The following is a 115,343-nucleotide window of genomic DNA, read 5'->3' as shown; positions in this document are numbered from 1 at the left end:
ATACTAAGTTAGTTGATGTAGGAAAGAAGCGAATAGTGGTGATGGTGACTAAGGAAGCACATTGTATTGGTGATCTGTTGATAAAATCCTATTCGGGCGCTCTCGATGTCGAGATTGTTGCCGTCGTGGGTAACTATGATGTGCTTGCACCTCTTACTGAAAAGTTTGATGTGCCATTTCATCATATTAACCATGAAGGTTTGAATCGCACTGAGCATGAACAAGCGATGCTTAAAGTGATAGCAAATTATGAGCCTGATTATTTAGTGCTTGCAAAGTTTATGCGAATTTTAACGCCAGAATTTGTCAGTCATTATCCCGATAGAATCATTAATATACATCACTCATTTTTACCGGCTTTTATTGGGGCGTCGCCCTATCGCCAAGCTTGGGAACGTGGGGTTAAAATTATTGGCGCTACGGCTCACTTTGTGACTAACTCGCTGGATGAAGGCCCGATTATTAAGCAAGACGTTATTCCTGTTGATCACAGTTATAGCGTGGAAGCATTGTCTAAGTGTGGCCGAGATGTTGAGAAGAGTGTATTAAGTAAGGCTTTGCAATTAGTGATTAATGAAGACGTAGTAGTCTATGGCAATAAGACCGTGGTTTTTTAATTAGCGCGATCAAAAAAGAGGCTAGAGCCTCTTTTTATTTTAGTCAGCAATTTTAGAAATTGACTACGTATAGGTCGCTGTCTTGCTCAGTTTGTGCGATATCTTTAATAGTTACTTTACCTATAGCATAAGGGGCTATTTTGGCCGCTGTTTTTTCTGCACCAGCGTTAAGGGCAAAGTTATAGAATGATTCACCATTACAAACCAGTCTTGGGAATATTCGGCTTTTGTTAATACGATAACTTTTCATTGTATTGTTGAACTGATAATTACTGTTACTTGCGCCTGCTTTACACACTGATACTAGTGCTGTTTCCATTTGCGGCGTCATTGCTGCATTTGCGCTAAATGTCATTGCTAGCGCGGCGCCTGCTATTGTGAGTGTTTTGAACATGTCCTGCTCCTACTCTTCCATTGGGGTTCATCATTGAGTAAAGCGCATTACAGACTGTTTATTGTAACGATTGTGTAGCTAACTGTATCAAGGTGTGGAATCGGGATCATTGTATGACTGAGGGTAACAAAATGTGTCAATTTAGGTGGTTTTCATCATGCAAAAAAAATCCCACTTGATAGTGGGATTTTTAATTAGCCAAAAAGTAGATTAATCAACAATGCGCAATAGCTCATTGATGCCTACTTTCCCGCGTGTCTTAGCATCAACTTTCTTTACGATGATTGCTGCGTACAAGCTGTATGTGCCGCACTTCGACGGTAAGTTACCAGATACAACCACAGAGCCTGCTGGAACGCGACCGTAATGAACTTCACCAGTTTCACGATCAAAAATACGCGTACTTTGGCCGATGTATACGCCCATTGAAATAACACTGCCTTCTTCAACAACGACACCTTCAACAATTTCTGAACGTGCGCCGATGAAACAGTTGTCTTCAATAATGGTTGGGCCAGCTTGTAATGGCTCAAGAACACCACCAATGCCAACGCCGCCAGATAGGTGCACATTTTTACCAATCTGGGCACATGAACCTACTGTCGCCCATGTGTCAACCATTGAGCCTTCATCAACAAAAGCACCAAGGTTTACATAAGATGGCATTAACACTGTATTGCGGCCTATGTATGAGCCTTTGCGCACTGCCGCTGGTGGTACAACTCGAATCGCTTCTTCTCTAAAGCGAGCATCGTCATAGTCAGCAAACTTCATTGGCACTTTATCGAAGTATTTGGTTTCGCCGCCGTCGATTACACCGTTATCGAAGATTCGGAATGAGAGTAGCACAGCTTTTTTTAGCCACTGGTGAACATGCCATTCGCCGTCAATTTTCTCTGCGACTCTTGCTTCGCCTTTATCTAGCATTGCAATGACATTTTCGACATCGGCACGAACACTTGGCTCTACTGATGTTGGACTGATCTCTGCGCGAGCTTCAAAAGCCGCCTCTATACGTTGGCGTAAAGCCTCCATTAACTTCTCCTGGTATTTTGGTTATCAATATATCTTAAAGTGCACTAGTGAGTGCTTCTCGTAATTTAATCTGTTGAGCTTCATTTAACTGTTCGCCATCGGCTGTTTGCAACAGAAAGAAATCTTCCGCTCGCTCACCAATGGTGGTGATCTTTGCTGCCAGTAGTCTCACTTCGCATCGAAACAATACTTCGCCTATCCTAGCGAGTAACCCGGGTGCATCTAATGCTATGAGCTCCATCATACTTGTACCATGACGGCGGGTCGGAGGGAAACTGACTTGAGTGGCTACTTTAAAAGGTTTCATCTTTCTTGAAAGATTTCTGAATTTCGGTAACTTTGGCGTATCACTACTCAGCGCTTTAATTAACGTTTTCTTAATGCCTTGAATACGTGAGAGTTGTGATACAGGCTTGCCATCTTGTTCTAAAATAACAAAAGAGTCTAGTGCGTAGTTATCTTTAGAGTTCATGATCGTTGCGTCATGCACATTGATATTTTTGTTATCTAAAATAGCCATCACAGTGGCAAACAGCTTGGGTTTGTCCTTACCGTATATAAACAGCTCAGTGCCGCCTCTGGTGGTATGCTTAGAAATTAGCACCAAGGTTTCATCATGCTTATGCTTTATGATTGCTTCAGCATGCCAGGCTATTTGATTTGGTTGATGGCGCAAAAAGTAGTCTGCTTTAAAGCGTTGCCATAATAGATCTAAATCTTTCTCTTTTATGCCACGGCGTAAAAGCTCTTTTTTAGCTTTTGCTTGATGTTCGCGGACTCGACCTCTGATATCAACTGGTTTTTCTTTGCCTCTTGCCAATACTCGCTGAGTGCCAAAATAAAGGTCGCGAAGTAGTGAGCCCTTCCAACTATTCCAGGTTTTTTCATTAGTCGCACAGATGTCGGCGACGGTGAGACAGTACAGGTAACTGAGATGAACCGCATCTCGCACTTTTGCGGCGAAATCGCCAATGACATCAGGATCTGAAATATCGCGTCTTTGAGCCGTTACCGACATAACAAGGTGATGCTCAACCAGCCAACTTACCAATCGTCCATCATGATCATTCAAGCCATGTAGTTTGCAAAACTCAAGTGCGTCGACGGCACCCAGTTTACTGTGATCACCACCGCGGCCTTTACCGATATCATGAAAAATTGCAGCTAGGACCAATAGTCCCTTTTTAGGCAATTGGTTGATGAGTACCGAGCCGAGTGGAAACTCCTCTTTTTGCTCTGGTTGAGAAAAACGCTCAATATTGAGTAAAAGTCTATGAGTATGTTCATCGACAGTATAGGCATGAAAAAGATCAAACTGCATCTGACCTTCAATATTTCTCCAAGCGGGTAGGTAAGCAGATAAAATGCCATGTTTATGCATCAGTGACAGAGCAACAATGCCACGAGGGTGGCGTAATATCTCCATAAAAATGTTTCGGCACTGCTCATGGAACATTAAGGCTTGAGTCTGAGCTCTTCTTGCTTGTCTCAAGCTACGTAGCGTTACTGCGTAAATGGCTTTGATATTTGAATTTTTGGCGACACAAAGAAACAGTTTTAGAATGTTCTCCGGATTATCAAATAGCGCTGGCTGCAAGCTTTCTATGAATTTTCCACATCGCTGAAACTGCTCATTTATTGGTACAACCTCTAAGGCTTTTATATGGCCTAATGTTGCGCGCTTAAAAAGCTGCAAAAGCATCTGGTTAAGTTCCATTACTCGTCTTACTGTACGGTAATAGCGTTTCATCATCTGCTCTACAGCGAGCTGAGTTTTATCTTCATAGCCCATTAAATCGGCGACTTGCCGCTGCAGATCAAACAGTAGTCGATTTTCATCTCTGCCAGAAATTAAATGCAGGCAGCAACGTAATTGCCATAAAAAATCTTGGCATTCGAGCAACTCATCCAGTTCATGTGGCTCAAGAAAATCGTAAACGACTAAATCTTCTAACTTATTAGCATTGAAGTGCCGCATTGCAACCCAAGCAACGGTTTGAATATCTCGAAGACCGCCAGGGCAACTTTTTAAGTTGGGTTCTAAATCGAAGGCGTTAGCTCTTTCGTGTCGAGCAATCTGCTCATCACGCTTAGCGACATAGAAGTCACTACTCGGCCAAAAATCATCTTGGCGAATATTGTAATATAGCGTGCTATAGAGTCCTTGCGGGCCGCAAAGTAGACGAGATTCAAGTAAATTGGTGGCGACAGTAATATCACTGCGACCTTGCGCCATGGTTTCATCAATAGAGCGAACGCTGTGACCAACCTCGAGGCCAGCATCCCAGATAAAGGTAATGAACTTCCCCAGCGCCTGCTCAGCTTGCTCGGTTAATGCTCCGTCAGTAAGAAACAGCAAATCGACATCAGATTGCGGGTGCAATTCCCCGCGACCATAACCACCTACTGCTACAAGTGCGATAGCGAACTGTTCTAGACCATGGGAGACCCACTCTTTTTGCAATAGTGCATCAACATGTTGACAGCGTTCGCTGACAATCGCGCGAATATCAGATTGACTATTAAAAGAGTCTAGCAATGTGTTGTTTAAGTCGATAAGAACACTTTTTGCTGTTTGGGCACTGTTCATCAATATTTTCTTTAATGCGCTTTACTGGAAGTGTGCAGTGATTATCTATGCAAAAAAAACAAATGAGAAGTGCTTTATCGCTATAAATACTATCGCGGTGACAAACAATAGACAGGAAACGGAGTTTAGTAAGCTAAGCGCTCTATTTATTTCTGGATGGGAAGCCGTCAGCACAAAAAAAGGCGTGATAAATCACGCCTCTCACATGTATCAATGCTTAGTGATTGATGGTACGAGGAAGATCTTTTTCCTCTTCACGTAGGGTTAGCACTTCAACACCTGTTTTGGTGACTAACAAGGTATGTTCCCATTGGGCTGAATTTTTGCCATCTGAGGTGGTAACCGTCCAGTTATCACTTTTATCAAGCACGCTAGTGTGACGACCTGCATTAATCATAGGTTCAATGGTAAAGCACATACCGGCACGCAGTACGGTTTTGTCATTGTTTTTATAATGCATCACTTGCGGCTCTTCATGGAATACTGCGCCGATACCGTGGCCGCAATAATCTGTGACGATGCTGTATTTCTCTAGACCGGTCTTCTTAGATTTAATGAACCTTTCGATTAAGGTTCCAATTTCACCGAGCTTCATACCAGGACGGACTTTTTTGATGCTGGCATATAGACTTTCTTGTGCGATACGGCAAAGGCGAGCGTTCTTAGGGCTAACATCACCGATTAAGAACATTTTAGAGGTATCGCCGTGGTAACCATCTACGATCACCGTAATATCGATGTTGATGATATCGCCATCCACAAGGGGCTTATCATTTGGAATACCATGACAAATCACATCATTTACAGAGGTACAGATAGATTTTGGAAAGCCATGATAATCAAGAGGAGCCGAGATTGCGCCGTTATCTTCAGTAAACTTGGCACATATGTCATTGAGCTCATTGGTGGTGACACCTGCTTTTACGTGAGGAGCAATCATTTCTAGAACTTGGGCCGCCAATTTACCTGCAGCGCGCATTTTTTCAATCTCTTCTGCCGTCTTAATTACAATACTCATTCAACTGTCTCTTCTGTCTTTAGATTTGCTGTCTTTCAATAAAGGCTATTATGCCCTAAAACGACGTAAATATTTGTGCTTTTTTTCAAAATATGGTATAAAGCGCGCCGTTATGTTTGACTCTTGTTGTTCGCCCTTAGGGGAACTGCGGAGTTAATATGGCCGCCATTATACATGGCTAATTGAAAATACTAAATCACACACATATCGACACATTCTTCGGGGTGCCCCTAACCGGGTCGAAGATATGGGATATGTGGAGGTCTAACCCCCTAATTATTTAAGGTAAATAAAATGACTACAGTTTCAATGCGCGACATGCTACAAGCCGGTGTTCACTTCGGTCACCAAACTCGTTACTGGAACCCAAAGATGAAGCCATTCATCTTCGGCGCACGTAACGGCGTTCATATCATTAACCTAGAGCACACTGTGCCTATGTTCAATGAAGCATTAGCGTTCATCAGCAACATCGCTTCTAAAAAAGGTAAGGTTCTTTTCGTTGGTACTAAGCGTGCTGCGAGCGAAGCTATCAAAGAAGCTGCTGTTTCTTGTGACCAGTTCTACGTAGATCACCGTTGGTTAGGTGGTATGTTGACTAACTGGAAAACAGTTCGTCAATCAATTAAGCGTCTTAAAGATCTTGAAAGCCAGTCTATCGACGGTACTTTCGACAAGCTTACTAAGAAAGAAGCGCTTATGCGTACTCGTGAACTTGAGAAACTAGAAAAGTCTCTTGGTGGTATCAAGAACATGGCTGGTCTTCCAGACGTGATCTTCGTAATCGGTGCTGACCACGAGCATATTGCTATTAAAGAAGCTAACAACCTAGGTATCCCTGTTGTTGCTGTTGTTGATACAAACTCTTCTCCAGACGGTATCAACTACATCATTCCTGGTAATGATGATGCTATGCGTTCTATCCGTCTTTACACTGAGTCTGTTGCTACTGCTGCTAAAGCGGGTCGTAACCAAGACCTAGCTGTTCAAGCTGAGCAAGACGGTTTCGTAGAAGCTGAATAATAAGTTTGATGGTTTTTTCCATCTCCCTTATTAACCAAGATACATGATTGGTGAGCAGGGGCGATTTCACTCATAGTGATTAGCCCCTGTTCTATATCTATTGAATTTGAAGAATTATCTGTAGAGGATTTAACAATGGCAATTACTGCTGCCCAAGTTAAAGAACTTCGTGACCGCACTGGCGCTGGCATGATGGACTGTAAGAAAGCTTTGACCGAAACTAACGGTGACATCGAGCTTGCAATTGACAACATGCGTAAGAGCGGTGCTGCAAAAGCTGCTAAAAAAGCGGGTAATATCGCTGCTGAAGGCGCAATCCTTATTAAGAATGGCGAAGGTTTCGCTGCTCTATTAGAAGTTAACTGTCAAACTGACTTCGTTGCAAAAGATGCTAACTTCCTAGCGTTTGCAAACTCAGTACTAGACGTTGCTTCTGCTTCTAAAGTATCTATCGAAGATCTTAAAGCACAGTTCGAAGAAACTCGTGTAGCACTTGTTGCTAAGATCGGTGAAAACATCAACGTTCGTCGCGTTGAATATATCGATGGTGCAAACCTAGCTCAGTACCGTCACGGTGAGCGTATCGGTGTTGTTGTTGCTGGTGAAGCTGACGAAGAAACACTTAAGCATGTTGCAATGCACGTTGCTGCTTCTAAGCCTGAATTCGTTAACCCTGAAGATGTTCCTGCTGATCTTGTTGAAAAAGAGAAAGCACTTCAGATCGAAATCGCTATGAACGAAGGCAAGCCTGCTGAGATTGCTGAGAAAATGGTTATCGGTCGTATGAAGAAGTTTACTGGTGAGATCTCTCTTACTGGCCAAGCTTACATCATGGAACCTAAGAAAACTGTTGGCGCAGTTCTTAAAGAGAAAGGTGCTTCAGTGTCTAACTTCATCCGTTTAGAAGTTGGTGAAGGTATCGCGAAGAAAGAAGAAGATTTTGCTGCTGAAGTTGCTGCACAAATCGCTGCTACTAAAGGTTAATCTCCTTTTTTAGTTGACCTAAGACCGTAGCAATTGCTGCGGTCTTATTGTATTTACTGAAATAAGTTTATGATGTGTGAGACGAAAAATACATTGTGAGGTTATTTGAGTATACAATTCCCTAAAGCCATTATCAGGAATAATAAATATGAGTACCAATCCTAAACCTGCTTATCGCCGTGTTCTTTTAAAACTAAGTGGCGAAGCCCTAATGGGTGAAGAAGGCTTCGGCATCGACCCCAAAGTGCTTGATCGTATGGGTCAGGAGATCAAAGAGTTAGTTGAGCTCGGTATTCAAGTCGGTGTTGTCATTGGTGGTGGTAACCTGTTTCGCGGTGAAGGATTAGCACAAGCAGGTATGAACCGTGTTGTTGGTGACCATATGGGGATGCTTGCAACTGTGATGAATGGTTTGGCAATGCGTGACTCATTGCACCGTGCATACGTAAATGCACGTTTAATGTCAGCAATACCGCTCAAAGGCGTTTGTGATGACTACAACTGGGCTGAGGCGATCAGCTTGCTTAAGTCTGGTCGTGTTGTTATTTTTGCTGCGGGTACAGGTAACCCTTTCTGTACTACAGATTCAGCAGCTTGTTTACGCGGTATCGAAATTGAAGCTGAAATCGTGATTAAAGGCACTAAGGTTGATGGCGTTTACTCTGATGATCCAGTTAAAAACCCTGAAGCTGTTAAGTACGATCAGATGGGATACAGCGAAGTCTTAGACAAAGAACTTAAAGTCATGGATTTGGCTGCATTTACCTTGGCTAGAGATCATAATATGCCATTACTAGTCTTTAACATGAATAAGCCTGGTGCATTGCGCCGTGTCATCATGGGCGAGCCTGAAGGGACGTTAATTAACGCTGGTTAATTATCTGTGCAGTGATAGCGTATGCTGTTTGTTATAACAGCAACTGAAACAAAATGTACCAATGTTGAGCTCGACTGAGTTTTACTCTGTATCAGAAGATGCTAGCCTAAAAGTCATTGGTACAGCGCAGGGCAAGAGAGCAATAACATCAGAGATATAATGAGTTTAGATTTTACTCATTATTTACTTCGCTGCTGTGCAAAACGAATTCAATAGGCCCTAAAGGGCAATTAGCTCCTAGTGACTTAAAAGGACATATAAAGTGATAAACGAAATTAAAACAGATGCGCAAACACGCATGGATAAATGTGTAGAGTCAACAAAGACCCAAATGGCTAAAGTACGTACTGGCCGTGCACACCCAAGCTTACTTGATACTATTCAAGTGCCTTATTACGGTTCACTTACACCGTTAAAGCAGGTTGCTAGTGTTTCTATTGGTGATGCGCGTACACTTAACGTATCAGTATTTGACCGCACCATGATTGCTGCTGTTGAAAAAGCGATCATGAGTTCAGATCTAGGTTTAAACCCTATGTCTGCCGGTGCAACGATTCGCATTCCTCTACCAGCACTCACGGAAGAACGTCGTAAAGACCTTATTAAAGTTGTTCGCGCTGAAGCTGAGAATGGTCGTATTGCTGTTCGAAATGTACGTCGTGATGCTAACTCAGATGTTAAAGCACTTGAGAAAGAGAAAGAGTGTACTGAAGATGACGTTCGTCGCACCGAAGATGAAGTGCAGAAGTTTACCGATGCACACATCAAGAAAATTGATGAAATTCTAGCTGCAAAAGAGAAGGAATTGATGGAGTTCTAATTTTAGACATCATCAGTGTTTATAGCGATTTCTTAAAATGGGCAGTCGGTTATTGCTCACGCCTTACGCTAAAAGTTTAATGGTTGAATAAATATTGAACGCGAAAGGGAAACAGGCTATAGAGTTCAGGCGCCGTGTAGAGTTATACTACACGGCGTTTGTCTATTTTTAAGGGTTGTAATAGATGTCATTCGATTCCCCATCTGACAAGGATGTGTCAGAAGCATTACCAGATGAGCTATCAGCACTGGTAAAACAGTCTATCCCTAAACACGTTGCTATCATAATGGATGGCAATGGACGTTGGGCACAGGCACAAGGGAAGCCGCGAGTTGTTGGCCATAAGGCTGGCGTGAAGGCGGTAAGACGGGCTGTGAGCACAGCACGTACGTTAGGCGTCGAATCATTAACTCTGTTTGCTTTTTCTAGCGAGAACTGGCGTCGACCTGATAAAGAGGTCAGCTTGCTAATGGAGCTGTTTTTTACGGTGCTACAACGGGAGTTGAAGCTACTCGATAAAAATGATGTACGACTCAATATTATCGGTGATATCAGTCGCTTTTCAACAAGGTTGCAAAAACAGATTGCCACAGCTCAAGAAAAAACGGCTAACAATTGTGGTTTAGTACTCAATGTTGCAGCTAACTATGGTGGCCGTTGGGACATCATGCAAGCGGCACAAAAGCTCGCAGCGAAAGTTGAAGCTGGTGAGATGAGCAGCGAGCAGTTCACTGAAGAGGTACTGAACGAGCATCTTTGTATGCATAATCAATCTGAAGTTGATTTAATGATCCGCACTGGTGGTGATTACAGGATCAGCAATTTTGTACTTTGGCAGGCCGCATATGCAGAGTTAGTATTTACTGACACGCTATGGCCGGACTTTGATGAGGATGCTTTCAAAGATGCCATCGTTAAGTTTGCAAGCCGACAGCGCCGTTTTGGTTTGACTGGAACTCAAATCGATACTATTCGCGCTTTGTAATTATAAAAAGAGGGCATTTTTTTGCTAAAACAACGAATAATAACAGCATTATGGTTAATCCCTTTAGTTTTTGGTGCCATCTTTGGCTTACCAACTGAGTATTTCTCTTGGGCATTATTGGGTGTCTTTCTTATTGCCGCTAAGGAGTGGGGACGCATCATTGATAGTCAGTGTGAAATGACTCAATGGAGTTTTACTATCACTATTGGCGTTTTATTAATAGCGCTTAACATTATGGTACCCGCTGACGAAATATGGTTTAAAGGCATGATGCACCCCATATTTTTAGGGGTGATTGCAATGGGAGGGCTTTGGTGGCTTATCTCATTTTTAATGGTGATCTCTTTTCCCAAAAGTGCTGGCTTTTGGAAAAAGAGCCATATGCTAAAATCTATGTTTGGTCAGTTGACGCTCATCCCATGTTTCGTTTCATTATTATCTCTAAAAGCGCTTAGCACTGATGCTTCACCATACTATGGCGGCACCTTAGTCTTTTTAGTGATGTTAGTGGTTTGGGCGACCGATTCAGGCGCCTATTTTGCCGGCAAGTCATTTGGTAAGCGCAAGCTAATGCCGAATGTAAGTCCAGCTAAAACCATTGAAGGCTTACTTGGTGGATTGGCAACAACTATGATTATTGTTGCTGGGGTAATGTATTTTTCACCTGAGCAAGAGTTAGGGCTTTTAGTTGCAGTAACCCTATTTGTTGCACTTGCTTCAGCAGTGGGCGACTTGTCTGAAAGTATGTTTAAGCGAGTCGCTAATATTAAAGACTCAGGCACCATCTTACCTGGTCACGGCGGTGTGTTAGATCGTATTGATAGTTTAACTGCGGCCCTGCCTGTATTTACCCTGATATATATAGCTTTTTGGATGTAACTATATGCAAAGTTTGGTGATTTTAGGTGCGACGGGCTCAATCGGTGCAAGCACATTAAATGTTGTTAAATGCAACCATGAGCAATACCGAGTATTTGCACTCGTCGCTAATACTAATGTCGCCAAGATGCTTGAGATCTGTATTGAGCATCGCCCATTAGTGGCACATATGGTTAATGCTCAAGCGGCTACTGAGCTTAAGCGATTACTTCCCAGTGAATTGGCGATAGAAGTCACCACTGGGGAAGATGAACTTTTATCGCTTGTGAGTTGTGCTGAAGTTGATACTGTCATGGCTGCAATTGTTGGGGCTGCGGGATTGCCTTCGACATTAGCGGCTGTTAAAGCTGGCAAGCGCGTATTACTGGCGAACAAAGAATCGTTAGTGATGTCGGGACAGTTGTTCATTGAGGCTATGCAATCTTCCGGGGCGACAGTTTTACCAGTAGACAGTGAGCATAATGCAATTTTTCAGTGTTTATCTGAACGCACTCAATTAGAGATTGGCCGCTGTGATTTAGCTGGCGCTGGTATATCTCATATTTTGCTAACGGGGTCGGGTGGGCCGTTTTTAAATTCTGAGCTATCTACGCTGTCTTCAATGACGCCAGCACAAGCTTGCAAACATCCTAATTGGTCGATGGGACAGAAGATCTCAGTTGATTCAGCTAGCATGATGAACAAGGGCCTAGAGTACATTGAAGCCCGCTGGCTGTTTAATGCCAGTGCTGAGCAGTTAAAAGTCGTTATTCACCCACAAAGTGTGATTCATTCAATGGTGCAGTATCGAGACGGCTCGGTTATCGCACAACTGGGAAATCCTGATATGCGTACACCTATTGCGCATTGCATGTCTTTTCCACAGAGAATTAGCTCGGGAGTTGAACCTTTAGACTTTTTCAAAGTCGGACAGTTAAGCTTCTTAGAACCTGATTTCAATCGCTTCCCGTGTTTAGCGTTAGCAATTGAAGCGTGTAAACAAGGACAAGAAGCGACAACCGTTCTAAATGCTGCCAATGAAATATCAGTTCAGGCGTTTTTAGAAGGTCAGATACGTTTCACCGATATAGCCATTATCAATGAACAGAGCTTTAAGCACGTAACGGCGCAATCATTAACCACTATTGACGATATTATGGCGTTAGATAGCCAAGCTCGACAATATGCATTAGAAGCTGTTAATAAGCTCAAATAGTTCAGAGGAAGGGAATGATAGATTTTTTTTGGAACCTAGGTTCGTTTATTGTCGCACTAGGCATTTTGATCGCTGCACATGAATATGGACACTTTTGGGTCGCGAGAAAGTGCGGCGTTAAAGTTGAGCGATTCTCTATTGGTTTCGGTAAAGCTATTTGGCGTAAAACCGGACAAGATGGCACTGAGTATGTTATCGCGATGATCCCACTCGGTGGTTATGTCAAGATGCTCGATGAGCGCGTTGATGACGTACCCGAAGAGTTGAAAGATCAAGCCTTCAACCGTAAGGGGGTGTGGCAGCGCATTGCCATTGTAAGTGCAGGTCCAATTGCGAACTTCTTGTTCGCTATCGTAGCGCTATATGCGATGTACCTCATTGGTGTTCCAGCCATTAAACCTGTCATTGATTCAACCGTTGCAGGGTCTCCTGCTGCGCAAATTGTTGTCAAAGAGCCATTGCAAATCATGACTGTTGGTGGCCAAAAAGTGAAAGACTGGGAAGAAGTTAATCTGGCACTTGCAGGTCACATAGGTAACCAACAAGTCGATATTTCAGTCGCTCCCTTGAATCGCCTCGAAGGGACAAATTCGAATGTACAACAATATACATTAGATACTCGCGAGTGGAAGTTCGATCCGGAAAAAGAGCTACCGATAACCGCTATCGGTTTGGGTATGTATCGCCCTCAAATTTTGCCAACGTTAGCAATGGTCAGTGACGATGGTGCAGCAGGGCTTGCGGGTATTAAAGTTGGCGATATTTTGGTGGCTATTGACGGTGAACGCTATAGTGAGTGGCCACGCTTTGTTGAAATTATTCAGCAATCGGCAAATAAAAGCCTTGATATTACTGTTAGGCGTAACGGTGAACAGCTCGTGATGAAGGTGACTCCTAAGTCTCGTGAAAATGCTGAAGGTGTCATTGAGGGAGTGATTGGGGTTGCTCCTACCTCTGAGCCTTGGCCTGACAACATGAAATTGCAGTTAGAGTATGGTTTTTTTGACTCTTTTCCTGTTGCAGTGGATAAAACATGGCAACTTGTCTCCGTCAGCATTAAGATGATTGGCAAGTTATTAACTGGTGACGTGTCAGTTAAAAATCTGAGTGGACCTATTTCTATTGCACAAGGTGCGGGAAATAGTGCTAATGTCGGGTTGGTTTACTTTTTAGGTTTTCTTGCTTTGATTAGCGTGAACTTGGGCATCATTAATCTTTTGCCTTTGCCAGTGCTAGATGGAGGACACCTTTTGTATTACTTCGTTGAAGTGATAACAGGCAGGCCTGTACCTGAAAAGGTTCAGGAAATTGGATTCAGATTTGGGGCAGCATTGCTGCTAATGTTGATGAGTGTTGCACTCTTCAATGATTTTTCCCGACTCTGATCAGGGACAGACAAATAATTAGAAGTGCTCTATGAGATTGAATAAAATTTTTGCCTCGATGTTATTAGTCGGAGCGTCTTTTTCAGGGAACGGTTGGGCTGATACTTTTCAGCCTTTTGAAGTAGCTGATATCCAAGTTGAAGGATTACAGCGAGTTGCACTCGGTGCTGCTCTGCTAAATCTACCTGTGAAGGTAGGTGATACTGTTGATCAATTAAAATTGCAGCAAGCAATTAAGAGCTTGTATGCGTCAACTAACTTCGAAAAAATTGAAGTGTTGCGCGACGGCAACGTTTTGGTGGTAAAAGTCACCGAAAGACCAACAATTAGCTCTGTTACCTTTGAAGGTAACAAAGATATTAAAGATGAACAGCTACAAGAAAGCCTCGATGGTTCAGGCGTTAAAATTGGTGAGTCACTTGATCGCACCATGCTGTCTGGCATCGAAAAAGGCCTTCAAGATTTCTACTATGGCGTAGGTAAGTATGGCGCGAAAGTAAAAGCAGAAATCGTCAACTTGCCACGTAATCGCGTCGAGCTTAAATTCTCCTTTACCGAAGGCTTAGCTGCTGAAATTCGTCAAATCAACGTTGTTGGTAATAGCGAATTTAGTGACGAAGAGCTCATCGGTATGCTTGAGCTTAAAGATTACGTTGCTTGGTGGGATCTATTTGGTGAACGTCGTTACCAAAAGCAAAAACTGCAAGCCGATTTAGAAACTATTAAAACTTATTATCAGAACCGCGGTTATATTCGCTTTGATGTGACTTCAACTCAAGTCGCGATGACCCCTGACCGTAAAGGTCTCTATATTACGATTAATGTAGATGAAGGTGAGCAGTATAAGGTTAAAGACGTTAACCTTACCGGTGATTTGATGGGGCGTGAAGAGTTGCTACAAGCAATCTTGCCTATCAAAGAAGGTGATATGTATAACGGCGGCGATGTGACATTTACCGAAGAGATGTACGGTAAGTATCTAGGTCGATACGGCTATGCCTATCCTGAAGTGAAGACTTACCCTGAAATTGATGACGAAACGAAAGAAGTGACGTTGAATATCAATGTTAAACCCGGTAAGCGTGTCTACGTGCGTAATATCAACTTCACTGGTAACACAGTGACTAAAGATGAAGTTATGCGTCGTCAATTGCGTCAAATGGAAGGGGCCTGGTTAAACTCTGCTCAAGTAGAGCTGTCCAAGTCTAACTTGAACCGTTTGGGGTATTTCGAAACGGTAGATACTGAAACTGTACAAGTACCAGGTACAGATGATTTAGTTGATGTTGCCTTTAACGTTAAAGAGCAGCCGTCTGGTTCATTTAATGCTGGTGTGGGTTACGGTACTGAATCTGGGCTTAGTCTGCAGTTCGGTGTACAGCAAAGCAATTTCTTAGGTACGGGTAACCAAGCTGGCGTCAACTTGAATACCAATAAATACTCTAAAAACGTCAATCTATCGTTTACAGACCCATACTTCACTAAAGACGGTGTAAGTTTAGGCGGTAGCATCTATTGGAGTGAGTTTGATGCTGATGAAGCAAACCTTGAGGCCTATAAAAATAGCTCATATGGTGTTGCAATCAATTCAGGCTTTCCAATTAACGAATACAACCGCATAAACGGTGGCATTGGCTATCGTCATAACGAAATTTCAGAAATTTCGGCTTATGAGCAAGCAGTTCGTTTTTATGATATTTATCGAGATTCGGATGATCCTAATGCTGGTTTGAGCTTCGATAACTTTGAGTTAAGTCTTGGTTGGTCAAGAAGTAACTTGAACCGCGGTACTTTCCCATCAGACGGTTCGTCACAGCGCTTGAACGGTAAGATGACGGTTCCAGGGTCTGATCTTCAGTACTTTAAAGCAGACTTTGATACCAACTTCTATTTCCCGATTAACCGTAGTCACAGCTTTGTTATGTTAGCGCGTGGTCGTTTAGGTTATGGTAATGGCTACGGTCAGTTTAATGATAATGACCAAATTCTGCCGTTCTGGGAGAACTATTACTCAGGTGGTAGTAGTTCATTACGTGGCTTTAAGTCTAACTCGGTTGGTCCACGTTCATTCTACTTATATCGTGGCAGCGAGCCTTGTTCACCGGATCCTTCTGGATCGGGTTGTACGCTACCCGGTGATCCGAACCAAATTCAAGTTAGTTCAGGTCGCTCAATTGGTGGTAACGCTATTGCAACAGCGAGTTTAGAGTTAATTGTACCTACGCCGTTCTTAGATGAAGCCTATACCAACTCTGTTCGTACAAGCTTCTTTGTGGATGCGGGTAACGTATGGGATACTGAGTTTGACTATGAGTCGTATCGTTATCTTCCAATAGAAGAGTTTAATAAACTTGAAGATTATAGCGATCCGAGTCGTATTCGTGCCTCTTGGGGTATGAGCGTGCAGTGGTTGTCACCGATGGGACCTATGGTGTTTAGTCTTGCATGGCCAATCAAGGAATACGAGGATGATGAAACTGAGATCTTCTCGTTTAATATTGGTAAAACTTTCTAAAAATAATTTAAATGTAATCGGCAAGTTTTGCTGAGATAAAGGAGTTTGTTTTGAATAAGATGTTAAATCGCGCAATGATGGTTTTAGTTCTTTTAGGTGCACCATTAGCTGCGCACGCTGAAAAGATTGCAGTTGTAGATATGCAAGCTGTATTTGAACAGCTACCTCAACGCGAACAGGTTAACGAAACTTTAAAAGCAGAGTTTGGTGACCGTGTTGCCGCTGTACAAAAAATGCAAGAAGAGCTACGTGGTTTGCTTGAAAAGCAACAACGTGATGCAGCGCTTATGAGTGAATCTCAAAAGACTGAAATGGTTCGTAAAATGGAATCAATGAAGGCTGAGCTACAACTTAAAGGCAAAGCATTAGACGAAGATATGCGTCGTCGTAACGGTGAAGAGCAAAATAAACTACTTCTTGAAGTACAAAAGACAATCAACACAATTGCAGAAAAAGAGCAGTATGACATGGTGTTACAACGTGGTGCTGTTATCTACGTTAAGCCAACAGCTGATATCAGCAACAAGGTTGTTGAAGCTCTAGGTAAAGGCAAGTAAATAGATGACTAGCTATACTTTAAGAGTACTGGCTGACCATCTCAATGCAGATGTTCAAGGTGACGACAGCGTTGAAATATCAACGGTCGGCACTTTGGACGGTGCAGGTAAAGGTCAAATCTCTTTTTTGGCAAACTCAAAATACCGTTCACAGCTAGAAACTACAGCAGCATCGGCAATTTTGATGAGTCCGGCAGACGCTGATGGGTTTAAAGGCAATGCTATTGTCCTAAAAGACCCTTATGTTGGTTTTGCCCGCATTGCACAATTTCTTGATACCACGCCTAAAGCGGCTGAGAATATTCACCCTACAGCACAAATAGCAGCTTCTGCTATGCTAGGAGAGGATGTTGCAGTTGGCGCCAATGCCGTGATTGGTGAAAATGTTGTTCTTGGTAACAATGTTCAAATTGGCGCAGGCAGTGTTGTTGGACAAGACAGTGTTATTGGCTCTAACACATTATTATGGGCGAATGTGACTGTCTATCATGATGTGCATTTAGGTCAAGACTGTATTATTCATTCGGGTACAATTATAGGCTCTGATGGATTCGGTTATGCCAATGAACGTGGCCAGTGGATTAAAATTCCACAAACTGGTGGTGTTCGAATTGGTGACCGTGTTGAGATCGGTGCAAATACTACCATTGATCGTGGAGCGATAGATCACACCGAAATTCATGACGGCGTTATTTTAGATAACCAAGTTCAGATAGCACACAATGATATTATTGGTGCCAATACCGCCATAGCGGGGAGCACTGTTGTTGCCGGTAGCGTCACTATTGGTAAGCACTGTATCATCGGTGGCAATTGCGCAATTTCTGGACATTTGAGTATTTGCGACGGTGTACATGTTACCGGTAGCACTAATATTACCAGTGTGATCCGAGAGCCTGGTGTATATTCTTCTGCAACGGTTGCAATGGATAACAAACTGTGGCGTAAAAATACTGTTCGCTTTAGACAGCTTGATGGGCTTTTTCAGCGTGTTAAGAAGTTAGAAAACAACACAAAGTAAATGAATAGCTGCCTTGGGCAGGCTAAGGAATAAGTTTCGTGTCAAATCAATTGAATACAATGGATATCAAAGAGATCCTAAAGTTTTTACCTCATAGATACCCATTTTTATTGATTGATAGAGTATTGGATTTCACCCCAGGTGAGACCTTACACGCTATCAAAAACGTCACCATTAATGAGCCATTCTTTCAGGGGCATTTCCCGGTTCAACCTGTGATGCCAGGCGTATTGATTTTAGAGGCTATGGCGCAAGCTACTGGTCTTTTAGCATTCAAGACGATGAGTGATGCACCTTCGAACGATGCACTATACTATTTTGCTGGGATCGACAAAGCACGTTTTAAGCGTGTTGTAGAACCAGGCGATCAGTTGCATTTCGAAGTTAAAATGATTAAAGAGCGCCGTGGAATAGGCGTATTTACTGGCGAAGCCAAAGTGGATGGCGAGGTTGTTTGTTCAGCCGAAATAATGTGTGCACGGAGAGAGATTTCCAAGTGATCGATAAATTAGCTTACATCCATCCAGATGCCAAAATTGGCAATAACGTCACTATAGGTCCATGGACTTATATTGGCGCAGACGTAGAAATTGGTGATGACTGTTGGTTTAGTTCACACGTCGTTGTGAAAGGCCCGACTGTTATCGGCAAAGGTAATAAATTTTATCAATTCGCCTCTGTAGGCGAAGACTGCCAAGATAAGAAGTTTGCAGGTGAAGCAACTCGTCTGATTATTGGCGATAATAATGTTATTCGCGAATCGGTAACAATACACCGTGGTACAACTCAAGATAATTGGGAAACCCGTATCGGTTCAAACAACCTGTTTATGGCTTATGTGCATATTGCCCATGACTGTGTAGTCGGCAACAACGTTATCATGTCAAATAATGCCTCAATTGCGGGACATGTCCATGTTGGTGATTATGCCATTCTTGGTGGCATGACTGGCGTACATCAGTTTGTTAAGATCGGCGCTCACGCATTTACGGCTGGCTACTCTTTAATTTTGAACGATGTGCCACCGTTTGTAATGGCTTCGGGTCAACCCGCGGTGCCTAGAGGTCTTAATAGTGAAGGGCTTAAGCGTCGTGGATTCTCTAAAGAATCCCAGCTTGCTGTTCGACGAGCTTATAAAACGCTTTACCGTAACGGCTTAACTGTAGAAGAAGCGGTCGAGCAGTTAAAGGAGGCGGCTGAAGATGATGAACAGGTTAAACTGTTGGTCGACTTTATAGCTTCCTCTAATAGAGGCATCGTTCGTTAGAAAGAATAAGAACCCGTTATATAGCGGGTTTTTTCTTTATCATTCATCCTAAAATAGACTCCTCTCTATGAGCTCAAACACTCCTCGTATATTTGCTATGGTCGCCGGAGAAATCTCAGGTGATATTCTAGGCGCTGGTCTAATTAAGGCGCTTAAACAAAGCTATCCGGATGCACGCTTTGTTGGTATTGGTGGTCCACGCATGGACGCCCTTGGCTTTGAATCCCTGTTCTCCTATGAAGAACTTGCAGTGATGGGGATTGTTGAGGTGCTTTCGCGTTTACCAAGGTTGTTGAAAGTGAGGGCTTCTCTCATTGATGAGATCACGCAGCTCAATCCAGACTGCTTTATCGGTATCGATGCGCCTGATTTTAATATCGGACTTGAGTTAAAGCTTAAAGCTCGCGGCATAAAAACGGTTCACTATGTTAGCCCATCGGTATGGGCGTGGCGGCCGAAGCGAATTTTTAAAATTGCTAAAGCAACCAATATGGTGTTGTCGCTGTTGCCATTTGAAAAAGCCTTTTACGATCAGTATCAAGTACCTTGTACCTTTGTCGGCCACACGTTAGCAGATGATATCCCATTAGAAAGCAGCAAATCTGAGGCGCGTAAATTGCTTGGCCTTGATAGCGAAGCTGAATATTTGGCTATTTTACCAGGATCGCGAGGTGGCGAGTTAAAAATGCTTGCAGAGCCGTTCGTTAAGGCAGCTAGCCTGATTAAGCAACGTTATCCTGATATCAAGTTTGTCACGCCGCTTGTTAATGAAAAACGCAGGACACAATTCGAACAAGCGCTTAGCGACTATGCTCCAGACTTGGAGATTCACTTAATCGAGGGGCATTCGCGCGAAGTGATGGCTGCAGCCGATTGCATATTGCTCGCATCAGGTACAGCAACGCTCGAAGCTATGCTCGTTAAAAGACCTATGGTCGTTGCCTATAGAGTAAGCCCTATTACCTATCATATTGCCAAAGGCATGATGCTCACTAAACGTTATTCGCTACCCAACTTGTTGGCTGACGATGATATCGTGGATGAACTTATTCAGGAGAACTGTACTGCGCAAAAAATAGCTGATGCGGTCTCTGTGCAGCTCGATAGCGATTTTACCCCATTACATGACCGTTTCATGGCAATGCATAGAGATATTCGTCGTGATGCCAGTTCACGCGCGGCTGACGCGGTGATTAAACTCGTTGAGGAGCAAAGTTAATGGCTGTATTTAAAGGGATCACACCGGAGCAAGTCGACGCTATTTGTATTGGGCAATATGCTGGTGTCGATGAGGTTGGACGAGGACCACTCATTGGAAATGTGGTGACAGCTGCTGTGATTCTAGATCCTAACAATCCGATTGTTGGTTTGAATGATTCCAAGAAATTATCTGAAAAAAAACGTGAATTGTTGTACGAACAAATTCAACAGAAAGCATTATGTGTCAGCGTCGGTGCTGCAACCCCTATCGAAATTGATGAAATGAATATACTGCACGCCACCATGCTGGCCATGCAGCGAGCGGTTGCAGGATTATCGATTAAGCCTACCTCTGTATTAGTCGACGGTAATCGCTGTCCTGATTTTGGTATGCAGAGCCATGCTATTATCAAGGGCGACGGTCTTATCGATGCTATTAGTGCCGCATCCATCGTTGCTAAAGTAGTACGCGATCGTGAGATGGATGTTTTAGCAGCGCAGTATCCTGAATATGGCTTTGAGAAGCACAAAGGTTACCCGACTAAGGCCCATTTTGAAGCATTAACGAAGTACGGCGTTCTTGCTGAACATCGCAAGAGTTTTCGGCCTGTACGGGAAGCGATGTAAAGATTGTCCTGCTTTACCCATGACTTTAAATGTAAACATAGCAATAATGGCCGCTAAAAATTTATCCATCCGTTGCTTGGATTAGCGGTTTCACTTGTTTGCTGCTAGTCCATGTTTTACTCTGTAAGATTGACTACTTGTCTTCATCTACCTAAAAGAAAGATACTCCATATATGTCTGATCCTTTATTTGTGCATTTGCGCGTCCATAGTGACTTTTCAATGTCTGATGGGCTGTCCAAGGTTAAACCTATTCTTGCTAAAGTGAGCGAGCTTGGGATGCCTGCAGTGGCGCTGACGGATCAGACTAATATGTGTGGACTGGTAAAGTTTTATGGCGGCTGTCATGGCGCCGGAATAAAACCCATTATCGGAACTGAGTTTTGGGTACAAGTACCGGGCGTCGATGAGCTCTGCTCTATTACTGCAATTGCAATGAATAATGAAGGCTACTCGAGCTTAACGTTACTTATCAGTGATGCTTATCTTCGCGGCCATATTGATGATAGAGCAGTGATTGATCATGAGTGGTTAGCTAAGTATAACGACGGTTTGATATTACTCTCTGGTGGCCGCCATGGCGATGTTGGTCGAGCGTTACTAAAAGACAACAGGGCTCAAGTTGATTCCCTAATTGAATTTTATCAAACATACTTTCCTGACCGTTATTATCTAGAATTGTTACGCACCGGTCGTCCAGATGAAGAGCGTTATTTGCACATGGCGGTTGAGCTGGCGCAAGTAAAAGACTTGCCTGTCGTTGCTACCAACCAAGTGGTGTTTAATAAACCTGAACAGTTCGAAGCCCATGAAATTCGGGTGGCGATCTCCGACGGTTTTACGCTAGCCGATCCTCGCAGACCTAAAAAATACAGTGACCAGCAGTATTTTAAGAGCAGTGAAGAGATGTGTGAATTGTTCGAAGATATTCCTGAAGCAATTCAAAACACCGTTGAGATAGCCAAGCGATGTAACGTAACTGTGCGCTTGAATGAATACTTCCTGCCTAACTTTCCTACTGGCGATTTGACCATTGAAGACTTTTTGGTCGATGTTTCTGAAAAAGGACTTGAGGAGCGTTTAGAATTTTTGTTTCCAGATCCAGAAGTGAGGGCAGAGAAACGACCTGAATACGATGAACGCTTGGATATTGAACTTAAAGTTATTAACGAGATGGGTTTCCCTGGCTACTTCCTGATTGTGATGGAGTTTATTCAATGGGGCAAAGATAATGATATCCCTATTGGTCCAGGTCGAGGCTCAGGTGCAGGCTCGCTCGTGGCGTACGCCCTCAAAATTACCGATCTCGATCCATTAGAGTATGATCTACTCTTCGAGCGATTTCTTAACCCTGAACGTGTATCCATGCCAGATTTCGACGTCGATTTCTGTATGGATCGTCGAGATGAGGTTATTGACCACGTGGCCGATCTTTACGGCCGTGATGCGGTATCGCAGATTATTACCTTTGGTACCATGGCGGCTAAAGCGGTAATACGGGATGTGGGTCGTGTGCAAGGCCATCCTTATGGTTTTGTGGATCGCATCTCTAAGATGATCCCTGCAGAGCCAGGGATGACACTGGCTAAAGCATTTGAAGTCGAACCTGCTCTGCAGGAGTCCTATGATGGCAGCGAGGAGGTTAAAGACCTTATCGATATGTGCCGTATATTGGAAGGCGTTACCCGTAACGCGGGTAAACATGCTGGTGGTGTGGTTATCGCGCCGACTAAAATTACTGATTTCTCCCCTATTTACTGCGACTCGGAAGGTCTTAACCCGGTTACCCAGTTTGACAAAAACGATGTTGAAACTGCTGGATTAGTTAAGTTCGATTTCTTGGGATTAAGAACGCTCACCATTATTGATTGGGCGTTGCAGATGGTGAACGCCGTTAAAGACAAGAATGGCGAAGAACGTGTGCGAATTGAGTCAATTTCGCTGACAGATCCTAAATGTTTTAAGTTATTACAGCGCTACGAAACGACAGCGGTATTCCAGCTTGAATCCCGTGGTATGAAGGATTTGATTAAGCGCCTTCAGCCTGACTGCTTTGAAGATATGATTGCATTGGTAGCACTGTTTAGACCCGGCCCTTTGCAGTCGGGCATGGTAGATAACTTCATTGAGCGTAAGCATGGTCGAGAAGAGGTCTCTTATCCAGATGCTGAGTATCAGCACGAATCATTAAAAGAGTTATTGTCACCAACCTACGGCATTATTTTGTATCAAGAGCAGGTGATGCAAATTGCTCAGGTATTGGCTGGCTATACCTTAGGCGGCGCGGATATGTTGCGTCGAGCGATGGGTAAGAAAAAGCCTGAGGAGATGGCTAAGCAACGCGGTACTTTCGAAGAGGGATCGATTAAAAACGGCGTTGATGGCCCGTTGTCGATGAAGATCTTTGATCTGGTAGAAAAGTTCGCAGGTTATGGATTTAACAAATCACACTCAGCAGCCTATGCGCTGGTGTCCTACCAGACGCTTTGGTTAAAGACTCATTATCCGTCGCAATTTATGGCGGCAGTTATGTCTGCGGATATGGATAATACCGACAAGATTGTGACTCTGGTAGATGAGTGCGAACGTATGGGATTACCGCTCATTCCACCCGATGTTAACAAGGGGTTATTTAGGTTCACCGTCGATGACGATCTTAATATTGTTTACGGTATTGGTGCGGTTAAAGGTGTGGGTGAAGGTCCTGTCGATTCGATATTAGAGGCCAGAAAAGATGGACCATTTACTGACTTATTTGATTTTTGTGCCCGAATCGATCTTAAAAAGCTTAATCGCCGCGTGATTGAAAAGCTCATTTGCGCGGGAGCATTAGATAATCTTGGCCCGCACCGAGCTGCATTGGTAGCCACGCTACCAGAAGCAATTCGCGCAGCAGACCAACATGCAAAAGCAGAGGCTATCGGTCAGCATGATATGTTTGGTTTATTAAATAATGAGCCAGAAGATGACAAGCAGCAGTTTGTAGAGTGTACCCCATGGCCTGATAAGGTCTGGTTAGAGGGTGAACGTGACACCTTAGGTTTATATTTGACGGGGCACCCGATCAATCAATACCTCAAAGAGCTCAAGCATTACACATCTGGACGCCTTAAAGATGTGCATCCAACAGAGCGCGGAAAAACCATGAAAGCGGCAGGGCTAGTGGTGGCTACTCGGGTAATGATGACCAAACGTGGCTCTAAAATGGGATTGGTGACATTGGATGATAAGAGCGCACGCTTAGAGGTCATGTTATTTACTGAGGCGTTTGAGAAGTTTAATCATTTGCTTGAGAAAGACCGTATTTTGATTATTGAAGGCGAAGTTAGCTTCGATGATTTCTCCGGCGGTAACCGCATGACTGCACGTAACATTATTGATATGGGCGAAGCACGCAGCCATTTTGCCAATGCGGTTGAAGTTGACTTGCAGTCGGCAGAGGTTGATGGAGAGTGGTTAAGTCGTTTTCAGGCAGCGGTTGAACCATGGAAAAATGGCGCTGTACCAGTGTTAATCAATTATGCCCAGCCAGAAACCAAGGCACAGTTTGCACTTGGCGATGAATGGCGGGTAAACCCAACCGATGATTTGATGTTGGCGCTTGAGTCGCTAACTGGCTCAAACAAAGTCCGAATAGTATTTTAGATGATGAATATTGCACAGCTGATCCAGCGCTGTATTGACGAGTTACCGCAGGCTAGGGCGGAGCATAAGCCGCGTAAAATCGTGCTTGCTTATAGCGGTGGCGTCGACTCGGAGATTTTAGCTCAGGGGTTGTCGCTGTTTGCGACGCAGCAGCCGCAGTTTGAATACCAGTTAGTGCATGTTCATCATGGGTTAAGCCATAACGCAGACGACTGGGCAAAGCACTGCCAAGCGCAGGCCGCTCTCTATAGACTTCCATGCACTATTGCGCGAGTTGAAGTAACAATAGCTCCAAGAGTTAGTATCGAAGCGCAAGCTCGAACAGTGCGTTATCAGGCGTTGCTCTCTCAGATGGAGCCCGCTGATATTCTGTTAACCGCACATCATCAAGATGACCAACTTGAAACCATTCTACTAGCGCTGAAGCGCGGTTTAGGGCCTAAAGGCTTGTCTGCAATGGGGCGTGTGCAGCCATTTGATAATGATAAGTGGCTTATTAGACCTTTACTTGACTTAAGTAAAGTTGATGTAGAAGCCTACGCCAAACGACATGGCATATGCCATATTCAAGATGAAAGTAATTTTGATGAAAAATATGATCGAAATTTTCTACGCCAATCTATCATTCCATCGCTAAAACAGCGCTGGAGTGCCATTGCCGCAACAGCCAGTCGCAGTGCTGAGTTATGTGCAATGCAACAAAGTGTTGTTGATGAGGAGATGGCGGCACGGTTACCCTCTATTCAAAGACTACAGGGTGAAGAGTCAGTGATTGAACTGGCTGCTTTAGCTGAACATTCTAAAGCTTGGCAAGCATTGCTGCTGCGTGGGCAAATGGATCAGCTGGGATTTGCACCACCTTCAAAAGTACAAGCTGAGCAAATTCTTAGTCAGTTGCTTGATGCTAAAGCTGATGCAAATATCGAAATAAAATTAGCGGATGTTGTCATAAAACGCTTTAAAGGAGCTGGTTACTTTCTTGCGTTAACTAAAGAGGCTCCATTAAGTAATATCACGGTGTTATCAATAAATGAGTTAGTTGCACAAGGGATTGCCTGTGGTACTGGAAAACGGGTACAAGCAGACTTATTTCTTGGGGTTGGGGTGCGTTTACCACGCGAAGATGAAAAGGTGACTATTGAGTTTTCATTACCTGGAAGCACCCGTTGTCAGCCGCATAATCGCAATAAAGGGCGCGAGTTAAAGAAGCTGTGGCAAGAGTTTGCCGTGCCGCCGTGGGTAAGAGCTAAAGTTCCATTATTGTGTTACAACGGCAAGTTAGTCAGCGCTATCGGTTACTGGAATGAAAAGGCTTATCTTTGTAGCGAGAGCGAAACTGGGCTTACTCTTAAAAGTCGCTAACCTTCTATTGAATTAACTAGCAATCCTTGGGTTGATATATGCTATAGCACTGTCGCCCCATCGCTTTTGCTTGATAAAGTGCACTGTCTGACTTTTGATATAAACTCTGCTCAGAGTCATTGTTAGCCCACTGTGCAATCCCTAAACTGGTTCTTATTTGATAACTTTCTATAGTAGTCAGTTCCTCTAAGGCGGCTAAAACCCTTTGACACAGAATTGCTGCGGCCTTTGCATCACCTTGTACCAGTATCGTAAACTCATCCCCTCCAATCCTAAAGGCTTGATCGGTATCTCTGATCAACCGATTAAGCAATTTGGCAAAAGAGACCAATGCTTCATCGCCTAACTGATGACCGAAGCGATCATTAAGCTGCTTAAAGTTATCGAGATCTAAAGTGACTAATGAGAAGGTGCTGTGGTTTCGCTCTGCGCGGGCGATCTCCTTTTTTATCTGTTCAAGATAATAGTGGCGATTACCTAACTGAGTTAGTGCGTCAAACATCGCCTGTTTGGATATCTCTTGAAACTGAATCGCGTTGAACAAGGGTTGTAACACCAGTTCTTGTAACTGGTTTAAGCGCTGAGCTTGCGACGGCACTAATGGAGCTTTTAGGTTATAGTTAACCGTAACCATAGTGTCAGCCAACGTTAGATGTTGCTCAATCGAGTAACCGCCTTGGCGTCCCCACTGAAAGTGATATTGCTTATAGCTGAGTTGCACACCATGGAGCGGCAAATATTGCCCCATAATTTTTCCGAAGCAGGCAAACACTGTCCGCGGATCTAAATGTTGATGCAGTTGTTGGATGATGGTGACAAGATCAAGATCTAACGGGTAGACAGACTCAAGATCAGCTTCTACACGATATTCGTTAGGAAAAAGCTCGGTCGCTAGGCCAAATTCCATGTACTCAACTCCAAATAAATTTACGGCATTACCAAGCTATAGTTAAGCACTAATCATGCCAATTTCAGTGTTGTTGCTACTTATCAATTACTTACCTGGTGTTTTTCTGCGTTGGAATTGGAGGCGACAGGATTTTGACGAGTAAGAGAGTAGTGGTTTTGTGGGCATTGTTTTATGCTTAAAATGCCGATGAAGCACAAATGCTAGAGAGTTAAAAAATGCACTTAGTGTTTAATTTTTAAATGCTTATTCGTCTCTTTGACTTGTAGTACAAGTATTATTCTTTATGATAAATAAAGGCAACAAATCCAAGCATAGAAATTTATATCGTCCCTAGGAGTACATTGAGCACATGGAACACAGCTTTCTAATCCAAATACTGCTTATGTTGGTAGTCGCTATTGTCTCTATCGCCATATTAAGGCGTGCTGGACTGCCTGCAATTTTGGCTTACTTGATGACGGGAATCATCAGTGGCCCAAGCGGTTTCCATTGGTTTACCCAGCATCAGATGCAGTCGGTTGCGGAGCTTGGGGTGGTGTTGTTGATGTTTAGCCTTGGGCTTGAGTTTTCTCTACCGAGGCTTTGGGCAATGCGTAGAACCGTATTTGGTCTAGGTAGTGCACAAGTGTTGGTTACTGCAGTACTGAGTATGGTTATTGCGCTAATTTGTAATTTAAGCGTGACTGAATCCATCGTGGTTGGTTCTGCGATTGCGTTATCTTCAACCGCAATAGTACTGAAATTACTCAACGAGCAAGGTTGGCTTCGGCGTCGTCATGGTGAGCTTTCAGTCAGTGTGTTGTTGTTTCAAGACATAGCCGTTGTTCCCTTATTGATCTTACTTCCTCTGCTCGCGAGCGACGGAGCGCCATTACTGTTAAGTGATGTGGCTTATGCATTGTTGAAAGGTATTTTGGCATTTATTGCTTTAATGGCATTTGGCAAATGGGCACTGCCAAGACTGTTTGATGAGGTGGCACGTTCACGTTCAAATGAACTGTTTGTGTTATCGACGCTGGTCGTTGCGTTAGTCACGGGCGCAATTACCCAGTGGTTAGGTTTGTCGATGGCATTAGGCGCATTTATGGCGGGTATGCTTTTGAGTGAAAGCCAATACCGGCGTCAACTGGAGGCTGACATTCGGCCCTTTAGAGACCTGCTCATGGGACTGTTTTTTATCTCTATCGGCATGTTACTCGACTTCCAGTTAGTGACGCAGTTTTGGTGGCAGATAATCTTAGTGCTGATAGCAGTGATTTTAGGCAAGGCGTTAGTGATTTTTTCGTTGTTAAAGCTCGCAAAAGAGTCATTTCGTGTATCTGTATCAACAGCGCTTAGCTTAGCGCAAGTGGGTGAATTTAGTTTTGTGGTCTTGGCTCTAGCGGTAAATTATCAGCTACTTGATGTAAAGACTAGCACGACATTAGTGATGGTCGCAGTATTATCGATGGCATTAGCGCCTTGGTTGGTTCGCCATAGCGTTGATATAGCGCGTATGCTACAGGGGTTAAAGCCGAAGCAGGAAAAAGGTGAACCGATTGCAGTCAGCGCAGATGTTGCCGATGAAATGGTGCTGATCTTAGGCTATGGCCGCGTTGGACAAACTATTGCAAGATTTATGAAAACCGAGGCGATACCCTATCTTGTACTCGATTTAGACCCCAAACGTGTCTCTGAGGCCAGAACGGCTGGAGAGCCCGTTTACTTTGGAGACGTATGCAAACGCAGTATTCTCAAACAAGCCCATGTTCGTAGCGCTAAATTAATTGTCATCACTTTTAGTAGCGAGCGTATTTTAGAAGAGGTGCTCCCCTTGTGCCGCCAGCTGGCACCTGATGCTAAAATTTTAGTGCGTACTCGCGATGATTCTGGCATGGAAGAGCTAGAAGAGGCTGGTGCTAGTCAAGTGATCCCTGAAACGTTAGAGGGCAGCTTGATGCTGGTCTCTCAAGTGCTATATCAATGTGGTGTGCCGTTGGCCAGAATTCTCAAACGCTTAGAGTCCGAGCGGCGCAATCACTATCAATATTTACACGGGTTCTTCTCTGGTGCTGAGACAGACTTTACCCTTGAGTTACTTCATGCAGTGGCTTTGCCAAAAGGCGCCAATGCTGTGGGGAAGACTCTCGCTGATATCCCTTGGGAAAAGCTCAGAGTAGAGCTGCGCGCAGTTCGCCGTGCAGGGGCGGAAGTGGATAACCCTGAGCTAGATTGGCAAATAAAACCCGGTGATATTCTTATTTTACTTGGAAAGCCTAGACGAATAGAGAAAGCTGAAACCTATTTATTACAAGGTTAAATCGCTGCGGTTGGGTTAATAAATGAGTCAAAGCTCAAGTGCTTCTCTTTGTATTTTCACAGAATGAACCAATACTTACTGCAATTGCTATAAATAGGGAGGTTATTTTGCACAAGATCATTTTTATACTGCTGCTACCATTGATGTTTATTCAAGCTCTACGGGTTAAAAAGAACACGCCTAAGCTGCCGGAGCCTGCAGGGGAACGCACTGGTCAAGTAGGGGCTGGGCCTGAAGTTTCGTTATTGGTGTTAGGGGACTCAGCTGCTGCCGGAGTTGGTGTTAATCGACAACAACAAGCGCTTAGTGGCACAGTGAGTGCTGGACTAGCGGCTCATTTTAGCGTTTCTTGGCAGCTGTTGGCGAAGTCAGGTTCCAACACTGAGCAAACACTTAAGATGCTAAAAAAGAAGCACCAACAGGATCCATTTTGTTTCGATATTGTTGTGGTGTCTTTAGGCGTTAATGATGTCCTAAGTCCAATCTCAGCAGCGAAATGGAGCTCTCAGCAGCGTCAGCTTATTCAGTTTCTAACAGCAGAAATTCAATGCCGCCAACTGATCCTCACTGAAGTGCCACCCATGGGAAGTTTTCCTGCTTTGCCACAACCATTACGTTGGTTTCTTGGTAAGCGCAGTGACGAGTTTAATGGGGTATTGAGACTGCTTTCCAAGTCTGAACCTTTTACCTTGTTAGGTTTTGGCTTAAAGCCACAACCTACGCAGATGGCCAGTGATGGTTTTCATCCAGGCGAACTCATTTACCAACATTGGGGCGACAGTATTGTTGAGACCATTGGTGACGTAATCATGGTTAAATAGCTCTCCAATACCGTCCGCTCATTAAATGAGGGAGCCATTTATCCTGTGGATGATTAATGAGATTGGATATTGAAAAAGGACTTAATCTCATCAATTTGGCACATGGCATCTTGGTAACCTAGCTCTATTAACGCGCTACAGTACCCTTGTTCAAATAACAGATATGAGCCAACACTCGAGTCTGAATGCTCATTGATCCCCAGCGCCTTCATCATCATCCTGATTGCAAATGGCATATCTTGAAAGTAGCGTGAAGCGATGACGCTCAAATCCTCACTGGGCTTAATCACCAGTGTTTCAATCTGCTTTAACGGCAGGGTTTTACGGCTTTCTTCAGGGATCAGCGATAAAGTACTGTTTATCCGCTCAAGTCGTTCAAGATCGCTGTTTAAGGTATCTGAAAATATGGTATCGAGTAGATGCCCGGCAATAGTTGCTGTTTTCGGGTGATGCTCAAGTTCTCTAGGTTGTGCTTTATGGGGGCTCTCTAAATTGATCACCATAATTTTGTCGGCACCAAGATGAATTGGGCTACTCAGTGGTGCCAGTTGATGTACTGAACCATCGCCATAATATTCTTGATTGAGTCTCACTGATGGGAATATTAACGGAATGGCTGAACTTGCCAATAGGTGATCGGTATTTAAACGAGTTCGTTGGCCGCAACGACGAGCGCGCTGCCAGTTTTCGATAAGTGGATTGCCTTGAAAGAAGGTCACTGAACGAGAGTTGTTATAGCAGGAGGTATCTAAGCTAACAGCATCAAGTGCACCGCTGCTAATGTTACGGCCTATGCGTTCAAAACTTATCAAGTCACTCAGAAGCCCTCGTAATGGTTCACTGTTAAACAAACTTCCTGCACTGCTTGAAGCGCCATCGCTTTGCACCCCTTTTAACGCCATTTTGCTTAAATGTTTGAGTACGCCTCCAATTGAGGCTTGATAGACTTTTTTAGCATGAATATGGCGCCAGACCCATTCCAATTTACGTACACCCAAATGAAAGCATGAGGCGTGAGTGGCAATGGAGGTTGCGTTAATGGCGCCAGCTGAAGTTCCACAAACGATCTTGAAAGGGATCCCATGATTACGGGGGTAAAACTGTACGATAGCTTTAAGGACGCCTATTTGGTACGCCGCTCTTGCACCACCGCCGCCCAACACTAATGCTATTTTATCTGGCAAATTGGCGTTCCTTATCAATTGAAAAATAGAACTTATTCAAAACTAGCGCTAAATTCAGAATATGTGAGAGTCGCTTTATGTACAAGTCTAAAACCCAAATTAGTGTTGAGTTATTTAAGGCGGTTCAGTCTGCTGTCATTTAGTACCGTGAAGTTTGCATTTTATACACTTGGGGTTGTTTGTTTGTCTATTTTGTCTGTGTGAGGTTTTATCTAACATAAAAACTTAATGTCTGACCTAGTTAATAAGTCTATGTAGTAGCGCTTAGTTATTAGACTTTTTGAGCATTCGAACAGGCTATCTACTTGTAATGAAAGTGTTAAATAAGCAATTCAATAAACAAGAGAGCAATTGTGGCTAGTTGATAATAAAAGGCAATGGAGTAGACTAAAAACATGTACATATGAGGGATCAAACATGTTACAGCCACTAAAAATAATAATAGCTGATGACCATCCATTATTTCGACAAGCGTTGGTCAACATCTTAACCACTCATTTTGAAAATGTGAGTTTGTTTGAAGCGGAGTCAGTTGCAGAACTAGATGAAGTATTGAAGCGACATGATGCCGATCTGTTGCTGTTGGATCTTAATATTCCAAAAGCACATGGGTTTAATACCTTAGTCAGTATTCGCAATTGCCATGCGCAAATGGGGGTTGTTGTTATCTCGGGGCAAGAAGACAAAGTCACCGTCAGTAAGAGTATGTCGTTCGGTGCTGCAGGATTTATTCCTAAATCGACAGCTGTTGAGGTAATGGTGAGCGCTATTAAGTCGGTATTGGCAGGTCAGCAATGGGTACCTGCGGGGTGCGATAATTTTGAAGCGATAGAAGCCGACAGCATGACCAGTAAGATTGTCAGCCTTTCTCCAAGGCAACATAGTATTTTAATGATGTTTGCCGACGGTTTACTCAATAAGCAAATCGCCTACGAATTAGGTCTTTCTGAAGCGACGATTAAGGCTCACGCAAGTGCAATCTTTTTAAAACTGGGTGTGCATACCCGCACTCAAGCTGTGATTGCGATGAACGAGTTGCAACTAGAGAAAACACCTCTCACCGCTTGATTTTATATATAAATCATAGTGTTAACCTTTATCTAGGTTGGCACTATGACTTACAGTTCCTCTTCTGCAGTGTATTTCGATGTTTTACTTGTTGCATAGTTACTACGAAGGTTTTTGGCCAACGTCGCACTCATTACCGCTCTCAATGCGATAGGTTTGATAATCTTACGTAGATATCCATAGCCTAGATCTTTTGCCCTATTTACCACGTTTTCATCAATAGTTGCCGTTATCAATATGCCTGGTAGTGGTAAGTCTGTTTGCTGCTGAAGCTCTTGCATCAAATCGAGGCCATTTAGGTCATCTTCAAGCTGATAATCCATCAACACAATATCAATCTTGTGCGCATGTTTAGCAAACTCCTGTTTTGCTTGCTGAGCTGATGATGCTTGATAAACGCGGCAGTTCCAACCATGAAGTAGTTGCACCATACCGGTGAGTACGTTGGGGTCGTTATCAACGCACAACACGTGTACTCCGTTAAGAGTCAGAATGTCTACCGGCGCTTTAGGTGCAAGCTGTTGAGGCTGAACCGTTGTGAGACGCAAACTGAATATACTGCCATGCTCCTCCTTTGATGATAACGTCAGTTGATGGTTAAGCAGTGAGGCAAGCCCTTGTGAAATATTCAGCCCTAAACCGAGTCCATTAACGCCGTCGTGCCCTGAGTGCTGTAGCCTAGTAAACTGCTCAAATATCACTTTTTGCTTCTCTTTGGGGATCCCTGGTCCATCATCAACCACCTGAATAGATATACCATCTTCATGACGGCGATATCCAAGTAGTATTTTGCCTTTGCCTGCGTATCTAAAGGCATTGCTGATCAGGTTTTGCAAAATACGTCGCAATAGCACTTTGTCACTTTTAACCCAAAGCTGAGTGTTAATAAATTTGAATTTTACACTGGACGTTGCAGCTATGGCGCCAAATTCGTCAACGAGTGAGTCAATGACTTCTTGCAGGGCAAACTCGGTGATCTCCGGAATGATGGTGCCACTTTCTATGCGTGATATTTCGTTCAAGTCGAGCAGCAGTTCATTGGCAACTTGCAATGAGTTATCGATATAACCTATCTGCTGTTGTTGCTTACTGGTGAGTTGGCTGTCTTGTAAAAATGCAGATGAAAATAACCTTGCGGCAGAGAGTGGCTGCAGTAGATCATGACTACAGGCCTTTAGGTATTGACTCTTTTTCTGGTGGGCTTGTTCAACCTTTTGCAGCGCCACCGCCAGCTCTTGATTGGTATGCTCTAGGCTTAAGTTCGCTTGTTCGAGCTTTTTCGTACGCTCGTAAACCCTAGCTTCAAGATCTAGGTTTTGCTCCTTAAGTAGCTTTTCCGCTTCACGATACATGGTGATATCAGAAAATATCATTACAAAACCGCCATCGGGAATGGGGTTTCCTTCGATTCTAATCGTTTTGCCGTCAGGCTGAACTCGCTCTGTACTGTGTCGGCTACCTTGACGAAGGTAAGCTAAACGTCGTTCAACTTGTTGGACTAAATCATGTTGTAATGGGTAGGCATGACTTAAGTTAAATTCAATAAGTTGCTTGACTGGGCAGCCAATATAGACGAGGTCATCGGGATAGCTAAATAGATTTAAATAGTGTTGATTCCAAGCGACTAAATTCAAATCCTTGTCGATCACAGAGATCCCTTCACTGGCATTTTCTATCGCACTGTGCAGTACGCTGCGACTAAATTCAGTGCGATGGCTAGAGGCTTCTTCAACTAGCTGTGCCACATCTTCAATCGCAATATCTCGGCCATTAAGGGCGCAAGATATCACTAAACGAGCAGAGGCTGACCCCATCACACTAGCCAACATATTCTCTGTATAGAAAGTTAGAGCTTGGTTATGAGAAGCTTTGTCTGATATAGGCCCCTGCGTTGAGAAAAAGGCATGGAACCCTTGGGCGGCTTTTTCTTGGCCGATAAAGCGTGCAACCAGCAGCTCTAACTCTGTAGGGTTAATATATTTAGGCAGGGCTGGTTGTAATTTTGCAAGATCAGGGCGCTCGATAAAATGCGCGATTTGCATCTGCTCGTGCACACTTTGGCGAGTAAATGATGAAACTAACCAGATCATCGTGAAATTGGCAAACAAACCTACCAAGGTAGCCATGGTGGTCATTGAGTACTCGCTGCCTGCAAACGGATGAGGATACACTCCTAGCTGCGGAAATAGGTTCAGGGACAACCACAGTGAAAAGCCACTGCTTATTCCTGCGAGCACACCGATTAAGGTTACTCGTCGCCACAAAAAGGCAGCGAACAGTGCAGGGCCAATCTGGGCTATTGCACCAAATGCTACCTCTCCTAATGACGCTAGCGTATCGGGGGGAGCAAGCAGAAACATGCCGTAACTTAAGAAGATTACAAACAGGATTAATCCTTTGCGTATGTTCAATAAGTGAGAACGAAACTTATGAAAATCGGTGCTCTGAATATTGGTGACTTTGAAAAGAGTAGGGAAAACCACCTCATTGCTTAACATAGTGCTTAATGCAATGGTTGAAATGATAACCATAGAGCTTGCCGCTGATATTGCGCCGAGAAAACTAAATAGCCCTAACCAAGCGTCACCACTAAAGGCAGGAAGAAATAGCACATAGGCATCACTTTGCAGTGAATCGCCATAGAGTATGTTGCCGGCTTGCCCCAGAGGCATTGCAAAAAAGGCAAAGACTAAGATGTAAATTGGGAATGTCCAACGACTCCACAGCGCATGTTTTTGATCTTTTAATTCAACTATGAGTACTTGAAACTGACGTGGTAGACAGAGAAATGCCGACATAACAATAAAGAGTAAACCAAACATCGACACCATATTGGGGTAAGTAAACTCAGTCGATACAGGTAGCGTTTCATTAGCTTGGCGCCAGATATCCATTGGAGAGTCAAATAGAAAAAATGACACAAAAACTCCAATCGTGAGATAGGCGATGAGCTTGACGAAAGATTCAAAGGCGATGGCTAGCATCATCCCAGGATGACGCTCAGTGACATCAATGGCTCTCACACCAAAAATGATGGTAAAACCGGCCAATATAAGACTCACCACTAAACCTAGCTGCCAAGAGGAGAGTAGGTGGTCTTGTCTTAAAATTTCATAGGAGTTAACAATGGCTTTTAGTTGTAGTGCGATGTAAGGCAAGGTGCCAAACAGAGCGACAAAGGTCACTACCGTCGCCAACAGCTGTGACTTGCCAAACCTTGCGGCAAGTAGATCGGCAATCGAGGTGATATTGAGCTTAAGACAAACACGGATAATGCGTTGAATAAAAGGCCAAGCAAACATAAAAAGTAAAATTGGGGCAATATAAACAGGCAGGTAAGAGAAAGAGTTACTGGCTGCCTGTCCGGCAGTACCTAGAAATCCCCAAGAGGTGCAATAAACGCCCAGAGATAGTGAATATATAATTGTATGTTGCTGTTTAAAAAGCTTTTCTCGATATTTATCACCCAGAAATGCCATCAGAAATAGCAAACCAATATAGCTAATACTGATCGTCACCAATAGCCAATTAGGAAACATGCTGTAGTCACACCTTTTTATTGGGAAATACCCGCCGAATAAGCGAAGTTCCCCTTAATTGTTATAGAAATTAACATATCACATTTTCACTTTTTAAGAGCACTGAAAGCTATCGACTTAAGTCTTAATCCGTTGTGGTTAATCCCTTGTGGCTAGTTCGCTAGTATTGCGCCTAACGTATTAATACTGCTGCACTAATACCATTACACAATTGAGCTAATACTTTTAATTCTGCATCTTGAGTGCAGACATTAAAGGGGATAAAAGATGCTCATTTCTAAAATAAAAAAAATCACATTAGCAGGTTCGTTGTGTTTGCTCGCCAGTTCAGCGGCTGCCGGTTATGACTTTGAAGTTGGCGAAGATGGCAAATTAACATTTGGTGGTTACATCAAAGTCGATGCGCGTTATGTCAGCGGTGATGTTGGTTACCGTGACTTTTGGATTGGCACTGGCACGCCGCTTGAGGCGAGTGCTTCTCAATTTAGAATTTTTGCTAACGAAACACGCTTTAACACTAAATATGTCCACGGCGATGTGATGGGCTTTATTGAAATGGACTTTCTTGGAGGTGGTGGCAACCAGGTTGTTTCCAACTCTGCAAATCCAAGAATACGTCATGCTTTTATTAAATATGAAGGGCTAACGGCAGGTCAAACTTGGACCACCTTTATGAATACTAGCGCGATTCCAGAAACAGCTGACTTTGCAGGTGCAACGGTGGGTTTGGCCTTTATTCGTCAAGGTCAAATTCGTTACGACATAGGTGGCTTTCAATTCTCAATAGAAAATCCTGAAAGTGTAGGTGGAGATACGGCAAATGATGATCTACCCGATGTAGTTGCCCGTTATAACTTTAAAGGTGACTGGGGTGATATCTCAATATCTGCGCTTGGTCGTAGCCTAAATACTGATCTAGGCAATAGTGAAACGGCATTTGGTGGCTCTATTGCTGGGCGCATTAAAACTTTCGGTAAAGATGATCTGCGTTTCCAATTCCACCAAGGCGAAGTGGGTCGTTATGTCGGTATTGGTGTCGCGCGCGATTTGGTTGGTGAGGAAGTTGAAAGCACTACATCTTATCTAGCCGCTTACCGCCATTTTTGGACCGATACCCTAAGAAGTACCGCGCTTTATGGTCGAGTAGAAACAGACATTGGCAATGCCGAGCGTAGCCAATGGAGTGTTAACCTTTTCCAAAACCTCACTCCGCATTTAGCGATTGGTTTTGAGGTGGGTAACTTTGAAATTGGCGATCAAGATGTCGACTCCGACTATGCACAACTCTCTTTCCGCTACGCACTGTAATTGTTGTTGGTGGCAGGGAAATCCCTGCTGCCGCTTGAGTGTGAACGGGTCTTGTTATATTTCGTTATAGGTTACCCATGACAGTCGTTAGAAGTAAGTACTTAGTGACAGTAAGTGCGAGAAACTGAGCGCTGTTGCAGTGTAAAGGAGTATGGGTGTGGTAGATAAAATCTTAAAAGTTGAACAGATTTCCTTAGCATTTGGTGGCGTAAAAGCGCTAACAGATGTCAGTTTTGAAGTTGAAAAAGGGTCGGTGTTTTCGATTATTGGGCCTAACGGTGCAGGTAAAACCTCGATGCTTAACTGTATCTCCGGTCGCTATCGTCCCTATGAAGGCTCCATTCATTTTGATGACCAAGAAGTCACCCACATGCGACCAAATGACCGTGCCGATTTAGGCATTGGTCGAACATTCCAAAATCTAGCGCTATTCGGTCATATGTCAGTTCTCGACAACATCATGGTTGGCCGTCATCACCAGATGAAAAATAACTGGTTAACTGGGCCGCTTTACTGGGCTTCTCCTGCGCAAAAAGAGGAGCTTAAACATAGGCGCCAAGTTGAAGAGATAATCGATTTTCTCGATATCTCTCATGTGCGAAAGTCAATTGCAGGCACTCTGTCTTACGGTTTGCGTAAACGGGTCGAACTGGCTCGGGCCATCGCGCTAAATCCCAAACTAATCCTACTTGATGAACCCATGGCGGGCATGAACCTAGAAGAGAAGGAAGATATGGCGCGCTATATCTTAGATCTCAACGAAGAGTTTGGCATTACTGTGGTGATGATTGAGCACGATATGGGAGTGGTTATGGATATTTCTCATGAAGTGATGGTACTCGATTTTGGTAAGAAACTAGTTAGCGGTTTACCTGACGAAGTTATGGCAAACGAACATGTTAGGCAAGCTTACTTAGGCCTAGATGATAATGAGCAGCTGCAGGAGGTGGGTTAATGAAAACTGCAAATGAAGGTGCTGCAGAACGTTTTGATATGGGTGATATGGATACCTTTCCCAAAATATTGCGACACAACGCGCTCTTATGGAGTGATGATATTGCCATGCGTGAAAAAGAGTTTGGCATTTGGAGCGAGTTTAGCTGGCTTGATTACCACAACCGCGTTAAATGGCTGTCATTAACTCTGCGTGATTTGGGCATTGAAGCTGAAACAACCATCGCGCTATTGGGCGACAACCGACCAGAGTGGATTTGGGGCGAAGTTGCAGCCCATGCTTTATGTTGTTTCTCTTTGGGGATCTATCAAGACTCGCTGCATGAAGAGGTGGCATACCTGCTTAACCGCAGTAATGCGCAGGTGGTGATTGCTGAAGATGAGGAGCAGTGTGACAAGTTACTTGAGCTTGGTGATCAGATCCCATCAGTAAAATACATCGTCTATTGCGATCCTCGAGGGATGCGTAAGTACGACGACCCGCGATTGATAAATATCGAAGATATTTACAAGAGTGGTCAGCAGCTTGATAAACAAAATCCAACCGCTTATGACGAGCTAGTCGATGCAGGCAAAGCTGACAATATTGCCATCTACTGCACCACATCTGGCACGACCTCAAAACCCAAAATTGTATTGTTGCAGGGCAGTAAGTTTATTGACCACTGCTGCTCATACTTGCGTGCCGATCCAAGAATGCCTGGCGACAACTATGTATCGGTACTGCCTCTGCCTTGGATAATGGAGCAGGTCTATGCCGTCGGCCAAGCACTGATTGCCAGACAGATAGTTAACTTTGTAGAAGAGCAAGAGACTATGATGGCTGATCTTCGTGAAATCGGCCCAAGCTTTGTATTACTCGCGCCGAGAGTGTGGGAAGGGATTTTAGCCGACGTTCAAGCGCGGATGATGGACTCTACGCCACTGAAGAAAAAACTATTTGAGTTTGCGATGAAACGCGCAGAAACAGCGCTTGCTCAAGGTAAGCGATCGACGTTGGCGGATGTCCTGTTAATGAAAGCGCTGCGCGATAGGCTGGGTTTTTCATTTCTAAAATCTGCAGCTACTGGTGGCGCAGCTATGGGCCCGGATACCTTCAAGTTCTTCCAGAGTATTGGGGTGCCACTGCGCCAACTATACGGTCAAACCGAGATGTGCGGTGCTTACACCATTCACCATCAGGATGATGTTGACTATGACAGTGTTGGTGTTGCTTTTGATACCGCCCAGTTGCAGGTGATTAATACTGACAGCGAAGGTGTTGGGGAGGTTATCGCCAAAACGGTGGGTATGTTTAATGGTTATCTTGGTGACCAAGCGGCCTTTGATGAAGATGTTAAAGATGGCTGGATGCATACTGGAGATGCGGGCTATTTCAAGTCATCGGGGCATTTGGTGGTCATCGACCGTATTAAGGATCTGGCCAAAACCAGCCATGGGATCCAGTACTCGCCACAATATATTGAAAACAAGCTCAAGTTCTCTTCGTTCATCGGTGAAGCTGTGATTTTAGGCAAAGATAAGCCGTTTCTATCAGCCATTCTTTGTATTCGTTTCAGTATTGTCGCTAAGTGGGCGGAACAGCAAGGACTGGCATTTACCAACTACACCAACCTGTCAACGTTGCCAGAGGTTTATGAGCAACTGACTAAAGAGGTGGAAATAGTCAATCAATCGCTGCCCGATGCACAGAAGATCAATAAATTCATTTTGTTATACAAAGAGCTTGATGCAGATGACGGCGAACTGACTCGTACCCGTAAAGTTCGCCGAGGTGTTATTGCTGATAAATACGCTGACATTATCGAGTCACTCTATAGCGATAAATCCCATGTTGATATCGATACCGTCATTACCTTCCAAGATGGCAGTCAATCGCGCATTCAAACCCAACTGAAGGTGGCAACTGTGATTGAATCTTCAGTGGCTACTCAAAGCAGTATTTCTCAAAGGAGAGCATCATGAATTTTGAACTGTTACTGCAACTTATCATCAACGGGGTGATTGTTGGCCTGTTATACGGCGTAGTGGGGATGTGCTTTGTTTTAGTGTACAAGTCGACTCAGATTGTAAACTTTGCCCAGGGTGAGTTCTTGTTAGTGGGCGCATGGGTTTGTTGGGCGCTCTTGGTTTACCTACAGTTGCCATTCTTCTTAGGCTTCTTACTCACACTCTGCTTTATGGCGGTGTTTGGGGTGTTTCTACAGATGATAGTGCTTAGACCCATGATTGGTGAACCCATTATTTCAGTGATCATGGTGACGATTGGCTTATCTATCTTCTTCCAATCTTTGACTAAGTGGATCTTCGGTGTTTCTCCGCAGAGTTACCCAACAGTTTTCGATACCCAATCAATCTCAATCTTTGGGCTTAATATCGAGTTGGCTTACTTAATGAGTACCGTGATTGCGCTCATTATTATGGTCAGTTTTTTCTTGTTCTTTAAATATTCAAAACATGGCTTGGCAATGCGGGCGACAGCGTTTGACCAGCAAGTTGCGCAAAGTTTGGGAATATCAGTGAAACAAGTTTTCGCCATGAGTTGGGGAATTGCAGCGACAGTGTCTGCAACCGCAGGTGTAGTGATCGGCATGGTGAATGGTGTCTCAGACTCTCTCTCCTCTATCGGCATCAAGGTCTTTCCTGCGGTTATTCTCGGTGGCCTCGACTCAATAGTCGGCGCAATAGTCGGTGGCATTACCATTGGTATTTTAGAAAACGTGGCTGAGTTCTTTGATAGTCAGTACCTGCATATCGGCAACATGTACGACATCGCGCCGTTTTATGTGCTGTTGATCATTCTATGGTTTAAGCCTTATGGCCTGTTTGGTACTCGCGACATCGAGCGCATCTAAGCACCTGTCTTACGCTACTTATTTATCGCCAATTTTTTGTTTAAGGAGTTCTTATGTCTAGCTTAGCGATGCGTCCGTGTGGTGATTTCCGCACCAGCTATAAAGCCGACAACACAATATTTGAAACTAAAACTATCCGACTGATGACGATAGCGCTTATCGCCATTGCTTGTGGTGCGCCATTGGTACTTGATGGCTACTTTCTAACGCTGTTTATTCAGATCTCATACTTAGGGATTGCCGCTCTTGGTCTCAATATATTGGTGGGGTTCACTGGGCAGATCTCACTAGGTCATGGCGCATTCTTTGGCTTTGGTGCTTTTGCCTCAGCATGGTTAAACACTAGCTTTCAAATTCCTGTGGTGCTGTGTATTCCGCTGGCAGGCTTTTTGACCATGGCCGTTGGCATGATGTTCGGAATGCCAGCAGCAAGAATTAAAGGTCTGTATCTTGCCATTGCGACCTTAGCGGCGCAGTTCATTATCGAGGACTTTTTTGCTCGAGCAGAGTGGTTCTCTGGCGGTTCTTCAGGCTCTATGGCAGCGCCAGTCAATCTATTTGGTTTTGAGTTTGATACCGATCAGAGCTTCTACTACATCGCGTTATTTGCATTGGTATTTATGTATATCTGGGGCTGTAACTTGATGCGCAGCCGTGATGGACGGGCATTTGTTGCGGTGCGAGATCACTATCTCTCTGCTGAAATTATGGGGGTGAAGCTTAACAAATATCGATTGCTGTCATTTGGAATATCTTCGTTTTACGCAGGTATTGGCGGTGCTTTATATGCTCACTACTTAGGTTATGTTTCGGCGGAAGGCTTCACCATTTTGATGTCTATTCAATTTTTGGCAATGGTGATCATTGGCGGCCTTGGCTCAATAAAAGGCACCTTAATGGGGGTGGTGTTTATGGTGTTATTGCCAGAAATGCTCGAGAGCATTGTTGGGCTGATGAAGTACACCGACTGGGGCAATATCCCCATGGTGACTGATGGCCTTGCCTATATCAAAGAGATGGCGATTGGATTGGTCATCATCCTGTTTTTGATTTTTGAACCTGAAGGGCTAGCCCATCGCTGGGCACAAATTAAGAATTATTGGAAATTCTACCCGTTTGCTTACTAACAACCTGGTTTTACCGAGCTGTACAGCAGCGGTATACAGCTTTCAACTTTGACTGAACACTTGAAGGATTATAACAATGCATAACAATACCGAGAAAAACAGATTGAGCAAAGTGAACTATTTAAAATTGGCTCTGGGCTCAAGCATTGCTTGTTTAGCAACCACAGCCAATGCTGAGGAAACTATTTTTGTTGGCCATCTGGCTGATATGTCGGGGCCAACAGCATTTGTGGGTAAGCCATATGCTGATGGTGTTCGAGACTCGTTAGCTTATATCAATGCCCATGGTGGTATTGACGGCACTAAGCTTGAGTATGAAACTATCGATTATGCCTACAAGGTTCCGCAAGCTATCGCTTCTTATAAGAAGTGGAAATCACGTAAGAATATGGTGGCTATGCAAGGATGGGGAACGGCAGATACTGAAGCACTAATCTCGTTTGCAGCAAAAGATAAAACACCGGTTTTTTCGGCATCTTACTCAGGGCATTTGACTGACCCAGAAGGAAAGAATCCTAAGACCAAAAAGCCAGCACCCTATAACTTTTTCTACGGTGCATCTTACTCTGATTCTTGCCGTGGCTTAGTGCAGTGGGCGGCAAACGATTGGAAAACCAAAGGAGGACAAGGTAAGCCCAAGTTTACTCACATTGGCGCTAACCATCCTTTTCCCAACGCTCCTAAAGCTGCATGTGCTGAATACGCAACCGAGTTAGGCTTTGATGTTCAGCCTCCTGTGGTCATTTCGATGAAGCCCGGTGACTTTAAAGCTCAGTGCTTGAGTCTTAAAAGCTCTAAAACTAATTATGGCTACATTGGTAACTTAGGTGGCTCGGTGCAGTCATTGATAAAATCCTGTAATACCGTCGGTACCGATATCCAGTTTATGTCGAATATCTGGGGCGGCGACAAGTTGGTATTTAAGGCGGCGGGAGAGGGCGTTAAAAACTACATTTTCCCAACCATGACGCCATTTTGGACTGATGACGTGCCTGGGATGAAGCTGGTTCGCGAGATCTCAAAGATGTCTGATAGCGATGGTGATGAAGAGCGTCTGCACCATTATATTCGCGGTGTTTGCTCGACCTACTTTATGAAAGAGTCTATGGAGTGGGCTAAAGCAAATGGCGGAGTAACAGGAGAGAACGTTAAAAAGGGCATGTACGCACGTAAAAACTGGGTGCCGAAAGGGCTTGAAGGGGTTTGTTTAGCGGCAACTTGGACACCTGAAGATCATCGCGGTATTAACCAAGTCAACATCTATAAAGGTAACTTTAATGGTGGTGATGTGCGAGTTGAAAAAGTGAATCAGGTGACACTGGAACGCCGTGTTGATTGGTTAGGTTACTAAGCTTCGCTTGCAAAATTTTGCTTACTAATCTTAAACGGGATACCAGCCTAGTGGGTGAGCGATTATCTGCTAGGTAATAACATTAAAGTTGGAGTTGTTATGTCACAAGCTGTGCAGTTAAAGCCTGAGAGCCCACTGTTGTCAATTAATAACATTGAAGTGGTCTATGACGATGTTATTCAAGTTTTACGTGGGGTGAGTATTGATGTTCCTCAAGGTGAGATAGTGACGTTGTTGGGGCCAAATGGTGCGGGAAAATCAACCACCTTGAAAGCGATATCTGGATTACTGAAAACAGAAAATGGCGAAGTATCTCGCGGTGATATTCATTTCATGGGCGAGAGAATTGACGTTAAAAATGCAGAAGATGTGGTGCGTTCCGGTTTGTTTCAGGTCATGGAAGGTCGGCGTATTGTTGAAGATATGAGTGTTATTGAAAACTTAAAACTAGGCGCTTATACCCGTAATGATGGCCAAGTTAATCAAGATATCGACATGGTATTTAACTATTTCCCTCGCCTAAAGGAACGTACGGGGTTGGCGGGATATTTATCGGGTGGGGAGCAGCAAATGCTTGCCATAGGCAGAGCTTTAATGGCGAGGCCGAAAATGATCTGCTTGGATGAGCCGTCAATGGGGTTATCACCACTGCTGGTTAAAGAGGTGTTTGGCATCATTGAAAAGATCAATCGGGACCAAGGGATCACTATGTTGCTGGTGGAGCAAAATGCCAACTATGCACTAAAGGCGGCTAATTACGGCTACATTATGGAGTCGGGCAAGATAGTGCTAGATGGTAGTAAGGAGCAACTATTAAACAACGAAGATGTGAAGGAGTTTTATCTCGGTGGTGGTAACGAAAAGCGTAAAAGCTTCAAAAATTTAAAGTCGTATAAACGCCGTAAACGTTGGTTGTAAAGGAGTCTCGTCTATGTCTTTTTATTGTGCTCAAGAGCAGCAGTCGATGGCGCTGAGAGAATCAACATTGCTATCAGGCTTAAGTGATTTTTTAAGCTTTGCTAAGGATTCATCAGTTTACTATCAACAACTGTTTGCTGACATCGATGTCAGCCAAATAGATAGCAGAGCGAGCTTGGCCTCGCTGCCTATCACCCGTAAATCGGACTTAATCAAGCTACAAGCGGCAGCTATGCCATTTGCTGGTATGGTGCCTAATATGGTGAATATTGGGAGAGTGTTTCAATCACCGGGGCCTATCTACGAACCTGAGACTGATGAGCATGATTGGTGGCGCATGGGACAAGCCTTCTTTGCTGCAGGTTTTAGAGAGGGTGATATGGTTCAAAACTGCTTGTCTTATCATCTTACACCCGGTGGCTTCATTATGGATTCCGGCGCCAGAGCTTGTGGTTGTAGTGTGATCCCGGCGGGTCCAGGCCAAACTGAGTTACAGCTCGATATGGCTAAAAACCTCAAGCCTAATGGTTATTGCGGTACACCGTCTTTTTTGAAAATCCTGTTGGATAAAGCCAAAGATCGGCAACAGAATCTGCCATTTAAAAAAGCATTAGTGACGGGGGAAGCGCTAACGCCGTCGTTAAAGTCTGCATTTATCGAAGCCGATATTGAAGTCAAGCAGGCTTATGCCACTGCAGATATAGGATTGATAGCATTTGAAAGCAGTGATGACGGGCTTATTGTCGCTGAAGATATTATTTTAGAGTTGGTAAGACCCGGTACGCTAATGCCAGTAGATGTGGGCGAGGTGGGCGAAGTTGTTATCACTAGCTTCAATCCTAGTTATCCTTTGATTCGATTTGCGACAGGAGATCTATCTGCTCAGCTAGAAGGTTCAAGCACATGTGGTCGCAGTAATATACGCATTAAAGGTTGGCTTGGCCGTGCAGATCAAACCACTAAAGTAAAAGGTTTGTTTGTGCACCCCGAGCAAGTTGAACAGATAAGAGTGCAGCACAATATAATCCAGCGTTTACGAATGGTTGTTAGTCGAGATAATGATAACGATAAAATGTGTTTGTTGTGTGAGGTGGCGGAGACAGCGTTAAATAGCGTGGATGTCAGTGCCATTAAACAAACCATACGTGCAGTGACACAGTTGTCTGCTGAGGTGAGTATCGAGCCTCTAGGTAGTCTGCCTAAAGATGGCATTGTGATTGAAGATCGGCGCTAGAGCGGTGGAGGAAAAACAAAAACGCCGATGGTTTACCATCGGCGTTTATCTATTTTTGCATCTTAGCGTTTAACGACAAGAGCGGCTCATTGTTGGATTAAGCTTGTTGCGCCTTTAAGAACTCAACAATTTGATCGAATGGAACATCTTGCTTCTCACCAGTGCGACGATTCTTATATTCGAATACGCCGTTATCAATGTTACGGTCACCGATAACCACAACATTTGGTAAGCCTACAAGTTCCATATCCGCAAACATCACACCCGCACGCTCTTTACGGTCATCAAACAAGACTTCCATGCCTGCATCAGTTAGATCTTGATATAGCTGTTCAGCCATATCTTTAACCCGGTGAGACTTATGCATGTTCATTGGCAAAATGCCAACTTGGAATGGCGCGATAGCTTCTGGCCAGATAATACCGCGATCATCATGGTTTTGCTCAATAGCTGCAGCAACCATGCGGCTAACACCCACACCGTAGCAACCCATAAGTAGCGTTTTAGACTTGCCATTTTGGTCAAGTACGTTAGCGTGCATCGCTTCTGAGTAGTTGCTACCAAGCTGGAAAATATGACCCACTTCGATACCACGAAGCAGTGCGATAGTGCCTTTACCACAAGGGCTAGCTTCACCTTCGATGATATTACGTAAATCGAATGCTGGTGCGCTTGGTAAGTCGCGCTCCCAGTTAATGCCGAAGTAGTGCTTGTCGTCTTGGTTAGCACCCGCGCCAAAGTCACTCATTACTGCTACGCCGTGATCCACGAAAACTGGAATGTTAAGGCCTACAGGGCCGATAGAGCCTGGACCTGCACCAATGGCTTTACGAATATCAGCATCATCAGCAAATTCGAAAGGAGCAAGAACCGCTTCAATCTTTTCAGCTTTGACTTCGTTAAGGTCGTGGTCGCCTCGAATAACCAATGCAACCAAAGGCGCTTCTTCAGTTGCGCCTTTAACGATTAAGGTCTTAACGGTTTTTTCAATCGCAATATCGTGCTGCTCAACGAGCTCTGCAATGGTCTTGGCATTTGGCGTATCGACTAAAGTCATTTCGCTAGTTGCAGCTTGACGTGTTTCAGTCGGCATCGGCGCTTCACATTTTTCAATGTTAGCGGCGTAATCACTTTCGGTAGAGTAAGCGATTAAGTCTTCACCGCTGTTAGCCAGTACGTGGAACTCGTGTGACAAGCTGCCACCAATAGAGCCCGTATCAGCCATTACTGGGCGGAATGATAAGCCTAAGCGAGTAAGGATGTTGTTATAAGCCTGGAACATAGCCTCATAGGTTTCATCCATGCACTCTTGCTCTAGGTGGAAAGAGTATGCATCTTTCATCAAAAATTCGCGCGAGCGCATCACGCCAAAGCGTGGACGAACTTCGTCACGGAATTTAGTCTGAATTTGGTATAGGTTTAGTGGTAACTGTTTGTAAGAGTTAACCTCTTTACGCACGATGTCGGTGATGACTTCTTCGTGAGTCGGGCCCAAGACGAAGTCACGGTTGTGACGGTCTTGGAAGCGCAGTAGTTCTGGACCAAACTTGTCAAAGCGTCCAGTCTCTTGCCAAAGATCAGCTGGTTGCACCATTGGCATTAAAATTTCAACCGAACCCGCCTTGTTCATCTCTTCGCGAACAATCGCTTCGATTTTACGTAAAACACGTAAACCTGTCGGCAACCAGCTGTATAAGCCAGATGCATTACGACGGATCATGCCCGCACGTAACATTAACTGATGACTAATAACTTCTGCATTGGCAGGAGTTTCTTTTTGAGTAGATAGCAGGTACTTGCTTACGCGCATTACCGAGAGTCCAAATTTGAGTTGAATGGGCGCCATTTTATCACTTGTAGAAGTGATGTCACCTAACGATTTCGACAATAATCAAAATTGTTGCTTTTAGTTGGAATTATATTGACCTGCTTGCAGATGAATTGCGGGGTAATCGCTATGTATATCTGCTCTTAATTAGCAGATGAATTCGTCTAGAACGCCTAGTGCATATGGCTTAGCAACTATACCGAAACCAGAATACCCTTAATGAGCATTGCAAACATGTCGATTCTAGCGAATAGTTTTTAAACAAGGTTGTAGAACGTCTTTATCAATATAAAAGGTTGTTAATTAACGCTATTTAATTTAACTTTGACGCAATATCGAAAAGGAGGCTTGGCTAAGCCACATTCCGATATTTTGACAGGAAAGTTCGCTCAAAAATCGAGCATTGGAATTGATACTAACAAGGAGAGTCCAAGGTAATGGATTATTTTATCGGAGCTTTAAAGAAATACGCTGATTTTTCAGGACGTGCGAGACGAACTGAGTATTGGATGTTTTTTCTATTTTACATCATTTTTTATGTCGCAGTTTCAATCGTTGATTCAATATTGGGTATTGGGTTACTGACCACTGTTTTCGCGCTTGGCATGTTAATACCTACATTGAGCATCGGGGCGAGAAGGTTACATGATACTGGCCGTAGTGGCTGGTGGCAGCTAATTGGTATTATTCCACTGATTGGCGCCATTGTACTGATTGTTTTTTACGTACAAGACAGCCATGATGAAAATGGCTACGGCAGTAATCCAAAAGCGGTTGCTGCAAATTAAGTTAAGCGCATACTGATATTTTCTAAGGCCGAATTCAGCAATGACTCGGCCTTTTTTTGTTTAGCAGCTAGTTAATCGTAATCGAGAATACTGCTCATTCTGAAAATACAGCATCGTTTATTGATAAGGAGGTCATCCAGTTGATCAAAAACTTTCTTGATGCAAACAAGCAAACGCTTGCCAAGTCCCATGATGGTACTGGTCAATATGATCTTTATCAGATTTGGAGCCGCGCTGACTTTAGCTGTAATGTGGATTTTATTGATAGAGTGGTGCTCCCCCCGAATTCGACTGTGGGTTACCATAAGCATTCTAATAATTAATACCAATTGCATTAAAAGTTTGACCATTCAGCGGGAATTCAAAACGCTGTAGGAAAGTAGTGGAATTTGAGCTAATAGTTATTCTCGGCTCTGGCATCCTGCTTCGCTCTCGATAATTGCTCCTGCATTATTCTACCTTCGACCATCCTTGGTCTCGTACCTCCTAAATCTGACCGCCAAGGAGGGCCGGAATGTCTTATTTTGTATGGAACAAAATAGACCATTTAGTCGTATATCCAAATCCCATAGCGAATCATACAGCGTTTTGCCAATTTGTTTAACCTCAGCCGCACTACGTGAGTTCCTCAGTCTTTCCACTTCTGCTTTGCATTGGCTTAAAAGGGAACAACCATTTCTTTACCAATGCGCTTTGAATTGAAAAGACTGAGGGGCTCTGAACTGGCCAAATACTTAATGCAATTGGTATAAGAGATGTATATCGTGCTTGAAGGGCAAGGTGCGATGACGCTAAATGGTAAAGATGTCTTAATAAAGAAAGGTGATATGATTGTAAATCAGCCATTTGGTGAGCACGGATTAGTTAATAACTCAGACAGCGTGATTGATATATTAGTCATTCAAGTTTCCATTTAACGTCTCCTTATTTCTGAGAGATATATTGCTAATAGAATTCGCAATAACTGAGCGATAAAAGCTAGTGCCAGCCCGCTTAAATGTTGCTTATTAGCATCAAGGTTTAACTCTGTAGAGTGGAGGATATATGATAAGAAAAGCGACCACGGCAGATGTTAGTCGCGTGTGGCAGATAAGAACCCAGGCGATATTGAGGAGTTGCAGCAGCCATTATAGTCACGAGATAGTAGCTAGCTGGTCAAGTGCGCCTATGCCTAATGGATTTGCTGATCTATTAGTGCACCATGGCGCATTGGTCTTTGAGGTACAAAATGAGCTATTGGCTTTTGGCTTTGTCGATATTCAGCAATCTCGTCTTGAAGCACTTTTTGTTACTCCTGATTGCGCAGGTAGAGGTTATGGAAAGCTCATTGCTCGCGAGCTGCTGTTGGTAGCTAAGCGCGCAGGCGTTAAGCAGCTAACGCTCTCTTCCTCTTTAAATGCAGTTAAATTTTATCAACGCCTAGGTTTTGTGGCTAAAGAAGAAATCTTATGGGTGCACCCTTTAGGTTTTGAAATTACATCTGTAGTAATGGAGAAGCAGCTGTATTAACGCAGAGAAGCGGGCTGATTTTATTTATAAAGTCCTATGTTTTATCTCGCCTATCACCAATCACCCTTGCTGGATTGCCAGCAACAATGGCGTAATCTTCAACATCCTTGGTGACCACCGCGCCCATGCCAACTACCGCGTGGTTACCTATGGTGACACCATCAACAATACCCGCTTGTGCCCCTACCCAAACATCTTCGCCAATAACAACGCCTTTTGAGTTGGAAGCTTGCTGGTAGATTGGAGTGTCAGGAGTCATGCCGTGATTAAAAGCATAGATAGTCACGTTGTTAGCAATACGAGTTTGCTTACCAATGGTAATGCCATGACGACCACCATCGATTGAGCAACCATGATTGATTGCTACTTCATCGCCTAAAGTGAGCGGTCCATGTATAAAACTGTCGGCGGCAATCATGCACTGTCTACCGATTTTAATCTCGCGCCCGCGCTCTGCAAACAGATTGGCTTCTGGTGCCACAAAGCTGTTTTCGGCAATAGAGATGGTTTCTACACTACAAAAGTGTGCTTGCACTTTATCTTGCCAAGGTTTAGCCCATAACAGGTGTTTTTCTTTGAGGGAGAAATATAGCCATGGCATGTAAGACAGGCGTTTTTTATGTTGAGATTGGTAGTCAGGCTTGCCAGCTTCAGTCATCACTTTTCTCCAACTTGGCGGAGATGCCAACTTGTGACGGCCGCAATTCAAGTACTTCGATACCATCAGCTAACATTTTCCACAAGATGTCTAAGTCATACAGAGCAACTTGATAAAGCTTAGGATCGGCCTTAGCTTTCTTGTAAGCGGGACGTGGATCTTGTGCTAATACCCCTGTTATTAACTCTGCAAGCCTTGGGTAGTTATCATTTTTTTGGTAAAGCTCTAATTGCTGTTGAGCTGCTTGGCAAAAAGTAACCTTAGCTAGGACGGGCGCTTCTTGGGCAATACCACCAACCGCCTCTTCAATCGAGTCGGAAAAGGGGATATATGGCTTAATATCTACGATTGGGGTGCCATCAAGCAAGTCCATGCCAGAGATCTCCAAGCGGACTTTACCGTTATCAGTATGCACCGCATGGAGTTTCACCACTGACTGACCGATGCCATTGGGCCTAAACGTTGAGCGGGTAGCAAATACTCCAAGTTTCTCATTACCACCTAAACGGGGAGGGCGAACCGTGGTTTTCCAGCCTTGGGCTAAGTTTTCATGAAAACAAAAGAGTAACCATAAATGGGAATACTGCTCTAAGCCCCGAACGGCATCAATTTGATTGAAAGGCGGCGCTAGTTCAACAAAGCCTCGAGCAGCGCTCACCAATCCTGGTTGGCGCGGGATACCAAATTTTTGTTTATATGGCGTGCGGCAGTACGCTACCGCTTGGATCTGATTGGTAAAAGACATTGTCATTTATTTAGCGTTTAGGCTATTCCTGCGGGCTGGTCGTTACAATTGCTTGGCCGACGCATAGCGCGCGAGTCACGCAGTTTGGCGTAGATTCTTCTATCAGTAGACAGTTCTTAATGACAAGTCCATTTGCTTGTTTATCTGCCGCTGCGCGGCGAGCTAATGTGCGTGCTTCAACAATAGAAGCAGGTGCATCGCTTTCGCCTATTTGACAAGTTTCACCCTCTACTAAACCTTTTATTTCATAAGGGCCTTTAGGTTGAATACTTCCTTCATAAAGGGTGACATCGCCAACTTTAAAGTAATCGTTAATTGCTTCGCCATCGAGGTTACTGTTAAAGGCATATTCACCCGCACAAGCGCTGAGTAAAATGATGAGAGAAGCTGGCAGTAGGTATTTCATAATGAATGCCTGTTATATGAGTTATTAGGTTAGTAAAAGGGGTTAGCTTTCACTAAAGAGGCGTACAAAAAAGTGCTCATAAAGAGCACTTTTCATTAAACGGTCTTGTTAGCGCTATAAGTTTGAAATTCTAGCGCTTTAGATACTTTTGATAAAGCTGTTGATGACGATTATTTAGATCAATTTTACGACCATCAATATAAACGGACTCAATGCCCGCCTGCATCGGGTCTAAAATATCTCCCGTTGCAATAATCATATTGGCTTTAAAGCCAGGCGCAATAGCACCCATGTCGTCAATATCGAGTATTTTCGCCGCATCAAGGGTAATGCTTTGAAGTGCTTGTGACTTGGTTAATCCATATGCAACTGTCTGCCCTGCTGCAAATGGCAAGTTACGGCTGTTCCAGTCAGACGAAAAACCGAGCGCGAAAGGGATGTTGGCTTGTTTAAGCAGCGCAGGAATTTTGAAGGCCAGATCAATGGGTTCATCCTTACGCTTCGGTAAGCTCAATGTTTGGGTATAGACAACTTTAGCATTCACTTCGCTCAATGCATCGGCTAAACGCCAAGCATCATAGCCACCAACGATAACAATTTTAAAGCCATAGATTTTACTCAGTGCAATTGCTTCCTCTATCTGCTTTTGCGATTGTGCATGAATAAACAACTGTGCATTACCATCAAATAGTGGCGTTAGAGACTGCCAGCGTAGGTCTGCTTTAGTTACCTTACCGGCTTTAAGTGCCAGTTGATAACGGTGAGCATCAGTAAAAGCCTGATGAACCTTGTTTACGCGCTTGCTGAGATCATCAAGTTGCTCTTGACGTTTATCCGCATCAGACGACATCCAGCGAATATATGGCCAGTAAAGATGAAATTGCTTGTTTGACTCAACTAATGCATCTTCTATCGTCCAACTGTCCATCGACACGAGTGCTGATTGACCCGCTAGGCCATCACCTTGCGGAACGACTTGAGCATGAGTAATCCCATTAACACGTACGGTGGGAATGATTTCTGAGTCAGGATTAAAGGCGGAGATGGCCTCAAGTTGTGGATTAATAAAGCCTACTTCGTAGGCATCATTACTTGGACGCATCATCTCTACTTCAACAAGCCCCATTGTGGTGTCAAGTGCAATAAGACCCGGATAGATATGTTTATTGCTGGCATCGAGCACGACTGCGTTGGCAGCCATGAGCGCTGTTTCTGATTGAGCTGCTGGATTATCTGTTTGCTCGCTAAGATCCGTGGCATGTTCCGCGGTTGCTAGGTTTTGTCCAACAGCGACAATCTTGCCGTCTGCGATCAATACATCGGTATTCTCAAGCTGGCCTTGAGTCACCGAATGGACTGTGGCATTGGTAAATAGTATTGCTGAATTTTGCGCGGGTGCTGGCAGCATGTCATGGGCATATAGCGCACTGCTAAATAAGCATGAGGTAATAATGCTAGCAAATGAGCCTGCTATTTTAATTGATTGAGTAAGCTTCATTACAGTGCTCCTTGAGCTGTTTGTTGCCAAGCATTAAAGTGGGTATCGCAGTGCCATTCGGGCTCTGCTAAATCAACATCGGTTTCACCTTGCTTATGGGCATCATCACTAAGTAACACTTTTTGGATCAATGCAGCTCGCTCTTTTTCTACTGCTTTTTGAGCTAACTTATCTTGCTCACGGCTAAAGTATCGACGTCCTTGAATCCAAGTTGAATCAACTTTGGCGTAAACTGACAGTGGTGAGTCACTCCAAAGCACGATATCAGCTTGTTTCCCCTCAACCAGTGAGCCTACTTTATCCTCGATGCCTAACTGAATTGCTGGATTAATGGTGATCATCTTCCAAGCATCTTCTGCGTTCATACCGCAATACATCATCGATTTGGCGGCTTCCTGATTGAGTCTGCGCTGCATTTCGTAATCATCAGAGTTAATACTGGTGAGTACGCCTTTGTTTTGCATTAAACAGGTGTTTTGCGGGATAGCATCATAAACTTCAAATTTGTAAGCCCACCAGTCTGAGAAGGTAGATGCATAAGCACCATGTTTGGCCATTTCATCAGCGACTTTATAGCCTTCAAGAATATGGGTGAAGGTACCCACTTTAAAGTCGTAAGCTTCAGCTAATCTGAGGAACATTAAGATCTCAGATTGCACATAGGAATGAATATGCACGCTACGTGTTTGCTCTAAGACCTCTACGACAGCTTCTAAACGGTAGTTATGTTGGGGGGCGACCGTGCGTCTGCGTTCGCTTGAACGCATTTTTTTATAATCACGCTGCGCTTTTCTATAAGCTAAGGCTTCGTTAAATGCCTCGCTGAACAGAGATTTAACACCGATACGACTCTGAGGGAATCTACTGTCAAAGTTGTCTCCCCAGTTACTTTGCTTAACATTTTCACCCAGTGCGAATTTAATGCTGGCAGGAGCGCCTGCAAATTTTAACTGCTCGGCGTTATCACCCCATTTAAGTTGAATGATTTGCGCTTGGCCGCCGATAGGGTTTGCACTTCCGTGCAAAATCTGTGCTGTAGTGACGCCGCCAGCAAGTCCACGGTAGATGGCAATATCATCAGGATTAATCACATCACCAATTCTTACCTCTGAGGTAACAGCATCTGTTGCTTCGTTAGTACCGCCATTTAGTGCAATATGTGAGTGTTCGTCAATAATCCCCGCAGTAAGGTGCATGCCTGTGGCATCGATGACTTTATATCCCGAAGGGGTGCTTAATTGGCTCCCTATCTCCTCAATTTTGCCGCGAGAGATAATCAAGTCAGTGTTGTTCAATACACCGTTTTCAGCTGACGTCCATATTGTGGCGTTTTTGATATGTAGCTTGTCTTGAGCGGGCTGTGTTAACAAACCATAGGCAACATTAGGTGAAGTTTGCTTAGCAATTTGCGGTAGCTCTGCGCTCTTCGCGTTCAGTGAATCATCACCTAATGCTACTTGTTCAAGCTTGGTGCCACCAAAAGGTACTGTTTGATTATTGCTATCGAGCAGGCGACCACGTATGCCATTATCATCAAACCACAATGTGAAACGGCTAATTCCATCAATACCTGCGTCGGTTAAATCAGCACTAAAGGTCATTCGACCTTGGCTGAAGTTAACATTGGCCAGGCTGATCTCTTGTTCACCACTGGACAAGGTACCCGATAAACTCGGGTCTTGTTCAATGTTTAGATCGAAAGTAAGTTCGTTAATTTGTAGTTGGTACGGCTGAGCCAGTAGGGTTAAATCACGGTTGATAAGCTGACGTTCTTCACCTTGTAACCAGATGCTGGTGATTTTTCCATCCTCAAATACGTTACCACGACTAATGACGAGATCAGCCATATAGCCAGGCTTTAATTGGCCAGCTATATTACTGATCCCTGCAATCTCAGCAGCCTCAGTCGTTAATGCAGCGAGTGCAGTTTGTTGATCTAAACCGCGCTCAATGGCTTGTTTGAGTCGAGGCCAAAATTTGTCTTCATCAATACCGTATTGAGTCAATGCAAAAGGCACGTCAGCCTTGGCGACCATAGCGGCATTACTCGGGGCTGTTTCCCAATGTCTCAAAGATGCCAAACTGACATCTCGTTCACTATCGCTATCGATAATCGTCGGCGCAGCAGGATAATTTAAAGGCAACACTAAGCTATAGGGATAAGATTTTAGTTCATCAATTCTAGCGTATTCATGGCCATTACCAACTAAGCTACCTTTAAGTTTTTGCTTATTTAATAATCTAGCGGCTCTTAATTGATTATTTAAGTTCTTTGTTTGAAAGATGAAGCGTTGTTCTTTTAAGTTTGAAAGGCGCTCCAATGCAATATTGAATTCAACATTGTTAGTTGAACTAGTACTTTTGGCTATATTATTGTTATACCAACGAGCATCAGAGAATGTTTGTCGAATGAGCGCCATGCTACCCATTAATGATTGCGGGTAGTCTTGAATCGATGAGCCTTTATCAAATGCCATAAATTGATTGGCTTTAGCTTTGTATATTATGTCATTTGCTTTTTTATCAGCCAGAGACAAACTGACTCCACGCCCTCTAAATATGCCATCTAAATAGCTAGACTGCACACTAGTAAAGCCATTGTTAATCCATTTTTCAGCTTGTTCTTTGTTGGGGTATACATAATTAAACCATTCTTTCTCTGAATGGATAGCGCCATTTTCGGCATTACCGCCAATTCGCTTTATTTCATAAACTGGACCATCGCTATCTTCACTCTGTGCTTCATACTCAATAGCATATTCAGTGAATGGGTCAATAAATCCAGGGTAAATAATATGACCTGACAGGTTTATTTCTAAGGCCCCTGCTGGAATATCATTATCTTTTATAATTGACTTGATTCGATTGTTTTCAATTAATAAAGTGGCATCAGTCACTATTTCTCCTGGCTCTAACATCAGGGTTGCATGACTTAAGGCTGTGATTTTTGGAGTATTATCTGTCAGCTGCTCATTGGCTATTACGCTATGGCTGCTCAATACACTAAGTAGGGCGACAAGGGCTTTTATTCTATGTTTATGCATTATCGTACTTATGTTTGTTATAGGAGTTGGCTGAACAGTGAGGATATCTTAACTTAATGCTAATTACTAAGCAGTAATTGTAACCTTGAATGTAAATGTAGCGATAATTAACAAAAAACCCAGCAAATGCTGGGTTCTTAAAGGCCAAAGAGAAAGTTTAGATAAGGAAGTCTTCCATAGTACGGCCATTTTCTAATTCATTTTTAAATACGGTTGGCATACGGCCTTGACCTGTCCATTGCACCATTTCGCCATTAACTTCGATTTGGTATTTAGCAGGACGTGGAGCACGTTTCTTAGGAGCAGGTTTAACACCAGCGCCACCAATATCATCAACAGATAAGCCAATGGCTTCCATTTGTTTACGAATTTCTTCAATTTTAGCATTTCGCTCAGCCATTGCTTCGTTTTCTGCTTCTGCTTGAGATGCTTTTTCTTCGATGATTTTTTCTAGCTTTACTGAAAGGTCTTTCAAGTCATCAAGAGACAACTCTTTTACAGCAGCTTTAAAACGACGACCGTGGGTCAAAATATCTAAAAATTCGCTCATAATTATTAAGTCCGATTAAAAAAATTCATAAAGGATTTTATATTCTGGGTAAATAATAGAAACTATTTCAATAAGGATCAAATATTATTTTAATTTTATTAATAATTAAAAGGATTAATTATAGTTTAACTAGAAAGGCTTGTTATATTCATGAAAAAGTATCGATATAAGGTAAATACTCTGTTTATGAATAGATAAATATGAACAGGTGTTCGACTCTTGGTTGACGTTAACGTCAACAGCACGTAAAGTGACTCTAAATTCTGTAATAGTGTCTGTGCTATATACGCTATTAACACAATCCCGTTCATTAAGAGACGTAAGAAGGAAGCCCTATGAAAGTATTGGTGCCAGTAAAACGTGTCGTCGATGCCAATGTTAAGGTCAGGGTTAATGCTGACAATACTAGCGTCGATACCGCAAACCTTAAAATGGCGATTAACCCGTTTTGTGAGATTGCAGTAGAAGAAGCTGTTCGTTTGAAAGAAGCGGGTAGCGCTTCTGAAGTGGTTGTCCTCAGTATTGGCCCTAAAGCGTCACAAGAGCAATTGAGAACGGCGCTTGCACTAGGAGCTGACCGAGCTATTCATATTGAGACCGACGAAGATCTTGTTCCTTTGTCCGTCGCCAAGCTTATTCATGCTGTACAGCAAAAAGAGCAGGCTGATTTAGTTATCTTAGGCAAACAGTCGATTGACAGCGATAACAACCAAACCGGTCAAATGTTAGCAGCTATAGGTAAAATGCCTCAGGCAACATTTGCCTCTGAGGTAAAGGTTGATGCTAACCAGCTCACCGTAACCCGCGAAGTCGACGGTGGTTTACAAACGCTGATGCTGCCTTTACCTGCTGTAGTCACTGCTGACTTACGTCTAAACGAACCTCGTTATGCGAAGTTGCCTAACATTATGAAAGCAAAGCGCAAGCCGCTTGAGTCGCTAACTCCTGCTGATTTTGATGTGACATTGAAAGCGCATCAAAACGTTATTAAAGTTACCCCTCCTGCTCAGCGTAGCGCTGGTGTGATGGTGTCTTCTGTAGAAGAGTTGGTTGAAAAGTTAAAGAATGAAGCGAAGGTGATCTAATGGCAATTTTAGTATTAGCAGAACACGACAACGCCAGTCTTAAACTGGATACAGCTAAAGTCGTTGCTTGCGGCCAAGCAATTGGTGGCGACATTGATGTGCTGGTTATTGGTCATAACTGTGGCGATGCAGTTAAAAGCGCACAACAGCTAAATGGTGTACGTAATGTTTTGATTGCTGATGCGGCCGTTTATGCTAACGGTTTGGCAGAAAACATAGCTGATGTGATTACTGAAGTTGCAGCAGACTATGAGCATGTACTTGCCGCTGCATCAAGCCACGGCAAAGACATCTTACCGCGTGTTGCTGCACTGCTAGACGTTAACCAGCTATCAGAAGTGATTGAAGTAGTCAGTAACGATACCTTCGTTCGCCCAATCTATGCCGGTAACGCATTAGCAACGGTGCAAAGCCTAGATGATAAAAAGGTGATGACCGTTCGCTCAAGTGCATTTGATGCAGTTGCAACTGATGGCAACGCAGATTTAGTGACGCTTTCACAAGAGGTTGCACCACAGGTTGAGTTTGTTTCTCAAAGCCTTACTGAATCAGAGCGCCCAGAATTGGGTAGCGCTGGGGTGATTGTTTCTGGTGGTCGCGCTTTAGGTAATAGCGAGAACTTCACTATGCTGGAGCAATTGGCTGATAAGCTCGGTGGTGCACTTGGTGCATCACGCGCAGCAGTTGACGCAGGTTATGTGCCTAACGACCTACAAGTGGGGCAGACGGGTAAAATCGTAGCACCCGACTTGTATATTGCAGTGGGGATCTCTGGCGCGATTCAACACCTTGCTGGTATGAAAGATTCGAAAGTGATTGTAGCAATCAACAAAGACCCCGAAGCACCGATTTTTCAGGTTGCTGACTATGGATTAGAAGCTGATCTATTTGAAGCTGTGCCACAACTTTTGGAACAGCTTTAATTTATTAACGAGCTCATTGTTGGTAGTTAAAAAACAGCCAGTTGTAACTCGGTGGTTGCTGCAATGTTATTGGTGGTGAGTTTGAGTTGGTAATATTTGAGATCTGTGTCACGATAAGCGGCTTTAGGGTAGCATCCCTAAAGCCGCTTATGTTTTTATGTCATTCACGTTAATTAGCTCTGTCTATTTAGCGTCCTTAGAAGTAGAGGTGCATTTAATATTAGTACCGACAAGTAGGGTGATGCCTATGACTTGTTGAGAAAGGATTTGATGCCGAAGTGACATAGCATATCGGGGCTTGTTGCTGGGGCTGTTACCAAATAGGAACAGCACTGCCATAGTATTTCTTATCTGGAAGATAAGAAGATTTATATCAATGTCGAACATTGATATTACTGTGGAGCGCTACTGATAGGACAGGTGTAATCAGCTTTCAATGCTAACTCCCACCAGTTCAGTCGGCCTCCATTCGTACTTAGCGAAGATAATAATTAAATGACAATTTTAAGCTATGCCGATTCGGCACTTTCGTTGCTACCTCCGGTAGTTGCAATCGTATTGGCGATGTTAACGCGTCGTGTTTTACTTTCTCTTGGGGTAGGGATCCTGTTGGGCGCGCTATTGCTGACTGATTTTTCTGCAGCGAATACCGTTCAATATGTGGGCGAAAAGGTGATGGGGCTCGTCTGGGATGACGGGGCACTTAATAGCTGGAACCTATACATTCTTGGTTTCTTAGTGCTACTGGGAATGATCACCGCACTTATCACCGTTAGCGGCGCCGCTCGTGCGTTTGCTGATTGGGCTCGCAACCACATTCGCAATAAACGCGATGCGAAATTATTAACCATGTTCCTTGGGTGTGTGGTGTTTATTGATGATTATTTCAATAGTCTGGTTGTTGGTAGTGTCGCAAGACCACTTACCGATCGTTACTATATTTCCCGTAGTAAACTAGCGTATTTGCTTGATTCAACGGCAGCACCTATCTGTGTTATCTCACCGGTATCAAGCTGGGGGGCGTACATCATTGCGCTGATTGGCGGCATTTTAACGGCTCACGGTTTTACTGACTCAGGGCATCTAAGTACATTTGTGCAGATGATCCCGATGAACTTCTACGCTATTTTTGCTTTGTTGTTGCTACTTTGCGTTGCGCTTATGGGACTGGATATTGGTCCTATGCGCCAGCATGAGCTTAATGCGCAAAAGGGCAACCTTTATGATGAATCTAAAGGGTTACCGCCAGGGGCAAATTCAGACTTACCTGAAGCTGACACCGGTAAAATTATCGGCTTGTTTCTGCCTATCACTGTATTAGTTTTTGCCACTTTCTACTTTATGGTGAGCAGTGGTGGCGATGCGCTTGCGGCTAAGAATGAAGCGTTCAGCTTAATCGGTGCATTTGAAAATACTGATGTGGGTTCTTCATTGTTCTTTGGTGCCTTAATTGGTCTTGTTGTTACACTCGCATTGGTTATCTACCAAGGTGTCGATAAGAAGATGATCGTTAAAGGTGTGGTTGAAGGCGCTAAATCTATGCTACCAGCCATCTACATCTTATTGTTTGCCTGGACGATAGCAGGCGTGATTGGCCAACTTGAAACCGGCAAGTATATGGCGAGCTTAGCTACTGGTAATATTCCGTTTGCGATGCTTCCTGCAGTGCTATTTATATTAGCAGGCTTAACAGCGTTCTCTACCGGCACTAGCTGGGGCACCTTCGGTATTATGTTACCAATTGCAGCGGATATGGCGATGGGTAGCCATACAGGCATGATGCTACCAATGCTTGCCGCGGTACTTGCTGGCGCGGTGTTTGGTGATCATTGTTCGCCAATATCTGATACCACGATTTTATCGTCGACAGGGGCAAACTGCCACCATATCGACCATGTGATCACTCAGTTGCCATATGCGCTGATTGTTGCCGGTATTAGCTTAGCGGGTTACATAGTTCTTGGTTTCACTGAGTCGGTGACTGCAGGTTTATTGACTTGTAGTGCACTGTTTGTAATTAGTGTGATTATACTGCGCATTAAATCTTGTCAGCGAACCACAGCTTAAGCAGAGCGTTCGAAAAACAAAGCAGCTAATCAATTAACTGCTTTATAGATATAAAAATGCCGCTCTAATTAGAGCGGCATTTTTGTGGACATAGAGATTAGTTCAAGCCACGGCGCTCTAGTAGTGCATCGGTTGTCGGTTCTTGTCCTCTGAAGGCTTTGTAAGCGTCCATTGGGGCGACTGTATTACCCACTTCACGAATCGTTTTTCTAAACTTCATGCCAATTTCGCGGTTTAGCCCACCTTGTGTTTGTACGTATGCAAAGGCGTCAGCAGCCAAAATTTCACTCCACATATAAGCGTAATAACTCGCTGAGTAGCCTCCAGGGAATGCATGAGCAAAATAGGTTGACTTATATCTTGGCGGAACCGCTGGCAGATCAACGCCGTGCTTTTTAAGCGCTGCAGCTTCAAAGCTGGCCACATCTTGCAGTGGTTCACCGGATTTAAGTGAGTGCCACTCAAGATCTAACAGTGCTGCCGACATATACTCTAAAGTATCAAAACCTTGGTTAAAGCTGCGAGACTTAAGCAGTTTTTCTAACAAATCTTGTGGGATCGCTGCACCGGTTTCATAGTGCTTGGCATAATTAGCAAGTACTTCTGGGTGCGCAGCCCAATCCTCTTCAAAAGTAGAAGGGAATTCAACAAAGTCTCGTGATACTGAGGTACCAGAGAGAGTTGGGTACATTACCTTTGAGAACATGCCGTGAGTGCCATGACCCATTTCGTGGAACATGGTAGTCACTTCATCATAACTGACAAAGGTAGGCTCGCCTTCTGGTGCCTTTTTAATGTTCATCACATTAACCACCACAGGCTTATTATTTAGCAATTTAGATTGGCTCACAAAAGAGCTCATCCAAGCACCACCGCGCTTACCTTCACGAGAGAAGTAATCGGCATAGAAGATAGCTAAGCTAGTACCATCTTCATCAAACATCTCGTAGGCTTTTACATCTGGGTGATATACAGGCAGGTCTGGGCGAGGAGTTAAGCTCACACCATAAAGTGCTTTAAGGGTGAAGAACACTCCATCTTCTAGTACTCTGTCAAACTCAAAGTATGGGCGTATTGCCGCTGCATCTAAGTCATACTTATCTTTACGTACTAGCTCGGCATAAAAAGCCCAGTCCCACGGAGCAAGTTCAAAATCGCCGCCCGTTTTAGTTATCATCGCTTGAATGTCGGCGGCTTCTTTATTGGTGTTCGCCACAACTGCTGGCACCATAGAGCCAAACATCTTGTAAACCGCTTCTGGCGTCTTTGCCATTTGAGGTGCTAAGCGATAGTCGGCCCAGCTATCGAAGCCTAAAAGTTCGGCACGTTCTGCACGAAGCTGTGCTAAACGCGCAACCAGAGAGGCGGTTTCGTTTTCTCCACTGAGGCCACGATTAGCAGAGGCTTGCCATACTTGTTGACGTAACTCTCGATTTTCTAGTTGAGCTAGCACAGGTTGGCGAGTGGTATTAGTAATATTGAGTTGATATTTGCCTTCATGACCATTATCTGCAGCATCTTTTGCTGCCGCTCGGATAGCACTGTCTGAAAGCCCTACGAGCTGCTCTTTTGAGTCAACAACAATAGCAATCTCTTTTGATAGGCGCATTAATCGTTGGGCGAATTCATTGGTGAGTGTTGATTGCTCTTCGTTAAGGCTACGGATCTTAGTCTTTTGTGCCTCGGTTAGCTTGGCACCTGCACGTACAAAACGCTGGTAATAAACGTCGACAAGGCGGGTTTGCTCAGCAGTTAACCCTAGATCTGCCTGATTGTTATATAAGGTTTCAATGCGAGAAAATAGCGCTGGATTAAGATTGATATTGTCAGAGTGCGCTGCCATTTTCGGCGCCATTTCACCTTGGACTTGGCGTAGCGTTGGGTTGCTATTAGAGCCTGTAAGATTATAGAAAACCTTAGAAGTACGATTCAACAACTCACCGCTCTTTTCCAATGCGACAATGGTATTGTCAAAAGTTGGCGCTGCGCTATTGTTGGCGATAGCGATGACTTCTTTGTCGTGTTCAGCTATCCCTTGATTTAACGCCGGCGCAAAATGCTCATCTTTTATAAGCGTAAAGTCAGGCGCTTGATATTGTAGGGTGCTTGCTTGCATAAATGGATTCTGGCTTTGCACCATAGCAGCTTGATTAGATTCCTGATTTGTTGTTGAACATGCGCTCAGGGCAAGTGTCGCAGTAATGGCTGCGGCGATTAATGTCTTATGCATTGTGTAGAACTTCCTTCATTATAGTTGTTTATTTTTATACCCTTACAAAAGTTGAACATTGCAGGAGCTAGTACCACGGCTGTTCCAGCCACCTATATTTTTAAAAACATAGAAAGATAGCGCTTGGCACACTATCAATTTTTCGTTAAATGATCCTTAAAAATACAGGCGCTTTAGTCACAAAATGTTTCTCAATTTGGTGATCTTTTTATGGTTTGTAGCAAAATTGTAGGGTGGGGAGAAACACTTAGCTTTGCGCTAAATCATGTTGTAAAAAATCAACAATAAATTAGGTGGTAATACGCTAGTAGTTTTATGTTTACTAGTGAATTTAACTGGCGATAGGCTGTTTTGCTAGTGAGTAGTTAGAGAGCGACGTAGCTCACTCTGATGATGGATAGAGGGTGATTTTTATTGACTAAGGATGCTAGACTAGCTGCGCATTCATCTTTAAGGATATTCGGTTTGGCGCAACTTTATTTTTACTACTCAGCAATGAACGCAGGCAAGTCTACTTCGTTATTGCAGTCCTCATATAATTATCGTGAACGCGGTATGAATACTTTAGTCATGACTGCCTCTATCGATGATCGATACGGCGTGGGTAAAGTCGCTTCTCGAATTGGTATTGAGACTGACGCTCAGGTATTTGGTAGTAGTGATAACCTTGCGAAAATGATTGGTACTGCTCATGATGAGCAAACGCTGCACTGTATATTAATCGATGAGTCGCAATTTTTAAGTAAAGAGCAAGTTAAGCAGCTCACTTATGTGGTCGATATCCTCGATATCCCAGTGTTATGTTACGGCCTTAAAACAGATTTCCAAGGTGAGTTGTTCAGCGGCAGCCAATATCTTCTGGCTTGGGCTGACAAACTGGTCGAGCTTAAAACCATTTGTCATTGTGGCCGTAAAGCCAATATGGTGGTGCGCCTTGATGGCACAGGTAAGCCGATGAGAGAAGGTGAGCAAGTCGCGATTGGCGGCAACGAAAGCTATGAGTCGGTTTGCCGTAAACATTTCAGAGAATTTATCTGGGATTAATCGCTGATATAAAGTGCGTCATTTTAATTATTCTAAAGGCCAGTCGCTAATGCAACTGGCCTTTTTTGTTATATTTGCTTCTGAGATTCCAGTATTTTACATGCTTGAATATAAGACCTTGGAAGGGAAGGTGAGTCACACCAATTAGTATTTGATCTACTCAGGCTAGTTTTGGCGAACTAAACCAAGATGAGTGGCATATAATGGTTGTTCGTTTATGAGTTTATTTAACACCGTTTTAGGAAGCTAAAAACACTCCTAATACGCGAGTCTTAGCGGTTATGATGCTGCGTTAACAAGTTCAAGCGTAGAGTAACTAGGCGCTTCACTCACTGTGCCTTGCCTCAGAATCGCTAAACTCTCGTTGAGCGATTAAATCTTTATGCTGATTGTATTCACTTGTTTCGGAAAAACGAATGACTTTTTAGTTTATGTGGTTTCAATTGCCTGAACTGCAGCTGGATAGATTGTGCAAATGTCGTGATTACATTGACGCAGCATTAAAAAGGCAAAAGTATTGCCTGAAAGATATTCGAACTGAGTGATTTGTAACAATTACAGCCATAAGTGCTCATTTAGCTAATAAATAGTAAATTGGTTGCAAAAATACCTTCTGTTACTTTACCCAGCAAGCTGTAAGCAACTTGCTGCCGCTCATCTTGAGATGAATATATAATCACTTTTCTATTACTAAATATGATGAAAGTTGTTAAGTGGATGCTTGTGTGTTGAGCGTCGGTGTTGCATTTGTTTTAAGGTTTTTAGTGAGTAGCTATTCCTTAAGAAGTACCTTCTTTCCTTTAGCTGAAAGACGACAAAATAATTAGTGATCCATTTCAAATAGTTGGAGCTAATAAAATCAAGTTGTTTACAATTAATTACTATATTAATAACTGCTAAAGATAATAATAATTATCATCTAAATTGTAGTTTATTGAATAATATAATTATTTTAAATTAACGTAATTTTAAGGTGTATTTGATCTGCCTCTTTATATTGTGAGCTATTAGACTTTTATCTGAAAAATATGCCATATGTAACAGCATTGAACCGCGCTGGTGTTAGCTTGAAATCGCTGAGGTCGAACCACTAAGATACCTCCTTCGATATACAACCGGCTTGTAAGTTAATGTCCCTCAGAAAACAGATAAAGTCAGTGAATTTTATGGCCAAGTTAATGGCTACAATTTTACTCACATTACTCATTACCGCTTTACCTGCGCAAGCAACTCCTTGGAGTTCTCTTGATTCCCAGCAGTTAGAGCAGAAATTAACCGAAAAATTCGCTGAGGGTAAATACTCTCCCAAAGGCGCTGATTCCTGTCTCATGTGTCATAAGAAAAGCCCTAAAGTGATGGCTATTTTTGATGGCGTTCATGGTGATATGAGTAGCAGTAAATCACCAATGGCTGGCATGCAGTGTGAAGCCTGTCATGGCCCCCAAGGCAAGCATAATCGAGGTGGTAAAGAGCCGATGATTAGCTTTGGTGCAGACAGTAAATTACCTGCTGAGAGCCAAAACAGTGTATGTCAGGGCTGTCATAACGATCCTAAACAGATGGCTTGGCACAACAGTACGCATAACCTCGAAGAGGTTGCTTGCGCTGATTGCCACCAGATCCATGCGGCAAAAGATCCTGTACTAGACCGTTTGATGGTTAACGATACCTGTACCTCGTGTCATACCCGTGCAAAAGCCGATATGAATAAGCGCTCATCTCACCCGATGAAATGGGACCAGATGACCTGTATTGATTGCCATAGTCCTCACGGTTCGATGACTGAAAGTGCGCTGATTAAACCTAGCCTTAATGAAACTTGTGCTGAGTGTCATGCCGACAAGCGTGGCCCATTCCTGTGGGAGCATGCGCCAGTTATGGAAGATTGCTCAAACTGTCACACGGCGCACGGCAGTGTAAATGAAGCCCTACTTAAAACGCGAGTGCCGCAATTATGTCAGCAATGTCACGCAGACGATGGGCATGCAAGCCGTGTTGCTACGCAAGCGGGTCAAGATGCTTTCAGTGCCGGTAAGAGCTGTCTTAACTGTCACAGCAAAGTTCATGGTTCAAACCATCCTGCTGGCAGTAACTTTGCCCGTTAAGACCTGGAGTGAGTAATATGCGTTCAACTAAATTGTTTTCTTTAAACTTGATCACTCTAGCACTGTTTGGCACCGCAACGGGTGCAATGGCTGCTGACTTTGGTGTTCAACGAGCAAACACTGAAAGCCTTAAAACAGCCAATTACCAGTGTAAGCGTTGTGTGATAACCGACGGTTATTCGGGCACAGTGGGTGCCAGTGTTGGCGTTATTGATGCTGACGATGACCATGCGATTAATCAGTTAGGTACCGGTACAGATGGTGCCATAGCGGGTGTTAACGCTGATATGGCTTATCAGCAAAGTGGTTATCGCGCTAAGGTTCAAGCTCATCAGCTTGGAATGGATAATGGTTTTATTAATATCGAAGCGGGTAAGAGTGAGCTGTACCAGCTTGATATGGATTTTCAAACCATTACCACCAATCAGTACAGTAATGCCCAAACTAATCTTTGGCATAACAACGGTATGCTAACGCCAAGTGAGCATACTCGTGAGCTTAACCTTGATTTACAAAGACAGCGTGGTGGCATCGGTTTTGAGTATGACTTCTCAGCACTCACCGAGTTAGGTCTGAGTAGTTATGCGCGTTTCGACCGTGAAGATAAAACTGGCCATCGCAGCGCGAGCTTAATGAGCCCAAGTCCGGTCAATTTTGCAGAACCAGTTGATGAAACGACTGATAAGTTTAGCGCAGGTATTGTGTTAGATGGTGATAATTGGTTGTCAGAGCTGAGCTACCATGGCTCTCGTTATGAGAACAATATTAGCGATTTAAGCTTGCCATATAGTTATGACGTATACAGTGCAACACCTGATAACCAAGCGCATCAAGTGTCGTTATCGGGTCAATACCGCTTAGCTTCTAGTGTGTTTAGTGGCCGAGTGGTTTCAGGTCGTATGATCCAAGATCAAGAGCTTGTGCAGATGAGCGGCAACCCGATTCAAAACTGGGATGGTCAAGTCGATACCTTTAGCAGCAACTTAGCGGCGAGTACCAGAGTAAGTAGTCGCTTACGTCTTGGCGCAAGTTACGACTACAACAAGCGTGACAACCGCTCTTCAGTATTTGACTTTGCACAATATGAATATGATTCAATGTCGGGTGCCTTTAAGCAAAATACCCCGATGGATATTGAGCGTCAAACCTTCAAAGCCAATGCGAGCTATCGTTTAGCCAGCGGTTACCGCCTACAAGCGGGTTATGACTATAAGCAGGTTGAGCGCAGTTATGGTGAACGTGAAGAGACGCAAGATAGCGAAGTTTGGAGCAAACTGAACATTCGTGCTATCGACAAGTTAACTCTTGATTTCGGCCTAAGTTATGGCGAGCGAGGTGGCAGTGATTATCAGGCCAATGAGCTCACTTCTGACGAAACTGATTCTCTGATGCGCAAGTATCATTTAGCCGATCGCAATCGTACTGAAGTGAATGCTCGCGCCAGCTACACACCACTAGAGTGGTTAACCGTTGATGTTAGTACTTACTATGCCAACGACGACTATGACGCGACTGAAATTGGTTTAACTCAAGCCAAAGATTACGGCTATGACGCCAATATCCATCTGCAGGTTTCTAAGCCGCTATCTGTCTACGCATTTGCAGGTCAGCAGTGGATTGACTCAGACCAAAGTGGCGATCAAAGCGCAATTTGGCATACAGAAATTCGCGACCAGTTTATCAACCTAGGCCTTGGGGCAACCTATTCCGGTCTTATGGAAGACAGACTGACCCTAGGCATGGATTACCTATTTGCCAACTCAGAAAGTAACACGGGTGTAAGCCCTTCAAACGAAGCTTCTTACGGGGCTTACTACTCATACAGCCATAGCATGAGCCTATATGGGCAATACATGATCTCGCCGCAAATGGCGTTAAAACTGGCTTATCAGTATGAACGTTACTTTGATACCGACAGTGCAATGGTCACCGCCGATAGCAATTCAGGATTAATCACCTTAGGTGAAATCAATCACAATTATAACGCCCATCAACTGATGTTGACCTTCAGCTACAAGCTGCTTTAGGTCGAGTCAGTCACAATTTAAGTTCGAGGAAAACGAGATTATGGAACGTAGAAGTTTCTTAAAAATGAGTGCTGCGCTGGGCTGTGCAGCAACAGTTACAGGCTGTAATTCCAGCTCTGATGATGCCAATGTTATTCCGCCTAAGCCACCGGTTGGTGATGAGCAAATTACTTGGTCATCATGCCTAGTAAACTGTGGTTCAAACTGTCCTGTTAAAGTGTTTAGTCGTGACGGTGTTATTACCCGTGTCGAAACTGACCATGACATCACTGATGGCGATGATATTTACCAAGTACGTGCTTGTGCTCGTGGCCGTTCACTGCGCCAACGTACTTACGCGGTTGACCGTCTAAAGTCGCCAATGAAACGAGTTGGTAAGCGTGGCGAAGGTAAGTTCGTTCCCATCACTTGGGACGAAGCAGCTAAAACCATCGGTAACAAACTGACTTCAGTGATCGCCGAGCATGGTAACAAAGCGATTTTCCGTAGCTACGGCTCAGGTGCTTACTACGGTTTTGCATCCAATGCCTGTTTCAACCGTCTGTTGAACCTTAACGGTGGTTGCTTAAGTTATTACGGTAACTACTCATGGGCACAGCAGCAAGAAGCAGCGGCGCATACTTTTGGTACTGGAAGCACTAAAGGCTCATCAACGGTAACGCTATCAAACAGTGATTTCTTGTTGGGTATCGCTTACAACCCAAGTGAAATTCGTCAGTCGGGCAGTGGTGAAGGTTATGATTACCTAAAAGCATTGCAAAAATCTAATGGTCTTAAAGTGACCATGATTGACCCACGTTACACTGACTCTATGTTAGGTAAAGAGTCAACTTGGTTACCTATTCGTCCAGGTACCGATGCCGCGCTTGCAGAAGCGATTGCTTATCAAATGATTAGCTCAGGTTGGGTTGATGCTAACTCGCTTGATTTCATCAATAAGTACGCAGTCGGTTATGACGCCGCCTCTATCCAAACGCAAAAAGATATCTTTGCTGCCAGCGGTGATGCGACTAAGCAAGAATATGCTCAAGTCATGAAGCCAGAAGAGAACTACCGTGACTACATTCTAGGTCTTGGCATCTACACCGATGCGCCGAAGAAGACAGCTGAATGGGCTGAGAAAATCACCGGTATTCCTGCAGCGCAAATTAAGCAAATCGCTACAGATCTGCAAAATGCTAAGGCGCCTTACATCGTTGTCGGTGCAGGTGTTAACCGCCAAGCCAATGGCGAGCAAAGCATGCGTGCACTTTACATGTTGTCGGTATTGACCGGTAAGCTTGGCACATTGGGCGCATCAAATGGTGAGCTACCTTCAATGAGCGGTATGTACCGTGCAGGTATTCCAGCGGGTAGTAATCCAGTTAAAGAGAAGATCTCTTTCTTCACTTGGTCTGAAGCCATTCATCATGGCGAAACCATGACTGCTCGTAGCCATGGTGTAAAAGGTACTGATGATTTAGATACGCCCCTTGGCACTAACATCAAAGTGATTATCTCAGCTTCTGACAGCACGTTACTGAACCAGCATGCACAGATCAACAATACTGCTGAAATTTACCAAGACGAATCAGGTGTTGAGCTAATCGTTAGTTGTGATTGCTGGATGACGCCAGGCGCTAAATTTGCCGACATCATCTTGCCAGATACTAGCTGGTTAGAGTCTAACGACTTAGTTAACGATTCATACGCATCTGGTGCGCTAGGTTACATCACCGCGATGAAATCTGCCATTGAGCCAATGTGGGACTGTAAGTCTATGTATGAAGCATCTGCATTGATCGCTAAATACATGGGCTGTGAAGCTGAGTTTACTGAAGGTAAAACTGAAGCGCAGTGGCTTGAAGAGCTATACCAAAAAACCAAAGACAGCAGCACCAACTTAGGTGTGGTGCCAGCGTTCCCTGCCACTTACAAAGAAGCGCAAGAGATTGGTTTCTTCCGTAAGCATATGCAAGACGATCACGTCGCACTTTCAAGCTACATCAATGGTGGTGAGCCATTAGCAACACCAAGTGGCAAGATTGAGATCTACTCTGCTGAGCTTGCATGGCGCGCGGCTAACTGGGATCAAGAAAACAGCCCACTAAACCCAACAGGCGTTAAAGGTGACACCATCACTGCAATCCCACAGTACACAGTGACGTGGGATGGTTATGAGGATGAAGATACCAGTACTGATTACCCAATTCAGTTAGCGGGTTACCACACTAAAGGCCGCACTCACTCAAGCTACCATAACGTTCCTTGGTTACGAGAAGCGGTTGAAGATGCTGTTTGGGTTAACCCAATGGACGGTGCTAAGCACGGCTTAAGCTCTGGCGATAATGTTGAAATGTACAACGAACGTGGTTCGATTGCCGTCAAGGTACGTATCACGCCGCGTGTTGCACCAGGTGTATTTGCACTCGGTCAAGGTGCTTGGTTCAACCCAGGTAAAACGGTTGGTAGTACAGGGCATATCATCGATGAAGGCGGCGCGATTAACTCGCTTACCCGTTATCAGCCAAGCCCTGTAGCCAAAGGCAACCCACAGCACACCATCCGTGTTGCAATTAAAAAGATTTAAGAGAGTAGTTAATTATGACTGAACCAACTCAATATGGTTTTTATGTAGACAGCACTAAATGTACCGGTTGCAAAGCGTGTCACGTGTCTTGTAAAGATCGTCAAAGCAATGAGATCCGTAACAATACCAATCCGCAAGATAACACCTTGCCAGCGCTCAACGGTGTGACTTGGCGTCGTGTTTATGAATACGGTGGTGGCGAGTGGACTGTGGGTAACAATGGCTGTTTTGAACAAAACGTTTTTGCTTACTATATGTCTATTGGTTGTAACCACTGTTCTGAGCCCGTGTGTGTTAAAGCTTGCCCAACGGGGGCTATGCACAAGCGCCGTGAAGATGGTCTAGTGCACGTCGCGCAAGACATCTGTATTGGCTGTGAAAGTTGCTCACGCGCTTGTCCATACGATGCGCCGCAAATTGACCGTGAACGCAAAGTAATGACTAAATGTGATGGTTGCTATGAGCGTATTGCTGATGGTCGTAAGCCTGTATGTGTTGAGTCATGCCCACTGCGTGCACTTGATTTCGATACTATGGATAATTTACGTGAGAAGTACGGCGACGGCGATGGGCACATTGCGCCATTGCCATCACCATCAATCACATCACCTAACCTAATCATCAAGGCTAATGTAAATGGTAGCCCTGCAGGTAGCGGTGAGGGAAGCATCTTAAACCCAACCGAAGTTTAAGTCAGAGTTTAAGCTTGCCTGCGAATAGCGTCAAAACTGGCGCTATTCGCTATGATTAATTTCTAGTGAAATAAAAGCTGTGGCTATATTGCGCCCAGCGCCGTGTTAAAGGTGAACCATGTCTTCAAATATAGCGTCGATTAACTCGATAGATTTTGCTGAGTATCAAGGGCTAGCGCGCATTTTGCACCATTGCCTTATTCGTCATCCTGAAGCCGAGCTTGTGCAAGGGCTTAAGGATTGTGATGTTGCAGGTAGTTGGCCAATTTTTGCCAAACGAGAGCAAAATAGCAAAGGGCGTGAGGCGCTGGCTGCATTTTTAGCGCAGTGGCCAATCGATACCCATGAGGCTGAACTTATCGAGTTGAAGCTTGACTATGGTCAGCTATTTTTTGGCCCCGGTGAGCCAAATGCAGTTCCACAAGGTTCGGTGTATTTGAGTGAAGAGCAGTTACTTAATGATCGCTCCACCATGGCATTGATGGATTTCTACCAAGCCAATGGCGTAAATGTTGATGTTGATTATCCGCAGCCACTTGATCATATCGGGCTTTTCTTTGCTGTATTAGATCAGACTTTTGGTCGTCTGCAGCTGGAAACCGATAATCAAGCGCTGATTCGCTTTACTCAGGTGTTATTGCAACAGCATTTGTTGCCTTGGGCGCCGCGCTGTTTTGAGCTTGCGCAGAAGCATGCAAACAGTGATTTTTACCGTGGTATCGCTTTACTAGGCTGTGATTTCTTACTGCAAATGCAGCAGGATTTTCAGTTACTGCCAAAAGAGACGCGTTTATATCGCTAGAGAATGAACATGATAATAAAAAGCCCGCAGCTTAATCAGCTGCGGGCTTTTTATTCTTGGTTTAGCTTGGTATTAACTGCCCATGTTACGACTAGATTTACGTTTATCTAAACGCACTTTTTCAAGCTGGCTGTTGATGGTTTGCAGTAGTTGGCACTGCTGCTTGCTGTCAGCGGTTAGTGACTCGAACAACTCGCTTTTCATTAGCATTTGGCTCCACTGAAAGCCAATGGTCAGCACTAAATGCTCTGACTGATTCAATGGATTTTGCTCTATCTCTTTGACAAACAATAAGTGACTAGCTGCAAATAGGCAGTGCAGGGTCAAAGGTGCTGACAGCGGTGTTTCATCTGTGCTTTCAAGAGGCGGCAACCAAATTGGGGTTCCCTCTATAAAGGTTAATGCTGCAATAGTGTTAGTGACCGTTGTTAGCTGAGTTGCGCCACCAAATAATTGCTGCACCGCCTCACATTCTTTAAGTGTTAACGCTAAACGGTGGGCAAGAATTGACTTACTCCATTGCTGGCCTATTGAACGAGTTAAAGTCATTACTATCCTTTATCGATAATGCTTGCGTAGCACTTGATTAAATTTAGTGACTGCCACAATGATGAGGCTATTTCTTTAGTGATTATTGTAGCAACAGCGTGCTGATTTCGATGTGCTCCGCGCAACAAATTTAGGATAGGGCAAACCGTTAAAGTCATAAATATGATGAAGCTAATTGAGAGAGACGAGTAACTGTCGCACTTTTAAGCGGGTATCATCAATTTTTCCCACCACTTGCATGGTGCTGTTTTCATCTCTGGCGACTTGCTCCCAATGGGCCTGCCACTCCATTTTTAATGCATCCGCAGCGGCTTGAATTTCAGGCTCTGTTACCACACTTAAATCAGCAATTAAATTGACTTTAACCCAGCCTTTGCGAGGGCTGCCTTGGATGATATCTTGATCATAATGTGCCGCGTAAATAATTGACTCTAGCTCTGAAAGTTGGAGCAACAGCTCGAAGCTTGCTGAGCGAACATTGTTGTTGTATTCGGTGATCTCCATGCGCCATACGTTATAGCTAAAGCCCACTAAGGCAAACAACATACTGAACACTGCAGTCAGTTGAAACACGTTTATGGTCTCTGTGCCCGAGATAGATACCTTCATTAATGGCGCCTCGCAAATTAGCTTAAGTTAACTTTAGACAAAGACACTGCAGAGCAACAGTTAATTTCAAGGGTTAGCAATTAGAGCGCCATGTTCTAGTGAATATTCCCCTAGTAAAGCATCAAATAAGATCGTTTGAATGAATATCCGTTAAGGTTCGGTCTATGTACTCGCGGGGCTTAATATTGCGCAGCACTAATCAGCCTTAAGTCTGGAGCGCAAACCGCTATGTCATAGCTAAGATAACGATACCCGTTCAATGGATATTAAAGAGGTCATATGTATTCCAAAGCAAACAATATATTCCAGCGATGCAGACTTATTGAAGTTTCGCATCTGCTCTTTGCCGCGCTCGTATTCGCTATAGCAGTATTTTCGACCGCGCTGCAAGCCGCTGAATCAAAGCCGCTGGCTGCTGATTTTTCACTAAAGGACGCCAATGGACAAGTGCACTCATTAGCGGACTACAAAGGCAAGCCATTAATCCTACATTTTTGGGCGACCTGGTGTCCCTATTGTAAAAAGCTACAACCGGGGCTAGAAAAAATCCGCAATGATAATCAAGCTAGTGATCTGCAAGTGTTGGCGATTAGCTTTAATGAAGATGAGGGCGCGAAACCTGCTGAGACTTTATTGGCTCGGGGAATTCATATACCAACCTTGATTGATGGCGATGGGGTTGCGGCTGATTATGGCGTGATAGGAACGCCTACGACTTTCTATATTAATAGACTGGGTGAAGTGGTGTGGAAAACCAATATATCTGATCCTAATGACGGTAAACTTGTAGATGCTGCTGAGTATATTATGGCGAAGTAGCAGACGGTTTGGCGGCTAATGACTTCGAGTCATCAAGCACCACAGTGACTGTGGTGCTTTAGTTATTGCAAGGGTAAAACTTTGATGATCATTGTTTGCTGCTGACTAACAAGCAACTGGCTGTGGCTTGAACCGTTCTCGAGTGTTTTGCAAGATAACAAAGAACACACAGGCAAAGATGCAACCTATAAAGGTGGCAGTGACGATACCGCCAAAGCTTGCATAACCTAGGGCTTGTTGCGCGCCATTGCCTATTGCATCAGCCATCATTAGCGGCACTAGTCCGACACCAAAACTGAATGCTGTCATGAATACGGCGCGTGCTCTAAGTCGCATCGCTTCGACTGCAGCAGTCTTAATTGCCATGCCTTTTTCTCGTAAATCTTTGGCATATTCTATAATCAAAATGGCATTACGGACGCTCATTCCAACTAATAGCACTGCTGCAAGTTGAGTCAGAATATTAATGTCGCCCTGCAGGTATATAACGCCATATACAATACCGATAACAGCGGTCGGAACGACTAACATGATTGCTGCAGGTATTAACCAGCTCTCATACTGAGCGACCAACACCATGTAGGTAACGAGTAATGCCAGTGCCAGTACGATAATGGCCTGATTGCCCGCTTTAATCTCCTCGGCTGAGGCGCCTGTAAATTCAACAGAGATCCCTTTCGGTAACTCAAGCTCGTTGATTAGATTGATGACGTCGCCTGTGGCACTGACTGGAATGACATCAAAAGCAACTGATTGTTGTGCATTGAAGCGGTTGAGAAAGTTAGGTGCTAGCTCTTCGCTAATATCAAAAATTTTGTCGGCGCTGATATGGGTTCCGTTTGGTTGGCTTAGCTTAATCGCTTTGAGGGATTCGGCTGAGGTGCGGTATTCAGGTGAGTTTTGCACCATAACTTTGTAATTGCGACCATTCATGTTAAAAGTGTTGATGTAGCTACCACCAAAATGAGCCTGCATACCTGTGACGGTGTCAGCAAATGAGATCCCATATTTATTGAGCTCTTGTCGCTTTATCTCTAGCTTTATCGACGGTTTATCGACAGCGTACTGCGTCATTGCCAGTGCCACATCATCTTCAAAGCTGTTGAGCTGTGCGATGATGGAGTTTGAAATTTCAAACATCTCAGTAGGGCTATAGCCTTTTGCATCTTTAATAACAAAGCTGACACCATCAACGAGGCCCAGTTCTGGAATGACTGGTGGTTTAAAAGCAAAAGCTTCTACGCCAGTTTCTGCAATGACAGCATTTGCCGCCTCTATCACTTGGTTATCGCTTAGTTCACGGCTATCCATCGGTTCTAGATTTAGCAGTAAAAGAAAGCTGCCCATATTGGCTGTGCTGGTGATTAGGTTAAAACCCGAGGCTGAGATTGAATTCGATACTCCCTCAATCTGTTGTAGTTTTTCGACTAACTCTAACGTATACGCATCGGTGACAGGCAGGGCGGTACCAGCGGGAAATGAGCCGACAACAAATACCGCGCTGGCATCTTCATCTGGTAGCATGCCCGTCGCAAGCTCTTTTCCATCTTGCACTGTGTAGTAAAGTGCACCACTTAGTAATATGACAGATAACAGCGGCACTTTAACAAAACACTGGGTTGCGAACTTGAAGATAGTGATCTTTGCGCCGATAACGCTTTCGAGCGAGCGCGCGATAAATCCTTTTTTGGGGGGCTTCATAAACAGTGCGCAAAGCGCCGGAGTTAACGTTAAAGCCACCACGGTTGAAACCAGCACCGCAACACTAAGTACAATGCCAAATTCGCTATAGATTATTCCTGTCATGCCACTCATAAATATGGTGGGAGCAAAGACTGCTAGCAACACCAATGCTGATGCGATAATCGGGCTGACCACTTTATCTAGACTAGCTGATACCGCTTGCTTTGGTGTCAGTTGTGGTTGTTCCTGTAGCTCGTGCTCAGCGGCTTCAATAACAATAATTGCGGCATCAACCACAATACCGATAGCCATCACCAGTCCAAGCATTGAGATGATATTGATATCAATACCGAGTGCGGCCATGGCGGCAAACGTCCCCACTAGTGACACCGGAATTGCGGCGCAAGTGATGAGGGTTAATCTAAAGGATTGCATGAATACCAGGGTGATAAGTGCAACGATGATAACGGCAAGCACAAGGGTTTCGAGCACGTTATCAATGGCACCGATGATAAATGCAGTTGCATCATAAACGGTCTGAATTTGGTACTCTGTCTCTAAGCTTTCTGTTATCTGTTGTACCGCTTTGCCAACCTCAATCGCGTTGGCACTAGGGTCTTTATAGATGAAAAGAACAGAACCCGCACTGGTGCCTGCGTATGCGTTGGCTGTGTAAACTTCGGCACCAAGCTCTATTGTGGCAACATCTTTTAGGAATACAGGTTTCTTGAAATGTTCGCCGCGAACCACGATATTGCCAAACTCTTCCACTGAAGATAGACCGCCGTCTACACTGACGGAGTATTCAAGAGAATTACTTACTACAGAACCCGCTGATGAAATCTTATTCTGAGCGTTAATTGCGGCTTGTATGTCACCGACGTTTACAAACCGGTGGCTCATGGCATCGGGGTTTAACCAAACTCGCATGGAGTACTTTTTTTCCCCTAAAACATCGACTTTAGATACACCATTAACACGCTGCAGCGACTCTTTTAATATGCCGCCAGAAAAACCACTTATGTCAGTATCTGTAGCCTTGCCTGAAGGGTCATTGATTGCCAGACCGATGAGTAAACCATTAGAAACTTTTTCAACCTTGACACCGTTTTTAGATACATCAGCAGGGAGCTCCGGCAGTGCCAGGTTAACCCTGTTCTGTACCAAGTTATTTGCGGTGTCGGGATCTGTTCCATTAGCGAAAGTGATGGTTAAGGTGTAGGTTCCATCGGCGCCAGATGTGCTTTGCATGTAATCCATGCCCGAGACACCATTGACCTGCTTTTCAATTTCAGGCGCAACGGATTTGGTGATCACTTCAGCTGAAGCGCCATCCATAAAAGTGCTGACCTCTATGGTCACCGGAGCGACATCCGGGTATCGTCCAATAGGAGATTGCAACGCTGCAATCACCCCGATAAGAGTGATAAACAGCGAGATGATAATCGCGAGTTTCGGCCTTTCGATAAATAGTTTGAACATACCCATCACCTTTATTTTTCATCATCTCTTGGCTGGTATCGAATTAATACATTGCGCGAAATGACTTAGTTAAGCTTGTAATACTTAGTGCTGGGTTCAATTAGACTCAAGCGCTTTACTGCGAGCTTAAAACCACCGACTAAGTTGGCTTTTTTGTCGATGCTTGAATGGTATAGCAGTTAATTTAATCGTTTAAAGCAGGTACTATGAGGTTTTTGAATAGGTGAGGTTTGCTTTGTTTAAGTTACTGTTTTAAAAGTGAAGTTATCTGACTAATTATCTGAGTGAGCTATGGAGTGTTACGGCATGTTTAAATATGTGATGTTAATCAACTTGGCGCTGTCATTTGTTTTTGTGGCGTATATTGAAATAAAAAACGCAGCTCAAAGTGGCTGCGTTTTAGTTATTTGGCGAATCAACTAGAAGTTCATTTCAGGGACATGCTCAGGCACAATCAACTTGCCCGCTGTTTTAGAGACTATTTCCTCGACAGATACGCCTGGGGCTCGTTCTAATAGATAGAAGGCACCATCTTTGATCTCCATAAAGGCCAAGTCAGTCAATACACGTTTGATACAGCCAAAACCCGTTAATGGTAGTTCACATTTTGGTAGTAGTTTTGAGTTACCTTTCTTGTCGGCATGCATCATGGTGACGATGATATTGTCAGCGCCAGCCACTAAATCCATCGCGCCGCCCATGCCCTTGATTAACTTACCAGGGATCATCCAAGAGGCGATAGAGCCTTGCTCGTCAACTTCAAAGGCGCCGAGCACCGTTAAATCTACATGGCCGCCACGGATCATGGCAAAACTCTCAGATGATGAGAAAAACGATGCGCCATCGACTGCGGTGACGGTTTGTTTACCCGCATTGATTAAGTCAGCGTCAATGGTCTCTTCGGTTGGAAACTCGCCCATTCCCAGTAAACCATTTTCAGACTGCAACATCACCTCTATCCCTTCAGGGATGTAGTTGGCGACTAATGTTGGAATACCGATACCTAGGTTAACGTAAAAACCATCTTGGAGCTCTTGTGCTACACGTTGTGCCAATTGTTCTCTTGATAATGCCATAGCGTTAGCCTCCTTAAGCTTTTACTGTACGTTGTTCGATGCGTTTTTCGAACGAGCCTTGAATAATACGATTAACGTAGATCCCAGGTGTATGAATATGATCAGGGTCTAGTTCACCCGGCTCGACAATATGCTCGGCTTCAACGACGGTAATTTTACCTGCAGTGGCCATCATCGGATTGAAGTTAGCGGCTGTTTTACGGAAAACTAGATTACCCATGGTATCGGCTTTCCAAGCGCGTACTAAGGCAAAGTCAGCTTTTAGTGCTGGTTCTAGTACATAATGACGGCCATCGATTTCACGAGTTTCTTTGCCCTCAGCAACCGGAGTTCCGTACCCAGTAGCAGTAAAGAATGCTGGAATACCTGCGCCGCCAGCTCGAATTTTTTCAGCCAATGTACCTTGAGGAGTCAAGATAACGTTTAGCTCACCAGATAGCATCTGCTGCTCAAAAGTGGCATTCTCGCCAACGTAAGAAGCGATCATAGTATCGATTTGACGGCTTTTAAGTAACAGTCCTAGGCCAAAGTCATCAACACCAGCATTGTTGGAGATTGCGGTTAAGCCTGTTACACCGGTTTTTACCATCTCAGCAATCAAGCCTTCAGGGATACCGCATAAGCCAAATCCACCAACCATCACGGTCATATCATTACTCAGGCCCTTTAATGCCTCTTGATAACTTCCGACTACTTTATTCAGTCCTGCCATTATTTTTATCTCCTAATTAAGATCCTTAGCCCAAATTTGTAGGGAGCGCTAAGTCTCTAAAAACTGTTTAAGCAACTCGTTACTAAACCGAGATGGCTTGTGCGACTTTTGCACCATTAGTGCGCCCAAGTGCTTGGCTAATTTTATTACCTGCATTTGCTAGCTTGTTCAAATCAATGCCGGTTTCAATGCCAAGTCCATGCAGCATATAGACGAGGTCTTCAGTGGCTAAATTACCCGATGCGCCTTTGGCGTAAGGGCAACCACCTAGACCGGCAACCGATGAGTCGATAACACTCACACCAGTTTCTAAGCAGGCTAAAATGTTTGCTAACGCTTGACCGTAGGTATCATGAAAGTGCAGTGCTAGCTGTGAAACGGGTACGACATTGGCAACCGCTTCGACCATTCTACGGGCATTTAGCGCTGTGCCAACGCCAATGGTGTCCCCCAATGAAATCTCGTAACAGCCCATTTTGTAAAGTAATTCAGACACTCGGGCGACTTCGCTAACCGCTATTTCACCTTCATAAGGGCAGCCAAGCACACAAGAGACATAACCTCGAACACGGATATTATTGGCTTTAGCCAGCTGCATCACTGGCTCAAAGCGCGCGATAGACTCCTCTATTGAGCAGTTAATGTTACGTTGGCTGAAGCTCTCTGATGCCGCGCCAAAGATGGCAACTTCGTCGCATCCTGCGTCAAGCGCAAGTTCCAAGCCCTTTAGATTTGGTGTTAGCGCACTGTAGGTAATACCGCTTTGACGCGTGACACCCTTAAGTACGTCCGCTGAATCTGCCATTTGCGGTACCCATTTCGGCGACACAAAGCTGGCGGCTTCAATACGTTTTACACCAGCGGTGGCTAAATCTTCAATCAAAGTGATTTTATCTGCAGTGGTGACCGGCTTTTCATTTTGCAGGCCGTCACGGGCGCCGACTTCAAATATACTAACTTTGCTAGGGAAAGAAGCTGACATTGATTACTCCTCTTCGCTGGTTGTGACTTCGGCCAGTAGGATGCCGTCACTTACGAGCTCTCCGGCGTTAAAGAAGAAAGCACTGACGATGCCATCATAAGGGGACTCTAAAGATGTAATGTAGTCCATCTTGTTTTTACTCCTTATCACTAGCTGTAACTTCGGCCAGTAGCATGCCGTCGCTTACGAGCTCACCGGCGTTAAAGAAAAAAGCACTCACGATGCCATCATAAGGAGACTCTAAAGATGTAATGTACTCCATCTTGCTTTTACTCCTCTTCGCTGGCTGTAACTTCGGCCAGTAGCATGCCGTCGCTAACCAGTTCTCCGGCGTTAAAGAAGAATGCACTCACAACACCTTCAAATGGCGACTCGATGGTGTACTCCATCTTCATCGCTTCCATTACCATGATGCCTTGGCCTGCAGTGACTTCGTCGCCCACTGCAACCAGATGAGTCACGATAGTCCCGTTCATTGGTGCTTTGAGTTTATCTTCTAAGTTATCTTGCTCTTCAACCACTTCAGACTTAATCGCTTGGTAGTGGTAGCTGCTTGAATTGATAAACAAGGTAAAGTCATCACCGACTTGACTAACAGGTACTTTTATCTTGTGGGCGTTACTCTTTATCGACTGGCTGTTAACTGCGATCTCGGCATGAAGCGTTTCGCCAATGAGTTCGCCAGACAATGTTAGTTGAGTATCATTGATGGTGAGCTGATAAAAGGACTTACTGGCCACTTGTGTCTCAGTTAACTCAAGGTGGTTAATTTTCTGGTCATCATCGAGTAAGGCGACTTGATGCACACTGGCACTATTGAGTCTAAAACCACTGACGGCTCCCCATGGTGAGTAGGGGTCATGGCTGTTAATTGCGCAGCGCTTGGCATCGGCTTTACGGGCACAGAGTTGATACAGTGCTGCGAGTGCCAATGCCGTTTGACGCTCATTAGACTGGTTCGTTGCAACATCAGCGCTTAGGCCGTGACCGATGAGAGCTTCGCCATAACGCTCAATAAAGTCAGTGCTAAAGTCTGCGCTAGCGAAGGCTTCGTGCTCGGCAATGTTAGCCAGAAACTCAATATTGTGCTTCAAACCGCTAATTTGATAAGAGGCGAGGGCATGGACTAGGCGCTGCAGAGCACGTGGGCGCGATTCATCCCAAGTAATGAGCTTAGAGATCATCGGGTCATAAAAGTTACTGATGACGTCATTTTCACGGATCCCAGAGTCAATTCGTACATATTTACTCTGCTCAGGCTCTCGCAAAAAGTTAAGCTTGCCACTGGCTGGCAGGAAGTCATTTTGAGGATCTTCTGCGTATATACGCACTTCAAACGCATGGCCGTGAATACGAACTTCATCTTGTGTTAATGGCAACTTACTGCCGCTAGCCACCATTAACTGCCATTTGACCAAGTCTTGGCCTGTGACTAATTCAGTCACCGGATGTTCTACCTGTAGACGCGTGTTCATCTCCATAAAGTAGAAGCTGCCATCGGTATCAAGCAAAAACTCGACAGTGCCAGCGCCTTCATAGTTAATGGCTTTGGCAGCAGCGACTGCCGCTTCACCCATACTGACGCGCAGTGCATCGCTAAGCCCTGGCGCAGGCGCCTCTTCAACCACTTTTTGATGACGACGTTGAATAGAACAATCTCTATCTGACAGGTAGATGCAGTTGCCAAAGCTATCGGCAAATACTTGTACTTCAACATGGCGCGGCTGACGTAGGTAGCGCTCCATCAGCAGTTTATCGTTACCGAATGAGCTAATAGCTTCTCGTCTGGCTGATTGGATCGCTTCTAATACTTCATCTTTGCTTTCAACGATACGCATGCCTTTGCCGCCGCCGCCGTAGGCTGCTTTAATCAGCAGTGGAAAGCCCATGTTATTAGCTTCTTGCACCAATACATCATCTTCTTGAACATCACCATGGTAACCCGGAACCAGCGGCACATTAGCGGCGCCCATGATCTCTTTGGCCGCACTCTTGCTGCCCATGGAGTCAATCGCCGCGGCACTTGGGCCAACAAAGGCGATACCGCTTTGTTCACACATTAGGGCAAACTCGGCATTTTCTGACAGAAAACCGTAACCGGGGTGAACTGCTTGCGCGCCAGACTTTTTAGCAATCTCAATGATCAGCTCGCCTTTTAGATATGAATCTGCTGGTGCACTGCCACCTAAATAAAATGATTCATCAGCCATCGCCACGTGGCGAGCGTCGATGTCAGCATCAGAATATAGTGCAACAGTGCGAACACCCATTGCTTGAGCAGTTTTGATAATACGACAGGCAATTTCACCGCGGTTGGCGATTAGCAGTTTGGTAAACATATTATTTGGCTCCTAGCGCATTGGCAGCATGGCTATTGTTATTGTTTGAACTGTTATTTGCTGAGCTTTGATTAACAGTCCAGTCGGGGCTGCGCTTTTCAAAAAATGCGTTCAGGCCCTCTTGGCCCTCTTTTGATACTCGAATACTGGCGATACGTTCACTGGTGTAATCAAGGGTCGATTTGTCGATAACACCATCTTCAAGTTTAGATAGCAGGCTTTTCACCCATGCCATACCTTGTGGACTATTGGCTAAAAGCGCTGCGATAATAGGCGCTGCGGCACTGTCTAGCTCATCGCTCACTTCATGAATGATCTGTAGCTCAAGCGCTTTTTGTACATCGAACCTTTCAGCGGTAAGCATGTAACGACGGGCGGCACGTTGGCCCATAGCGCGAGTGACATAAGGGCTGATGACTGCTGGAATGAGCCCAAGTTTGACTTCGCTTAAGCAAAAGCTCGCGCGTTCATTGGCAAGGGCTATATCGCAGCAACAGATAAGCCCGAGTGCGCCCCCAAAAGCGGCGCCCTGTACAAGCGCGATAGTTGGTTTTGGAAATTTATCGAGCACGGACATCAATTTTGCTAGTTCATTAGCATCGGTGAGGTTTTGCTCAAAATCCATTTTAGCTTGCTTGCGCATCCAGTTGAGATCGGCGCCAGCACTGAAGTTTTTGCCGTTGGCTTTTAGCACCAACACTTGGCATTGCGAGTTATCAGCAAAATGCGCTAGCACTTTGATCATCTCGCTTATCATCACCTCATCAAAAGCATTGTGCTTTTCTGGGCGGTTAAGGATAAGCTCTGCAACACCATTGTTAAGTGCACAGTCAACGAAAGTGAGTTGTTCGCTGAGCTTATCTGTTGTTAATTGTAGGGTTTCATTAGTCATTGTTAAGGTCCAAAGTTAGCTGATAGCAATGGATGACCATTACATACGGAACACACCAAATTTAGTCTCTTCTACGGGCGCATTGAGCGCAGCAGAAAGGGCTAAACCAACAACATCTCGGGTCTGTGCTGGGTCAATAATGCCGTCATCCCAAAGACGAGCGCTTGCATGGTACGGATGACCCTCTTTATCGTATTGCTCAACAATCGGCTTACGGAAGCTTTGTTCATCTTCGTCTGACCAATCAACACCTTTACGCTTTAAGCCATCACGCTTAACCGTTGCTAAAACGCCAGCAGCCTGTTCGCCACCCATGACAGAAATACGAGCGTTTGGCCACATCCACATCATGGTTGGCTCGAATGCACGGCCACACATGCCGTAGTTGCCCGCACCATAACTGCCGCCAATGATGACGGTGAATTTTGGCACATTGGCACATGAAACAGCCGTTACCATTTTTGCCCCGTGTTTGGCGATTCCTTCATGTTCGTACTTTTTACCCACCATAAAGCCGGTAATGTTCTGTAAGAACAGCAGCGGAATCTTGCGCTGACAACAAAGCTCAATAAAGTGCGCGCCCTTTTGCGCTGACTCAGAGAACAAAATGCCGTTATTGGCAACAATGCCGACCGGATAGCCATGAATGCGGGCAAAGCCGCACACTAAGGTATTACCGTAATTAGCTTTGAACTCATCAAAGTCTGAATCATCGACGACTCGGGCGATCACCTCTTTGACATCGAAAGGCTTTTTAAGATCGGTACCGACAATACCGTAAAGCTCGTTAATATCGAACTTAGGCGGTTTAACCGGGCTAAGCTGTGCGGCTATCTGTTTTTGATGATTAAGTCGAGTCACTGATTTACGCGCAAGTTCTAATGCGTGCTCATCGTTTTGCGCCATATGATCCGCCACACCTGAAATCTTTGTATGCACTTCAGCGCCACCGAGTTCTTCAGCAGTAACCTCTTCACCTGTGGCCGCTTTCACAAGAGGCGGCCCCGCAAGGAAGATAGTGCCTTGCTCTTTTACGATAATCGACTCATCTGCCATGGCAGGTACATAAGCACCCCCTGCGGTACAAAGTCCCATCACTACTGCGATTTGTGGAATACCTTTGGCTGACATTTGTGCTTGGTTATAGAAGATCCGACCGAAGTGGTCTCTATCTGGGAATACTTCATCTTGGCGCGGCAAGTTAGCGCCGCCTGAATCAACCAAGTAGATACATGGCAGGTGACATCGACTGGCAATCTCTTGCGCGCGAATGTGCTTCTTTACCGTGACAGGGTAGTAGGTGCCGCCTTTTACGGTGGCATCGTTGGCAATGATCATACACTCAACACCACTGACGCGGCCGATACCAGCGATAACACCTGCGGCAGGGACTACATCTTCATAAAGTTCATAAGCGGCAAACTGTGAGATCTCTAAAAACGGTGAGCCTGGGTCGAGCAGTTTTTCAACACGCTGGCGCGGGAGCAGCTTTCCACGAGACAGATGACGTTCTCGAGCAACTTCACCGCCGCCGAGTTCAATCTGTGAAAGTTTAGATTTAAGATCATGAACGACTTCAGCCATATCATCGAACTTGGCTTTGAATTCTTCGCTGCGAGCATTAATACGACTGCTTAGTTGAGTCACAATTTCAATCCTTTTGAAGCGGAATAGAGGGCGACGTTAAGGTTGTCACCCCTGTCCAAATTTGGGCTCTAAAAGGCTCGTTAATCGAGCCTTTTTATTAATGATTGAGCATGGCTTACTTTGATTCGTTAAACAGCTCTCGGCCAATCAACATACGGCGAATTTCAGAGGTGCCAGCGCCAATCTCATAGAGTTTGGCATCACGCAATAAGCGGCCTGTGGCGTACTCATTAACGTAACCGTTACCGCCAAGAAGCTGAATCGCATCTAGTGCCATTTTAGTCGCTAGCTCTGCTGAGTATAAAATGGCTCCAGCGGCATCTTTACGCGTGGTTTCACCACGGTCACAAGATTTGGCAACGTTGTAGATGTATGACTTAGCGGCGTTCATGCCTGTGTACATATCGGCAAGTTTGCCCTGTACTAGTTGGAATTGCCCGATAGACTTACCAAACTGTTCGCGCTCGTGAATATAAGGAACAACAATGTCCATACAGGCTGTCATGATCCCAAGTGGGCCACCAGACAGAACAACACGCTCGTAATCAAGGCCACTCATTAGTACTTTAACGCCATTGTTGAGTCCGCCAAGAATATTCTCTTCAGGCACTTCACACTCTTCAAAAACTAGCTCGCAAGTGTTTGATCCGCGCATACCGAGCTTGTCTAACTTTTGCGCTTGAGTGAAACCTTTAAAACCACGCTCAACGATAAATGCGGTAATGCCGTGGGCGCCTTTATCGAGATCCGTTTTAGCGTAGATAACATAAGTGTGGGCATCTGGACCGTTGGTGATCCACATCTTGTTGCCGTTAAGAATGTATCTATCGCCCTCTTTGCGGGCATGCAGTTTCATTGACACTACATCAGAGCCCGCATTGGGCTCACTCATCGCTAATGCACCAATATGCTCACCGGTTATCAGTTTAGGCAGATACTTGGCTTTTTGTTCACTATTACCGTTACGGTTTATCTGGTTTACACATAGGTTTGAGTGAGCGCCGTAGCTTAAACCGATAGAGGCGGATGCGCGTGAAATCTCTTCCATAGCAACCACGTGGGCAAGGTAACCCATGTCTGCTCCGCCGTACTCTTCTGATACGGTGACACCTAATAAGCCCATGTCGCCTAATACAGGCCAAAGCTCATTGGGAAAGGCGTTATCAAGATCGGTTTTTGCCGCGATAGGGGCAATTTCATTGGCAGCAAAACCTTGTATGGCATCGCGTAGCATATCGACATCTTCGCCAAGGCCGAAGTTTAGAGATGAGTAGAGTTGAGTCATGTGCTTGTGTCCTGTCAAATTGTCTATCTGTGCGAGTTCACTGATCTGTGTCGTGATACTCGCAGGCTTATTATTCTATTGGTGTTATCAATGACTGTTGCTGACTAGCTATTATTGGCCAGTGCATCGCGGCATTGCTGCTCCGCGGAATTTAGCTCCATGAGCACGACTTTGATGTCATCCATCTGCTGCTGCAGGGCGACTTTTTTGTCTTCCACCAAGTCGAGCATGGTATGTAGTTGTGTGCTGCTGTTTTTATCTGCATCGTAAAGTTCGAATAAGCGTCTGGTCTCAGCGAGTGAAAAGCCTAAACGCTTACCGCGTAATATAAGTTTGAGTCTTACTCGATCTTTCAGATTGTAGATACGAGTCTGGCCACGGCGCTTAGGTTTAAGCAGCCCTTGATCTTCATAAAAACGAATACTACGAGTTGTGATATCAAACTCTTTTGATAGATCACTGATAGAGTATGTCGTTTGGGGTAACTGGTTGTCTGACATTAATAACACCATATTTATTAACTTTTCTTGCACGATATATGAAGTTTACGTAAAGGTAAAGTTTGAGGTGGTTGGCAAACAATATTTTCATGTCAATTGTGCGTTCCAATCTCGCTTGATGAGATAGACAAGTGATTGACTTTTCAATAGGCGGTTTGAAGTTAAGTTGTTATTTAACAGTTACTTATGGTTGGGTTTGGCTTTGGGGTAGTGTTGTTTTACGTTATTCCATATACTCATTCTAAGGTCTAATGGGGATTTTTTGTGCAGCGGAGCATAATGCTTCAAAGGACAATAATCATTGAGATGTAGTCGTGATTACGCTCAGATGACGTTAACTGGAGTATGCATAGTGAAAGATAAAAACACGCAGTTACATGCAAGTTCGATCTCAGACCCGCAACATTTTTGGGCGCAGGCGGCACAAACTATAGATTGGGTGTCACCATGGGACAAAGTGCTCGATGACAGTGAGGCACCTTTCTATCACTGGTTCAAAGGGGCAAAGCTCAACACTTGTTATAACGCAGTCGATAGGCATGTAGAGGCGGGGCGCGGAGCGCAGGTAGCGATTCAATATGTTAGTCCAGTTACCGATACTGAATACGGAATTACCTATGCAGAGCTGCAAGCTCAGGTCAGCCGGCTCGCAGGCTATATGGATTCAATTGGCGTGAAAAAGGGTGACCGCGTGGTGATCTACATGCCTATGGTGCCAGAAACCGCTTATGCCATGTTGGCCTGTGCCCGTATCGGCGCAATTCATTCAGTGGTCTTTGGCGGTTTTGCCGCTAATGAGTTAGCCACCCGTATTAATGACGCTAAACCTAAACTTATTTTGTCTGCTTCATGCGGCATTGAGCCATCAGGTGTCGTGGCTTATAAGCCGCTACTGGATAACGCACTAGAGCAAGCGACTCACAAGGTTGAACATTGCCTTATCTTAAATCGCAGTCAGCTTGAAGCAAGCTTACAAGTTGGCCGGGATGTTGACTGGCAAACTGGCGTGGCAACCGCACCCAATATTGATTGTGTGGCGGTAGATGCAACCGAACCGCTGTATATTCTTTATACCTCAGGCACCACAGGCCAACCAAAAGGGGTGGTACGTGATAATGGCGGCCATAGTGTGGCGCTCGCATGGTCAATGAAACACATTTATGACATTGAAGCGGGTGATAGCTTTTGGGCGGCATCAGATGTGGGCTGGGTAGTGGGCCACTCGTACATAGTGTACGGTCCCTTGCTGGTGGGCGCGACCACCTTAATGTATGAAGGAAAGCCAATTGGTACCCCTGATCCCGGCGCATTTTGGCGAACTATTGCTAAATACAATGTTAAAAGCTTTTTTACCGCACCCACTGCAATACGCGCGATTAAACGTGACGATCCTGATGGCGAATATTTAAATAGTGTCGACCTTTCATGCTTAAAGAATGTGTTTTTAGCTGGCGAGCGCTGCGATCCTGATACCTTGCACTGGGCTGAAGATAAACTTAAAAAACCAGTTATTGATCATTGGTGGCAAACCGAAACAGGCTGGCCTGTGGCTGCAAACCTTATGGGGTATGCGCCGGTTGAGGTTAAAGCTGGCTCGCCAGCGCTGGCGGTGCCGGGTTATCAAATTGAAGTGGTTGATGTCATGGGTGAGCAAGTTGCTGCCAATGAGTCTGGTAATGTAGTGATTAAGCTACCGCTACCGCCAGGGACGTTAACGACACTTTGGCAAAATGAGCAGCGCTATGTTGATAGCTACTTGTCTATGTACCCAGGTTATTACTTAACGGGTGATGCAGGCTATAAAGATGATGATGGTTACCTTTATATTATGAGCCGCATCGATGACATTATTAATGTCGCCGGACATCGCTTATCGACAGGGCGCTTTGAAGAGGTATTGTGTCAGCACGATGCCGTTGCCGAGGCGGCAGTGATTGGCGTTGAAGATGAGCTAAAAGGACAAGTTCCTCTAGGGCTGGTGGTACTCAAAAAAGGTGTCTCGCTGGATGAGCAAGAGTTGAACAAACAGTTGATGGCACTAGTGCGTAAAGAGATAGGACCCGTGGCTGCATTTAGGTTAGTGAGCGCGGTACAAAAGCTGCCTAAAACCCGTTCGGGTAAAATCTTGCGCGGCACCATGCGTAACATCGCCGACAATAAAAAATACAATGTGCCAGCAACTATAGAAGACCCAGCAACCTTAGATATTGTGCGCAATACGCTAACTCGCATGGGCTACGCTGACGCCCACGTATAGCGTTTAAACCTTGTCGCTGGAAGTATTGCAGACATGAACTGCTTCCAGCTTCTTAACATTTACTCTTAATGTAATTTACCAGCATTGAACCTTTGGAGCTCATTGTGATACTTAGCTTATTATTGGATTGTTAGGAGAATATGTCGCAATCGAATGTAATTCACCTGTATTGAGCTTACGCAAGTCGCCGTGAATATATTCCTATACGCTCTGCTAAATCATCCATGATTTAGCAGCTTGCATAGCTCATGATAGATGGATAGTCAGTAAGTTCCTTGTAGATGCAGGCTCATGATTGGACAAAAACTAATTAGATCAGCTCCTGTAAACTCTGTTAGTAGAATGAGCAAAAGTGAGCTGCTTATTGGGGACTTAGAAGCTAGGACTTTACCTCTTCTTTTAATTTAAGCTATTTTAATTTGCATACCAATACAGGTTTTCCTTCACACTGTCTTCACACCTTAATCGATATAGTAGCTACATATTAAGCGGCACGAGACTTAAACGCTCTGTTACTTATACAAATTTATGTAATACCCACTTTATTTATTAAGGAAAAATCATGTTTAAAAAATTAATAGTGTTACCTCTTATTGTATTTTCTAGCCTTAGTTTTGCTAAATATGAAGCTGTACAACAAGGTGGATTTTCTGGGCCTAATTCAGAGCTTGAATTGTCTGTAAAACAAGCGTTAGAAGCAAAAGATGATGCGATTGTTTCTTTAACAGGTCATATTGTACTTTCAAATGGTGGAGAAGATTATTGGTTTGAAGACAAAACGGGTAGAATCCAAGTTGAAATTGATAACCATTTATTTAAAAACCAGACTGTTACGCCTCAAATGTTAGTGACAATTGTTGGTGAAATCGATAATGACTGGAGTGATAGTTCAATGGATGTAGATGCATTGATAATCAATTTATAATAGATTGATTTAAGCTGGCTTCTTTCCTAATATAACTATTTATCATTCAAATTTATAAGTTGTTATTATGAAGGTGCTAAATGCATATACTAATTGTGGATGATACGCATAGCGTGGCAGAAACGATTGCTGATTATCTTGAACTTGAAGGCATGACCATTGATTTTGCTTATCATGGGGAGGCAGCCTTACACTTAGTGCAAGATAATCACTATGATGCAATTATCATGGACATAATGATGCCCAAAATGGATGGCATTACTGCGGTCAGAAAATTACGTGAAGAATTATTTTGTGATACGCCTATTATGTTCTTAACCGCCAAGGATCAGCTTGAAGATAAAATAGCTTCATTTAAAGCTGGTGGTGATGACTATTTAGTAAAGCCCTTTGCATTAGAAGAGTTGAGTTTACGTTTACAGGCTCTTTCCCACCGTGGAATGCGGCAAAATATTGGCCACTTAAGCTTTGCGGATATCAGTGTAGATGTTAAAAGTGGAGAGGTGAATTGTGCTGGTAAAATTATTAAAGTCAGCCCAATTCAATTAACTATTCTTAAAGTGTTACTTAAAAAAGCTCCCAATGTTGTGAGTAGACAAGAAGTCATACAAGCAATATGGGGAGATGAAAGTCCTTCTAGTGATGCACTGCGAAGTCATGTATATAGCTTGCGCACTAAACTTGCTGAAGGGCAAAATGAATCCCGACTAGAGACTATTCATGGGCAAGGCTTCCGACTTAAATCTGAATAACAAACAGTACCCGAGCATTTATCGCCATATAAGACACCATTTAAGCATCTCTTTATTGGTGATTTTCGGTTTTTTCGGTTCAACTGTTTATCTTGCTGAAAGCAAACTTGAAGTGATTAGTTTACACCATTGGCTAGATACTGAATTAGATCGTTACGAGAAGGAATACGCCATCTATGGTTTAGCAACCAAGTTGCCCAACACCGCTGAATTTGATACTTATTGGACTGAACGTGAAGTACCTACTTGGTTAGCTCCTTTTAAAAACATTGGCTTTAATGAACACTTATTAGGCACTGAGGACAAACACTTCATCATTGCAAACCACCCTTCAGGTAAAGGGTTAATGTATATTGTCTTTAAAAAAGATGCCGATGATTTTTTAGACATATACGAAGAGAGTTTGCATACCTACATTGTATTCCTTGGTTTATTTATTGCCTTGGGTGTGATGATCTACAGTTTTTATTTTATGCGTTTAATCTCTTTGCCATTACTCGCCATTGAGCAAAAAATAACGCAAATGAAACCTAACCAGCAAATGTCTAAACTGCAAACAAAATACCGTGAAACACGGCATATAGAGCAAACTTTTATTAATAATAAAAAAGATATTGAAGGCTTTTTCCAACGAGAAACGGAGTTTAGTCGCTTTTCATCTCATGAGTTACGCACACCAATTATGGTGATTAAAGGCTCTACTGAATTATTAGCAAAAATCCCCAACCAGCTTCCAGTTGCACAAAAAGCGATTAAACGCGTACAACAAGCCTGTGAAGACATGGAGGTATTATCTGAAGCCTTTTTATTATTAGGTAAGGAATCAATCGAAGAAGCACACTTTAAAGATATTCAGCTTGAAGATGCGCTTAGAAAACAGCTCGATGAATTACAGGTTTTATTTTTAAAACAAGGATTAAATTACTCCTTGGAGCTACACCAACCTGGAATGTTAAAGTGCCCACCCTCCTTTGTTTATATTGTGATAAATAACCTCATTAAAAATGCTTTTAGTTACAGCGTTGCTGATATTCACGTCAGCCTACAACAGCGACAGTTGACCATTACTAATCGTCATCAAGGAAACGAAACTTATCAAGCTGGCTATGGTTGTGGCTTGGTGATTGTTGAGCGCGTGTGCGAACGAATGGGCTGGGTGTTTACCAGTAAAGATACAGGAGAAGAGTTTATTTCCTTCGTAAAATTTTAGTTTATTCCAGCCACAAAACCTAGCCAGTATTACCTTAGTTAGCATCCTATCCTTCAAACATTTAGCCTTAAGTTAAATAGACTAAATCTACTGCGCTGAATTATTTTTAATTTTATTTGAATTTAAAAAAATATCTTCACGTTCTCTTCACACCTTTACCAGCATAATGCCCACATACTAATTTACTAGAGAATGAAAAGTAAGTTAACAACGTGCCTTTATTAGGCTATTTAATTTATAAGGAAAAATTATGTTTAAAAAATTATGTGCATTAACACTTGTTATGTTTACTAGCATTAGCTTTGCGGATATTACACCTATTCAACAAGGTGGGTTTAAAGGTCCTAGTTCAGTCCCGAAATTAACAGTGTTACAAATTCAAGATGCACAAGACGAAACCTTGATTTCAATCACTGGTCATATTATCTCAACGCAAGGAGATGAAAAGTACTTATTTAAAGATGAAACAGGTGAGATTCAAGTTGAAATTGACAACAATTTATTTCAGGGTCAAGCAGTAACCCCTGAAACACTAATTACCATTATTGGTGAAGTAGATAAAGAGTGGAAGCAAATTTCAATTGATGCTGACTCTTTATTAATCAAACAATAAATACTGGCTTAACGAATGAAGTACTGTGGGTAAGAGTATGATAATGAAAACATTAGTAGCGGTGGCTGCAGGTTTATCCGGAGTTGTTACTCTGACTATATTGACACTAGTTACTTATGGCGGTGATATTTATAAATCAATAGACGATGAATCTGTAAATAAAGTTGAAACTAATATCGAAAACATAAAGAGTAACATTGAATATGTAATTGAAAATGCAGAATCAACCATTCAAGGCAGCATAGATGAAATTCAAGGCGATGTTGAATCGGTAATTATTAAAGCTGAAGAGGAAATTCAAGGCCACGCAGAGACATTTGAACGTAATGTTAAATCCTCGGTTGATAGTACTGATTTACACATTCAAGATAGCGTTGAAAATATCAATAAGGTTAATGAGATCGAATCTGAAGAAAATGCGAGCATTGAGTATAGGTAGAATAAACATCTTTTATCGTAATATGGAAAATATGCCTTTTCGAATATTTTCCATATTTATCTCTTCCATCTCACCTAGGAAGCGAAAGTTAGACTTTCGCTGTGTCAACCAACAAAAATTAACCACGAATTCAAACATGTCTAACTCATTTTTGGGAAAAAGTGAGTTAGAAAACTAACAGAAAATACCTATTTCCCCATCGAAGTTGCCGAATTCATCGAAGAAAAATTGCGTGAAAGAGGTATGGTCTACCAAGGTAGACTTAGGCGAGCCATGGTCTTTCTCGTGTATCCACGCACTTCAAGACATTCAGACTTCCTGCCTATCAGATGGCGAATATAAGGCGATAGCTATTTTCTAAAATGAGTGCGGTTCAACAACTTCGCCGGGGCGGCTCGGACTCTTTATAAAAGAAATGGTAAGAGAAGCTTGATAAAACTAATAGCTAACTAATACGTTTTGGGCACTACCAAGTTAACTTTAGATCTATTACCAACTAAATCAGCCACCAAATACTAAGAGTCGGTACGGAAGAGCTCATCGAAATCAAAGATGTTTTCGATGAGCTTACTTAGACGTACTAGAGGCGAGCCTTGGCAGTATCTGCAAATTCATGGAATGACGGCACCTCAACATCCTATCTAGCAGCTACACCTTTAACTGATGATTCGATTCAGCTAAATACAAGAGCCAATACCGCTGGCTATTTTCTAGTGGGGATTCACTGTTCTCTATATAAAACAAGGTTGTGAAAGTTAGGGCTCAACTAGATGTGATGCTAGTAATTTAGTTACCAAAGTCTGTATAATCCGCAACAAAATAAAACCTATCCTGTCAGCAAAGTCTTTTGAATTTACGACTAAAATAGATAGGGGATTCTCTGTGACCTGCGGAATAATACTTAAATGAATAATCAAACCGAGCTTTATGATATTGGCGTTGTAGGCCTAGGCGTAATGGGCAAGAACCTTGCGCTTAATATAGCTGATAACCAATATAGAGTTGCTGCATTCGACCTCGATGCCGACAAAGTACAAGGTGTTGTTCGCCAAGAAGAATTAGAACGTATTAAGTATCTAAATAATGTCGCCGATGCGCGTATCGCTGGCTGTAATAATATTTCTGAAATGTTATCTAAATTAGAGAAGCCGCGTGTAGTACTATTGTCCGTGCCAGCGGGCGCGCCTGTTGATGGTGTGTGCCAGTCTCTAATTGAGGCGGGTATCGAAGCTGATGATATTGTTATCGATACGGGCAATAGCCTTTGGACTGATACGATTGAACGCGAAAAGCGTTACGCCAGTGATTTCTTGTTTTTTAGCTGCGCCGTTTCTGGCGGTGAAGTCGGAGCTCGTTTTGGTCCTTCCTTGATGCCAAGTGGTAGTTTAACAGCTTGGAATCGCATCGAACCCATCTGGCTAGCGATTGCCGCTAAGGTTGATGCTAAGACGGGTTTGCCTATTGAGCGTTTTGAGCCCGGTAACCCAGTAAAAGAGGGCGAACCCTGTACCACTTATATTGGCCCAGCAGGCTCAGGTCATTACGTAAAAATGGTACATAACGGTATCGAATACGCCGATATGCAGCTTATTTGCGAAGCATACCAGTTGCTACGCGATGGACTGGGTTACACACCAGCTCAAGTAGGCAAGGTGTTTGAGCGTTGGAACGCAGGCTCGCTTAATAGCTATTTAATGGAGATCAGTGCTGATGTATTACAGCAAGCCGACCCATTAACTGGCGCGCCGCTTGTGGATATGATCCTCGATAAAGCCGGGCAAAAGGGCACTGGACTGTGGACTGCAGTGAGCAGTTTACAAATTGGTTGCCCAGCTCCTACTATTGCTGAAGCCGTTTATGCCCGCGCTGTCAGTACCCAAAAATCTCAGCGACAAACGCTGAGTCAACAACTTGCTGGCCCAACAGGCGTTTCAATTGCGAGCCTTAATAATGGCGATGAACAGGCATTTATTGCTCAGTTAGAAAACGCTTTATACTGCGCTAAAGTGTCCTGTTATGCCCAAGGCTTCCAGTTGATGGCGATGCAAGCCAAAGAGCAAAACTGGCAGTTAGATTTTGCTGAAATAGCTAAAATATGGCGCGCTGGTTGTATTATCCGTGCAACATTTTTGCAGTCAATTACTCAGGCTTACCAGCAAAATGCGGATCTTGAGAATCTATTGATGGCTGAAACATTTGCTAAGGCATTATCAGAAAAACAGAATGATTGGCGCTGTGCGGTATCCGCAGCGGTGATGAGCGGTATTCCTGCGCCATGCATCAGTTCGGCACTGGCTTATTACGATAGTTACCGCTGCGAACGTCTGCCAGCGAGCTTATTGCAAGGTCAACGTGATTTTTTTGGTGCGCATACTTTTGAGCGTACCGATAAGCCAGCTGGTGATAAGTATCACTTAAACTGGAGCAGTGAAGATCGCACACTCGATAAACTGTAGCTGTAAGTACTAAGTCTATGCTGTTAAGGCCATGATGCGTGTGCATCATGGCTTTTTAATGTCTGGCTTTGGGGATTAATCTCGTAGCCAGCTACACATTGATGGATAACCCTCTTTAGTTTCTGGGGCGAGACAAAGACCATAATAAACTAACATTGGATAGCCAAATCCTTGGCCTTGACTAAAGGCTTCTATGTAATTTTCTGAAGCCCCTTTATAGCCATCTTGGTGAAATAAAATCTGACTTGGAAGGCCAATAAATTGTAGTGCAGCCCAAGACCAGGCAATCGCAGCCATTTCGTCAGCTGGGGAATGACCTGCTGTGTATACATCACCTGATAGGGTGCCTCTAGCTGCAAACTCCGTCACTGCAATGTGCCCAGCCTCATGGAGTAAATCCCCAGGGTTTTTCATTTTATCTTTATCGAATATTAGCTTACCTTTATCAATCAAAATGCCAGGTAAAAAAGTCTTCTGCTCAATGCGAGCTTCTCTGGTTTCAATATCTATTTCTGCCAGAAAAGTTAATATTTTCTGTAACGTCGTTAGTTCATCCATGAATTTGTCTCTACGTCGCAAATATACGCATTGTGTTGTTTTGTATTATATTCCCCTTCCTTTAACACCCAATAACGAAGGCATTGTGCCTGCCCAATTCGTTGTTGCGTTAGCTTGAAGAGGAATAACCATTTATATGTTATACGCTTAAAATTGAATCGCCATCATGCCTCTGAATCAGTCATCATCTCGTAAAACGGGAATATATGCTTAATCGATTGATTATTTATCATAAAGCAGTATTTTAAATTTAGCTAATGTTCAACTGATGGACCTAAGCGGTAGCTTCGACTTGCTGCTTGATAGCAAGATGTTCATCCTTGTTATTGAAAATATGAGTCTGCTCAAGACCATCACGAGTCGATATCACATTGAAGTGAAAGTAGATTAAATGGAGTTATGTTAATGATGTCTATAGATGAAGTGAGCATACATGTCGGTGCAATTTTGAACTCTAACCCGGCTGAGATTGGCGCAGTGCAGCAGAGTATAGACTCTTTAGCCCTCATTCTATCGGAGGCGAGTGGGGTTGATGATCTTAAAGAGGATAACATTACTTTTGGAGAGAGCCGTACCGTATGTGGATTAGCTGTCTCACCTACGGTTGCAGCAAAATGTGCGCAAGATCTACTTAGAACTCAGTTATTTATCCAAGGGATAGAGCAAGCAATATTGGATAAAAGCTCTCATAGTAATGAAGTGAACATTCTATATGCGGGGACGGGACCTTTCGGACTGCTCATCTTACCGCTGCTCTGTTATTACAAAGTGATAAATAGCCCAATAAGGCTATCTCTTACCCTCATTGATATCCATAAGGTGTCAATTGATGGTATCACTAAAATAATCAAGGAATTTGAGTTACAGGATTATATTAGTGAAATCATCATTGCAGATGCGACGAAATTTTACCCTAAGGAAGGTGTAGAGTTCGATTTAATTGTGTCAGAGACAATGAAAAATGCTTTAAAAAAAGAACCACAGATTTTTATTTTTGCCCATCTACAGCAGTTTTTAAAGGCTGATGGTGTTCTGATCCCTGAATGTGTTCAGGTGTCGGCATGGTTGACCCATTTGGGGCGTGAAAGTGAGCAGCAGTTTACTGGATCTCAATTGTCTTTAACTGAAGCAGAACTTTCGCCTATATTGTTGGGAATCGTCTACGAGTTAAATAAACAGTCAGCACATACAGTACAGCAGCAAGGCATTGACAGCTTGGCGTGTGAGTTGAGTATTCCTGACAGTGAAACTTGGTGCCGCGTTCTATACCCAGATTTTAAAATATCAACTGAAATAAAAGTTTATAAATGCTTTGTCATCACTGAGCGGCAATCAGATTTGACTATTCCAGAGGTCACAATCGAACATCAATTTGTGGCTGGCTCAAAAATATCATTCGATTATATAGAGGAGCCTGAGTGGCATTTTCGCTGGCAAACTGAACACTTGCAGCTGTGCATTAGATTACCTGATTATAGTGAGGTTGGTGACAGGGGAATAGCTGGCATTAAAAGGATCTGGCATAAGGCCAAGTTGGATCTGAAGGGAGGTTTAGAGCCCGCTGTTAAAAGCGAAGAGTGGCTCATTGATGTTGCGATAATGGATAGGTTGGGATGTGGGATTGAAGAGTGGGTTAGCTTCGCCTATGCGAGTCAGACGTTCGCAGAGTTTGAGCTGTGGGTATGGCAAAGAATGAGCAATCTTGAGCATGATAAAACGGATGGTGTAATGCTGGATGTATGCTCCAAATCAGGAGGTAGCGTGTCTTTTGCGGCTGCAGATATCTTGTCAATGGAACAGCTACAGCAGTTTGATAGGCTAGGTTATCTCATCATCGAAAATGCTATTCCTCCCTCGCATTGCGAGGCAACCTGCAGCGCAATATGGCAGTTTCTAAATAAGCGTCCCGATGAGGTCTTAACTTGGACTGAGCCACACCCTCTATGGCAGAAAACAATGGTACAGATGTTTGATCACCCTACCTTAACGGCGAATCGAAATACGTCAGTCATCAGCCAAGTTTATCGGCAGCTATATCGGCATTTTGGCATCGAAAGCCAGTTGTGTACAACGACGGATAGAGTAGGCTTTAACCCACCAGAAACCGAGTTATGGTCTTACCCTGGCCCTTTGTTGCATATTGATGTTAACCGTGCCAAAGCAAAGACTTTTGGCTTACAAGGAATACTGTACTTAACCGATACTAGGCTCGAACAAGGAGCGTTCACCTGCGTTCCTGGTTACCATAAGAAGCTGACCGAAGTCGCTTCAGATAGTTTATTATTGTCAGCCGACGATGACCCTTATCATTTCCCAAACCTCCATGGAACCGCTATTGCCGCAAAGGCTGGTGATCTTATTATTTGGCATCATGCTTTGCCCCATGGAGGCAGTCCTAACAAGGCCGATTCTCCTCGGATTGTCCAATATATAAACATGTACCCTGAACAAGCGGGAGGTGATAGCAAATTAATCCGAACTTGAATACCATTAATGTCGTAGATGAACAATTGCGTGGTCGTACTTTAGGTTGATTTTGTCTTTGGTGGGGCGCCAGTTGTGCTTGTACGCTGTATTGGCTTAGTAGCCTGTAATAGCTCAGTCGTCCAGAAGTAATAAAGCTGAACTGATGGCCAGTTATCAAGACTAAAGTATTACCTGTTTTTTGCTTAACATTGATAAAAACAATGTTAAAACAATCAAATAGGTATCTATAATAGTGGGTGGAGTATGAGTAATGTTCACTGGGCCTATGAGCTAGAAGCGTACATCGGCTGATTTTAAGTTTGACTCATTAAACGGAATTAATGATGGAAAAATTACATTTTAATAACGGTTTAGCGTTAGTCCCTTCGCGCTCAACTGATGCGCCGTTTATTGAAGCACTATTTCGCAGCACTCGTTCTTTTCTCCTCAATGCAAGTTCTGACACCGATTTTGTCGAATCGCTGGTTGAGCAACAACTATGTTGGCAAACCTCCGGTTATGGCAATCAATACCCCAATGCAATGACCTTTATTGTGCAGCTTCATAGTGAGCGGATTGGCAGAGCTGTGGTAGATTTTAGTGCGAATGTGGCTCATTTAGTTGATCTCATGTTTATCCCGCAAGCCCAAGGAAAGGGCTATGGTAAGTCTGTTATCAATGCGCTACAGCAAGCTGCTGCCAAAGTGAGTGTTCCAATGACATTAGTGGTTGATTTAAGTAATACGGCAGCAATCTCTATGTATCAAAATCTAGGCTTTACAGTCGAGTCGATAAAGTCGCCCTGTCAATTAATGGTTTGGTATCCAACAAACTAGCAATCTAACAATAAATCAAATAGGAGTTGGGGAATGAAGCCGTTTACTTTCGAGAATATTAAGTCATTAGTTGGTGAACAGTTTGTGGTTAAAGATCAATTGGGGAATCAATTGCCCGTATCACTCACCCATATAACGGAATCTAAACGTGAGTCGACCACATCATTTAGCGCAATTTTTGAGTTTGCAGCGGGTGGTTTGTTAGAAGATGGTGGCTACTATGTCGAACACCCAAAAATTGAAAAAAGTTATCTCTGCCTTTCACTTAACTCGTCAACAGAGTTTGAGATTTTAGTTAGCTCACTAAAAGCATAAGGCTACAAGGTTAAATTTTACTCGCAGTAACAACCAAAACATTAACAGTTTTATAAGGATATATACTATGGCTGATCCGTTTATTGGAGAGATAAGAGCAGTTGGATTTTCTTTTGCACCTAGAAATTGGGCTATTTGTAAAGGGCAGTTGATGGAGATCAGCCAGAATGGTTCTTTGTTCTCTCTCATTGGGAGTAATTATGGTGGCGATGGTCGAGTCACCTTTGGCATAGCCGATCTGCGTGGCCGAACAGTAACCGGACAAGGTCAGCCCCCAGGGCAAGCTAATAGGGTTATTGGTCAGTTAGGTGGACGCCAAAACATTACCTTGCAGTCAGCTCAACTTCCTCCCCACAATCACCCTCTTAATGCTAGCTCAAAAGAGGGCACTACCAGCGTTCCTACTAATGCGGTGCTTGCAACAGGCAGCGGTAGTTCTAAGGTTACGGTGTCTATCCCAGCAGGTATCCCTGTTAGCGGGCAGATAGGTTCAGGCCCAGGAGCTAGCCAATTACAAAATGGACAGACCTCTGACTCCAAGACTGCCAGCGGTTCAGTGACAACTGAAATGTACACTGCAGCGAGTAGCTTGACGCCAATGTCTGCCAACAGCATAGGCAATACAGGTACTGGTGCATTTATAGGTGTAGAGCAACCCTACTTAACGCTTAACTATATTATGGCGTTGGATGGGATCTATCCGACCAGAAGCTAGGCTTATTTGTGTTTTGCTAGCCGCGCAGTAAAGCAAGATCCCATGGAGCGCTTTACTGCGAATAGGAAAAATTGGGATGTATTGAAGCCGAAGTCTTTAATGTGGCCTATTTGAAGTTAGTAGCTTCGAGTTAATTGCTTCAAGTTAATCGCTTGAAGTGAAAGTTTTGATATCAATCGTTAACACATGGAAGTGCGTCCGTTATGAGTAAACTACTCCTGCCCATTTTATCTTTAGTTAAGCAGTTAGTTGGTTCAGTGCTACTGCTATTATCACTTTTCAGTCTTTCAGCTAATGCTGCCACGAGTACCATCTTAGATACTGACCCTGTAGACGTTGGTCCAGTCAAATCGTTCAGTCTGAGTAGTGCCAACCATGGTAGCTTTGATTTTAAATGTACCGAAGATGCTGACAGTGTCTCGTTTGCTGCGTTAATGGATTGTGGCGGTGGGAATATTGCTGGTTTTTATGGAGCTAGTGAACATGAGCCCATTGCTGGAATTCTTGGTTTGTCAGTCTATTCAAGTAATGCGCCGTTCGGAAACCCTGATGCTATTTGGTTGGTATTTAGACAGCAGGCTGGTCAGGAGTTCGATTTTACGAGTTTTTCCGTCGCAGTCTTAAGGGATGAGAATAATCGACTAGAAGTTTTGGGGCTAAGAGACGATGCCATCGTTGCCAGAGTTGAATTCGCTATCAACCCTTCTACAATTGATGACGATCCAAGCGCTGCAGGTATAACGACGGTTACTCTTCCAAGTGACTTTGATAACGTTGATGAAGTCAGGATCCGCCATAAAGCGACACTCGCTCCAACTTACCCTGGCTTTTATGGACATCAATTTCATAATTTTGTGATAAATGATGGCCCTGCTGCTAACACCGCTCCGACTATTTCAGTTGATAACTCAACAGCAAGTTACACTGAGAATGCAACGACAATCCAGATTGATGACGCTGCTGCGCTGTCTGATGCCGACGGTGATGCCGACTGGAATGGTGGCACGTTACAGGTTCAAATAACGGCTAACGCTGAAGCTGCTGACGAAATCAGCTTAAGTGACCCTGATGGTGACGGAACTGCAATCACTGTTTCTGGTACCAATATTCTTGCTAACGGTACAGATATTGCTGATGTAAGCGTATCTGGCGCTGTAGTAACAAATAACACACTCTTAACCATTACTTTCGATAGTGACGCCACCAATGCAAATGTGCAGGAAGTATTGCAGTCTTTGCGTTATCGAAATACCTCAGATAACCCAGGCACCAGTAATCGCACCATTACTTTCACCGCGACGGATTCTAATGCCGCCTCAGTAAATGATACTCGCACAGTTTCTGTTACTGCGCAGAATGACGATCCGCTGCAAAATGGAGTATTACCCACAGATATCGTTGTAAGTGAAGATGTGACCGGTAATTTAGATCTAAGCGCAGTCAGTATTAGTGATGCGGATGCCGTTAATACGACATTAAAGTTAAGTGTGACTGGAGGAGCATTAACTGCAGCTGATGGTGCAGGATATAGTCTCAATATTACTGGTTCTGGAAGTACAACGGTTTCTATCTTTGGTACTCCTGCAAGTATAAATAGCTATTTAGATACAGCCACAAATATCAAATTTCTAGGCACGGCTAATGCCTTCGGTGATAACGCTGGGGTATTAACGTTAGTTGGAAATGATGGTGGTAATAGTGGTTCCGGTGGTGGTAGTAATATTACTTTTGGCACTATCAATATTGATATAACAGCCCAAAATGATGCACCAGAGGATATTAGTTTAAGCGCAACGAGCATTAATCAAAGTGCGACAGGTACAGGAATTCAGGTTGGAGCGCTCAGTGCTGTAGATATCGATAGTAATAGCTTTACGTTTAGCTTGGTTGCCGACGGTGCATCCATTAATGGCAATTGCGGCGCTGATAACGATGCTAATAACAACCTATTTCAAGTCACAGGCACCGCTTTTGAAACCCAATCGGTAACAGCGGCAGGTAGTTACAAAGTCTGTTTGCAAGTTAGTGATGGTGCGACCAATTACCAAAAGGCATTTAGCGTTGTGGTAATAGATAATGGTGCGCCTGATATCACTATCTCAGGCGCTAGCGGTAGTATTAACGCGGCCTTTACCGCAACTTTTAGTTTCAGTGAAGTTGTGACAGGCTTTGTGATGACTGATATTTCGGCTAATAACGCATCTGTCAGTAACTTCTTAGGCTCAGGTACAAGCTATACGGCACTCATTACTCCAACTGCTGCGGGTAGTGTCACGGTCGATGTCGCTGCTAATATGGCTGTAGATGGGGCGAGTAACGGTAATACCGCAGCAACGCAACTGAGCGTGACCTACGATGCTAGTCAGCCTAGTGTCGCGATTTCAGGTGCTAGCGGCAATATCAACGCGGCCTTTACTGCTAACTTTACTTTCAGTGAAGTCGTGACTGGCTTTGTGATGACTGATATTTCAGCTGGTAATGCTACGGTCAGTAATTTCACTGGCTTAGGTACAACTTATACGGCTCTCATTACCCCAACTGCAGCGGGCAGTGTGACGGTCGATGTCGCTGCAGGTGTGGCAAAAGATGTCGCAGATAACGGTAATACCGCCGCACCGCAGCTGAGCGTGACCTATGATGCCAGTCAGCCAAGCATTGCGATTTCAGGAGCCAGCGGCAATATCAACGCGGCCTTTACTGCTAACTTTACTTTCAGTGAAGTCGTGACTGGCTTTGTGATGACTGATATTTCAGCTGGTAATGCTACGGTCAGTAATTTCACTGGCTCAGGTACAACTTATACGGCTCTCATTACCCCAACTGCAGCGGGCAGTGTGACGGTCGATGTCGCTGCAGGTGTGGCAAAAGATGTCGCAGATAACGGTAATACCGCCGCACCGCAGCTGAGCGTGACCTATGACGCCAGTCAGCCAAGCGTTGCTATTTCAGGAGCCAGCGGCAATATCAACGCGGCCTTCACAGCAAGCTTTAATTTCAGCGAGTCGGTGACAGGCTTTGTGATGACTGATATTTCGGCCAATAACGCAACGGTCTCGAGCTTTAGTGGAAGTGGCGCCAGTTATAGCGCGCTGATCACGCCTACTGCTGCGGGTAGTGTGACCGTCGATGTGGCCGCGGATGTGGCAAAGGATTCGGCGGATAACGGCAATACTGCGGCAACGCAACTGAGCGTGACCTATGATGCTAGTCAGCCTAGTGTCGCGATTTCAGGTGCTAGCGGTAATATTAATGCGGCCTTCACAGCAAGCTTTAACTTCAGCGAGTCGGTGACAGGCTTTGTGATGGGGGATATTTCAGCAAATAACGCATCTGTCAGTAACTTCTTAGGCTCAGGTACAAGCTATACGGCACTCATTACGCCAATAGCAGCAGGTAGTGTCACGGTTGATGTCGCTGCTAATGTGGCTGTAGATGGGGCGAGTAACGGTAATACCGCAGCAACGCTACTGAGCGTGACCTATGATGCTAGTCAGCCTAGTGTCGCGATTTCAGGTGCTAGCGGTAATATTAACGCGGCCTTTACAGCGACCTTCAGCTTTAGTGAAGCTGTTACAGACTTTATCAGTGCTGATATTTCAGTCAGTAATGCATCTGTCAGTAACTTCACAGGCTCAGGTACAACTTATACGGCACTCATTACCCCAATTGCTGCGGGTAGTGTGACCGTCGATGTGGCCGCTGATGTGGCAAAGGACTCGGCCGATAACGGCAATACCGCCGCAGCGCAACTGAGCGTGACCTATGATGCTAGTCAGCCTAGTGTCGTGATTTCTGGTGCTAGTGGCAATATCAATGCGGCCTTTACGGCTAACTTTACTTTCAGTGAAGTCGTGACTGGCTTTGTGATGGGGGATATTTCAGCGAGCAACGCATCTGTCACTAACTTCTTAGGCTCAGGTACAACTTATACGGCTCTCATTACCCCAACTGCAGCAGGCAGTGTGACGGTCGATGTCGCTGCGGGTGTGGCAAAAGATGTCGCGGATAACGGTAATACCGCAGCAACGCAGCTGAGCGTGACTTACGACGCAAGTCAGCCAAGCGTTGCGATCTCAGGTGCTAGCGGTAATATTAACGCGGCCTTTACAGCGACCTTCAGCTTTAGTGAAGCTGTTACAGACTTTATCAGTGCTGATATTTCAGTCAGTAATGCAACGCTCTCGAGCTTTAGTGGAAGTGGCGCCAGTTATAGCGCGCTGATCACGCCAACAGCTGCAGGTAGCGTGACCGTTGATGTCGCCGCTGATGTGGCAAAGGACTCGGCGGATAACGGCAATACCGCCGCAGCGCAACTGAGCGTGACCTATGATGCTAGTCAGCCTAGTGTCGTGATTTCTGGTGCTAGTGGCAATATCAATGCGGCCTTTACGGCTAACTTTACTTTCAGTGAAGTCGTGACTGGCTTTGTGATGGGGGATATTTCAGCGAGCAACGCATCTGTCACTAACTTCTTAGGCTCAGGTACAACTTATACGGCTCTCATTACCCCAACTGCAGCAGGTAGTGTGACGGTCGATGTCGCTGCGGGTGTGGCAAAAGATGTCGCGGATAACGGTAATACCGCAGCAACGCAGCTGAGCGTGACTTACGACGCAAGTCAGCCAAGCGTTGCGATCTCAGGTGCTAGCGGTAATATTAACGCGGCCTTTACGGCAACCTTCAGCTTTAGCGAAGCTGTTACAGGCTTTACCAGTGCTGATATTTTAGTCAGTAACGCAACTGTCACTAACTTCACAGGCTCAGGTACAACCTATACGGCACTCATTACCCCAACTGCAGCGGGTAGTGTCACGGTCGATGTCGCCGCGGATGTGGCAAAAGATGTCGCGGGTAACGGCAATACCGCAGCAACACAACTGAGCGTGACTTACGACGCGAGTCAGCCTAGTGTCGCTATTTCAGGTGCTAGCGGTAATATTAACGCAGCCTTTACGGCGACCTTCAGCTTTAGCGAAGCTGTTACAGGCTTTACCAGTGCTGATATTTCAGTCAGTAATGCAACGCTCTCGAGCTTTAGTGGAAGTGGTGCCAGTTATAGCGCGCTGATCACGCCAACAGCTGCAGGTAGCGTGACCGTTGATGTCGCAGCTGATGTTGCTAAGGACTCGGCGGATAACGGCAATACTGCAGCAACGCAGCTGAGCGTGATCTATGACGCCAGTCAGCCAAGTGTCGCTATTTCTGGTGCCAGCGGTAATATCAACGCGGCCTTTACGGCCACCTTCACCTTTAGTGAGTCGGTTACAGGGTTCGATAGCGCTGACATTTCAGTCAGTAATGCAACGCTCTCGAGCTTCAGTGGAAGTGGCGCCAGTTATAGCGCGCTGATCACCCCAACAGCTGCAGGTAGTGTCACGGTCGATGTGGCCGCGGATGTGGCAAAAGATGTCGCGGATAACGGCAATACAGCAGCAACGCAGCTGAGCGTGACCTATGATGCTAGTCAGCCTAGTGTCGTGATTTCAGGTGCTAGCGGTAATATTAACGCGGCCTTTACGTCCACCTTCACCTTTAGTGAGTCGGTTACAGGGTTCGATAGCGCTGACATTTCAGTCAGCAACGCATCTGTCACTAACTTCGCAGGCTCAGGTACAACCTATACGGCACTCATTACCCCAACAGCAGCAGGTAGCCTGACGATTGATATCGCCGCGGATGTAGCAGTGGACTCGGCTGATAACGGCAATACCGCCGCCGACGCGTTCAGCGTTATCTACGATGATACGCCGCCAACGGTTATTATTAACGGAGCTACGGGGGACATTAATAGTGCATTTACCGCTAATTTGATCTTTAGTGAGGAGGTCGAAGGCTTTGACCTCACAGGAGTGGAATTGACCAATGCTACTTTATCTCAGTGGAGCGGTGAGGGGTTAAGTTATAGCGTTCTAGTAACACCTATCGAACAAGGTGAGGTGTCACTGCTCGTTAAAGAGAATGCAGCAGCCGATAAGAGTGGTCGGTTGAGTCTAGCCTCAGAGTTGTTCAAAGTTAATTTTGATAGTGTTAAACCTGAAGTGACCCTATCACTGCTGACAATGAAAGAGCGTGAAGAGTTTGCCATAGATGTGCTCTTTACTGAGCCTGTGATTGGCTTGACGTTAGAAGATTTTCAAATTGAGAATGGCATAGCCTTAAGTTTAGTCGGAGAAAAGGATAAGTATATTCTCAAGGGAGCGGTAACATCAGTAGGGCAAGATGTCTTAGTGCAGGTTCCTGCCGACGTTGCTGAAGACGGTGCTGAAAACGGTAATTTGGAGTCGACTAATTTTGCCTATCCAACTAACAGCCCTGGAAGTGTGCGCATTGATGGCTTTAAAGTTGTTGAACAGACTATCACAGCGGTAATTGATGATGTTGATGGCATAACCGAACCCGCTGCGAGTTACCAATGGTTCAGTCATTTGAATGAACAAAGTACCAGTATTGGTGGCGAAGATGATTTCTATCTGCTGACGAGTGAGGAAGCAGGCAAAGCGATCTCCGTGATAGCAACTTACCTCGATGATGCGGGCAGAACTGAGATTGTCTCGTCAGAGCTCACTGCCATGGTGATGACTGTTCCTGAGTACGCGCTTGCACTGATTAGTGATTTTGCGGATCTCGATGGCGACGCTGCTCAATTGCTTGCCCAAGTTTATCTCGATGCCGGAGTCAGTAATGCATCATTAGAGCAATTAGATAGCATATTGGCTTTGCTCAACAATGCTGTGGCAAATTACCATGCAGCTGATATTGACGAGGTCGCGGAAATTGAAACATTAATTGCACTTATCCTTCAAGGGCAAGACAGTGATGGTGATGGTATTCCTAATCTAGTTGAAAGCGATGTTGATACTGACGGCGATGGGATAACTGATGCCAATGATGCAGATTCAGATAATGATGGTATCAGTGATGCTGCTGAATTTTCTGTCTCCGTATTACTTGCAACAGAAAATAGTAACTCAAACTCCATGTCAAATGCTAAATCTAGCACTAGTTCAGTTTTAGCCAACTCTGCTTTAATAAGCAGAGGGGTTATAGATGGTGACGAAGATGGCATTATCGACTTCTTTGATGCTGATATTGATGGAGATAACCAAGTCGATGAAGGGCGAGTCGACACCAATTTTGATGGTGTAGATGACAATTTAGCGTCAATTGAGGCTGTGCTAGATGTTTTATCAGCGTTTGATATAGATAAAGATCGTAGCGCGAATCACCTAGATCTGGATTCAGACAATGATGGTGTTTCAGATGTATTGGAAGCAGTGCTTGAGGATGCCGATAGCAATGGGTTTAATGATGATCCTAGCAGCATGGTTAATACTGTCGAAGCGCTTATCGATACCAATAGTGATACTAAGCCTGATTTTCTTCAGCTAAAAAGTGACGGGGAGGTGTTTGACTTAATCAACTTTGGTTTACCCCTTGAAATGGATGCAGATCAAGATGGACGATTAGACGATACTATCGATATGGATCATGATGGACTTATCGATATTGTAGATGGAGCGGTTGGCGCATTTGGTAGCTTGCCTGATCTTGATGGCGATGGATATGCTAACCATGCCGATGACGATGATGATGGCGATGGCATTCCTGACGTTGATGAGAACCCGCAGCAAGCTTTTTATACAGGTTTTGATGCCGATGCTGATGGCATAGATGATGGGGTAGATCATGAAGTTAATGGTGTCATTTATGGTAGCGATAGTGATGGAAATGGAGTCAGGGATGATAGAGAAATGTTAGATACAGATAATGACGGTATAGCAGACCATTTAGATGTTGACTCTGACAATGACGGTACTAATGATGGTGAGGATATCACTAACAACATTGGGGCTGATGGTCAAACGATTACAGGTGGTGGCGCGTTTCATTACAGCGCTGTAATAGCGTTGCTTCTATTAGCTATGGTGCGTCGGATAAAAATGTCAGCTGGAAGAGCAATGCCCGCCTTTCTGCTTGTGATCCTTGCCTGTGGATCACCAGCTTATGCGCAATACTCTATTGGAGCCGGTATTGGAGCTGTTAAGCTTGAACCAACACTTTATACCGACATCGATAAAGATAATGACTACGACCTATCTTACAATCTTGAGCTTGGGTATGGATTCACTGACAACTGGTGGCTTAAATTACGCGGCGTTGAGTTAGGTCAAGTTGATTTAAGCCAGAACGGCAGACTCAATGCTGAGATTGATTATCGAGGTGCAGCATTATTCGCCCAATATCAAACCGGTATCTTTAGTGATTCAGGTTTGGCAATTTATGGTTTAGCAGGTATGAGTTGGTTAGAAACTGAAACGAGTGGCTCTCTAAATATTGATGACAATAGCGATCAACAGTTTGCTGCTGGGTTAGGGCTTTACTATGAGCTTAATCAGGATAACGGTTTTGCACTAGAGTGGGTTTCTTATGCTGAAGATGTATGGGTTGTTGGTTTGCAGTTCACCAGCAAGTTTGGGTATTAATCGGTAAGCTCTCGTCCTTGCCGTTAAAGCCTTAACAGCGATTACCTTAAAAACAATGGCTGTTTTGTTTACACAAAACGGCCATTGTTATTTAAAGCTTTTTTAAAAAGAGGTTTAGTTAGCGATTTTTAGGTCAGCTTTATCAGTGATGAGGTTCATATCAAAATCGAATTCATCGACCCGGATAGCACGCTCACGCTTCAGATTATAATCTTGCAGCAATTGATGTTCGCTTTCGTTAATGACTTTAGCTTCAAGTGCAGCATCTAAGGTAAGCGAGAATCTAACACCGGGCTTAAAGGTGCGGGATCTTATTGCTTTCTTTACCTTAGCAAGCAGTGGTAAACATTCCATCTTAGCCAGGTATGCTTGCTCGTTGATGTAGTTACCGTCGCCAGCCACTGGCTTAACAAGATGGGTTAGGTGCTTTTTAAACTCAGTGTTTAGCTGGGCTTGCTCGGCTAACTCCCGTACTAAGTCATCGTTAATCTTAGTCATCTTAGGTGAGTAAGTGACCGTGATTAAACGCATGAATTTACGTGTTGCTGAAGATGGGAAGTTATCTAAGAAGTCCAATAACGCTTTTTCTGCTTGGCAAAGTGACCAGCGAGTCGCGTAATGGAAGTAAGGCGCTGCTTCTGCTCTTTCGCTAGCGGATAGTTTTTGCTCATAGTAACGAATCGATGCCATTGCTGCGTATAGGTAGCTCATTACATCACCAAGACGTGCCGATAGCATCTCAGCTTGCTTCAACTTGCCGCCTAGCACGAGTAGTGAAAAATCGGCATAGACTGCTAACTTAGACGCTAACTTATGAACCGATTGCTCATAAGGTTTCACTTCTGTAAGCGTTGAACTTGCCGCTGCGGTAAAAGGCAGTAACCCAAGCTTAAAGGCACGTAAGCTGTTACCCACACTGTAGCTTATGGTTTTGCGCAAAATGCCGTTGAACACTCTATCTGCTTGCTTTTCGTTAGAGTGAATAGACTCAACCATATTTTGCAAGTACGGATGACAACGCATCACGCCTTGGCCAAAAATCATCAGGTTACGGGTGAGAATATTCGCCCCTTCCACTGTAATAGCAATTGGTTGGGCAACATAGCCTGAGGCTAACGTGTTTTGAGGGCCATTTTGAATCGCTTTACCGGCTTGAATGTCCATTGCAGAGTCAAGAATGTCACGACCCAGTTCTGTCATATGGTATTTGGCAATTGCGGTCACAACAGACGGCTTTAAGCCAAGGCCCAAGCCCTCAGTGGTCAGTACTCGCATCGCTTCTTGCAAATAAGTCTTTCCTGCAATGTCAGCAAGTTTTTCTTGAATACCTTCAAACTTACCAATTGATAGACCGAACTGCTCACGTACTGCCGCATATTCAGCAGAAGACTTAAATGAACATTGGCTAACTGACACACCTAGAGCTGGCAGTGAAATACCGCGACCTGCACCTAGACATGCGACTAGCATTGCCCAGCCACGACCGATATTTTTCTGGCCGCCGATAATAAAGTCCATTGGTATGAATACATTTTCGCCGCGAGTGGTACCGTTATAAAAACGAATGCCCATTGGGTCATGACGATTACCTAGCTCAACACCTGGATGTGCTCTTGGGATTAAGGCACAAGTGATGCCTAAGTTCTCTTTACCGCCAAGCAGGCCATTTGGATCTTCAACCTTAAAGGCAAGACCAAGTACACTCGCAATAGGAGCAAGAGTGATATAACGCTTATCCCAAGTCACGCTTAAACCTAAGACCTGCTCACCTTGATATTCGCCCATTGTCACGGTGCCAATATCAGGAATTCCGCCAGCATCTGAACCCGCTTCAGGGCTAGTTAAAGCAAAACAAGGGATCTCTTGACCGTTTGCTAAACGCGGTAACCAGTAATCTTGTTGAGCTGAAGTACCGTAATGCATCAGTAACTCACCCGGACCGAGTGAATTAGGCACCATAACAGTTACTGCTACTGCAGAGCTTTTTGCTGCGATAGTCGCAACAATGGTGGAGTTGGCATAAGGGCTAAATTCTAAGCCGCCAAATGACTTTGGAATGATAAGAGAGAAGAATTTGTTTTCTTTAAGGAAGTTAAGAATGTTCTCTGGAAGATGTTTACTGCGCTGAATTTCAAAATCATCAACCATCTCAATCAATGTCTGAACTGGACCGTCGAGGAAGGCTTGTTCGTCCGCAGACAAGGTTGCTACAGGAATATCGCGCAGGGCGGCAAAGTCAGGCACACCTTGGTAAATTGAACCTTCTAACCACACATCGCCAGCGTCGAGTGCTTCTTGCTCAGTAGTAGAAATGCTCGGTAATACTTTTTTTAGTTTAGTTCTAATGCTCATTTTCGATGCTCGTCCGACCAGAAGTATGGTTCACATTACGTCACAAAATGAGCGATAGATCAAATTTTCAAACGATAAATTTAAACGCTTGTTTGGATTTTTGTGTGGCGATGAATATTAACTATAAAAATTTCATAAGCTTACGCGTGTACTCTGAAATTAAATTATTTTTTAGGCTTTTGAATTAACTAGCGAAAAGTCGCATTTTTTATGCGAATAGAATCGAACTAATGATGATAATTGCTAAATTAGGCTTTCTGACTGCAAGTGTTTTTCGCTTGAATAGGAGAGGTTGAATCAGTGCAATACAAGCTAACTTCTCTGGAGGAAATTAGCTTACAGCAGGGCTATTCACTTAGCTATTTAGTCAGGATCTCAACAACGGTATCTGGATTAAGGCTATTGGCAATAAAGCAGTTTGCGTGAGATTTTTCATGAATTTTAGCGATCACATCTTCACTCACGTCAACATCTTCGGCAAAGATGATTTGCGGCTTTAAAGTGATTCTATTGACGAACAGCTTACCTTGCTCATTTTTACCAAGCTCAGCTTCTGCATGGTCATGATAGCTGACAACGGCCAGGCGTTTCAGGTGAGCGATGGTTAAAAATGTTAACATATGGCAGGATGATAACGCAGCTAATAAGCTCTCTTCTGGATTAACAAAGGCACTGTTTCCGCTATATTCTGGCGCTGATGACGCGTTAACTTGTTGGCCGCTGCCATAAACAATACTGTGATCGCGACAAAAATCAGCGGGCTCTGTAGCCGGTGTTGCAGGTGCTATCCAGCTAATATCTATATTAAAACTCATGTTGTTTACTCGCTGCCAAAAGAGTGAAAGTAACCTCTTGTTTATCGTGGGTCAACTTAACGACGGCTAAGCTGAATGTAATTAATAGCGCTAAGCTATTGTATTGTTTTTGCGACTGCTGCCAGGCCCATAACCAAAGTAGCGTTTAAAGGCTTTCGCAAAAGAGACATCAGTTTGATAACCAACATCGAGCGCTGTTTTATAAACACTGTCGCCTGCGCGTAGCTGTTTTTGTGCTTGCGATAAACGTAGACGAGTCAGATACTCAAGCGGGGTCATTTCAAGGTAGGATTTAAAATAACTCGCAAAGCTTGCCCGCGAATAACCTCCTATTTCGGCCATCGTATTTACGGTCCAAGAGTGAGCTAAGTCGGTATTGATTGCATGCAGTACCTTATTCATTTTTGGATCTTGTAACGCTTTGAATAGACCAATACTGGTCTGCTCATCTAAGGATAGTTTTCTTATTAGATTTAAGAAAAAGACTTCACTTAACCGCGATAAAATCACCTCGTTGGCCAGTATTCCCAGCTTTGCTTCTTCAATAAGGCTTTGGACTATGCCAGCAAGTGCGCCTTGCTGCTGATGTTTATGGATCACCATACATGTTGGCAACTGACAAATAAGCGGGTGGCTTTTGTCTTCGCTAAAATCAAAGTAACCGCATATCAAACCTGTTTGATTAGCTGACTCGAGAGCCATTGGGTAGGCGATAAAGCTATCGATGCTAGCAGCTGTTTTTGCATCATCACTGCTGCTGATTATGTGGGGCGCATCATGGGGGAAAACCACTAAGTCACCAGCGGTTAATTCTAGGGCTTTAATATCATCACAATATAGATACGCTTGACCTTGACTAACTAAGTGGAAGCTTGCCAGTCCACTGCCGGAGGTATCAGTACTCCAAGTATTGCAAAGTAAGGAGCGGTGAAAAATCGTCGCGTTAAGGTGGAAACCTGCAAGTAAACTGTTGATATCAGTCATTGATAACCATTTTCTGTTATAAGTTAAATTCTAAAAAGTACGTATTAAGACGGCTTATTTAATAAGATTAGACGATCAGGCATAAAGCGCAGACCCTCAGGCATACTCTCTTTTTCTCTAGCTCGCTATTCTGGTGTTGTTAGTTCAAACACATCATTAAGGAATAGAAAATGAAAAAGTTCATCACTCAAATAATGCTAATGACAGCACTGATGTTTAGCTTTGCAGCGTCAGCAGCAATCCCTACTCAAAATGCCGACGGTGTGGTAGAAATTTACTTAGAGCAACACGGTGGCTATTTCAGCGCCAAAGATACACTAGCGTCATTAAAACCAGGTAAGTACCAGTTCATTATTACTAATAAAGCTGGCAAGTTAGTTGGTTTCCAGCTGCAAAACTTTACCACTCATGAAGCGTTAGATATGTTTCCAATTGAACCTGGTAAAACACTTCGAAGCGATATTGTTGAAGTGACAGCAGAAGGCGTTCGTTTTAGATGCCCGATCAACCCAACACCATGGTATGACATGGATGTGATTAAGGCTGGGTAAATCAGCATCATCCATTAAGCTGTTCGCGTCAGATCTCAACAGACCGAGTAACGAAGAAATTAATTTCTAATTGGATTGTATTGGGATAAAAAAGCCGCAATAGCGGCTTTCTTTATTGATAGGGGAGATATGCTTAGCTATAGACATTGATAGTTTGAGTTGTTTCAACGTAGGTTTGCATGACCGCTTGCTGTTGTTGATGTGCTTTGTTGTTAACTACAGCTTCTCGAGCATCATCATTATTAGATAAGTAATAAGCTGATACTGGCGTTAGGCTACTGTTTCCAGTGCCTACGACAGCGATATCGGCATAAAGCTGGTACTGTGCCTTAGCTTTTTTGTAGTCAACATAATCCTCTACCTTCTCGCCTTCATTAGGCAACTTGGGCTCTACAGGTAAAATTTCTGCTTCATTGGTTGAGGTGACTGTTGCTGCTGAACTGTCTTTTGCGGCCAAAGTCATAGCATTGGCTGAAAGGGTGACTGTATCCGGCTGCGCGGCTTGGGAGAGGGAGTGACTAGAGCTTGGCAGAGCGTTTTGTTGCGCACTTTTTTCAGGGTTTTGAGCCGAAGACTGAGTAACAGTTTGGGTAAGGGGCTGTGATACTTGCATATAACCTCAGTCATCTAAAAATAATTTATTAGTCAGTATTTTAAGTGATTGAAACTGAATGTGAACTGAATCAATGGCGAACAGGTATTTTTACTAGATTTTTGTGAGCTCAGTTTAGGGGCTGTTGATCTTTCACGGTTGTTTTAGCCAAGAAGCGCGATCCTTCGGATTCGTTTCAATGCTTTTATTCTTTAATGACTAGCATGCGTTACGAACTTTTCGCTTATCCAGCTAAGCAGCATCGCTCAAGCCTTGTACTAAAATAACTATTGCTTACGGTAAGTAATCGAACAAAAACTAAGCTCGAAAGAACGACAACCCTCAGTGTTTACCGCTTAAAGCTAAGGTGTCTGAGAGGGAGGCATAAGACAGATGCAGGTGGTGGGTATAGTCCCTTGTTAACAAGTATGCCCAGCGAGAATACTTGCTGGGCATGTCAGAATAATCCTAGACCTATAGTGTCAACTTTAAGGACCGTGGCAGCTTATTGTGATGGGGGAATTAAAAGCAGTATCGAACTGACTATTGCACTTAATCCCATAGCATACGGCATAAATTTAGCCCGGTAGCTTAAAGTTATCACCACCAGCAATCCCGCAACGGCTAATAGGCCAAAATAGATGATGCTGCCGTAGGCAAAACCTTGCAGCAACGTGCAGCCCCAGTAGGTTAACGCTAGTCCAAACCAACCCGCAGTTGATAACACTCTACAGCGCTTTTCACTCGGGGCGTAGCCTAAGACTTCTCTATGATGAGAGAACATTGCCAGCGCCAATAGACCAAATGCGATGTAACTGAATCCTAATAAGCTCACCATAGCCGTTATGCCTCTTTATTCATTGCAGTTCTGCCTAGAGGTAGATCTGCTCTTGAAGCATCATGCTGTCGTATTGCAGGCTGCTTGTGGCGTTGAGAAAGCTTGCTACGAGCATACAATAGGCTTAATCCGATTATGCTGCAGATGATGTCAAATCCTGCTAGTGACCATTGTCCTTGGCTCATATTAGTGAGCAGATTGCTATCTGAGGTTAAGGCATTGAGCAGCGGAATGGCGATTAAGCTCAGCCCCGATAGCGCTAATACTACGCGCCAAACTGACAACGTACGCTTGAAGCAAGCGATAACACCAAGAATCGCCAGCACCAAGAAAAAGCTATTGGCTTCCCATTGGGCGCGATTAACCATATCAAGGGGGAGTAATCGATTAGCATAGAAAAACGCACTCGCCGCCAGTGGTAAACCGGCGATAAAGGTGAGGTTTAACCCTTCAACTAACCGCAGCCCAAATGTGGCTT

At 44.1% G+C, this 115,343-nt stretch carries 91 protein-coding genes and 1 riboswitch (2 of these 92 only partly in view); of the genes, 56 read left to right on the top strand and 35 right to left on the bottom strand.

Annotated features, from left to right (window positions below):
• Positions 1-617 carry the 3' portion of a formyltetrahydrofolate deformylase gene (gene purU, locus L2730_RS06660; protein WP_248973976.1) on the top strand. It extends 217 nt beyond the left edge of the window, so only the last 617 of its 834 coding nucleotides appear in the window; the start codon falls outside the window, past its left edge; it ends in the stop codon at positions 615-617.
• Between the two features lie 52 nt (positions 618-669).
• On the opposite strand, the gene L2730_RS06655 is transcribed toward purU, so the two are convergent.
• From L2730_RS06655 to map, 4 genes are all read right to left on the bottom strand, one after another.
• A complete protein-coding gene (locus L2730_RS06655) occupies positions 670-1,011 on the bottom strand; it encodes a DUF3718 domain-containing protein (protein ID WP_248973870.1) in 342 nt (113 codons plus the stop codon).
• A 210-nt stretch (positions 1,012-1,221) separates the two neighbouring features.
• Positions 1,222-2,046, bottom strand: coding sequence for a 2,3,4,5-tetrahydropyridine-2,6-dicarboxylate N-succinyltransferase (gene dapD, locus L2730_RS06650; protein ID WP_020913565.1), 825 nt, complete (start codon positions 2,044-2,046; stop codon positions 1,222-1,224).
• 34 nt (positions 2,047-2,080) lie between these two features.
• Positions 2,081-4,636: a bifunctional uridylyltransferase/uridylyl-removing protein GlnD gene (gene glnD, locus L2730_RS06645; protein ID WP_248973869.1), complete on the bottom strand. Its 2,556-nt coding sequence runs from the start codon at positions 4,634-4,636 to the stop codon at positions 2,081-2,083.
• A gap of 217 nt (positions 4,637-4,853) precedes the next feature.
• Positions 4,854-5,654: a type I methionyl aminopeptidase gene (map, locus tag L2730_RS06640; RefSeq protein ID WP_248973868.1), complete on the bottom strand. Its 801-nt coding sequence runs from the start codon at positions 5,652-5,654 to the stop codon at positions 4,854-4,856.
• Positions 5,655-5,948: 294 nt separating this feature from the next.
• On the opposite strand from map, the gene rpsB reads away from it, so the two are divergent.
• The 17 genes from rpsB to tilS all read left to right on the top strand — a co-directional run bounded on the left by rpsB (position 5,949) and on the right by tilS (position 25,995).
• On the top strand, positions 5,949-6,677 hold the full coding sequence (gene rpsB, locus L2730_RS06635; protein ID WP_020913562.1) for a 30S ribosomal protein S2: 729 nt from the start codon (positions 5,949-5,951) through the stop codon (positions 6,675-6,677).
• Between the two features lie 135 nt (positions 6,678-6,812).
• The gene (tsf, locus tag L2730_RS06630; protein WP_248973867.1) at positions 6,813-7,661 is read left to right on the top strand and encodes a translation elongation factor Ts; all 849 of its coding nucleotides are present in this window, start codon (positions 6,813-6,815) and stop codon (positions 7,659-7,661) included.
• Between the two features lie 148 nt (positions 7,662-7,809).
• Positions 7,810-8,538 (top strand): UMP kinase, encoded by a 729-nt coding sequence (gene pyrH, locus L2730_RS06625; protein ID WP_248973866.1) that lies wholly within the window; start codon positions 7,810-7,812, stop codon positions 8,536-8,538.
• Positions 8,539-8,800: 262 nt separating this feature from the next.
• Positions 8,801-9,358 carry a ribosome recycling factor gene (gene frr, locus L2730_RS06620; protein WP_020913559.1) on the top strand — a complete coding sequence of 186 codons (558 nt, stop codon included), beginning with the start codon at positions 8,801-8,803 and terminating at the stop codon, positions 9,356-9,358.
• Positions 9,359-9,542: 184 nt separating this feature from the next.
• Positions 9,543-10,343, top strand: a complete 801-nt coding sequence (uppS, locus tag L2730_RS06615; protein ID WP_248973865.1) for a polyprenyl diphosphate synthase — start codon at positions 9,543-9,545, stop codon at positions 10,341-10,343.
• Positions 10,344-10,364: 21 nt separating this feature from the next.
• Positions 10,365-11,222: a phosphatidate cytidylyltransferase gene (locus tag L2730_RS06610; protein WP_020913557.1), complete on the top strand. Its 858-nt coding sequence runs from the start codon at positions 10,365-10,367 to the stop codon at positions 11,220-11,222.
• 4 nt (positions 11,223-11,226) lie between these two features.
• Entirely contained in the window at positions 11,227-12,417 is a 1,191-nt protein-coding gene (gene ispC, locus L2730_RS06605; RefSeq protein WP_020913556.1) for a 1-deoxy-D-xylulose-5-phosphate reductoisomerase, read from the top strand.
• A 14-nt stretch (positions 12,418-12,431) separates the two neighbouring features.
• Complete coding sequence (gene rseP, locus L2730_RS06600; protein ID WP_248973864.1) at positions 12,432-13,802, top strand: sigma E protease regulator RseP; 1,371 nt, start codon at positions 12,432-12,434, stop codon at positions 13,800-13,802.
• A 31-nt stretch (positions 13,803-13,833) separates the two neighbouring features.
• Positions 13,834-16,317: an outer membrane protein assembly factor BamA gene (bamA, locus tag L2730_RS06595; RefSeq protein WP_248973863.1), complete on the top strand. Its 2,484-nt coding sequence runs from the start codon at positions 13,834-13,836 to the stop codon at positions 16,315-16,317.
• A gap of 59 nt (positions 16,318-16,376) precedes the next feature.
• Positions 16,377-16,874 carry an OmpH/Skp family outer membrane protein gene (locus L2730_RS06590; protein ID WP_220737437.1) on the top strand — a complete coding sequence of 166 codons (498 nt, stop codon included), beginning with the start codon at positions 16,377-16,379 and terminating at the stop codon, positions 16,872-16,874.
• A gap of 4 nt (positions 16,875-16,878) precedes the next feature.
• Positions 16,879-17,895 carry a UDP-3-O-(3-hydroxymyristoyl)glucosamine N-acyltransferase gene (lpxD, locus tag L2730_RS06585; RefSeq protein WP_248973862.1) on the top strand — a complete coding sequence of 339 codons (1,017 nt, stop codon included), beginning with the start codon at positions 16,879-16,881 and terminating at the stop codon, positions 17,893-17,895.
• Between the two features lie 38 nt (positions 17,896-17,933).
• Positions 17,934-18,395, top strand: a complete 462-nt coding sequence (gene fabZ, locus L2730_RS06580; RefSeq protein ID WP_044555987.1) for a 3-hydroxyacyl-ACP dehydratase FabZ — start codon at positions 17,934-17,936, stop codon at positions 18,393-18,395.
• Positions 18,392-19,162 (top strand): acyl-ACP--UDP-N-acetylglucosamine O-acyltransferase, encoded by a 771-nt coding sequence (gene lpxA, locus L2730_RS06575; RefSeq protein ID WP_020913550.1) that lies wholly within the window; start codon positions 18,392-18,394, stop codon positions 19,160-19,162. Before fabZ ends, lpxA begins: the two co-directional genes overlap by 4 nt.
• Before the next feature lie 67 nt (positions 19,163-19,229).
• Positions 19,230-20,381, top strand: coding sequence for a lipid-A-disaccharide synthase (gene lpxB, locus L2730_RS06570; RefSeq protein WP_248973861.1), 1,152 nt, complete (start codon positions 19,230-19,232; stop codon positions 20,379-20,381).
• Complete coding sequence (gene rnhB / locus L2730_RS06565; RefSeq protein WP_248973860.1) at positions 20,381-20,989, top strand: ribonuclease HII; 609 nt, start codon at positions 20,381-20,383, stop codon at positions 20,987-20,989. Before lpxB ends, rnhB begins: the two co-directional genes overlap by 1 nt.
• Positions 20,990-21,162: 173 nt before the next feature.
• Positions 21,163-24,633: a DNA polymerase III subunit alpha gene (dnaE, locus tag L2730_RS06560; protein WP_248973859.1), complete on the top strand. Its 3,471-nt coding sequence runs from the start codon at positions 21,163-21,165 to the stop codon at positions 24,631-24,633.
• A complete protein-coding gene (tilS, locus tag L2730_RS06555; protein ID WP_248973858.1) occupies positions 24,634-25,995 on the top strand; it encodes a tRNA lysidine(34) synthetase TilS in 1,362 nt (453 codons plus the stop codon).
• A 16-nt stretch (positions 25,996-26,011) separates the two neighbouring features.
• Here the strand turns inward: tilS and dgcS are convergent, their stop codons facing one another.
• A complete protein-coding gene (dgcS, locus tag L2730_RS06550) occupies positions 26,012-26,902 on the bottom strand; it encodes a diguanylate cyclase DgcS (protein ID WP_248973857.1) in 891 nt (296 codons plus the stop codon).
• Between the two features lie 352 nt (positions 26,903-27,254).
• Here dgcS and L2730_RS06545 point away from each other — a divergent pair, with 352 nt between their 5' ends.
• Together L2730_RS06545 and L2730_RS06540 are read left to right on the top strand one after the other, a co-directional pair.
• Complete coding sequence (locus tag L2730_RS06545; RefSeq protein ID WP_248973856.1) at positions 27,255-29,204, top strand: monovalent cation:proton antiporter family protein; 1,950 nt, start codon at positions 27,255-27,257, stop codon at positions 29,202-29,204.
• 107 nt (positions 29,205-29,311) lie between these two features.
• Positions 29,312-30,025, top strand: coding sequence for an SGNH/GDSL hydrolase family protein (locus L2730_RS06540; RefSeq protein WP_248973855.1), 714 nt, complete (start codon positions 29,312-29,314; stop codon positions 30,023-30,025).
• Positions 30,026-30,078: 53 nt separating this feature from the next.
• Here the strand turns inward: L2730_RS06540 and L2730_RS06535 are convergent, their stop codons facing one another.
• Complete coding sequence (locus tag L2730_RS06535; RefSeq protein WP_248973854.1) at positions 30,079-31,209, bottom strand: patatin-like phospholipase family protein; 1,131 nt, start codon at positions 31,207-31,209, stop codon at positions 30,079-30,081.
• A 417-nt stretch (positions 31,210-31,626) separates the two neighbouring features.
• Here L2730_RS06535 and L2730_RS06530 point away from each other — a divergent pair, with 417 nt between their 5' ends.
• Entirely contained in the window at positions 31,627-32,277 is a 651-nt protein-coding gene (locus tag L2730_RS06530; protein WP_248973853.1) for a response regulator, read from the top strand.
• 50 nt (positions 32,278-32,327) lie between these two features.
• Here the strand turns inward: L2730_RS06530 and L2730_RS06525 are convergent, their stop codons facing one another.
• On the bottom strand, positions 32,328-35,816 hold the full coding sequence (locus L2730_RS06525; RefSeq protein ID WP_248973852.1) for a hybrid sensor histidine kinase/response regulator: 3,489 nt from the start codon (positions 35,814-35,816) through the stop codon (positions 32,328-32,330).
• Positions 35,817-36,083: 267 nt separating this feature from the next.
• On the opposite strand from L2730_RS06525, the gene L2730_RS06520 reads away from it, so the two are divergent.
• From L2730_RS06520 to L2730_RS06485, 8 genes are all read left to right on the top strand, one after another.
• The gene (locus tag L2730_RS06520; protein WP_248973851.1) at positions 36,084-37,124 is read left to right on the top strand and encodes a DcaP family trimeric outer membrane transporter; all 1,041 of its coding nucleotides are present in this window, start codon (positions 36,084-36,086) and stop codon (positions 37,122-37,124) included.
• Between the two features lie 157 nt (positions 37,125-37,281).
• Positions 37,282-38,079: an ABC transporter ATP-binding protein gene (locus L2730_RS06515; protein WP_248973850.1), complete on the top strand. Its 798-nt coding sequence runs from the start codon at positions 37,282-37,284 to the stop codon at positions 38,077-38,079.
• A complete protein-coding gene (locus tag L2730_RS06510; protein WP_248973849.1) occupies positions 38,079-40,043 on the top strand; it encodes a long-chain fatty acid--CoA ligase in 1,965 nt (654 codons plus the stop codon). The genes L2730_RS06515 and L2730_RS06510 overlap by 1 nt, the downstream gene beginning before the upstream one ends.
• Entirely contained in the window at positions 40,040-40,933 is an 894-nt protein-coding gene (locus L2730_RS06505; protein WP_248973848.1) for a branched-chain amino acid ABC transporter permease, read from the top strand. Before L2730_RS06510 ends, L2730_RS06505 begins: the two co-directional genes overlap by 4 nt.
• 53 nt (positions 40,934-40,986) lie before the next feature.
• Positions 40,987-42,060: a branched-chain amino acid ABC transporter permease gene (locus L2730_RS06500; RefSeq protein ID WP_248973847.1), complete on the top strand. Its 1,074-nt coding sequence runs from the start codon at positions 40,987-40,989 to the stop codon at positions 42,058-42,060.
• Between the two features lie 76 nt (positions 42,061-42,136).
• A complete protein-coding gene (locus L2730_RS06495; RefSeq protein WP_248973846.1) occupies positions 42,137-43,411 on the top strand; it encodes an ABC transporter substrate-binding protein in 1,275 nt (424 codons plus the stop codon).
• A 99-nt stretch (positions 43,412-43,510) separates the two neighbouring features.
• Positions 43,511-44,329, top strand: a complete 819-nt coding sequence (locus L2730_RS06490; protein ID WP_248973845.1) for an ABC transporter ATP-binding protein — start codon at positions 43,511-43,513, stop codon at positions 44,327-44,329.
• A 13-nt stretch (positions 44,330-44,342) separates the two neighbouring features.
• Complete coding sequence (locus tag L2730_RS06485) at positions 44,343-45,563, top strand: phenylacetate--CoA ligase family protein (protein ID WP_248973844.1); 1,221 nt, start codon at positions 44,343-44,345, stop codon at positions 45,561-45,563.
• 97 nt (positions 45,564-45,660) lie between these two features.
• Here L2730_RS06485 and L2730_RS06480 read toward each other — a convergent pair whose 3' ends face one another.
• Positions 45,661-47,373 carry a proline--tRNA ligase gene (locus tag L2730_RS06480; RefSeq protein WP_248973843.1) on the bottom strand — a complete coding sequence of 571 codons (1,713 nt, stop codon included), beginning with the start codon at positions 47,371-47,373 and terminating at the stop codon, positions 45,661-45,663.
• A 455-nt stretch (positions 47,374-47,828) separates the two neighbouring features.
• Here L2730_RS06480 and L2730_RS06475 point away from each other — a divergent pair, with 455 nt between their 5' ends.
• The 4 genes from L2730_RS06475 to L2730_RS06460 all read left to right on the top strand — a co-directional run bounded on the left by L2730_RS06475 (position 47,829) and on the right by L2730_RS06460 (position 49,688).
• Positions 47,829-48,179, top strand: coding sequence for a DUF805 domain-containing protein (locus tag L2730_RS06475; RefSeq protein WP_248973842.1), 351 nt, complete (start codon positions 47,829-47,831; stop codon positions 48,177-48,179).
• A gap of 140 nt (positions 48,180-48,319) precedes the next feature.
• Complete coding sequence (locus L2730_RS06470) at positions 48,320-48,502, top strand: hypothetical protein (RefSeq protein WP_248973841.1); 183 nt, start codon at positions 48,320-48,322, stop codon at positions 48,500-48,502.
• Positions 48,503-48,934: 432 nt separating this feature from the next.
• A complete protein-coding gene (locus L2730_RS06465; RefSeq protein WP_248973840.1) occupies positions 48,935-49,096 on the top strand; it encodes a cupin domain-containing protein in 162 nt (53 codons plus the stop codon).
• A gap of 127 nt (positions 49,097-49,223) precedes the next feature.
• Positions 49,224-49,688: a GNAT family N-acetyltransferase gene (locus L2730_RS06460; RefSeq protein ID WP_248973839.1), complete on the top strand. Its 465-nt coding sequence runs from the start codon at positions 49,224-49,226 to the stop codon at positions 49,686-49,688.
• A 34-nt stretch (positions 49,689-49,722) separates the two neighbouring features.
• On the opposite strand, the gene L2730_RS06455 is transcribed toward L2730_RS06460, so the two are convergent.
• From L2730_RS06455 to L2730_RS06430, 6 genes are all read right to left on the bottom strand, one after another.
• Entirely contained in the window at positions 49,723-50,346 is a 624-nt protein-coding gene (locus L2730_RS06455) for an acyltransferase (RefSeq protein ID WP_248973838.1), read from the bottom strand.
• On the bottom strand, positions 50,339-51,091 hold the full coding sequence (gene tsaA, locus L2730_RS06450; protein WP_248973975.1) for a tRNA (N6-threonylcarbamoyladenosine(37)-N6)-methyltransferase TrmO: 753 nt from the start codon (positions 51,089-51,091) through the stop codon (positions 50,339-50,341). Before tsaA ends, L2730_RS06455 begins: the two co-directional genes overlap by 8 nt.
• 22 nt (positions 51,092-51,113) lie before the next feature.
• Entirely contained in the window at positions 51,114-51,497 is a 384-nt protein-coding gene (gene rcsF / locus L2730_RS06445; RefSeq protein WP_248973837.1) for an Rcs stress response system protein RcsF, read from the bottom strand.
• Positions 51,498-51,627: 130 nt separating this feature from the next.
• On the bottom strand, positions 51,628-52,905 hold the full coding sequence (locus tag L2730_RS06440; protein ID WP_428848441.1) for an amidohydrolase family protein: 1,278 nt from the start codon (positions 52,903-52,905) through the stop codon (positions 51,628-51,630).
• A gap of 89 nt (positions 52,906-52,994) precedes the next feature.
• A complete protein-coding gene (locus L2730_RS06435) occupies positions 52,995-56,039 on the bottom strand; it encodes an amidohydrolase family protein (protein WP_248973835.1) in 3,045 nt (1,014 codons plus the stop codon).
• A 157-nt stretch (positions 56,040-56,196) separates the two neighbouring features.
• On the bottom strand, positions 56,197-56,589 hold the full coding sequence (locus L2730_RS06430; RefSeq protein WP_248973834.1) for an H-NS histone family protein: 393 nt from the start codon (positions 56,587-56,589) through the stop codon (positions 56,197-56,199).
• Between the two features lie 335 nt (positions 56,590-56,924).
• On the opposite strand from L2730_RS06430, the gene L2730_RS06425 reads away from it, so the two are divergent.
• From L2730_RS06425 to L2730_RS06415, 3 genes are all read left to right on the top strand, one after another.
• On the top strand, positions 56,925-57,674 hold the full coding sequence (locus L2730_RS06425; RefSeq protein WP_248973833.1) for an electron transfer flavoprotein subunit beta/FixA family protein: 750 nt from the start codon (positions 56,925-56,927) through the stop codon (positions 57,672-57,674).
• The gene (locus L2730_RS06420; RefSeq protein ID WP_248973832.1) at positions 57,674-58,597 is read left to right on the top strand and encodes an electron transfer flavoprotein subunit alpha/FixB family protein; all 924 of its coding nucleotides are present in this window, start codon (positions 57,674-57,676) and stop codon (positions 58,595-58,597) included. The genes L2730_RS06425 and L2730_RS06420 overlap by 1 nt, the downstream gene beginning before the upstream one ends.
• A gap of 195 nt (positions 58,598-58,792) precedes the next feature.
• Positions 58,793-59,013: riboswitch (Lysine riboswitch) on the top strand.
• Positions 59,014-59,092: 79 nt separating this feature from the next.
• Positions 59,093-60,664 carry a Na+/H+ antiporter NhaC family protein gene (locus tag L2730_RS06415; protein WP_248973831.1) on the top strand — a complete coding sequence of 524 codons (1,572 nt, stop codon included), beginning with the start codon at positions 59,093-59,095 and terminating at the stop codon, positions 60,662-60,664.
• A gap of 97 nt (positions 60,665-60,761) precedes the next feature.
• On the opposite strand, the gene L2730_RS06410 is transcribed toward L2730_RS06415, so the two are convergent.
• Complete coding sequence (locus L2730_RS06410) at positions 60,762-62,894, bottom strand: M3 family metallopeptidase (RefSeq protein WP_248973830.1); 2,133 nt, start codon at positions 62,892-62,894, stop codon at positions 60,762-60,764.
• 465 nt (positions 62,895-63,359) lie between these two features.
• On the opposite strand from L2730_RS06410, the gene L2730_RS06405 reads away from it, so the two are divergent.
• The 6 genes from L2730_RS06405 (at position 63,360) to L2730_RS06380 (ending at position 72,133) form a co-directional block, all read left to right on the top strand.
• Positions 63,360-63,938 carry a thymidine kinase gene (locus L2730_RS06405; RefSeq protein WP_020913511.1) on the top strand — a complete coding sequence of 193 codons (579 nt, stop codon included), beginning with the start codon at positions 63,360-63,362 and terminating at the stop codon, positions 63,936-63,938.
• Between the two features lie 1,166 nt (positions 63,939-65,104).
• A complete protein-coding gene (locus L2730_RS06400; RefSeq protein ID WP_248973829.1) occupies positions 65,105-66,043 on the top strand; it encodes a DmsE family decaheme c-type cytochrome in 939 nt (312 codons plus the stop codon).
• 17 nt (positions 66,044-66,060) lie between these two features.
• Positions 66,061-68,070, top strand: a complete 2,010-nt coding sequence (locus L2730_RS06395; RefSeq protein WP_248973828.1) for an MtrB/PioB family decaheme-associated outer membrane protein — start codon at positions 66,061-66,063, stop codon at positions 68,068-68,070.
• A gap of 40 nt (positions 68,071-68,110) precedes the next feature.
• Positions 68,111-70,639, top strand: a complete 2,529-nt coding sequence (locus L2730_RS06390; protein WP_248973827.1) for a DMSO/selenate family reductase complex A subunit — start codon at positions 68,111-68,113, stop codon at positions 70,637-70,639.
• A 14-nt stretch (positions 70,640-70,653) separates the two neighbouring features.
• Entirely contained in the window at positions 70,654-71,331 is a 678-nt protein-coding gene (locus tag L2730_RS06385; RefSeq protein ID WP_220739681.1) for a DMSO/selenate family reductase complex B subunit, read from the top strand.
• A gap of 118 nt (positions 71,332-71,449) precedes the next feature.
• Positions 71,450-72,133 (top strand): TorD/DmsD family molecular chaperone, encoded by a 684-nt coding sequence (locus L2730_RS06380; RefSeq protein WP_248973826.1) that lies wholly within the window; start codon positions 71,450-71,452, stop codon positions 72,131-72,133.
• A 72-nt stretch (positions 72,134-72,205) separates the two neighbouring features.
• Here the strand turns inward: L2730_RS06380 and L2730_RS06375 are convergent, their stop codons facing one another.
• A complete protein-coding gene (locus tag L2730_RS06375; protein ID WP_248973825.1) occupies positions 72,206-72,682 on the bottom strand; it encodes a hypothetical protein in 477 nt (158 codons plus the stop codon).
• 171 nt (positions 72,683-72,853) lie between these two features.
• Entirely contained in the window at positions 72,854-73,291 is a 438-nt protein-coding gene (locus tag L2730_RS06370; protein ID WP_248973824.1) for a hypothetical protein, read from the bottom strand.
• A 279-nt stretch (positions 73,292-73,570) separates the two neighbouring features.
• On the opposite strand from L2730_RS06370, the gene L2730_RS06365 reads away from it, so the two are divergent.
• On the top strand, positions 73,571-74,110 hold the full coding sequence (locus tag L2730_RS06365; RefSeq protein ID WP_248973823.1) for a TlpA disulfide reductase family protein: 540 nt from the start codon (positions 73,571-73,573) through the stop codon (positions 74,108-74,110).
• A gap of 105 nt (positions 74,111-74,215) precedes the next feature.
• Here the strand turns inward: L2730_RS06365 and L2730_RS06360 are convergent, their stop codons facing one another.
• The 11 genes from L2730_RS06360 to L2730_RS06310 all read right to left on the bottom strand — a co-directional run bounded on the left by L2730_RS06360 (position 74,216) and on the right by L2730_RS06310 (position 86,708).
• The gene (locus tag L2730_RS06360; RefSeq protein WP_248973822.1) at positions 74,216-77,275 is read right to left on the bottom strand and encodes an efflux RND transporter permease subunit; all 3,060 of its coding nucleotides are present in this window, start codon (positions 77,273-77,275) and stop codon (positions 74,216-74,218) included.
• A 419-nt stretch (positions 77,276-77,694) separates the two neighbouring features.
• Positions 77,695-78,351 (bottom strand): 3-oxoacid CoA-transferase subunit B, encoded by a 657-nt coding sequence (locus L2730_RS06355; RefSeq protein ID WP_248973821.1) that lies wholly within the window; start codon positions 78,349-78,351, stop codon positions 77,695-77,697.
• A gap of 13 nt (positions 78,352-78,364) precedes the next feature.
• Entirely contained in the window at positions 78,365-79,063 is a 699-nt protein-coding gene (locus tag L2730_RS06350; RefSeq protein WP_248973820.1) for a CoA transferase subunit A, read from the bottom strand.
• A gap of 82 nt (positions 79,064-79,145) precedes the next feature.
• Complete coding sequence (locus L2730_RS06345; protein ID WP_248973819.1) at positions 79,146-80,045, bottom strand: hydroxymethylglutaryl-CoA lyase; 900 nt, start codon at positions 80,043-80,045, stop codon at positions 79,146-79,148.
• A gap of 3 nt (positions 80,046-80,048) precedes the next feature.
• On the bottom strand, positions 80,049-80,174 hold the full coding sequence (locus tag L2730_RS06340; RefSeq protein WP_248973818.1) for a 3-methylcrotonyl-CoA carboxylase: 126 nt from the start codon (positions 80,172-80,174) through the stop codon (positions 80,049-80,051).
• Between the two features lie 7 nt (positions 80,175-80,181).
• Positions 80,182-80,307 carry a 3-methylcrotonyl-CoA carboxylase gene (locus tag L2730_RS06335; RefSeq protein ID WP_248973817.1) on the bottom strand — a complete coding sequence of 42 codons (126 nt, stop codon included), beginning with the start codon at positions 80,305-80,307 and terminating at the stop codon, positions 80,182-80,184.
• Between the two features lie 7 nt (positions 80,308-80,314).
• Positions 80,315-82,384, bottom strand: a complete 2,070-nt coding sequence (locus tag L2730_RS06330) for an acetyl/propionyl/methylcrotonyl-CoA carboxylase subunit alpha (protein WP_248973816.1) — start codon at positions 82,382-82,384, stop codon at positions 80,315-80,317.
• Between the two features lies 1 nt (position 82,385).
• Entirely contained in the window at positions 82,386-83,276 is an 891-nt protein-coding gene (locus L2730_RS06325) for an enoyl-CoA hydratase-related protein (RefSeq protein ID WP_248973815.1), read from the bottom strand.
• Positions 83,277-83,315: 39 nt separating this feature from the next.
• A complete protein-coding gene (locus L2730_RS06320) occupies positions 83,316-84,923 on the bottom strand; it encodes a carboxyl transferase domain-containing protein (protein ID WP_248973814.1) in 1,608 nt (535 codons plus the stop codon).
• Between the two features lie 115 nt (positions 84,924-85,038).
• Positions 85,039-86,208, bottom strand: a complete 1,170-nt coding sequence (locus L2730_RS06315) for an isovaleryl-CoA dehydrogenase (protein WP_020913488.1) — start codon at positions 86,206-86,208, stop codon at positions 85,039-85,041.
• 104 nt (positions 86,209-86,312) lie between these two features.
• Positions 86,313-86,708 carry a MerR family transcriptional regulator gene (locus L2730_RS06310; protein ID WP_044555982.1) on the bottom strand — a complete coding sequence of 132 codons (396 nt, stop codon included), beginning with the start codon at positions 86,706-86,708 and terminating at the stop codon, positions 86,313-86,315.
• A gap of 352 nt (positions 86,709-87,060) precedes the next feature.
• On the opposite strand from L2730_RS06310, the gene L2730_RS06305 reads away from it, so the two are divergent.
• The 7 genes from L2730_RS06305 to gndA all read left to right on the top strand — a co-directional run bounded on the left by L2730_RS06305 (position 87,061) and on the right by gndA (position 95,360).
• Positions 87,061-88,965, top strand: a complete 1,905-nt coding sequence (locus L2730_RS06305; RefSeq protein ID WP_248973813.1) for a propionyl-CoA synthetase — start codon at positions 87,061-87,063, stop codon at positions 88,963-88,965.
• Positions 88,966-89,527: 562 nt separating this feature from the next.
• Positions 89,528-89,890: a YgiW/YdeI family stress tolerance OB fold protein gene (locus tag L2730_RS06300; RefSeq protein ID WP_248973812.1), complete on the top strand. Its 363-nt coding sequence runs from the start codon at positions 89,528-89,530 to the stop codon at positions 89,888-89,890.
• Between the two features lie 80 nt (positions 89,891-89,970).
• On the top strand, positions 89,971-90,642 hold the full coding sequence (locus L2730_RS06295; protein WP_248973811.1) for a response regulator transcription factor: 672 nt from the start codon (positions 89,971-89,973) through the stop codon (positions 90,640-90,642).
• Positions 90,611-91,852 carry a sensor histidine kinase gene (locus tag L2730_RS06290; RefSeq protein ID WP_248973810.1) on the top strand — a complete coding sequence of 414 codons (1,242 nt, stop codon included), beginning with the start codon at positions 90,611-90,613 and terminating at the stop codon, positions 91,850-91,852. Before L2730_RS06295 ends, L2730_RS06290 begins: the two co-directional genes overlap by 32 nt.
• A gap of 250 nt (positions 91,853-92,102) precedes the next feature.
• Positions 92,103-92,465 (top strand): YgiW/YdeI family stress tolerance OB fold protein, encoded by a 363-nt coding sequence (locus L2730_RS06285; protein ID WP_248973809.1) that lies wholly within the window; start codon positions 92,103-92,105, stop codon positions 92,463-92,465.
• Positions 92,466-92,508: 43 nt separating this feature from the next.
• Positions 92,509-92,904: a hypothetical protein gene (locus L2730_RS06280; RefSeq protein WP_248973808.1), complete on the top strand. Its 396-nt coding sequence runs from the start codon at positions 92,509-92,511 to the stop codon at positions 92,902-92,904.
• 905 nt (positions 92,905-93,809) lie between these two features.
• On the top strand, positions 93,810-95,360 hold the full coding sequence (gene gndA, locus L2730_RS06275; RefSeq protein WP_248973807.1) for an NADP-dependent phosphogluconate dehydrogenase: 1,551 nt from the start codon (positions 93,810-93,812) through the stop codon (positions 95,358-95,360).
• Between the two features lie 75 nt (positions 95,361-95,435).
• Here gndA and L2730_RS06270 read toward each other — a convergent pair whose 3' ends face one another.
• Positions 95,436-95,918 (bottom strand): hypothetical protein, encoded by a 483-nt coding sequence (locus tag L2730_RS06270; protein WP_248973806.1) that lies wholly within the window; start codon positions 95,916-95,918, stop codon positions 95,436-95,438.
• A gap of 405 nt (positions 95,919-96,323) precedes the next feature.
• Here L2730_RS06270 and L2730_RS06265 point away from each other — a divergent pair, with 405 nt between their 5' ends.
• The 5 genes from L2730_RS06265 (at position 96,324) to L2730_RS06245 (ending at position 108,733) form a co-directional block, all read left to right on the top strand.
• Positions 96,324-98,402, top strand: a complete 2,079-nt coding sequence (locus L2730_RS06265) for a phytanoyl-CoA dioxygenase family protein (RefSeq protein WP_248973805.1) — start codon at positions 96,324-96,326, stop codon at positions 98,400-98,402.
• A 326-nt stretch (positions 98,403-98,728) separates the two neighbouring features.
• Positions 98,729-99,220: a GNAT family N-acetyltransferase gene (locus L2730_RS06260; RefSeq protein WP_248973804.1), complete on the top strand. Its 492-nt coding sequence runs from the start codon at positions 98,729-98,731 to the stop codon at positions 99,218-99,220.
• A gap of 33 nt (positions 99,221-99,253) precedes the next feature.
• Positions 99,254-99,535, top strand: a complete 282-nt coding sequence (locus L2730_RS06255; protein ID WP_248973803.1) for a DUF6916 family protein — start codon at positions 99,254-99,256, stop codon at positions 99,533-99,535.
• A gap of 67 nt (positions 99,536-99,602) precedes the next feature.
• Positions 99,603-100,250: a phage tail protein gene (locus tag L2730_RS06250; RefSeq protein WP_248973802.1), complete on the top strand. Its 648-nt coding sequence runs from the start codon at positions 99,603-99,605 to the stop codon at positions 100,248-100,250.
• Between the two features lie 203 nt (positions 100,251-100,453).
• The gene (locus tag L2730_RS06245; RefSeq protein WP_248973801.1) at positions 100,454-108,733 is read left to right on the top strand and encodes an Ig-like domain-containing protein; all 8,280 of its coding nucleotides are present in this window, start codon (positions 100,454-100,456) and stop codon (positions 108,731-108,733) included.
• Between the two features lie 114 nt (positions 108,734-108,847).
• Here L2730_RS06245 and L2730_RS06240 read toward each other — a convergent pair whose 3' ends face one another.
• From L2730_RS06240 to L2730_RS06230, 3 genes are all read right to left on the bottom strand, one after another.
• The gene (locus L2730_RS06240) at positions 108,848-111,085 is read right to left on the bottom strand and encodes an acyl-CoA dehydrogenase (RefSeq protein ID WP_248973800.1); all 2,238 of its coding nucleotides are present in this window, start codon (positions 111,083-111,085) and stop codon (positions 108,848-108,850) included.
• A 359-nt stretch (positions 111,086-111,444) separates the two neighbouring features.
• Positions 111,445-111,900, bottom strand: a complete 456-nt coding sequence (locus L2730_RS06235; RefSeq protein ID WP_248973799.1) for an OsmC family protein — start codon at positions 111,898-111,900, stop codon at positions 111,445-111,447.
• 90 nt (positions 111,901-111,990) lie between these two features.
• Positions 111,991-112,884: an AraC family transcriptional regulator gene (locus L2730_RS06230; protein WP_248973798.1), complete on the bottom strand. Its 894-nt coding sequence runs from the start codon at positions 112,882-112,884 to the stop codon at positions 111,991-111,993.
• Positions 112,885-113,054: 170 nt separating this feature from the next.
• Here L2730_RS06230 and L2730_RS06225 point away from each other — a divergent pair, with 170 nt between their 5' ends.
• The gene (locus L2730_RS06225) at positions 113,055-113,435 is read left to right on the top strand and encodes a hypothetical protein (protein WP_248973797.1); all 381 of its coding nucleotides are present in this window, start codon (positions 113,055-113,057) and stop codon (positions 113,433-113,435) included.
• Between the two features lie 133 nt (positions 113,436-113,568).
• Here L2730_RS06225 and L2730_RS06220 read toward each other — a convergent pair whose 3' ends face one another.
• The 3 genes from L2730_RS06220 to L2730_RS06210 form a co-directional block, all read right to left on the bottom strand.
• Positions 113,569-114,048 (bottom strand): hypothetical protein, encoded by a 480-nt coding sequence (locus L2730_RS06220; protein WP_248973796.1) that lies wholly within the window; start codon positions 114,046-114,048, stop codon positions 113,569-113,571.
• A gap of 484 nt (positions 114,049-114,532) precedes the next feature.
• Positions 114,533-114,865: a DUF3325 domain-containing protein gene (locus L2730_RS06215; protein ID WP_248973795.1), complete on the bottom strand. Its 333-nt coding sequence runs from the start codon at positions 114,863-114,865 to the stop codon at positions 114,533-114,535.
• A 5-nt stretch (positions 114,866-114,870) separates the two neighbouring features.
• A protein-coding gene (locus tag L2730_RS06210; protein WP_248973794.1) for a PepSY-associated TM helix domain-containing protein crosses the window boundary here: on the bottom strand, positions 114,871-115,343 show its end. Its footprint extends 1,162 nt past the window's final position; only the last 473 of its 1,635 coding nucleotides appear in the window; the start codon falls outside the window, past its right edge; the stop codon is at positions 114,871-114,873.

Source organism: Shewanella kaireitica (assembly GCF_023284045.1).
Lineage (GTDB): Bacteria > Pseudomonadota > Gammaproteobacteria > Enterobacterales > Shewanellaceae > Shewanella > Shewanella kaireitica.
The sequence above is the reverse complement of the archived record's forward strand: the minus strand, read 5'-3'. Positions and strand labels throughout refer to the sequence as shown.

What these genes read in the sequence shown, in the direction of transcription:
- L2730_RS06655 (WP_248973870.1), bottom strand. Translation starts at nt 1,011, where the DNA reads ATGTTCAAAACACTCACAATAGCAGGCGCCGCGCTAGCAATGACATTT.
- dapD (WP_020913565.1), bottom strand. Translation starts at nt 2,046, where the DNA reads ATGGAGGCTTTACGCCAACGTATAGAGGCGGCTTTTGAAGCTCGCGCA.
- glnD (WP_248973869.1), bottom strand. Translation starts at nt 4,636, where the DNA reads ATGAACAGTGCCCAAACAGCAAAAAGTGTTCTTATCGACTTAAACAAC.
- map (WP_248973868.1), bottom strand. Translation starts at nt 5,654, where the DNA reads ATGAGTATTGTAATTAAGACGGCAGAAGAGATTGAAAAAATGCGCGCT.
- rpsB (WP_020913562.1), top strand. Translation starts at nt 5,949, where the DNA reads ATGACTACAGTTTCAATGCGCGACATGCTACAAGCCGGTGTTCACTTC.
- tsf (WP_248973867.1), top strand. Translation starts at nt 6,813, where the DNA reads ATGGCAATTACTGCTGCCCAAGTTAAAGAACTTCGTGACCGCACTGGC.
- pyrH (WP_248973866.1), top strand. Translation starts at nt 7,810, where the DNA reads ATGAGTACCAATCCTAAACCTGCTTATCGCCGTGTTCTTTTAAAACTA.
- uppS (WP_248973865.1), top strand. Translation starts at nt 9,543, where the DNA reads ATGTCATTCGATTCCCCATCTGACAAGGATGTGTCAGAAGCATTACCA.
- ispC (WP_020913556.1), top strand. Translation starts at nt 11,227, where the DNA reads ATGCAAAGTTTGGTGATTTTAGGTGCGACGGGCTCAATCGGTGCAAGC.
- rseP (WP_248973864.1), top strand. Translation starts at nt 12,432, where the DNA reads ATGATAGATTTTTTTTGGAACCTAGGTTCGTTTATTGTCGCACTAGGC.
- bamA (WP_248973863.1), top strand. Translation starts at nt 13,834, where the DNA reads ATGAGATTGAATAAAATTTTTGCCTCGATGTTATTAGTCGGAGCGTCT.
- L2730_RS06590 (WP_220737437.1), top strand. Translation starts at nt 16,377, where the DNA reads ATGTTAAATCGCGCAATGATGGTTTTAGTTCTTTTAGGTGCACCATTA.
- lpxD (WP_248973862.1), top strand. Translation starts at nt 16,879, where the DNA reads ATGACTAGCTATACTTTAAGAGTACTGGCTGACCATCTCAATGCAGAT.
- lpxB (WP_248973861.1), top strand. Translation starts at nt 19,230, where the DNA reads ATGAGCTCAAACACTCCTCGTATATTTGCTATGGTCGCCGGAGAAATC.
- rnhB (WP_248973860.1), top strand. Translation starts at nt 20,381, where the DNA reads ATGGCTGTATTTAAAGGGATCACACCGGAGCAAGTCGACGCTATTTGT.
- dnaE (WP_248973859.1), top strand. Translation starts at nt 21,163, where the DNA reads ATGTCTGATCCTTTATTTGTGCATTTGCGCGTCCATAGTGACTTTTCA.
- tilS (WP_248973858.1), top strand. Translation starts at nt 24,634, where the DNA reads ATGATGAATATTGCACAGCTGATCCAGCGCTGTATTGACGAGTTACCG.
- dgcS (WP_248973857.1), bottom strand. Translation starts at nt 26,902, where the DNA reads ATGGAATTTGGCCTAGCGACCGAGCTTTTTCCTAACGAATATCGTGTA.
- L2730_RS06545 (WP_248973856.1), top strand. Translation starts at nt 27,255, where the DNA reads ATGGAACACAGCTTTCTAATCCAAATACTGCTTATGTTGGTAGTCGCT.
- L2730_RS06530 (WP_248973853.1), top strand. Translation starts at nt 31,627, where the DNA reads ATGTTACAGCCACTAAAAATAATAATAGCTGATGACCATCCATTATTT.
- L2730_RS06525 (WP_248973852.1), bottom strand. Translation starts at nt 35,816, where the DNA reads ATGTTTCCTAATTGGCTATTGGTGACGATCAGTATTAGCTATATTGGT.
- L2730_RS06520 (WP_248973851.1), top strand. Translation starts at nt 36,084, where the DNA reads ATGCTCATTTCTAAAATAAAAAAAATCACATTAGCAGGTTCGTTGTGT.
- L2730_RS06510 (WP_248973849.1), top strand. Translation starts at nt 38,079, where the DNA reads ATGAAAACTGCAAATGAAGGTGCTGCAGAACGTTTTGATATGGGTGAT.
- L2730_RS06505 (WP_248973848.1), top strand. Translation starts at nt 40,040, where the DNA reads ATGAATTTTGAACTGTTACTGCAACTTATCATCAACGGGGTGATTGTT.
- L2730_RS06500 (WP_248973847.1), top strand. Translation starts at nt 40,987, where the DNA reads ATGTCTAGCTTAGCGATGCGTCCGTGTGGTGATTTCCGCACCAGCTAT.
- L2730_RS06495 (WP_248973846.1), top strand. Translation starts at nt 42,137, where the DNA reads ATGCATAACAATACCGAGAAAAACAGATTGAGCAAAGTGAACTATTTA.
- L2730_RS06490 (WP_248973845.1), top strand. Translation starts at nt 43,511, where the DNA reads ATGTCACAAGCTGTGCAGTTAAAGCCTGAGAGCCCACTGTTGTCAATT.
- L2730_RS06485 (WP_248973844.1), top strand. Translation starts at nt 44,343, where the DNA reads ATGTCTTTTTATTGTGCTCAAGAGCAGCAGTCGATGGCGCTGAGAGAA.
- L2730_RS06480 (WP_248973843.1), bottom strand. Translation starts at nt 47,373, where the DNA reads ATGCGCGTAAGCAAGTACCTGCTATCTACTCAAAAAGAAACTCCTGCC.
- L2730_RS06475 (WP_248973842.1), top strand. Translation starts at nt 47,829, where the DNA reads ATGGATTATTTTATCGGAGCTTTAAAGAAATACGCTGATTTTTCAGGA.
- L2730_RS06465 (WP_248973840.1), top strand. Translation starts at nt 48,935, where the DNA reads ATGTATATCGTGCTTGAAGGGCAAGGTGCGATGACGCTAAATGGTAAA.
- L2730_RS06460 (WP_248973839.1), top strand. Translation starts at nt 49,224, where the DNA reads ATGATAAGAAAAGCGACCACGGCAGATGTTAGTCGCGTGTGGCAGATA.
- L2730_RS06455 (WP_248973838.1), bottom strand. Translation starts at nt 50,346, where the DNA reads ATGACTGAAGCTGGCAAGCCTGACTACCAATCTCAACATAAAAAACGC.
- tsaA (WP_248973975.1), bottom strand. Translation starts at nt 51,091, where the DNA reads ATGTCTTTTACCAATCAGATCCAAGCGGTAGCGTACTGCCGCACGCCA.
- rcsF (WP_248973837.1), bottom strand. Translation starts at nt 51,497, where the DNA reads ATGAAATACCTACTGCCAGCTTCTCTCATCATTTTACTCAGCGCTTGT.
- L2730_RS06440 (WP_428848441.1), bottom strand. Translation starts at nt 52,905, where the DNA reads ATGCTGCCAGCACCCGCGCAAAATTCAGCAATACTATTTACCAATGCC.
- L2730_RS06435 (WP_248973835.1), bottom strand. Translation starts at nt 56,039, where the DNA reads ATGCATAAACATAGAATAAAAGCCCTTGTCGCCCTACTTAGTGTATTG.
- L2730_RS06430 (WP_248973834.1), bottom strand. Translation starts at nt 56,589, where the DNA reads ATGAGCGAATTTTTAGATATTTTGACCCACGGTCGTCGTTTTAAAGCT.
- L2730_RS06425 (WP_248973833.1), top strand. Translation starts at nt 56,925, where the DNA reads ATGAAAGTATTGGTGCCAGTAAAACGTGTCGTCGATGCCAATGTTAAG.
- L2730_RS06420 (WP_248973832.1), top strand. Translation starts at nt 57,674, where the DNA reads ATGGCAATTTTAGTATTAGCAGAACACGACAACGCCAGTCTTAAACTG.
- L2730_RS06415 (WP_248973831.1), top strand. Translation starts at nt 59,093, where the DNA reads ATGACAATTTTAAGCTATGCCGATTCGGCACTTTCGTTGCTACCTCCG.
- L2730_RS06410 (WP_248973830.1), bottom strand. Translation starts at nt 62,894, where the DNA reads ATGCATAAGACATTAATCGCCGCAGCCATTACTGCGACACTTGCCCTG.
- L2730_RS06400 (WP_248973829.1), top strand. Translation starts at nt 65,105, where the DNA reads ATGGCCAAGTTAATGGCTACAATTTTACTCACATTACTCATTACCGCT.
- L2730_RS06395 (WP_248973828.1), top strand. Translation starts at nt 66,061, where the DNA reads ATGCGTTCAACTAAATTGTTTTCTTTAAACTTGATCACTCTAGCACTG.
- L2730_RS06390 (WP_248973827.1), top strand. Translation starts at nt 68,111, where the DNA reads ATGGAACGTAGAAGTTTCTTAAAAATGAGTGCTGCGCTGGGCTGTGCA.
- L2730_RS06385 (WP_220739681.1), top strand. Translation starts at nt 70,654, where the DNA reads ATGACTGAACCAACTCAATATGGTTTTTATGTAGACAGCACTAAATGT.
- L2730_RS06380 (WP_248973826.1), top strand. Translation starts at nt 71,450, where the DNA reads ATGTCTTCAAATATAGCGTCGATTAACTCGATAGATTTTGCTGAGTAT.
- L2730_RS06375 (WP_248973825.1), bottom strand. Translation starts at nt 72,682, where the DNA reads ATGACTTTAACTCGTTCAATAGGCCAGCAATGGAGTAAGTCAATTCTT.
- L2730_RS06370 (WP_248973824.1), bottom strand. Translation starts at nt 73,291, where the DNA reads ATGAAGGTATCTATCTCGGGCACAGAGACCATAAACGTGTTTCAACTG.
- L2730_RS06365 (WP_248973823.1), top strand. Translation starts at nt 73,571, where the DNA reads ATGTATTCCAAAGCAAACAATATATTCCAGCGATGCAGACTTATTGAA.
- L2730_RS06360 (WP_248973822.1), bottom strand. Translation starts at nt 77,275, where the DNA reads ATGTTCAAACTATTTATCGAAAGGCCGAAACTCGCGATTATCATCTCG.
- L2730_RS06355 (WP_248973821.1), bottom strand. Translation starts at nt 78,351, where the DNA reads ATGGCATTATCAAGAGAACAATTGGCACAACGTGTAGCACAAGAGCTC.
- L2730_RS06350 (WP_248973820.1), bottom strand. Translation starts at nt 79,063, where the DNA reads ATGGCAGGACTGAATAAAGTAGTCGGAAGTTATCAAGAGGCATTAAAG.
- L2730_RS06345 (WP_248973819.1), bottom strand. Translation starts at nt 80,045, where the DNA reads ATGTCAGCTTCTTTCCCTAGCAAAGTTAGTATATTTGAAGTCGGCGCC.
- L2730_RS06340 (WP_248973818.1), bottom strand. Translation starts at nt 80,174, where the DNA reads ATGGACTACATTACATCTTTAGAGTCCCCTTATGATGGCATCGTCAGT.
- L2730_RS06335 (WP_248973817.1), bottom strand. Translation starts at nt 80,307, where the DNA reads ATGGAGTACATTACATCTTTAGAGTCTCCTTATGATGGCATCGTGAGT.
- L2730_RS06330 (WP_248973816.1), bottom strand. Translation starts at nt 82,384, where the DNA reads ATGTTTACCAAACTGCTAATCGCCAACCGCGGTGAAATTGCCTGTCGT.
- L2730_RS06325 (WP_248973815.1), bottom strand. Translation starts at nt 83,276, where the DNA reads ATGACTAATGAAACCCTACAATTAACAACAGATAAGCTCAGCGAACAA.
- L2730_RS06315 (WP_020913488.1), bottom strand. Translation starts at nt 86,208, where the DNA reads ATGACTCAACTCTACTCATCTCTAAACTTCGGCCTTGGCGAAGATGTC.
- L2730_RS06310 (WP_044555982.1), bottom strand. Translation starts at nt 86,708, where the DNA reads ATGTCAGACAACCAGTTACCCCAAACGACATACTCTATCAGTGATCTA.
- L2730_RS06300 (WP_248973812.1), top strand. Translation starts at nt 89,528, where the DNA reads ATGTTTAAAAAATTAATAGTGTTACCTCTTATTGTATTTTCTAGCCTT.
- L2730_RS06295 (WP_248973811.1), top strand. Translation starts at nt 89,971, where the DNA reads ATGCATATACTAATTGTGGATGATACGCATAGCGTGGCAGAAACGATT.
- L2730_RS06290 (WP_248973810.1), top strand. Translation starts at nt 90,611, where the DNA reads ATGGGCAAGGCTTCCGACTTAAATCTGAATAACAAACAGTACCCGAGC.
- L2730_RS06285 (WP_248973809.1), top strand. Translation starts at nt 92,103, where the DNA reads ATGTTTAAAAAATTATGTGCATTAACACTTGTTATGTTTACTAGCATT.
- L2730_RS06280 (WP_248973808.1), top strand. Translation starts at nt 92,509, where the DNA reads ATGAAAACATTAGTAGCGGTGGCTGCAGGTTTATCCGGAGTTGTTACT.
- gndA (WP_248973807.1), top strand. Translation starts at nt 93,810, where the DNA reads ATGAATAATCAAACCGAGCTTTATGATATTGGCGTTGTAGGCCTAGGC.
- L2730_RS06270 (WP_248973806.1), bottom strand. Translation starts at nt 95,918, where the DNA reads ATGGATGAACTAACGACGTTACAGAAAATATTAACTTTTCTGGCAGAA.
- L2730_RS06265 (WP_248973805.1), top strand. Translation starts at nt 96,324, where the DNA reads ATGATGTCTATAGATGAAGTGAGCATACATGTCGGTGCAATTTTGAAC.
- L2730_RS06260 (WP_248973804.1), top strand. Translation starts at nt 98,729, where the DNA reads ATGGAAAAATTACATTTTAATAACGGTTTAGCGTTAGTCCCTTCGCGC.
- L2730_RS06255 (WP_248973803.1), top strand. Translation starts at nt 99,254, where the DNA reads ATGAAGCCGTTTACTTTCGAGAATATTAAGTCATTAGTTGGTGAACAG.
- L2730_RS06250 (WP_248973802.1), top strand. Translation starts at nt 99,603, where the DNA reads ATGGCTGATCCGTTTATTGGAGAGATAAGAGCAGTTGGATTTTCTTTT.
- L2730_RS06245 (WP_248973801.1), top strand. Translation starts at nt 100,454, where the DNA reads ATGAGTAAACTACTCCTGCCCATTTTATCTTTAGTTAAGCAGTTAGTT.
- L2730_RS06240 (WP_248973800.1), bottom strand. Translation starts at nt 111,085, where the DNA reads ATGAGCATTAGAACTAAACTAAAAAAAGTATTACCGAGCATTTCTACT.
- L2730_RS06235 (WP_248973799.1), bottom strand. Translation starts at nt 111,900, where the DNA reads ATGAGTTTTAATATAGATATTAGCTGGATAGCACCTGCAACACCGGCT.
- L2730_RS06230 (WP_248973798.1), bottom strand. Translation starts at nt 112,884, where the DNA reads ATGACTGATATCAACAGTTTACTTGCAGGTTTCCACCTTAACGCGACG.
- L2730_RS06225 (WP_248973797.1), top strand. Translation starts at nt 113,055, where the DNA reads ATGAAAAAGTTCATCACTCAAATAATGCTAATGACAGCACTGATGTTT.
- L2730_RS06220 (WP_248973796.1), bottom strand. Translation starts at nt 114,048, where the DNA reads ATGCAAGTATCACAGCCCCTTACCCAAACTGTTACTCAGTCTTCGGCT.
- L2730_RS06215 (WP_248973795.1), bottom strand. Translation starts at nt 114,865, where the DNA reads ATGGTGAGCTTATTAGGATTCAGTTACATCGCATTTGGTCTATTGGCG.